Raw genomic sequence first — 114,925 nt, 5'->3', positions numbered from 1 at the left:
GGATCATGTTGTAAGTTTATCGGGGGAATGTGCGGATGAAATATTTGGCGGATATCCTTGGTTTCATCGTACAGACGATTTAAGTCGTACTGGTTATCCTTGGATGAGATCGATTGATGAAAGACAAAGATTATTAAAAGCAGATTGGCGCAGCAAGCTTAACCTTCAAGAGTACAGTATGGAGAAATTCAAGATGGCTGTGGATGAAACACCTAGGCTTGACGGTGAGAGCGAATTAGAAACTAAGCGCAGGGAACTATTTTATATCAATATGATTTCCTTTATGACTACATTATTAGATAGAAAAGATCGCATGAGCATGGGGGCGAGTTTAGAGGTTCGTGTCCCATTTGCTGATCATCGGCTTGTGGAATATGTCTGGAATATTCCATGGGAGATGAAAATGCACGGCAATCGAGAAAAAGGAATCTTACGTAAAGCGCTTGAAGGTGTGCTACCAGAGGATGTACTCTATCGTAAGAAGAGTCCATACCCTAAAACACATAATCCGGTCTATATAAAAGTCGTACAGCAAATGCTGAATGATATTCTAAGTGATAAATCATCTGCATTATTCGAGTTCTTCGATGAGAAAAATTTGAGGGAAATCGTTGAAACAAAGGGCGATGCTTTCCAAGTTCCTTGGTTCGGTCAATTGATGACGGGACCGCAGCTCCTTGCGCATTTAGCCCAAATTCATGTTTGGTTTAAAGATTATAATATTAATATTGTCGAGTAAAAGAAGCACGTGGCCCAATGGTTATTTCAGGCGCTGTGGAAGATAATACAGTTTTAGATATAATGAAGGCGGTTCTGGTATCTCCTATTTAGATATTTAGATGACAAGACTGTCCTGACTAAGCCATTAAGTGGCGACACAGAGACATTTACTGATGAAGAGTTGGAGATCGGTTCCATTGTTAAAGTATAGTAGCTTATGTCTTTGCAGGTATTACAACAAAAAAGGAAATCGAGGTTAAAGAAGTGAACAAGGATAAATCCCTACTGTTTACTTAACTGAGCTAGCGGCCTTGGAGGTTTACAATACAAATGATGTCAAAGTAAAAGGAACAATTAAAGAAGTATCTGGCCTATTGCAGGTCAAGAGGTTGAACTAACCTACAATAAAGAAAAAGAAGAATATGCCTTTGACACTACACTTCATCTTTAAGACGGAGTTCCAACATTTGAAGTGGTAGCAGTGGATAATGCAAACAATACAGCTAAATTCAAACGAACAATCATGATCGATACAACAGCACCAGATGTGGAAGTCTCAGGTTTGCCTGCAAGCAAGTATGTAGAGCATAATCAAGACAACCCAATCGTCGATGTGAAGGTTGCCGATAACTTTGATGAAATTCGCTTATATTTAGATGGGGATGAAATCTACTATCAAGAATTCGAAGAGCCATTTGAAATGAGAGGCTTTGAACAAGTCATTGAAGATATCGAATTAGAATTAAAAGACGGCCCGAACCAATTCGTCTTCGAAGCAGTTGATTTAGCCGGAAACAAAACAGCTAAAACGATCGAGCTTCACAAGCTTAAAGAAGGTGAAACAGCGCCTGATAAAAAAGACGCACCAGACAAAGGGAAACCGGTCCCTGACAAACCAAGTCAAATTGTTAAACCAGAAAACCCAGGTAAAGGCAAAGTAGAAGTACCAACACCTTCACCAACTAACCCGGCGATACCTGGCAAACCAGTCATTGGCGGTAAACTGACATTCTAATCAAACAAAAATCGGGATCACATTGCGAGGTCCTGGTTTTTTATGATTATAGTGTTAATTATTTTACCCCAACTCAGTACCTAATCAAGTGCGAAGGTAGAAAAAAAGAGATAATTAATCCCAACTCAGTGTCAAATCAAGAGAGAAGGTTGAAAAAAAGAGATAATAACGCCCAACCCAGTGCAGAATCAAGAGAGAAGGTAGAAAAAAAGAGATAATTAATCCCAACTCAGTGTCAAATCAAGAGAGAAGGTAGAAAAAAAGAGATAATTGAACCCAACTTAGCGCCAAATCAAGTGAGAAGGTAGAAAAAAAGAGATAATAACGCCCAACTCAGTGTCAAATCAAGTGAGAAGGTAGAAAAAAAGAGATAATTGAACCCAACTCAGTGTCAAATCAAGTGAGAAGGTAGAAAAAAAGAGATAATTGAACCCAACTCAGTGTCAAATCAAGTGAGAAGGTAGAAAAAAAGAGATAATTAATCCCAACTCAGTGCCAAATCAAGTGAGAAGGTAGAAAAAAAGAGATAATAACGCCCAACTCAGTGTCAAATCAAGTGAAGGTAGAAAAAAAGAGATAATAACGCCCAACTCAGCGCCAAATCAAGTGAGAAGGTAGAAAATAAACGATAATTAACCCCAACCAACCCAGGATTGAGTGCGTAAAATTGTGTGAAAAAGAATGAGCCATACTATTCACTCTTGTCAACACTGTTTTCAACGACGAATAACAATAAAAGAAGAATAATGATGACTCAGTTACCGGGAAAAGAGTGATGTTATAAAAAATCCAGCGCTCGCTGCACCGGAAAGAATAATGAGGAAAAAGTAAAGGGATGCGATTGTTTTTTTCTAATAAGGGTACAAAGAAAGATTATACGAGGATTGAACTAGGGCGCACTATAAATAGTATTTTGCTAGAAGTAGTCTTAAATATTGAAATATGTATGTCTTTTTTAAACAACCGTTTGACGAGAGCATGACAAAAGGCTAATCTAAAAGGGTTGGACCTATAGAAGCAGGTTATAAATATACGAAATACTAAAGACGAGGAGAAGTGGCGATGAAAAAAACAATAATCTCTCTCATTATGATTCCGTTGCTTCTTTTTGCTGCACTGCCAGCTAGTGCAGTTGAAAAAGAAGAGAAAAAGTGGCAGGATGAATCAATATATTATCTTATAGTCGATCGCTTTAGCAATCGTGATAATAGTAATGATTATGAAGTGGATGTAAAGGACCCGGAAGCTTATCATGGCGGTGATTTTAAAGGGGTAATCGATCGTCTCGACCATATCAGCGACCTTGGCTTTACAACAATTGCTTTAAGCCCGATTTTTAAAAACGAAAACAAGGGCTATCATGGCTACTGGGTTGAAGATTTTTATGAAACGGAAGAGCATTTAGGTTCAATCGAAGAATTTCAAGAACTTGTAAAAGAAGCGCATGAACGCGGAATTAAAGTCATGCTTGATTTCCCAATCAATTATGTCGGAAGGGAGCATCCGTGGGTAAGTGATTCTGAAAAAGCAGAGTGGTTTGAAGAACAAGATGAACTTGAGAAGATGGAAAAAGTTGATAAGGACTGGGCAGAAGGGTTGCCTAAATTAAATCATGACAATCCTGAAGTAAACCAATATTTGATTGATGCAGCCAAGTGGTGGATAGAAGAAACTGATATTGATGCTTATCGTCTTGATGGAGTTCAGTTAGCTTCTGAGAGCTTTTTAACTGACTTTGTTTCAGAGGTGAAAAAGACGAAAAATGACTTTTATTTCTTAGGTGAGGTATTGTCGAATGATCCGCAATCAATTACATCTTATGAAAGTACTGGAATAGATGGTTTTGCCGATTATCCATCAGCTGAAACGAGGAGAGCAGCATTTGTCGAGCCAGATCTTCCGATGACAGCGCTTTTAGATCAATTAGAAACAAATATGAATACATATGAAAATCCCTACCAGCTAGGAACATTTTTGGACAACCAGGATATGGTGAGATTTACCAGAGATCCAGTTTCAATTAATCAGCATCCTGGACCAAGATGGAGGACGGCGCTTGCTTATTTATTCACAGCTCCGGGAATTCCAATTGTTTATTATGGAAGTGAAATTGCTTTAGATGGTGGAGAAACACCAGATAACAGGAAGCAAATGGACTTTCGTACAGATAAGGAATTAATCGAGTATATTGGTAAATTATCAGAAGTAAGAAATAGGCTTCCATCAATTACTAGAGGATCAATGGAAGTTCTTGTTGAAGAGAATGGGTTTACTATTTATAAGCGCGAATATAAAGATGAAACATCCGTTGTTGTAATTAATAATACAACAGGCACAAAAGACGCAATTCTTACAGCTGAACAACTAGATTCTAATAAGGAGTTAAGAGGTCTATTGGCTGGAGATCTCGTCCGAAGCAATGAGGACGATGAGTACCACATTGTTTTGAATCGTGAAGAATCAGAGGTTTATGTCTTAACGGATAAAGCAGGATTTAATTTGACTTACGGTTTTACACTTCTAGGAGTCCTTTTTGCTTTCTTCTTATTTCTTTTCTTTGCTAAAAAGAGAGGCGGAAAGAATCAACCAGAATAAAAAAAAGAGAAACTGCCACTGATGAAGCATCAGCGGAGTTTCTCTTTTTTTTATCCATTCAAAACTTTGCCTCCATTCACATGGAGAACCTGTCCACTTACGTAACTGGAGTCAGTACTTGCAAGATAAACATAGGTGGGTGCTAGTTCAAAGGGTTGGCCAGCCCGATTTAATGGAACGTCCTTTCCAAACTGAGCGACTTGGTCGGCGGAAAATGTTGAAGGTATTAATGGAGTCCAAATCGGTCCTGGCGCAACGGCGTTCACACGGATGCCTTTATCTGCTAGAGAGAGGGCTAGTGATCTCGTAAAGGATACGATGGCACCTTTTGTTGAAGAATAGTCAATCAGCTCTTTATGGCCACCGTAGGCAGTCACAGATGCCGTATTAATAATGCTATCGCCCTTTTTTAGATGAGGCAGAACGGCCTTAGTGAGATGAAACATAGAAAAGATATTTGTTTTAAATGTTTTTTCCATCTGCTGTGAAGAGATATCTAGAAGGTCCTTTTGCGGATGCTGCTCTCCAGCATTATTAACAAGAATATCAATGCTGCAGAACTTTTCTATCGTCTGAGAGACAACGCCTTGGCAAAATGATTCTTCCCCAATATCACCAGCGATTAGTAAACACTTACTGCCTTCTTCTTCTACAAGCTTTCTCGCATCCTCAGCATCTTTATGTTCATTTAAATAGACGATGACAATATTTGCACCTTCTTTGGCATAATAAATGGCGGTTGATTTTCCAATCCCGCTGTCACCGCCAGTAATAATTGCAACTTTACCTTCAAGCTTTCCAGCTGATTTGTAATTTTGATCTATATAGATAGGTTCGGGCTGCATTTTCTCCTCAAGCCCAGGTTGCACATTTTGATGCTGTGCAGGAAAATTTTGTGGAACATTAGAATCGTTTGTCATTTTTTCATCCTCCAATAACAAAATCATTCCCTATTTATGATGAAAAAAACATCTTAGGAAATAAAGAAGATTGAAGAGACTGCCAAGTGAAAGGCGGAAAGTGGAAAAGTACTAAGCGGAATACATGTTCTAACCGACTATTAAAACCATTTTTCGGTGAAAAAGCGGAAATTCATGTTCTAATCCATCTATTAGAACCATTTTTTGGTGAAAAAGCGGAATATCATGTTTTAATCCATCTATTAGAACCATTTTTCGGTGAAAAAGGGGAAATTCATGCTCTAATCCAGCTATTAGAACCATTTTTCGGTGAAAAAGGGGAACTTCATGTTCTAATCCAGCTATTAGAACCATTTTTCGGTGAAAAAGCGGAATATCATGTTCTAATCCGGCTATTAAAACCATTCTTCGATGAAAAAGGGGAACTTGATGTTTTAACCATCTATTAGAACCATTTTTAAATAAAAATCGTAAATGAGTATATGGAAGCTTTCATTATAAAAAAACAGCCCATAAAAAGGGCTGTTTAACGATAGTTCATAAATTGTACATCGACAGACAAATCAGCTTCCTTAACTGCAGCGATAATTTGTTGCAGGTCGTCACGATTTTTACCAGTGATGCGAATTTGATCATCTTGAATTTGGCTTTTAATTTTCAAGCCGCTATTTTTTACAATCGTATTTATCTTTTTAGCATTATCTTTATCGATGCCTTGGATCAGTTTTGCTTTTTGACGAACAGTACCACCTGATGCCCCTTCAATTTTGCTGTAATCGAGGTTTCTAATGGGAATGCCTCGTTTAATCATTTTACTAATCAATACATCTTTCAATTGATCTAACTTATATTCATCATCAGAGATAAGAACAAGTTCTTCTTTATCAAGAGAAATTTGACTCTTGCTGCCTTTAAAATCATATCTTGTTTGAATTTCCTTCATCGCAATGTTAATGGCATTTGTTACTTCTGAAAAATCAACTTTTGAAACAATATCGAATGAACTTTCTTTAGCCATAAGCCTTTACAGCCTCCTTTTACACTTTTCTTATGTATAAATAAAACACTCTATTTGAAAAGAGGTTTCACTTTATGTTCTCATTATAGTAAAATATAGCAATGTGAACAACTTAGGAGGATTTTTAATGGCTTTATTTGAGTATATAGGACAGACAACAACATTAATGGTATCAAGACAAGCTGCTTTTGGCTATTTTTTAACAGATGGACAAGAGGACGTGCTTCTTCATAACAATGAGGTGGAAGAGCCATTAGAAGACGGGCAAGAGGTGCAGGCTTTCCTTTATATTGATTCTCAAGGCAGAATCTCAGCAACAACGAACATCCCTGAAATTCAGGTTGGTCAATACGGATGGGCAAAAGTAAGTGATGTCAAGCCTGGGATCGGCGTGTTTATTAATATAGGCGTACAAAAGGACATGCTGCTTGGCGAAGAGGATTTACCAGCTCATCGTTCAGTATGGCCAGAAGTGGATGACACGCTTTACATTACTTTAAGAGTGAATAGAAATAATCGGATTTATGTCAAGTTGGCTACCGATCCAATTATTGAGGAAATTTCTGAAAAAGCAGATCGTGACAGCTATAATAATAATATTCACGGCTTTATTTATCGTACAGCTAAAGTCGGTAGCTGGGTTTATACTGCTGAAGGCTATAAAGGCTTTATCCATGAATCTCAGAGAAAAGTGGAGCCAAGACTTGGTGAAAAGGTAGAAGGTAGAATCATTGATGTGAAGGAAGATGGCACAATTAATGTTTCTTTAATACCGAGAAAACAGGAAACGTTGGACGATGACACAGATGTCATTCTTTCTTATCTTGCATTGCGCAATGGCGCCATGCCTTATAGCGATAAAAGCACACCAGAAGATATTAAAGACCGCTTTCAGTTGAGTAAAGCTTCTTTCAAGCGTGCGCTTGGCCGCTTGATGAAGGATGGACGGGTTTATCAAAAAGATGGATGGACCTATGAGAAGGAACAAAAAGAAGAACAGGAATAAATAAAAAAACGAGCCGTTCATGCGCTCGTTTTTTTTCTATTTAAGATATATGATTATAAATGATCTGTTTTCTTAGAGAATTGCTTTTTGCCTGCTTTGCGATTTTTGTCTTCCTGCATATTCTTTTCATGACGGAAAGCGTTATTATCTTTCGCTTTTTTATCATTATCTGTAGTATGAGACATAAATAAAACTCCCTTCCATTCAAGTGAAATAAGATCGTACACTTATTGTTCGTAGAATGGAAAGAAGTATGTATGAGTGCGTTAATCGCTAAGTTTATTTAGGAAGAAGATTGCAATCGTTCCTGCGCCGGCATGTGAGCCTACTGCTGAGCCGATTTGAGTAATATAAAATTGCTTAACATTTAATTCTTTTTCAATTAAGGCTTTCATTTCAAGAGCGGTTTCTTCATCATCACCATGACTAATGCCAATGAGCTGCTGATCTAACGACTCACCGCGTTCCTTCATGATTTCAATAATTCTGCGAAGGAGCTTCTTCTTGCCTCGGTGTTTTTCAATGGGAACGAGCTTTCCGTCTTCAACATTCAGAAGAGGTTTAATGTTTAATAATCCGCCAAGAAATGCAGAAGCTCGAGAAACGCGTCCGCCTTTTGCAAGATATTCTAAGTCATTAACAGTAAATAAATGCTCCATATGTTCACATCTGAATTGAATATCCTTAATAATTTCTTCTTTCGCAACATTGTTTTTAGCAAACTTGGCTGCTTCCTTGACAACGAGGCCATGCCCCAGAGAAGCGCATTTGCTATCAATGATTTGCAATTTGAAATCTGGATATGCTTCTTTTACTTGATCTAGCATCATGACAGCTGTCTGATATGTACCTGATAACTCGGAAGAAAATGCTATATAAATGCCGTCTTCATTATTTTTTGCCATTGCAGTGAAGATTTCTTCGAATAGTAAGGGGGATGCTTGAGATGTTTTTGGAACCTGTCCACCACGGATGGCATCATAAATCTTTTTTGAATCAATTGTAATAATGTCATCATATTCTTCATCGCCCAAATGGACTTTTAAAGGAATAAGTGTCACATCATTTTCTTCAAAAAAGCTTAACGGTAAATCACACGCGCTGTCAGCTAAGATTTTTACTGACATACCTATTCACCTGCTTTCATATGTGTAGATGATTTAAGTGTATAGAATTTCCTAGAAAAAAACAATCAAATGTATTGAAAAATATAAACTTGGGTAAAGAAAACATAAGTAGTATGAGGAGGTTATTATGGCTTGGTTAGAAACTAAAAAAATAATTGTCGTATTTATAGGTGCTGTTCTGAATGCTTTTGCAATGAACTTCTTCCTAATCCCTGCAAATGTTTATGCCAGCGGATTTACTGGTGTCGCGCAGTTATTGTCAAGTATTTTAGGCGGGGTTGTCTCAACAGGGATATTATTATTTGTATTGAATATTCCTGTAACGATTCTTGCGTGGAAAAAAGTTGGACGTTCGTTTACAATCCATAGTTTTATTAGTGTATTTCTCATGTCACTATTTATGGAAATCATCCCAGTCGTTCAAGTTTCACATGATATTTTATTAAATGCTGTTTTTGGAGGTGTCATAGCTGCAGTGGGTGTCGGCATAACTCTAAAGTGGGGGGCATCTACTGGTGGTATGGATATTATTGCCATGATACTGTCTAGGGTGAAAGACAGACCAATTGGTACATATTTTTTCACTTTAAATGCCATTATTATTATTACAGCAGGATTTTTATATGGAGGAGAGAAAGCTTTATATACACTCGTAACTCTATATGCTTCAACACGAGTTATTGATGCTATTCATACCAGACATGAAAAATTAACTGCGATGATCATTACTAAAAAACAAGATGAAATGAAAAGGGCTATTCATAATCGTCTTGTGCGTGGAATTACAATCATACCTGCCAGAGGGGCATTCTCTAATGAACAACGTGAAATGCTTATGATAGTAATCTCCAGGTATGAATTATTTGATTTGGAAAGGACGATTCAAGAGGTGGATCCTGAAGCATTTACAAACATTGTAAATACTTCTGATGTGTATGGCGTATTTAGGAAAGACTAAATTGTTGTATAGATCTGTTGGTTTTTTCTCTACTGTAATTTGAGTTTGGGGCTGAGCGAGCCACCTCCACATTTCGGATTGTCTAGTTCCGGTGGCTAGCCCCTCGAGGTCATAAGTCACGCAGGAATTGAAGGGAAGTGCACCTTCATTTCCTACGCGCCTTAAGCTTGTCGGGGCTGAGCGAGCCACCCCCACATTTCGGATTGTCTAGTTCCGGTGGCTAGCCCCTCGAGGTCATAAGTCACGCAGGAATTGAAGGAAAGAACACCTTCAATTCCTGCGCGCCTTAAGCTTGTCGGGGCTGAGCGAGCCACCTCCACATTTCGGATTGTCTAGTTCCGGTGGCTAGCCCCTCGAGGTCATAAGTCACGCAGGAATTGAAGGAAAGAACACCTTCATTTCCTGCGCGCCTTAAGCTTGTCGGGGCTGAGCGAGCCACCTCCACTTTTCTTATAAGGAGGTAATTATGCTGCATTTACTGCTGGCTTTTGGCATCATGATGAGTTCTTTTCTTCCAGGGCAGTATTTGATGGAAGCTAATCAAACGAATATGCCGATAACTTTTGAGATTTATACAAATCCAGGTATGGATGCACTTGAGATGGATCTTGTTGTTGAAAATTCATCAGATCAAACGGTTACTTTGGAGTTCCCTACATCACAAAGGTATGAGCTTGTCATTCGTGATGAGAATGGGGAGATTGTTTATGATTATTCAAAAGGCAAGTCTTTTTTGCAAGTCATACAGAATCTTGAATTGCAGCCTAAAGAAACAAAAAAATGGCAAGAGAAATGGGATTATATGAAAGATGGTAAAAGGGTGAGTGAAGGGGACTATCGAATAGAGGCTAATTTAACAGGGCAGGTTATACAGCCAAGTGGCTTGCAGGCAGATTTAAAAGCAAAAACAAGCTTCCAGCTGCCGCCTTTAAATCAATCCTTCAGTGATATGAGGGTATCGGGTCATGATGGAGAATATACTGTAGTGGGCAGGCACCATTCTAAGCAGCCATTTTATTATACGGTTGAGGATGGTCATCATCAATTAATAAGTGAAAAACTACACTCGTCAGACAAGGAAGACTTTGCAATTAATATTCTGCTTAAGCAAGAAAAACTTCCTGAGAATGGATCAATCATTGCTTACTTTTATGAAAAATCAAATGGGAAAATGGTCAATACTTTTCCAGTATTATTAGAGTCCTTTTAAAGCAAGGCTCTTTTCTTGATAAGACAAACCATTGAAAAAAAGTTGATTGGAGCGAAAAGGGTGCAAGACTACTGCGGAAACAGCGGGACAGGTGAGACCCCGAAGTGAAGCGGACGAGAAGGCTCACCCCCCCCCCGCGGAAAGCGAGCACCCTGGAGAGGAAATCAACCACTACCTACGAAAAGCAACGAAGTATATGAAAACGCCTAAAGCAAAAAAGCTGACATTCTAAAATGTCAGCTTTTGCTTTACTGAATTTAAATTCCCCCAAGGGAAGATTCATTCACATTTTTTAGCTTTTCTGCTTCAGCCTCTGCATATGTGGAATGATATGGTATACGTTCATCATGCTTAGAAACCGTGTCAGCACCCTGTTGAACAAATCGTTTCGATTTATTACGTTTACCCATTCGAATCTCCCCTTTGAATAAGAGTTTGGAAACAGCCTTGCTGCTTCGTTAATTAGTATATACTAAATTCCTCTTTTCAAAAGGGCAGATATTGGATGCTGCTTATATCGCTTTTAATTGAAGCAGATCGTTTAAGTAAACAGCTATACCGTCTTCTTCGTTTGAAAGGGTCACTTCATTAGCAATCGTTTTTACTTGATCGATGCCATTCCCCATTGCAACTCCGTATCCTGCAAATTCAAGCATTTCTAAATCATTATCTTCATCCCCAAAGGCAATGACTCTTTCTTTAGGAATTTGCAAATAGTCGCATGCGTGCTGCAATCCTACGGCTTTACTCAAGCCAGCTTTAACGATTTCGATGATATGAAAAGGCTCTGCCCAATTGCGGTGATGAATGACTTCTGCATGAACATCTGATAAGTGTTTATTGACTTGCTTTACGTGGGCTTCATCTGTATGAATCAGCATGCTCGTTGGCGACGCGTTGAGAAACTCGCGCAAATCGCCTGTGGTTACTTGAGGATTCCCGAGATTAAAGATATCCAGAAGCTTTTCATCATGGTAATGGAGATATACATCATCCAGTACCTCTGCGATCACATTATAAGAGTTAAAATCTTGGCTGGCTTCTACAATTTCTTTTGCAATCTTGATATCGAGCGGAGAATGTCGGATTCCCCACTGTTTATTGCGCGGATGATGAACAAAAGCGCCATTAAAGTTTACAATTGGCGTTGTTAATTTAAGCTCTCTATAATACATTTCGCTTGAGCGGTATGGTCTGCCAGTGGCTATCATGACTTCATGACCTTGCTCACGAGCTTTTTCAATCACTGTTTTGGTTTTCTGAGATATGGTTTTATTATCTTTAAGTAAAGTTCCATCAAGATCTAGCGCGATTAAATGTTTTTTTACCATAACGTCTCCTTCTTAACAAATATTGATTATTTAAGCATAAAAGTTTTGGGAATCCCTTTTTCCATGGTAAACTTGGTTGGCAGTAAAATTTTTCAAACTGTATGAAAAATAATTTTAAAAGACCAATTTACACTATGTTACCAATTTATAGTGTCGGATGTAAAAGAAATCACTCTTTTTTCATTAAAAATTACATTATATTTATATAATCTTTACATAGGGGGACAAAAAGATGATTAATATCGAGCATACAAACATAAAAAACATACCTGTACTTCATGTTGCAGAACAGTCGAATTGGAATGAAAAGCTGCCATTGATTCTTTTTGTTCATGGTTTTACAAGTGCAAAGGAACATAATCTCCATTACGCCTATCTAATGGCAGAAAAGGGATTCCGAGTAGTTTTGCCAGAGGCGATTTACCATGGAGAACGAAATGCAGGTCTGAATGATGCTAACTTACAGATTCATTTTTGGGATATTGTCATGAACACCATTTCTGAACTAGAAGTTGTGAAGGATGCTTTATTAGAAGACGGCCTTGTTGATGAAGCGAGAATCGGCGTTGCGGGCACCTCTATGGGTGGCATCGTTACGTTAGGGGCAATGACGCAATATAAATGGATAAAGGCAGCAGTCAGCTTAATGGGGATGCCTTATTATGAGAAGTTTGCACTTTGGCAAATAGATGCGTTGAAGAAAAATGGTGTAGATATTCCACTTAACGAGGATGAAATTCAGCAATTACTGGGTAAAATAAGAGAACTGGATATAAGCATGCAGCCTGAAAAATTAAATAAGCGCCCATTATTATTTTGGCATGGGAAGAAGGATACCACCGTGCCATATGTACATGCCTATGATTTCTTTGAAACAGTAAAGCCATTGTACGATGATACGCCAGAAAAAATTAAATTCATCAGCGATGAGCAAGCAGGACATAAAGTAAGCAGAGAAGGCTTAATTAGAACGGTTCAATGGTTTGAGGATTATATTTAAACCTTCTTCCTTTATTTTTTAAATTAATTTGTTATTATAGGTATAATCAGAGTTTTTGAATGAGGGAGTGTAGAAAAATGGATAATGATTTAAAAGAAAGCATCATGGGTGCACTTGAGCTTGTAGTGGATCCTGAATTAGGAATAGATATTGTTAATCTTGGGTTGGTTTATGATGTAAGAATGGACGAGGAAGGCAGCGCAGAAGTTGATATGACGTTGACGTCAATGGGATGCCCGCTTGCAGGCACCATCGTAGATCAAGTAAAGAGTGCATTAACAGATATTCCTGAAGTAAAGAAAACAGAAGTCAATATTGTGTGGAATCCACCTTGGTCAAAAGACAAAATGTCTAGATATGCAAAAATCGCCTTAGGTGTGAGAGATTAAGACTAAATGAGTGTAAGGAATATTCGTCTAGAAAAGAGTAATCCTGCTTTTAATAAGGAATGATGAATTCAGCAGAGTAAAACCTGCTGTTTTTCTTTTTTCTTTATGGAGGTTAAGATACTTTTATTATTCATAATTTTTCGATAATGTGATTGTGTACATCTCATTCAGTTGTCATTAGAAATATGATGATGTATTCTAATACAATATAGTTTTAATTTTGGTTCTGTGAAAAATTGATTGATATGAAAGAGGAAACCCTATACAGGACATAAGCTTTTGGTGAAATATTCACCTTTAATAAACGGAGTTGATTGGATGAGTAAATCGAATATTACAGATGAGTTGAATAGGCCCTTAAGGGATTTAAGAATATCAGTCATTGATCGCTGTAACTTTAGATGTCAATATTGCATGCCTGCAGAAATTTTTGGGCCGGATTTCGCCTTTTTGCCTAAAAATGAGCTATTATCATATGAAGAAATTGAACGACTAGCAAAAATCTTTGTCTCACTTGGTGTTGAGAAAATAAGATTGACTGGCGGGGAACCTTTATTGCGAAAAGAATTGCCGACACTAGTGGCAAAGCTTGCAAAAATTGAGGGATTAAGCGATATCGGTCTAACGACAAACGGTGTATTGCTCCCTAAGTATGCGAAAGATCTAAAGGAAGCCGGACTGCAAAGGGTCAATATTAGTCTCGATAGCTTGAAGGATGAGCTATTTGGAGAAATTAATGGCCGTAATGTAGGGGTAAAGCCCGTGATTAAAGGAATCAAAGCAGCTCAAGAAGCCGGTTTAGGCGTAAAAATCAATATGGTTGTGAAAAAAGGGTTAAATGATGAAGAAATTATTCCGATGGCGAAGTTTTGTAAAGACAACGAATTGCAGCTCCGCTTTATTGAATATATGGACGTTGGCAGTACGAACGGCTGGCGGATGGATGATGTGGTTACGAAGAAAGAGATTTATGACATGCTGAAAGAGCATTATCTTTTAGAACCAGTCGACCCAGATTATTTTGGTGAGGTAGCAAAAAGATATCGATATGAAGGAACAAATGTGGATGTAGGCTTTATTACATCTGTTTCGGAATCATTTTGCTCCAGCTGTACGCGTTCAAGATTGTCGGCGAATGGCCAGCTGTATACATGTCTGTTTAATGGAGAAGGACATGATATTAAAACATTTATAAGGTCCGGCGTAACAGATGAAGACATCTCAGGTTTTGTCAGTGGCATTTGGCATAAGCGAAATGACAGATACTCAGATGAACGAACAGATGAGACAAGAGCGAAACGCAAGAAGCTGGAAATGTCTTATATTGGCGGTTAACGCAAGAGCATCTACTTGAAAATGTGATGTTGAATAGCACATCATACTCTGAGCTGAGAAGCTCAGAGTTTTTACATAACTTAGATTGAGTGGAAAAGGAGCAGATTTAAATGGTTGTTGAAAGAAGGACACCGATACAAGTCGGCGAAGCGGTACAAAAATTAATGAAGTTTAAACAGCAAGGAGAAGTGGAGTTTGTACATATTACCCAAAGTAACAATCGTTATTTGGCCGAGGATTTAAAAGCGACTAGTGATGTTCCCCACTTTGACCGCTCACCTTACGATGGCTTCGCTGTCCGCTCTACTGATACCCAAACAGCATCGTTATCCAATGAAGTGGAGTTTGAAGTGGTCGATCATATTGGTGCAGGCTATGTGTCTAGTAAGGAAATAGGCCCATTCCAGGCTGTTCGGATAATGACTGGTGCTCAAATGCCTGAAAATTGTGATGCGGTGGTCATGCTTGAGCTGGCAAAGACATATGAGAAAGATGGTAAACCACATATGACAATCAAACGCAGCTATCGGCACGGGGACAATGTATCATTTAAAGGTGAAGATGCGCTTAAGGGGGATTCCCTTGTAGAAAAGGGAACAAGGATTAACCCGGGCATTCAAGCGATCCTTGCGACATTTGGCTATGCAGAAGTACCAGTTGTAAAGAAGCCTGTGATTGGTTTATTTGCCACAGGTACGGAATTATTAGAAGTTGATGATGACCTGCAGCCAGGGAAGATAAGAAACAGCAATTCTATTATGCTTGCAGCACAAATTGAAAGAGCGGGTGCAGAGGTCAAGTATTACGGTAAGCTTGCTGACGAGTTTGATACTTGCTATAACGCAGTAAAAACAGCAGTTGATGAAGTGGATATGCTGATCACAACAGGCGGCGTGTCTGTCGGTGATTTTGATTATTTACCTGCTATTTATAAAAAAATGGAAGCAGAGGTTCTATTTAATAAGGTAGCTATGCGCCCGGGCAGTGTCACAACGGTTGCACAATTAAATGGCAAGCTGCTGTTCGGATTGTCTGGCAATCCATCCGCATGTTATGTAGGCTTTGAATTATTCACAAGGCCAATTATCCGATATATGCTTTTGTCACAGAAACCGCATTTAAGGAAAGAAACAGCGATTTTAAAAGCAGATTTTCCAAAAGCTAATCCATTTACTCGTTTTGTCAGAGCAACAGTATCTGTTGAGAACGGTCAATTGATTACTTCCCCAAGCGGAGTCGATAAATCCAATATTGTAATGAGTCTTGCAGGTGCAAATGCATTAATGGCACTTCCTGGAGGGACTAGAGGGTATGGGGAAAATAATGAAGTGGATGTGTTTATGCTTGAGGATTTTACTGGCAGCGAATGGCCATGGTAAATCCTCCATTAGTCTTCCAAATCGTCGGCTATCAAAATAGCGGAAAGACAACATTAGTGACAAAATTGATAAAACAGCTTGCAGATAGGGAGCTTTCCGTTGTGACGTTAAAACATCATGGTCATGGGGGAAGGCCTGATATTGCAGAAAATAAAGATACTGCACAGCATATGCGCTCAGGTGCCCTCGCTTCAATAGTGGAAGGAGACGGCAGCTTAGTATTGCAAGCTGAAAAAGCAGAATGGGCACTATCTGAGCAAATTGCACTGGCTTCAAGGTTAGGCCCGAAAATTGTTCTTATTGAAGGCCATAAAAAAGCCTCCTTCCCAAAAGCAGTTCTATTAAGAAGTATGGATGATGCAGAATTACTGGAAACCTTAAATCATATCGTTATGGTTTTTTATTGGGAAGAAGCAGTTAGAGGGTTGCAAGCAAAATATAAAAAAATTCCCTTCTTTCAAGTGAATGATGAAGAGGGATTTGCATATTTGATAAACTATTTTAACAATATTGAAATGGGTTAACCAATAAACTTGGTTAGCCCATTTTTTATAAATGGAGAGCTACTGAGGAACCTAATGACTTTAAGAATCTCCTTTATTTTAGGAATGAGATTCATTCGAGAAAATCTGATTATAAAAATATTAGAATCTGGAAGTCATGTAGTTATAAAGGATGAAAAGAATAATGAGAAAGCACATTTTCATAAAAAATGGTTGCTTTTCTATTCTGAACTATCTATAATATTAGATACACAATTCATAAATATAAATATAAATTTATAAATATACAATAAGAAGGGTGAAATCATGAAAGCTTCAATTATTGGAACAACTGGGTATGGAGGAGCAGAGCTGCTTCGAATCTTGAATCACCACCCTGAATTTGAAATTCAATCTATTCATTCTACGAAAGAAGATTTACCGATATGGCATGAATACCCTCATTTATATAAAATTGTTAATCAAAAGTTACAAGGTATTCATCCAGATGAAATTGCAGCGAATGCAGATATTGTATTTCTTGCAACACCATCTGGGATTTCTGGACAATTAGCAGGAAAGTTCGTTGATAAAGATATTAAAGTGATTGATTTATCAGGCGACTTAAGAATTGAAGCTGGACAGTATGAGAAATGGTATAAAAAGGACCCTGTTTCACAGGAATTAATAGATGAAGCAATATATGGATTGTCAGAGTGGAATGCAGAAGCAATAAAAGGAGCAAGCCTCATAGCAAATCCTGGTTGCTATCCAACGGCAACATTACTCAGTTTGGCTCCAGTTATCAAAGAAAATATGATTGACCCAGACAGTATAATCGTAGATGCCAAGTCAGGTATTTCTGGAGCAGGACGATCCCCATCCAGAAAATCAAGTTTTTCAGAGGCTAATGAGAATTTTTCGGCCTACAAAGTCAACGAGCATCAACATACACCAGAAATTGAAAAGCAATTGCTGCAATGGAACGAAAGGATCAAGCCTATCACTTTTACAACCCAGCTCTTGCCTATTACAAGAGGAATTATGACAACTAGTTATGTAAAACTAAACAATGACTGTAGAACCTCTAAATTATTGGAATTTTATGAAAATGTGTATAATGAATGTCCATTTGTTAGAATCAGGACGGAAAAGAACTATCCCTCAGTAAAAGAAGTGGCAGGATCGAATTATTGTGATATTGGCCTCAATGTTGATGAGAGAACAGGCAGACTGACAATTATTTCGGTAATTGATAATTTAATGAAGGGAGCAGCAGGGCAAGCTGTACAAAATGCGAATATCATGTTTGGCATAAACGAAACAACGGGTCTTGATTTCATCCCGCTTTATCCATAAGGAGGAAGGAAACAAATGCAAGGTTTGTCACAATCAACAAAGATTACAAAAGTAGCCGATGGAAATATTAATACGCCTAAGGGGTTCAAGTCAGCAGGTGTTCATGCAGGATTGCGCTATTCAAAAAAGGACTTGGGTGTGATTATCAGCGAAACACCTGCACAATGTGCTGCAGTATATACAACAAGCAGCTTCCAAGCTGCACCACTCCTAATTACACAGGAGAGCATAGCTGAAGAGGGATTAATCCAAGCAATCGTTGTCAATAGTGCTTGTGCAAATGCTTGTACTGGTCAACAAGGGCTGGATGATGCCTATCAAATGAGGGAGTTAACAGCTAAGAGGTTTAGCTTGAAAAGCAATTATGTAGCGGTAGCTTCGACTGGTGTAATCGGAGAATATATGAGAATGGATAAGATTGAATCTGGTATTCAATTATTAGAACCTAACAATGGTCACCATAGTGCAGAGGCATTTCAAACAGCGATTTTAACGACAGATCTAGTAATGAAAAAAACTTGTTTTTCAGCAGAAATTGATGGAAAAACAGTGTATATGGGAGGTTCAGCAAAAGGGTCTGGTATGATTCATCCGAATATGGCTACGATGCTAGCTTTTATAACAACAGATGCCCTAGTTGAAAGTGAACATCTCAAAATGGCATTAAAGACAGTCACAGATCAAACATTTAATCAAATTACTGTTGATGGAGATACATCGACAAATGATATGGTTTTGGTCATGGCGAATGGAAAGAGCGGTCATTCACCATTAACGCCAGACCATCCAGAATGGTCATCATTCCTTCAGCTGCTTGCAAAAACTTGTGAGGACCTTGCAAAGGAGATAGCCAAGGATGGCGAAGGTGCAACGAAATTAATTGAAGTGGAAGTATCAGGAGCAGAAACAAATGATGCAGCTAGGATCGCAGCAAAGCAAATTGTTGGATCAAACCTTGTGAAAACAGCCGTTCATGGGGCAGATGCGAACTGGGGAAGGATTATCGCTGCATTAGGGAAAAGTGGTGTGAAAGCAAGTCCTGCAATTGATATTGCAATTGGACCGATTATCATGCTGAAAAATAGTGAACCACAAGTTTTTTCAGAAGAGGAAGCAACGCTCTACTTGCAAAATGATAAGGTAGATATTCTTGTGAACCTTCATTTAGGTGAAGGAAGTGGAAAGGCATGGGGCTGTGATTTGTCCTATGATTATGTGAAAATCAATGCCAGCTATCGAACATAAGGAGGGTTCCCTTTGAAAAGTATCGTCATCAAATGTGGGGGAAGCGTGATGAATGAGTTATCTCCATCTTTCTTTGAAAGCATGAAGAATCTGGAGGAGGCAGGCTATCGCTTAATTTTTGTTCATGGCGGAGGCCCAGATATAAATAAAATGTTAGAGATTCATCAAGTGAAGTCGGAATTTGTAAATGGATTAAGAAAGACAACTGCTGAAGTAATGGAAATCGTTGAGATGGTATTATCTGGGCAAGCAAATAGGAAGCTAACGACGATGCTGCATTTAAACGGATTTAAAGCGGTTGGTATCAATGGAAGCGATTATGGATTTTTACAAGCCGATTATATGAATGAACAAGAGCTAGGTTTTGTAGGAGAAATTAATCAGGTGAAAACGGAGTTTTTGGATATTATTCTAAATCACCATTATCTTCCTGTCATAACACCGATTGCGATGACTGAAAACGGTGTAAAACTCAATGTAAATGCAGATTTTGCGGCAGCTTCAGTTGCAAAGGCAATCGATGCAGAGAGTTGTATTTTTGTCACTGATGTAGAAGGTGTACTCATTGATGGAGTTCTAGCGCTCGAGCTTGATACAGCGGGAGTAAATGAACATATTAAATCCGGTCAAATCTCAGGTGGAATGATTCCGAAGGTTTCGTCAGCCGTATCTGCGTTAGAGCATGGATTACAGAGTGTCATGATTGTTTCTGGAAAAAATGAATTTTTTGATGGAACGATGTGGAACGGAACAAAAATCACGAAAAAATCGGGGGTGCTGCAATGAGTCATTTATTTCCTACCTATGCGAGATGGGAAGTGGAACCAGACTTTGCTGAAGGTTCAATTATGACCGGTAAAGATGGTAAAAAGTATTTGGATTTTACATCGGGAATCGGAGTATGTAATCTTGGCCATCGTCCTGAAGTTGTGCAAACAGCCATTACAAACCAACTTAATCAATTCTGGCATGTATCGAATTTATTTACACAAGAGCAGCAAGAGACAGCTGCTAAAAAGTTGGCAGCAGCAGCGGAATTGGATTTTGTTTTCTTTTCAAATAGTGGTGCAGAAGCAAATGAAGCAGCGATTAAGCTGGCAAGGAAAGCGACTGGCAGAGAGACGATTATTACGTTTAATCAATCTTTTCATGGGCGTACATTTGCTACGATGGCAGCCACGGGTCAGGATAAAGTTAAACAAGGTTTCGGTCCGATGCTGCAAACATTTATGTATGCGAACTTTAATGAAATTGAAACATTAGAACAGGTGATGGATGAAGACATAGCAGCAGTCATGCTTGAAATTGTTCAGGGTGAAGGCGGCATCCATCCTGCAACTCAAACCTTCTTGAACAAGGTACAAAAGCTTTGTCATCAAAATGGTTCCCTGCTAATTGTAGATGAAATTCAAACAGGGATTGGCAGAACAGGAAAAGCCTTCGCTTTTCAACATTATCAACTGCAGCCAGATATCATTACCTGTGCAAAAGGCCTCGGAAGCGGGATGCCGATAGGAGCCGTTGTTGCCAAAAAGGAATTAAAGGATGTATTTGGCCCAGGAAGTCATGGCTCGACATTCGGAGGAAACCCAATTGCAATAGCGGCTGCCATTGCTACAATGGATACTATTTTCAAAGAAAGTTTCTTAAATGAAGTTCAGCAAAAAAGCGAGTATATCGTCAATAAGCTACAAGAATTGTTAGGGGATGTACCTGAAGTAAAGGGAATTAGACATTTAGGATTAATGATCGGCATTGAAGTGAAGGGAAACCTGCCTTTTTTATTAAAGGAATTACGAGATCAGAGACTCCTTACTCTACCGGCAGGTGAAAACGTATTGAGATTGCTTCCGCCTTTAACTGTTTCTATTACAGAAATCGATCAAGCGGTAGCAACTATAGCAGCTGCGATAAAAGCACTTTCGAAAACAGCCGTATAGGCTGATTATTTAAACAATAAAATGTATAAAAATAAATAATTATAAATGAATATACAGTCATACATGAGGTGTAGAAGATGGAAGGTTACTTGCATTTACAAAGTGGTCACAGCTATGAAGGCGAATGGCTATCAGAGCCGCCAAAGAAGAATATTGAAGGAGAGATTGTCTTTTTTACAGGTATGACAGGATATCAGGAAGTCCTAACAGACCCTTCTTATAAAGATCAGATCATTGTGTTTACGTATCCGTTAATCGGAAATTATGGTATCAATGAAAGTGATTTTGAAAGCAAGAAGCCCCATGTGGCAGGAGTGATTGTGTATGAGGGAAGTGAAAAGCCATCTCATTATCAATCAGCTTATTCACTAAAAGAATATTTGAATAAGTGGGATGTCCCACTTATGGGCCATATGGATACAAGAGCGATTGTTAAAAAAATCCGATCAGAGGGATCGATGCCAGCTGTGATGTCCTCTGACCCTTCATTCAATGCAAAGGAAATAGTATTACAGAAGGATGAAAAGGTTTATAAAGTATCCTCAACCAAACATGAGACATACGGAAGTGGAGATACTCATATTGTCCTATATGATTTTGGATCGAAGAAATCTATCATCGATTCTTTAGTGAAAAGGAATTGCTGCGTTACATCGGTACCATATCATACAAGTTTCGATGAGATAAATTCGCTAAATCCGGACGGTATTGTCCTTTCAAACGGTCCTGGCGATCCAAAAGAGCTCGTCAATTATTTATTCAATATTAAAAGAGTGCTAGAAACATATCCTACACTAGGGATTTGTTTGGGTCATCAGCTATCCGTATTAGCAATGGGCGGAAATACGAAAAAGCTTTCTTTTGGACATCGTGGGGCAAATCATCCAATTGCAGACTTAGAAAAAGGAACGGTTATGATGTCTTCACAAAATCATAGCTATGTCGTTGATGAAGCCAGCTTATTTGGAACAGGGTTTATAAAAAGATACGTGAATCTTCATGATCAGTCGATTGAAGGTTTAATGCATGAGACTTTCAAGATCCAGACTGTACAATTTCATCCGGAAGCACATCCGGGTCCAGGCGATACTAATTATGTATTTGATGAATTTATAATGATGATCACCGAGGAGAAGAGGAGAGTTAGAGCTTATGCCTAAAGACACCAGTATCCAGTCTATTCTAGTCATTGGATCAGGGCCCATCGTAATCGGGCAAGCAGCAGAGTTTGACTATGCTGGCACACAAGCTTGTGCAGCCCTGAAAGAAGAAGGTTATAAAGTCATTTTAGTTAATAATAACCCTGCGACAATCATGTCAGATCAAACGTTTGCCGATAAAATTTACTTCGAACCGCTTACTGTTGCGAGCTTGGAAAAGATCATTGAAAAAGAAAAGCCAGATGGGCTTTTAGGGACATTAGGCGGTCAAACTGGCCTAAACCTGACTTTTCAATTAAGTGAGGCTGGGATTCTTGAAAAGAATAAAGTTAATCTACTTGGCAGCAGCATTGAAGCCATTAAAAAAGGCGAGGATAGGGAAGCATTCAGGCAGCTGATGAAGGATTTGAATGAACCTGTCCCTGAAAGTGTAATCGTCCATGAAATCGAGGAAGCCATTGCATTTGCAGATGCAATTGGTTTTCCAATCATCGTACGTCCTGCCTATACTCTAGGCGGAACAGGCGGGGGTATCGCGAATAATATGGATGAATTAAAGTCCCTAGTTAAAGGCGGACTAAAAGAAAGTGCAATCACGCAGGTTCTTGTTGAACGAAGTATCGCTGGCTTTAAAGAAGTTGAATATGAGGTCATGCGCGATGCTAACAATACTTGCATCACAATTTGCAATATGGAAAATATCGACCCGGTTGGTATTCACACTGGGGATTCAATTGTTGTTGCACCAAGCCAGACATTAACGGATGATGAGTATCAAATGCTCCGATCTGCTTCTATTAAAATAATCTCTGAATTAGGCATTATCGGCGGCTGTAATATCCAGTTTGCACTTGATCCCAACAGCAAAAGTTATTACTTAATAGAAGTGAACCCAAGGGTAAGCCGTTCTTCTGCATTAGCCTCTAAAGCGACAGGGTATCCAATCGCAAGAATGGCAGCGAAATTAGCGGTAGGGTACCATCTCTCTGAAATAATTAACCCTGTAACAGGAGATACATTTGCCAGCTTCGAACCAGCACTTGATTATGTTATCGTCAAGTTTCCTAAATGGGCATTTGATAAGTTTCCACACGCAGAGCGTAAGCTAGGAACGCAAATGAAAGCAACTGGAGAAGTAATGGGCATTGACCGCAATTTGGAAAGAGCGCTTTTAAAGGCTGTTCATTCATTAGAAGGAAAAGGTCTGGATTTACAATCCCCTTCCTTAAGTAAGCTTTCAGTTGATCAATTAGGAATCATGCTATTGGAGCAGACGGATGAGCGTTTCTTTATCATTCTCGAACTTATTCGCAGAGGGGTGGCGGTTGATGAGCTTAAAGCCAAAACAAAGATTGATAATTTTTTCCTGAACTCTTTTAAGCATCTTGTTGATATGGAAGAGAACATCGCCTCTTTATCATATGAGGGAGTCAATAAGAGCGAAATGCAAAGGTTAAAGGAAAAGGGCTTTGGCGATGAATATTTAGCGTCAGTGTGGAAAGTATCCGAGCTTGCGATACGTGAGAAAAGAAAGCAGCTGGGTGTACTCCCTGTATATAAAATGGTTGATACATGCGCAGCTGAATTTGCTGCTGAGTCCAATTACTTTTATTCCAGTTATTTTGGTGAAAACGAACAAACAATGAGTAATAAACGAAAAGTGCTCATTATCGGTAGCGGCCCAATTAGAATCGGCCAAGGAATTGAATTTGATTATTGTTCTGTTCAAGGTGTTTTTGCTTTAAAAGAAGCTGGTGTAGAAACAGTGATGATCAATAATAACCCTGAAACCGTGAGCACTGACTTTACGACTGCGGATCGCTTATACTTTGAACCGCTCATTCTTGAAGATGTGTTAAATGTCATTGAAACAGAAGGCATCACTGAAGTCATCGTACAATTAGGCGGGCAAACAGCATTAAACCTTGCAGCAAAGTTAGAAAGCTATGGGATCACTTTATTAGGAACCAATTCAAGAACAATTGATGCTTTAGAAGACCGTGAGCTTTTTTACGAACTATTGGATGAATTAAATATCCCTCATATTGAAGGATATGTAGTTTCAGCCGAAAAAGAGCTTCATGAAGCTGTCAAAAAAATCGGTTTTCCAGTCCTTATCCGCCCTTCCTATGTAATCGGAGGCAGAGGGATGGAAGTGATTGCGAATGAAGCTGAATATGCCCAGTATCAACAAAAGCATGATATTCCTTATCCAGTTTTGGTCGATAAGTTCTTACAAGCCTATGAAGCTGAGCTTGACTTGGCGGCGGATGGCTACCATATAGCAGTTCCTGCAGTAATGGAACATATTGAAAAAACAGGCGTACATTCGGGTGATAGTATGTCCGTTCTCCCACCAAGAAGCCTGACACAATCAGTACAGGATAAAATGATTGCCTATGGTCAAGCGATCGTACAAAAACTGGGCTATAAGGGGTTAATGAATATTCAATATATTGTCGATGGAGAGGATGTCTTCCTGCTTGAAGTCAATCCCAGGGCAAGTCGTACAGTGCCAATAGTAAGTAAAGTAACTGGCATACCACTCGTGAAAATTGCGACAAAGATACTGTTAGGTAACTACGCTCTTGCGAAGGATGAACTGCCTAACTTAGAGAACACACCATTTGTTTGTGTTAAATATCCAGTATTCTCGAATTATGCCATGAAGGGGTTAGATTCAAAAGTAGGGCCAGAAATGAAGTCTACTGGAGAAGGAATCTCACTTGCTCCGACATTTAGTCAAGCAATGAGAAAAGTATTTAATGTAGGGAAGGTTGATGAGAAAATCATCGTGTGGAAGGATGCACCTATTCCTGAGGATTTGCGTTTGCTTGCTGAACAATCGGAGACGAAAATTATCCTTGCTTCAACAGTAGAAAACTGGGTTGAAATTAAACCGGTAGCGTTGTTTAACCCGCAACAATCTTCAGAAGATCAAGCAATGCGTGAGCTTGCTGTCAAAAATAGAATTATTACCTTTACAGAGATTGAGACAATGGAAGCCTTTTTGCAAGCTCAGAAGGAAGATAATTGGCAAGTTTGTTCTATTCAGGATTGGCATAATGAAAAAAATAAGGAAGTGAGTATACTGTGATTACTGCAGCTATTTGCGAAAAGAAACTTAATATAAGAGGGCAAGACTTGCTAACGTTGGCCGATTATTCTCCTGAGGTCATTAAAGGGCTTGTAGAAAAGGCCTATCAAATGAAAAATAACAATCATCAGGACGAAGAGCCTCTAAAAGGTAAAATCCTTGGAATGATTTTTGAAAAATCATCAACAAGAACAAGGGTATCATTTGAAGCAGGGATGCTTCAACTTGGAGGTCATGCATTATATTTGAATAGCCAAGATATGCAGCTGGGACGCGGTGAAACAATTGCTGATACAGCAAAGGTACTTTCTAATTATGTAGATGCGATTATGATACGCACATTTTCTCATGACATTATAGAGGAGCTGGCTGAGCATGCTACGATTCCTGTTATCAATGGACTGACAGACCTTTATCATCCATGCCAAGCGTTAGCTGACCTTTTAACGATTAAAGAAATAAAAGGTAAACTAGAAGGAGTAAAATGTGTTTATGTAGGCGATGGCAATAATGTTGCTCACTCACTTATGATTGGAGCGGCTAAAGTCGGCATGAATATGACTGTAGCATGCCCAAAGGGATACGAACCTGAAGAGTCTGTTGTTAAGCTTGCGAAAGGATTTGCAGCAGTTAGCGGAGCGGAAATCAAAGTTGAAAATGATGTAAACTTGGCTGTACAAAATGCGGATGTCATCTATACAGATGTCTGGACGAGTATGGGTCAAGAAACAGAGAATGAACTTAGACTCAGTGTTTTTAAAGATTATCAAGTGAATGAAACACTAGTACAACATGCAAACGAAGATTATTTATTCCTTCACTGCCTGCCTGCACACCGGGGTGAAGAAGTTTCGGCTGAAGTGATCGATGGTATCCATTCAGCAGTGTTTCAACAAGCTGGTAATCGCATGCATGCACAAAAAGCATTGCTCTCAGAGTTACTTTAAAAAGGGGAAAATGGCCAAGGAGATAAATTCTTCTTGGCTGTTTTCTATTCGAAAGTGGTAAACGAAAGATCGATTAATATTAATCATCTTTTGCGTATTTCATTATTTGTTTTTAGGAAAGTAAAATGACAAGAGGTCCGGCAATAAAGCAATATATAGCAAAGTATCTTAAGTTTCCCCGCGCCATAATGCCCATAAACCATTTGAGGGCAAAGTAGGAGGCGACCAATGAAGCCATAAAAGCGACCGTATATGGCAAGGCGAGCGTGTCCAAATTAGGGTCTGCAAAAATATCCTTGAACCCTAAAATCATGCTTCCAAGGCTGACAGGAATATATAGGAGAAATGAAAACCTTAAAGCCGTTTCCTGTTTCATCCCGAGTCCAATGGCTGCTACAATAGTGGCTCCTGAACGACTGATTCCAGGAATAAGAGCGACAGCTTGGGCAAGTCCTACAATGATGGCATCCTTAAATGATAGATCTTTCTCATTTTTCCGACCCTTTAAATTACGGATCAGCCACAGAGCAATACCAGTGATGATTAGAGTAAAGCCCACTGTTTGAATATTGCCTGTAAGATAGTCTCCAAATAGAACGCCCATGACTCCTGCAGGTATGGTGGCAATAATTAAGTAAATAATAAAACGAAAATCGGCTTCCGCCTGCTTATCTTTTGTCTTTAAATAAAGTAAGCCATTCTGCACAAGTCTAATGATATCGTGTCTGTAAATAAAAAGAACAGCTATGAGGGATGCGGTATTAACGAGAATAGCAAAACTCATGCCTTGGATATCCAGGTCAAAAAAATACGCCGCGATTTCCACATGACCACTTGAAGACACAGGAATAGGTTCTGTTAAACCTTGCAATAAGCCTAATAATAAATATTTGAGAAGCAAAACGAACTCTTCCATTCAATATCCTCCAGAATCTAATCATTTTCTTCATTTAACAATAGTTATTCTATCCATGTAAACCGTATTTACCAAACTTTTACACATTTTTAACGTATTCGTTCATTCCCTTGAATTACCTTTATGATGCCTCTTTTCATGGAAATAATAATAAAGAATCAAATAAAAAGGGAGGATTAATATGGGACAGAATCGACAATTCAAATCAGGTCAAAAAGCACCGAATAATGGAGTATATGTCGAAATTGGTGAGACTGGCAGCACTGTGAATGATCCGCAAAAAATTAAATTAAATGCAGGAGAGTTATTCCCGGATAATTCGAACCATAATCGGGTTTGGACTTATCAAAGGAAACCTTAATGGATAGTTGTACGTATATGTAATAAAGCTAAAGCCATCCCTTGCTAGCGGATGGCTTTACATTTGGAAATAATGGCTTATAATAAAAACAAAGGTCAAAGATGGTCAGGAGGAGGCCGCGTGGATATTAATCAAATGACACAAGCGATGCAAGACGGATTGATAGGCGCTAAAAGTCGGGCAACCCGAGAGCAGCATCAAGAAGTGGATGAAGTTCATTTATTTTTAGAATTGATTAATCAGCCGGATAGTCTGCTTGGAAATATTTTAAAAAGATCAGGACTATCCCTGGAGGAATTCGATAGGGATTTACATAAGCTTTTGAATAAAAAGCCGCAGGTGACAGGCTCAGGAGTGGAAGATGGGAAGTTCTATGTAACGACTCAATTACAAAATATACTGGCAGAAGCAGAAAAAATTCAGAATGATTGGCAGGACGATTTTTTATCAGTTGAACATTTACTTTTGGCTGCTCTATCATCAAGTCAGTCACAAGTTAAACAATTAATTAACATCAATCATCGGAAAATTGAAGAAATGATAAACGAAGTAAGGGGGAGTCAAAGAGTGACATCGCAAAATCCAGAGTCAACTTATGATGCTTTAAAAAAATATGGCAGAGATCTAATAGAAGAAATCAAGTCAGGTAAGGTCGATCCGGTTATCGGCAGAGATCAGGAAATTCGGAATGTAATTAGAATTCTATCTAGAAAGACTAAAAATAATCCTGTATTAATTGGTGAACCTGGTGTAGGTAAAACGGCGATTGTGGAAGGCTTAGCGCAACGGATTGTAAGAAAAGATGTGCCCGAAGGCTTGAAAGATAAAACGATATTTTCTTTAGATATGAGTTCGCTGATTGCTGGAGCGAAATTTAGAGGAGAATTTGAAGAACGATTAAAAGCAGTGCTGAATGAAATAAAGAAAAGTGAAGGCAACATACTTCTCTTTATTGACGAAATTCATACGATTGTTGGAGCAGGCAAGACGGAAGGTGCGATGGATGCAGGTAATATGCTAAAGCCGATGCTTGCACGAGGTGATCTCCATTGTATTGGCGCCACTACTTTGGATGAACATCGCAAGTATATCGAAAAGGATCCGGCATTAGAAAGGCGTTTTCAACAAGTTATTGTACAGGAACCCGATGTAGAAGATTCAATTTCGATATTGCGCGGACTAAAGGAAAGGTTCGAAATTCATCATGGTGTAAATATTCATGACCGTGCCCTAGTTGCTGCTGCTACTTTAGCCGATCGTTATATTACTGATCGATTCCTTCCTGATAAAGCCATCGATTTAGTTGATGAAGCTTGTGCAATGATCCGGACGGAAATTGATTCGATGCCAAGTGAACTGGATGAAGTAACAAGAAGAGTGATGCAATTAGAAATTGAAGAAGCTGCTTTAATTAAAGAAAGTGATGAAATAAGCAAGGAAAGGCTGAAGACATTACAAAAAGAGCTTCGTGTAATTAAAGAAAAAGCACATGAAATGAAAGCCAAATGGTTAATGGAAAAAGAAGGAATTCAAAGGGTGCAAGAAAAAAGAGAACGGCTCGAACATTTGCGCAGAGAGCTGGAGGAGGCTGAGAATAATTATGATTTGAATAAGGCGGCTGAGCTTAGACATGGTAAGATTCCTGCGTTGGAAAAAGAGTTAAAGGAGCTGGAAACGGAAGTAAATGAAAATCAAACAGATCGTCTTTTAAGAGAAGAAGTAACAGAAGAAGAAATCGCCGGGATTGTGGCGAGATGGACAGGCATTCCAGTTATGAAACTTGTAGAAGGAGAAAGGGAGAAGCTGCTAAGACTGGAAGCCATCCTTCAAGAAAGAGTAATTGGCCAGGAAGAAGCTGTTAAGCTTGTTTCAGATGCAGTTCTTCGGGCAAGAGCGGGCATAAAGGATCCAAACCGCCCGATTGGTTCCTTTATATTTCTCGGTCCGACAGGCGTAGGTAAAACAGAGCTAGCAAAAGCCTTGGCACAATCACTTTTTGATAGCGAGGACCACATCATCAGAATCGATATGTCAGAGTATATGGAGAAGCATGCTGTTTCAAGATTAGTAGGTGCACCTCCAGGGTATGTTGGCTACGAAGAAGGCGGACAACTCACTGAAGCCGTGAGAAGAAAGCCATACTCTGTTTTATTACTTGATGAAATAGAAAAGGCCCATCCTGAAGTATTTAATATATTGTTGCAGATGTTAGACGACGGCAGGATCACTGATTCCCAAGGTAGGACTGTAGACTTTAAGAATACAGTCATTATTATGACATCCAATATTGGCTCTCATTTTTTACTTGAACGCGCTGAAGTGAAAGAGGAAGACTATATAATAGAAGAAACTAGGAACAAAGTGATGAATCAATTACGTGCTCATTTTCGTCCTGAATTCTTAAATCGGGTGGACGAAACGATTCTCTTTAAACCTTTAACAATAACAGAAATCAAAGGAATTGTTGAAAAATTGATTAAAGAATTGCAAAAAAGATTAGCCGATCAACAGATAGCTCTTAACATAAATGATGAAGCAAAAGAATATATTGCAGAAAACGGCTTTGATCCAGTGTACGGTGCAAGACCTTTAAAACGCTTTATTCAAAAACATGTAGAAACAAAATTAGCGAGAGACATAATTGCAGGTAATATTCGTGAAAAAAGTGAAGTGCTGATTTCAGTTGGCGGAGGAAATATTGCATTAGAGATTCGTAATTAATAAAAAAAACCTGTCAGTTGGCGAGCTTTTAAAAGACGAAAAGGAGAAGAGGAACGATTTGTATCTTCTCTGGTTGTGGCTGTAGCAAAGCAATCCTTTTCAAAGTGTAAAAAAGTCATCCAGCTAGGATGACTTTTTGATACTGTTTAATGGATACTTTCTTTTTCAGCTGGTCCTTCTGGAAGGATCATTGGAATGATGAATAATAAGATTGTCATTCCAACTGAAAGGATAGTAGCTGTTTGGAATTCATACTTAACACCAATCATGGAGCTGACAACGTAAGTCATCATATGAACTAGAAGAAACGTCCAAAAAAATGTCCAAAAGTATTTCATCGATTTCACCTCATACGTATTTCAGTCTATTCCATATTATCATATCAGGTCTAAATAATAAACGCGTTTGAATAAAATAACCGTGCTTTTTTATTTCAATGGGCTAATCCCTATGCAAATTATATGTACAATCATACATTAGTAGGAACAAGAGTAAAGGGGTTTTTTAGATGGAAAGCCGAAACTTTCAGATGGATACAGAATGGAATATGATCCATTATCCCGATAAACCTAGTGGTTTCGGTATTCTTATTATTGGGGATGATCGCCATTTTGTTGATGAGAAAAGCAGTTTTTGGACACAAAATGAAGGGAAAGCAGCACTGTTAGCACAATTGAAGCAATCTGGATATACTGTGTTTTATTCCAATTTGTATGGAAAGAATTGGGGAAGCAGGCAGGCGGTGGAGATGGCAAGAAGCTTATATACTCATGTGGTTCGTAATGAAATTATTAATGAGAAAATTCATATAGTAGCCGAAGGGATGGGGGCACTTGTTGCGCAGAAGCTTATGGACGATATGGGTCATTTAATTAGGTCCTCTACATTGATCAATCCAATTCTTTCGTTACAAAGTCATCTCGATCAGGAAAAGGAACATAAATTTTTCTATAAGAAGCTAATGAAGGAACTGGAAAGCTCTTATCAAGCTAATCGGAGCCATGTGTTGAATGAAGCTATCTTTCAGCAGGAAGAAGTCATGACAGAGGTTAATATGCCAGTGAAAATTATCCATATTCTTTCAAGTGGCCGTGCGTATAAACAATCGAAAATGTTAAAAGAGATGTCTGTTAAATGGCAAGATGAAGAGATGCCGATTTCCATCAGCTACATGCTGCCCGAGAAAAAACGGAATCTGGCAAAGCAAATAATTCATTTTATAAAAAATAATGAACAAGAATTGTAAACATCTAAATGGACAGCTGCGGCTGTTCTTTTTTTAGCTTCTCAGGAAACTCAGCCTACTAGAGATAAAAACCTTCTTTTTTGTGCTTTCCCCTCTATTTGCAGGAATGAAATAATATACTTCTCTCTTGCATAGTATACAATAACCATGCTTTTTTAGGAGGCATATTATGGACAGGGCAGTCATTATTGGATCATTTAGTTTCGTTGGCTTTCATTTTTGCAAATACTTACTTGATCAAGGTTATCAAATTATTGGTATAACCACGCTGGAAGATCCATTCCATGAGGATAAACGATTAGAAATTGGCAGAAATGCGAACTTTTATGAAAAGGAAGCTATTATTCAATTGGAAAAAGAGACGTTAATCATTGCTGATTTATATGGGTTATTTCTGCAAAATGCAGAGGCAATTGAAAAGGGAATAGAACGATTTCAGCAATTAGAGGATAATCAGGAAGAATTGAAGTCTATTTTCATTTTGCCTGCACAATGGTTAGAGGAAGACCATAAGTATAAGCAGATGATTAAGCCGATAGAAAAAGAAATGGAGAAAGGTTATTCCTACTACTTACCAACTGTTTACGGACCTTATCAGCCGGATTCACTCTTATTTCAACAAGTTTTTTTAAATCAATTACAAAAAAACGAACGGTTGACGATAAAAGAACAAGAATGGTGTGCAGATGCAATGTATGTTGAGGATGTTGTTAAAGCGATGCATAGCTCCGTTCAAACAGATCAAGCAGGTGAATGGCTCTTGAAAAGTACAGTAGAAAATCATTGGGAACTATGTGCAGAATACCTTGAGCTAAATAAGGATATTTTTAAAAATAACTTAGAAAAAACCGGTCAAGAGGAGCGGGAAATAGCAGAAAGGGATGTACAAGATCAATTTGGTGTAGAAGTGGGATTAGAAAATCAAAAGAAACATTTATCGTTTTTATTGAACAGATAAGTGCTTTAAAACGAAAAAGCTTTTCAATGACTATCAGTAAAGGTTAGAATGATGATATGGTACGAGATATGAGAGCAAATGCTGCTATCACTAAAGGGGCGGAGAAGGAGATGCAAACAAGCATAATAAAATTTGGATATCTTCTTTTATGCCTTCTTTTATTAGCCTCTTGTGGACAACCTATGTCTACGGGTGAACTCAAGAAAGCAGGATTATTGGTTCCTGATACAGTGAATGATCAGGTTTGGGGTACAAAAGGCTATAAAGGAATGTTAAAGATTCAATCCAATTATGATATTGAAGTATATTACAAAGAGGGAATGGATTCTGAGCTAGTTGTTGAAAGAGCAATAAAGGAGTTTGCGCAAAAGGGGGTTAATTTAATCTTCGGTCATGGGAATGAATATGCGGACTACTTTAATGTGCTGTCTCCTCAATATCCAGATATACATTTTATTAGTTTTAATGGAGATGCAAAAAATAGTAATACAACAAGCTTGAATTTTGAAGGATATGCAATGGGGTTCTTTGGGGGAATGGTTGCTGGACATATGACAGAAACCAACACAGTTGGACTGATTGCAGCATTTGAATGGCAACCGGAAATAGAAGGGTTTTATGAAGGGGTTAACTTTCAAAATAAAGATGCCGATGTTAAAATACAATATGTCGGACATTGGGATGATGCAGTCAGAGCAACAGAATTAATGGATTCTTTACTTGATATGAATGCAGATGTTGTCTATCCGGCAGGTGACGGCTACAACGTGCCTGTTATTGAAAAGGTTAAGGAAGAAGGCATTTATGCCATTGGCTATGTTTCCGACCAATCAGACTTAAGCAAATCAGCTGTCCTAACAAGTACGATTCAGCATGTTGATGTACTGTATGAGCTTGTTGCGGATAAATTTAATGATGGTGATTTAGATTCAGGCAATTTATCATTCGATTTTCAAGATGATGTAATATCACTCGGATCATTCAGTCCGGAGATGGATGAGAAATTTACTGAAAGCTTAAATGCAGCCGTCGAAGATTATAAGGCAACAGGCAAGCTTCCCAATCAATGATATTTTTTGATCTAGTAGGAGGATAAGATAGAATGCAAAATGATAAGACAATGGAGTTTATGCAAATAGCGATGAAGTACATGCCTGAAGCGAAGGAAGAGCTGGAAAAAGCAGGTGTTGAATTATCACTTGAAATGATCCAACCATTCATGACTTTGTTCACGAAAGTGATGACTGAAGCATATGAAATGGGTAAAGCAGACGCTTTAAAAGAGAAAGAGTAAAGTAAATGCCAGCCCTGAATTCTTGAGGCTGGTTATTTTCTTGTCTAAAAAAGATGAAGCTAACGGTTTCCGTTAGCTTTTCCTTTCATTATTTTTTAAAGAAGCTTTGAATAAAAGGTCCTGCCTGTTTAAATAATGGTTTTAACTGTTCTGCAGAAGCCATCAAATTTGTCACATTGTCCATTAGTTCATCCATATCCAGGGTATCTAGGTTATTTACAAACTGTTCTATTTTATTTCCTTTAACTTCCTCTTTTTTTGCATTTCCACCCACTATCCAATCCTCAGATTTATGTGTTCCTTCTTGTTGCCCAAACATAAATTGACTAAAAGAATCACTCCGATTTTTTTCTTTCACTAGTTCCAGCCCTCCCCTTTAAGAAAACCTCATAATAATATATGGGTAAATCGCGTATGTGAATGGACGAATGCATAAATTTAACATGAAAAATGTTGGCATTAAATCATTTTATTTGCTAAAATTAGTACCAAGTCATAATAATTGATATTAAAATATATAAATAAGTCATCTGGATCGAAAAGTGGAGAAGAAACTGGGCAAAGAAGATCGTTCAGTTACGGTGGCTTGTTCTTCAAGTTCTTTAGTCAAACGGAATGAAGTAAAGTACTAACCTCATACCGGAACCAAGCAAGCCACCTCCGCATTTCAAAAAAAGGGAGTGGAGAAATGAATACAGGGATTATTGGAATAGGAAGAAGCCTGCCTGATAGAATTGTTACAAATGCGGATCTTGAAAAAATGATGGATACATCTGATGAATGGATCAGAACAAGAACGGGAATTGAGGAAAGAAGAATTGCAGATGACGAAACAGATACTTCTCATATGGCCTATGAGGCAGCAGTTAAGGCGATGGAAAATGCTGATATAAAGGCAGAAGATATTGACTTAATATTAGTTGCTACGGTAACACCAGATCAACCGTTTCCAAGTGTGGCGTGCGTGTTGCAAGAGAGACTTGGAGCAAAGAAGGCTGCAGCGATGGATGTAAGTGCTGCTTGTGCCGGCTTTATGTATGGTATGATAACAGCGAAACAGTTTATCGATACTAACACTTATAAATATGTATTAGTAGTAGGTGTAGAAAAACTGTCTAAAGTTACGGATTGGAATGATCGAAATACGGCTGTGTTATTTGGTGATGGGGCAGGAGCCGTCGTGATGGGGCCTGTTTCAGAAGGAAGAGGGATTCTCTCCTTTGAACTTGGTGCTGATGGAACTGGGGCAAAACATCTTTACCAAGATCAATATATCATAATGAATGGTCGTGAAGTATATAAATTTGCTGTACGCCAAATGGGAGAAAGTTGTATCAATGTTCTGAATAAAGCAGGGTTGTCCAAGGAAGATGTTGATTATCTCATTCCCCATCAAGCTAATATTCGTATTATGGAAGCATCCAGACAAAGACTGGAACTTCCTGATGAAAAAATGTCTAAAACGATCCGGAAATATGGAAATACCTCCGCATCTTCCATTCCAATCGCAATGGTTGAGGAATTGGAAGCGGGAAAGATCAAGGACGATGATCTTATCGTGATGGTCGGCTTTGGCGGAGGTCTTACATGGGGTGCTGTTGCCCTTCGTTGGGGAAGATAATGTATACAACAATAAAACTGAACGAATCATAAAGGAGTGTCAAATATGATGCAAAAGAAGAGAGTTGTCGTTACGGGAATTGGAGCAGTTACACCGCTCGGAAAAGATGTGGCTATGTCCTGGGCTAAAATCAAAGCGGGTGTATCAGGAGTTGGGCCGCTAACGAGAGTCAATGCGGATGATTACCCAGCAAAGGTAGCTGCTGAAGTAACTGATTTTAACGTTGAAGAATACTTAGAGAAAAAAGATGCAAGAAAGATGGATCGATTTACACAGTTTGCAGTTGCTGCAGCATTAATGGCCGTTGAAGATGCTAAGCTCGACATTAATGATGAGAATGCGCACCGTATTGGAGTATGGGTTGGATCGGGAATCGGCGGAATGGAAACATTTGAGAATCAATTCGAAACGTTCTTAAATCGTGGATACAGAAGGGTGAGCCCTTTCTTCGTTCCAATGATGATTCCTGATATGGCAGCAGGTCAGGTATCCATTACCTTAGGAGCGAAAGGGTTTAATTCATGTACAGTAACTGCATGTGCAACCGGCACGAACTCAATAGGTGATGCATTTAAAGTCATTCAGCGGGGAGATGCTGATGCGATGATCACAGGGGGAGCAGAAGCCCCAATTACAAGAATGTCTGTGGCTGGTTTCTGCGCTAATACTGCGTTATCTACTAATCCTGATCCACAAACTGCAAGCAGACCTTTTGATAAGAATCGAGATGGCTTTGTTATCGGTGAGGGTGCTGGACTTGTCGTTCTTGAAGAACTTGAACATGCGTTAGCACGTGAAGCTACTATTTATGCTGAAATCGTTGGCTATGGCTCAACAGGAGATGCCTATCATATTACTGCTCCGGCTCCAGGCGGTGAAGGCGGTGCACGTGCTATGAAGATGGCGCTTGACGATGGTGGATTAAGCCCGGAGAATATTGATTATATTAATGCGCATGGAACAAGTACTGATTATAATGATAAATTTGAAACGTTAGCGGTAAAAGAGGTATTTGGCGAGCATGCATACAATCTGGCCATGAGCTCAACGAAATCGATGACCGGTCATTTACTGGGTGCAGCTGGTGGAATTGAAGCGATCTTTTCAATTCTTGCGATGAAGGAAAGTATTTTACCACCAACCATTAACTATGAAACACCAGATCCGGAATGTGACTTGGATTATGTGCCAAATAAGGCGAGAGAAAAAGAAATCAATGCCGTCATGAGTAACTCGCTTGGGTTTGGCGGACATAACGCAACGCTTGTTTTTAAGAAATATCAATAATAAATGGTTAGACTGGTGCCGATAAGGTGCCAGTTTTTTTTGTATTGCTCTTTTCAAATTTTTTAATAAGTTTTGATATGACAAACAATTGATAAAAAAGTTGATTGGAGAGGAAAGTGCGAGACTTTTGCGGGAGCAGCAGGACAGGTGAGACCCCGCATGAGCATAGCGATGAGGAGGCTACCCTCCGCCCCGCGGAAAGCGAGCACCTGGGGAGGAAATCATCGAATACCTGCGAAAAGCAACAAATTATACGAAAACTGCCTTTTGTAAAGATATGAAAGGATAAATTTTATAGTTAGGAAAATGTCTAGCGCAAGCGTCCTTCCCGCCCTCGATGGTTTAAGCCAATCCTCCCAGAAAGGTAAAGAACACTTTTAAGTGAGGCTCGACTTATACTATGCCGGAGGGTGAGCAAGGCGCCCCCGAGCTGTTTAATTGCCTTTTTAGGGGGTATTCATCCTCTTTTCTTCGAACCATTCAGTTCTAAACCCATAAAATATATTACTATTTTTTTATTTTGGAGGTTTAGAGATGGGTGTTATTCGTACAGATCAGTGGCTTAAAGAATCGTTTGACAAGCCTGAAGAGTTGATAAAGCCTTTGTTGACAGATTTCAATGAAGATGATTCGCACAAACTTTATGCATTTTTAGAAACGTTTGGCATGTACAGTCCGAATAGAAGGAGCAAAAAAATTTTTGACCAATTAGTTGAAAAAGATAGTTGGGAGACAGTCGAACGTCTTCATAAGAAATACAAGAAAAAATGGCAAGGACCAGATGTTCCCATCTATATCTTTCCTATCGCTGCTGGTGGGATTTTTTCTGATTGGCACGGCGGGATGAAGTCTGGTCTTTCATTCAGTGATAAGATCTTTCTATTTCTTCCAGTATTACAAGATGAAAAGGAGCTCGAGGCTTTATTTGTCCATGAATATCATCATGTGTGCAGAATAAATAAACAACAAAAGACCATAAATCAATTTAACTTGCTCGATAGCATCGTGTTAGAAGGGCTGGCTGAATATGCAGTTGAAATGAACTGTGGGAAACAATATCGATCGAAGTGGTGTACCAAATTCACCCGTGATGAAATTGAGGAATATTGGAATCGTTATGTGAAAGACCATTTAGATGTGAAAAAGAATAAAAGAGTTCATGACCAAGTTTTATTCGGAGGTAAAAGGTATCCTCGAATGCTTGGCTATTCTGTAGGTTACGAAATTATATCAATATTTAGGGAAAGGGAAGTTCTAACAATAAAAAATAGTTTTATATTAGAGGCAGAAAAGTTTCTTCCAAAATTTAAAAAATAATTTATAAAAAATTCAAATAAGGCTAAAATATTGATATTTTTGCCTTATTTTTTACATATATATCATAATAATTACTAACGTCTACCATGTTTCCTATTGATAAAATACTATTTTAAATAGTATCAAAAAGAAGAATTTTTAAAAAACTTCTTGTATTCGTAATCAGTTTGTAATAATATACAGTTAATTAATTATGAAAATTCAGCTAAAGCGGTTAATTGATAATATTTTGAATAATATGTTAATATATTAATTCTTTTAATCTTTTAATCAGATGGGCGGAGGGTGTCATGACTGCATTATTAGAATTAAGAAACTTAAAGACTCATTTTAAGCGAGATAAAATTGATATACCTGCGGTTGATGGGGTTGATTTGACTATCAATAAAGGCGAAACAGTGGCATTGGTAGGTGAGTCAGGGTCAGGAAAAAGCATTACTTCTCTTTCTATCATGCGATTAATCCCAAGTCCCCCGGGGAAAATTGTAGACGGGGCAATACTTTTCAATGGCAATGACCTAGTAAATTTGACAGAAGATGATATGTGTAAAATACGGGGTAATGATATCTCGATGATTTTTCAGGAACCAATGACTTCCTTAAACCCGGTATTAACAGTTGGTGAACAAATTATTGAAGTTTTAATGTATCATCAAAAATTGAGTCGAGCTGCTTCGATTAATAAAGCAGTTGAAATGCTTGAAATGGTAGGTTTTTCTCGTGCGAAAGCATTAATTAATGAATATCCCCATCGATTATCGGGTGGAATGCGGCAAAGGGTAATGATTGCGATTGCAATGAGCTGCAATCCTAAGTTACTAATTGCTGATGAACCAACAACTGCGCTAGATGTAACAATCCAAGCACAAATTTTAGATTTAATGAAAGAATTAAGTGTCAAATATGATACATCCATTTTGATTATCACTCATGATCTCGGTGTTGTATCAGAGGTAGCTGATAAAGTGGTTGTTATGTATTGTGGACAAGTGGTAGAAGAAGCATTGGTGGATGATTTATTTGATGAACCCCTTCATCCGTATACGATAGGATTAATGGGGTCTATCCCTTCTTTGGAAGGTGAAACAGACAGGCTGCAATCCATAGAGGGAACCGTTCCACCACCAGAGCATTTTCCAATAGGCTGCCGTTTTGCTCCCCGCTGCCCTCATGCATTTGATCGATGCAGAGCAGAAGCTCCTAAATTAGTAGAGGTAGCTGGAAGAAGAAAGGTCCGCTGCTTTTTACATAGTGACAAGGAGGCAACAGTATGAGTGCAACAACTATAGCTAAAAAGGGAAATCACCCATCAAATACAGATTCTGAATATTTATTAGAGGTGGTTGATTTAAAGAAACATTTCCCGATTAAAGCAGGGATTTTACAACGTAATGTCGGATCAGTTAAAGCTGTAGATGGTGTTAGCTTTAAAGTGAAGAGAGGCGAAACCATCGGGATTGTTGGAGAATCAGGATGCGGAAAGTCAACTGCAGGCAGGACCTTAATTAGGCTCTATGAACCTACTGCTGGTAATATTCTTTTCAAAGGCCGAAATATCTCGAATATGGGAGAATCTGAGCTAAGAAGATCCATAAGAAAAGATATTCAAATGATTTTTCAAGACCCTTTTGCATCGTTAAACCCAAGGAAAACTTTAAAATACATATTGTCAGAGCCAATGATTACCCATCAAATGTATAAAGGGAAAGAACGGGGAGAGAAAATCGACGAGCTGCTTGAAAAGGTCGGCTTTAATCCAATGTTTGTCAATCGTTACCCACATGAATTTTCCGGGGGTCAAAGGCAGCGGATTGGGATTGCTAGAGCCCTGGCAGTGAATCCAGATTTAATCATCGCGGATGAGCCAGTTTCAGCATTGGATGTATCAATCCAAGCACAAATTATCAATCTGATGGAAGACCTGCAGGATGACTTAGGATTAACTTATGTTTTCATCTCACATGACTTAAGTGTCGTTCGTCATATTAGCGATAGAGTGGGAGTGATGTATTTAGGGAAAATGATGGAGTTCGCCATTAAGAAAGATTTGTATGACGAGCCGCTTCATCCATATACGCAGGCACTCCTTTCAGCTGTTCCCGTACCAAAGAGAAAAGGTGTGGAGAGAAGAGAACGGATTATCTTAAAGGGTGATCTTCCGAGTCCTTCAAACCCGCCGCAAGGCTGTGTTTTCCATACTCGCTGCCCGGCTGCAACGGCTATTTGTTCAGAAAAAGTTCCTGAATATAAGGAAGTGAAGAAAGAGCACTTTGTCGCCTGTCACCTCTATTAAGATATGAGTCATTTTAATATTTTTTGAAAATTAAAATAAAGAAAGTTTATATACTTGAAGGGGGGCGGTGCAAGACCTACTTACTCCACTCTACTCGCTAAAGAAGGATAAAACGAATAATACTAAGGGGGAAATATGATGAAGAAGCAAGCTTGGCTGCTAAGTGTAATGTTAATCTTAGCGATGTTTTTAGCGGCATGTTCTGGAGGTGGCACAACATCTACAGAGAAGAAAGATCCGGAGAAGGAAGAAGCCGCAGGGTCAGATGAACCAGCTCAAGGTGGAGATATGGTAATCGGTACAACAGGCAACCCGACATCATTTAACGGTTTATATTCAAGTGATGCAACAAGTAGTGATGTAGAAGGTTTCATGTTTGAAACATTAGTAGGTTCAGACTTAGAATTTAACCCTTCAGTTGACAACGGGTTAGCTGAAGAAGTGGTTGCAGCTGAAGATGGTCTTACTTATACAGTTAAAATCACAGATAAAGCTAAATTCCATGATGGTGAGCCATTAACGGCTGATGATGTTGTTTTCACATACAATATTCCTTTAAGCGATGAATATGATGGTCCTCGTAAATCATATTTTGAGGCTGTTAAATCTGTTGAAAAAGTAGATGATTATACAGTTAAATTTAATATGAGTAAAGTGGATGCACAGTTTCCTGTTGTTGGTTTAGGATTTAGTATTCTTCCTGAACATATTTTAGGAGAAGTGCCAATTGCCGATTTAGGTGAGCATGAATTTAATACAAAGAATCCAATCGGTTCAGGTCCATTTAAATTTGAAGAATGGAAAGATGGAGAATATGTAAAATTAGTTGCTAATACGGATTATTGGGATGAAGGACCATACTTAGATACAGTTACTTTCAAAATTGTTCCTGATGCCAATGCAATGCTTGCGCAATTACAAGCAGGAGATATTGATTTCTATTCTGGCATTGCACAACCTGATGTACCAGCAGTAGAAGGATTTGCGGATTCAGTTGGACTACGGTTAGAGTCTGGATTAGCCCTTTCCTACACATTCTTAGGATTTAACCAACGTATGGATATGTTTAAAGATGTAAATGTACGTCAAGCCATTACACATGCGATCGATCGTGAATCAATTGTTACGAATGTTATGGCAGGTCTAGGCGAAGTTGCTCACGTTCCTGAAAGTCCATTAAGCTGGGCTTACAATAAAGATGTTCCTACATTTGATTACGATGTAGAAAAAGCGAAAGAAATGCTTACAGCTGCTGGATGGACTCCAGGTTCTGATGGAATTCTTGAAAAAGATGGAGAAAGATTCTCCTTTGAATTAAAAACAAACCAAGGTAATAAAGTTCGTGAAGATATTACAGTTATCCTTCAGCAGCAGTTAAAAGAAGTAGGTATTGAAGTCAAGCCGCAAATTGTTGAGTTCAGCTCATTGATCGCAGATATTGATCCAGGGGTTTGGAACTTTGAAGGAATCGTTTTAGGATGGAGCTTAGGTACTGATCCAGACCCAAGCGGTATTTTCCATACGAAAGAAATAGAAGAAGGTCTAAACTTCACAGGTTATTCTAATCCAGAATTAGATAAATTGATGGATGAATCTTTACAAGAGCTAGATAAAGAAAAGCGTAAAGAAATGATTGGAAAAGTTCAAGTAGGTTTAGCTGAAGATCAAGCATATTCTTTCTTATACTATCCTGAAGAGTTCCGAGCAGTACCAGCGGGCTTACAAGGATATGAATTCCATGCTAAAAACTCTTATTACAATCCAAACAAATGGTGGATTAAGCAAGACTAATTTTAGAAAAAAGAAAGGGAACTCACCCTTCCCTTTCTTTTTTTTCTATCAAATTTACTACATTGAATGAATTAAGAAATGTTTTTCTAAAAAATGAAAATTCTACTGGTTAATCATTATAGCCTGTATTTAGAATAAAATGAAAATGACCGAAAGGGAGACAAGGCAATGATTTCATACATTATCCGTCGAACCTTAATGGCGATTCCGTTGTTATTTGGAATCACCATTTTATCCTTTGCTATTGTTCAAGCTGCACCTGGCGGACCAACTTCAATGATGATGGATCCGACGATGAAGCCTTCAGATCGAGAAAAATTTGAGGAAAAGTACGGATTAAATGATCCAGTCCATATCCAATATATAAAATGGCTTGGGAATATGGTCAAAGGAGATTTTGGGGATTCCTTAATTAAACGAGGTACACCGGTCAGTGAATTAATCATGAATAGACTGCCGAATACCCTGATTTTAATGATTGCATCTACAATTTTGGCTGCCGTCATAGCTATACCGTTTGGAATATATTCGGCGATGCGACCCTATACGAAAGCAGATAATGCCATAACGATTACCTCATTCCTAGGGGTCGCAACACCAAACTTCTGGTTTGGATTACTTTTAATTATGTTTTTATCGGTAAAACTTGGATGGTTCCCTACCGGAGGTGTTGCCACATTGAATGCAGACTTTAGTATATGGGACAGGCTTCACCATCTCATTTTACCAGCAATTGTATTAGCAACAGCTGACATGGCGGCGCTAACGAGATATACAAGGTCTTCAATGCTAGAGGTGCTTCATCAGGATTATATCCGTACTGCTAAATCAAAAGGTTTTAAAGAAAAGCGGGTTGTGTTAAAGCATGGCTTAAGAAATGGTCTAATTCCGATTATCACAATTTTTGGATTAATGCTTCCTTCGTTTATTGGAGGAGCTGCTATTACTGAGAAGGTATTTGCATGGCCGGGGATTGGTCAACTATTTATCGATTCAGCATTTCAGCGTGATTATCCTGTTATTATGGCATTAACCGTAGTATCTGCTGTATTTGTAGTTATTGGAAATCTGTTAGCTGATATCTTGTACGCGATCTTTGATCCGCGTATTGAGTACTAAAGGAGGGGTTACAGTGTCACAAACGAATCCAGAAATCTCTCAAAGTGAATTAGAGCTGAACCCCAATTTAAAGGCAAAGCCTGAAACACTGTCAAAAATATTTTTAAGAAAATTCATGAAGAATAAACTAGCTGTAGTCGGAGCAGTTTTCTTAATTCTTGTTATTGTTGCTTCTACCTTAGCGTCATTTATTTCACCTTACTCGTTTGATCAAGTAAATCTCATGCATAAATTACATCCGCCAAGTGCTGACTATTGGCTAGGTACAGATCGATATGGCAGAGATATATTTACCCGTCTTTTATATGGTGGTCAGATTTCCCTTATGGTAGCATTTGGTTCTGTCATCGGAGCTTTAATCATTGGGGTATCAATCGGGGCTCTAGCTGGTTATTTTGGCGGGATTATCGATGCAATTTTAATGCGTCTAGTAGACATCGTCATCTCCATACCAAGTATTTTCTTATTGATTACTATCGTTACGATCTTTAAACCAAGTATCAGTAATTTGATTATCGTGTTTGCACTTACAAGCTGGACAAGCACAGCGCGTCTCGTACGCGGAGAGTTCTTATCCCTTCGATCACGTGAGTTTGTTCTCGCTTCCAAAACCATTGGTACAAAATCACATAGGATTATATTTGGTCATATCCTGCCGAATGCAATGGGTCCAATTATTGTTGCTGCGACTCTTTTAGTAGGATCGGTCATTTTAGCAGAGGCGGGGCTGAGCTATCTTGGCCTAGGTATCCAACCGCCATTTGCAAGCTGGGGCAATATGCTGCAGGATGCACAAAACTATACGGTCATGCTAACAGCACCATGGTATCCGATTTTTCCAGGATTGCTCATCTTACTGACAGTGTTAAGCTTCAACTTTGTTGGTGATGGTCTTAGGGATGCACTTGATCCAAAATCAATCGAATAATGAACAAATAAATGAGCGCTTGTTTATGAAAACGAGCGCTTTTTATCTTTGGAAAAAATTATAGAGTAAGAATAGTAAATGAATAAAAAATGAATAGCTTTCCATTATTTTACCAATTTTCAGTCAGTATATTTACGAGGTATGAATCATATGTTTATAAATAATGGGACAAGTGTAGAAACTGGAAGGAAGAAAAGATCGATGTTTAGAATCTTTTTTTTATTGTTAGGCTTTGGTTTATCTGTTTCAGGTGGAATCAGTGCAATGATTCATTTGAATTTATTTGCTGCTGGGTTAAAAGTTCATGAGTATTTCATCTATATGTTGGGAAGAGTTGAATTTTATTTTTTACCTATTGGAATCATCATTATATGGTTAAGTATATACTTTCCTATAAAAGAATTTGAGGCTTAAAATCTGGATTTGGTATGTAATGAAGGAATAAATATACTGATAACTGCCTATACTGATTGACAAATAGTATTGTGAAGCGGGGGTAAAAAAATGTTATATCTTCATGATGTGTGGGTCAATTGGTTTGAGGGAGAAGAGAATGGGTACAATGTGTGCCACTTCCATGAATGGCGTAAGGATGATGGAGTCGAACTTCTTGACCAAGTGCCATTATTGAAAATTGAGCCAGTGTTATTTAACTACATTGAAAATGATCTTTCAGAGCTGCCACAACAACTACTTGATGATGTGTTTCAAAAAGCGTACTTAAGAAAAAATCATGAACGGGTCCAAATGGAGTATTGTTTTGTTGTAACAGATGGATCAGGTATTTTAGCGATTGATACAATTGGCTATAATATTCCAATTAGGAAGAGTCGGCTCATTCCAAGACAGGAGCAGTTAGCTTATGAAATGATAGACAATCAGGATGCAATACAGTATTCTTTCAATGACCATTCGTCTTTAAAAGGCTTCCATATTTTATCACCATCGCCAGATTTAATGAATGGGCTGACAAGAAAAGAAAGACAGCTTAAGCAATTGATGTTTATGGCGCTCGATCAATTACATTCATCCAAAAATGACGCAGAAATACGCTATTGGTTTACAGAGTGGAATCCAGCACAATATGCTGAAATCCAGCAATTGAACTTTGAAGATGCATGGGCGCAATTGTTTGATGAAAGTAAACTAGGATGGACAAGCAAGCATGAAAGGTTCTGTGAGAACTTAATTAAAGGACAACCATTCTTTGAGAAATTATGGGAAATGGAGCATGGACCAAAGGTGAATTAACTTATACATATGAAACAACTAGGTTCAACTGCTTCTTGGATGAATAGGGGTTAAGTTAAATAGAGATTACACCTATTCCTTCATGAATGACATTAAGAAAGCTGACAACAGAATTTGTTGTCAGCTTTCTGGTGTTTAGAGGCTAAAGTCTAAATAAATATTCCACTTTGGTAAGGATTATTTTCTCTTTCTGCCCAGCCCCATTGCATTTTCCATTTTCTTAACCATTTTTCCAGCAACGAAATTAGCCTTTTCTGCGCCTTGATCTAAAATATCATCCAGCTCAGTTGATTCCAAAAGTTCATGATACTTATCTTGTATTGGTTTTAATGCCCCAATAACCACATTTGCTAGGTCACCTTTGAAATCACCGTATCCTTTTCCTTCATACTTTTGTTCGATTTCAGAAATAGGAATACCAGAGAAAATAGAATAGATTGTTAACAGGTTTGATACGCCAGGCTTGTTTTCTTTATCAAACTTGACGATGCCATCAGAATCAGTAACCGCACTTTTTATTTTCTTTTCAATTTGTTTTGGTTCATCAAGAACAGAAATAAAAGCCTTTTGATTCGGGTCGGATTTACTCATTTTTTTAGTTGGTTCCTGAAGGGACATAATTCGTGCACCGACTTCTGGAATTCTCACTTCGGGAACCGTAAAGATATCATTGTATTTTTTATTAAACCTCTCAGCTAGGTCACGAGTTAATTCTAAGTGCTGCTTTTGATCCTCTCCCACTGGAACTAAATCAGTATTGTATAATAGTATATCTCCAGCCATTAAAGGAGGGTAGGTTAATAATCCTGCCGTTACGGCGTCTTTACCAGCTGATTTATCTTTAAACTGTGTCATTCTTTCTAGTTCGCCGATATATGCAACACATTGAAGCATCCATGCAGCTTGGGCGTGTGCCGGAACTTCTGATTGAACAAATAATGTCGCTTTGTTTGGATCAATACCAACTGCAATATATAAAGCTGCAAGGCTGCGGATATTCTTGCGAAGCAGTAATCTATCCTGAGGGACAGTAATTGCATGTTGATCCACTATACAAAAATAGCATCGATATTCATTTTGTAATTCGACAAATTGCTTTAGTGCACCGATATAGTTTCCGATTGTTATCGTACCGCTCGGTTGAATTCCAGAAAAAATTGTCTTCTTCATGTTTTTGACCTCCTACAAATTGCGTGAAAAAATAGCGGCTGAAAGAATTAAAAGGTAACTTGAACACAAAAAAGACCATTCGTCTCCTATAACCTAGGGACGAATGGTCCGCGTTGCCACCCTAATTACTCAATAAATGAGTCACTCTCCATCTTGCATGATCTACAAGATTAACTGATAACGCAGCTATGCGTAAAAATAAGTTGCTTATTTTTGAAAGCTCAAAAGTCCATTCCATCTATTAGGATGCTTGTTTACACCAACCACAAGCTCTCTTCAAACCATTATAAATGTACTCTTCTTTTTTCACAGCAAATTTTGTATTATATTTTTAATAATAATATAATATTCACTTTGTAAAATCAAGTGAATGCTATAACAGAATGAAAATAACCAGCTGTTATATACCAAAATTATTCGACATAATTTGCATATGAAATGCTTTTCTACCAATGGTAATAGACCATTAATCTGTGAATTACAAAAATATAGATAATTTGGATTATTTAAAACGGACTTGCAATAAATTTTTAAACTAATTATAATAAAACCTACCAAACGACTCTTTACAATATCGTTACAATCTCTCAAGATATCAAAATCTTTTGCAGCGACCGTAATATAGTCAGCCGGTAAGTTTATAAGACTACATGAGATTGCTTATCCATTATATTACAACTAGAATTATCAGAATATAGGGAGATATCAATCTTTGTGTGTAATATAAACTTGCTTTTTTGGTAGTGCCCTAAAATAATCGACTTCCTTTTTTTGTATGGAGTTTACAGATTATTTGAGTAATCTACTCTATATGTACACTTGTAGTTTTGTAAAAGATGCGTTTGGAAAAATAATAGGGGGTTTCACCGTGAAAAAAAGATTTTCTATCTTTTTCAGTATGTTGCTTGTTCTTAGTTTGTTTTTAGCAGCTTGCGGCGGCGGCGGCGATAATGCAGACGGCGGCGACAAAGGCGATGGCAAAGATGTACCTCAAGATTTAAAAGTAAATATCAATACTGAACCACCTTCCTTACACCCAGGATTGGCTCAAGATTCAACTTCTGGAACTGTTCTTCGAAACACTATGGAAGGATTGACTCGTATTGGTCCTGACAATCAGCCTGAAAAAGCAATGGCAGAGGATTGGGATATTTCTGAAGACCAAAAAACATACACATTCAAAATTCGTGATGCAAAATGGTCAAATGAAGATCCTGTAACTGCTCAAGATTTTGAAAAAGCATGGAAATGGGCACTTGACCCAGAAAACCAATCTACTTATGCTTACCAGCTTTATTACATTGAAGGTGCTGAAGCAGCAAATTTAGAAGGCGGCAGCCCTGATGATATCGGTGTAAAAGCAATTGACGATAAAACTTTAGAGGTTAAATTAGTTAACCCTACTCCATATTTCTTAGAATTAACAGCATTCTACACATACCTTCCATTCAACAGCAAAATTGCTGAAGAAAATGCAAAATGGGCAACAGATGCTGGTGATGACTACACAACTAATGGACCTTTCCATATGACTGAATGGTCTCACAGTGACAAGATTGTCCTTGAGAAAAGCTCAACTTATTGGGATAAAGAGGCTGTAAAATTAGACACAATCGAAATGGTTATGATCAATGATCCAAACACAGAACTATCTATGTTTGACAACGGCGAACTTGATTGGGCTGGAGCGCCAACAGGTGCACTTCCAACAGATGCAATGCAAGCGCTTAAAGACAATGGTACGCTTGTGACACAAGCTATTGCTGGTATTTATAACTACAAATTCAACACAACTGTTGAACCGTTAAACAATGTTAATATCCGTAAAGCATTAGCTCATGCTATTAACCGTGAAGAGTTAATTGCAAATGTATTACAAGGTGAGCAATTACCAGCAATGGGTATCGTGCCGCCAACAATGTTCCCTGAAAACGAAAAAGGACATTTCCCTGATAACGATATTGATGCAGCGAAAGAATTCTTGAACAAAGGCTTAGAAGAACTTAATTTAAAAGATCCTTCTGATCTTCCGGCGATCGTTCTTTCTTATAACACATCAGAAGCACATCAAAAAATTGCGCAAGCAATTCAAGATATGTGGAGCCAAAACCTTGGCATTGAAGTAACACTTGATAATGCTGAGTGGAACGTATACCTTGATAAAGTTGATAACATGGATTACCAAGTAGCTCGTTTAGGCTGGTTAGGTGATTTCAATGATGCTATGAACTTCTTGGAAATGTACCGTGACGCTGATGGTGGAAACAACAGCACTGGATGGGAAGATCCAAAATTCCAAGAGTTGCTTTCACAATCACAAACTGAAACAAATCCTGATGCACGTCAACAGTTATTAAAAGATGCAGAAAAAATCTTCATGGATGCAATGCCAGTTGCACCAATTTACTTCTACACTAATAACTGGGTTCAAGATGAAAAATTGAAAGATGTTTTCGTATCTGGTCTTGGTGATGTTCAATACAAATGGGCATTCTTTGAATAATTATAGGAATTTGACGAAAGGTATATGGGGTAAATTGTCCCTATATACCTTCGTTTCTGTTAAAGAATTAAATTTCCTGCTAGTTACATTAAAAGAAGAAATTACTATTTATAGTAGGCATTTTCAGCTTTGACATTTGCCCTTCTTTATCTGAACAGTATTAAATTGGAGGTGTTGGACAATGGCGAAATATATCGGAAAGCGTCTGCTGTATATGCTTATTTCTTTATGGTTAATCGTAACAGCAACATTTTTCCTCATGAAAATTGCACCCGGGAACCCTTTTGCTTCTGAAAAAAAGCTCCCGCCTGAAATTCAAGCTAACTTGAATGCGCACTTTGGTTTGGACAAGCCGTGGTATCAACAATATACGGATTATTTAATGAATGTTGTTACATGGGATTTCGGTCCTTCGTTTAAATATAAGAGTCAAACAGTTAATGACCTAATTTCAGATGGCTTCCCTGTTTCATTTATTCTGGGATTAGAAGCGATTTTCCTCGCCGTTGCATTCGGAATTCTTTTCGGAGTAATTGCAGCATTAAAACAAAACAAATGGCAAGATTACACAACAATGGCCATTGCAGTACTAGGAATCTCCGTACCATCCTTTATTATGGCAACGTTTTTACAGTATTTCTTAGCAATAAAACTTGGTGTGTTCCCTGTAGCCAGATGGGAATCATTCATGCATACAATACTCCCGGCGATCGCCTTAGCAGCAGGTCCGATGGCGTATATAGCAAGGCTAACTCGTTCTAGTATGTTAGAAGTGCTGGCGAATGATTACATTAAGACTGCAAAAGCAAAAGGCTTAAGCAGTGGTGTTATTACTGTAAAACATGCAATGAGAAATGCTCTCCTACCAGTTGTTACCTACTTAGGGCCATTAACAGCGGGTGTCTTAACAGGAAGTTTTGTTATTGAAAAGATCTTTGGAATTCCAGGCTTGGGCTTCCATTTTGTTACAAGTATTACAAACCGCGACTATACAGTAATTATGGGTGTTACAGTGTTCTATAGCATTATCTTGCTTGTCGCTATTCTCCTTGTTGACATTGCATATGGAATCATCGACCCACGGATTAAACTCGCTGGCGGGAAGAAAGGAGAGTAAATGATGCAGATACCTAATGATAAATTCAAAGTAGTCGGTACACATTTAAGTGATACTGAAAAAATATCTAAGCCAAGTCTTTCGTTTTGGAAAGATGTATTTATTCGTTTTCGAAAGAACAAGCTCGCTGTATTTGGATTAATTTTATTAGCGATTTTAATCTTCATGGCGATCTTTGGACCATATATGACAGAGTATGATTACAAGATGACTGATTTAACAAATAAAAATCAGGCTCCTTCTGCTGAGCATTGGTTTGGTACAGATGATCTTGGACGCGATGTATTTACTCGTACTTGGGAAGGTGCAAGAATCTCCATTTTCATTGGTGTTGCAGCTGCTTTAATCGATTTATTCATCGGTGTAGCATGGGGCGGCATTGCCGGCTATAAAGGCGGGCGAACCGACGAACTAATGATGCGTGGTGCAGATATTTTATCTGGGATTCCATATCTATTATTAGTTATATTATTAATGGTTGTTCTTGGTCAAAGTCTTGGAACAATGATTATAGCAATGACCATAACCGGTTGGATTAATATGTCTCGGATCGTAAGGGGACAAGTGCTCATGCTTAAGAGTCAGGAATATGTTTTGGCTTCGAAAACACTTGGAGCAAGCACATCTAGAATTATGTCAAAACACTTAATTCCAAATTCAATGGGACCAATTCTTGTAACCATGACACTAACTGTTCCTTCTGCCATTTTTACAGAAGCGTACTTAGGTTTCCTTGGCCTAGGATTAACGCCTCCGCTTGCAAGTTGGGGAACAATGGCAAATGATGGTTTACCAGCATTGCGTTACTATCCTTGGCGTTTATTCTTCCCAGCTACATTTATTTGTTTAACCATTTTTGCATTCAATGTAGTCGGAGACGGATTACGTGACGCTCTAGACCCAAGAATGCGCAAATAAGGGAGTGAGAAGATGGAAAAAATACTTGAAGTAAAAGATTTAAAAGTCTCATTCCAAACTTATGGCGGACAAGTACAAGCTGTACGCGGTGTAAGCTTTGACCTTCATAAAGGTGAGACATTAGCAATTGTTGGTGAGTCAGGATCTGGGAAAAGTGTTACGGCACAAACTCTGATGAAGCTGATCCCAATGCCTCCTGGAAAAATAACTGGCGGACAAATTATGTTTAACGGTGAAGATATCGTTAAGAAAACCGATAAAGCAATGGAAAAAATCCGCGGTAAAGAAATGAGCATGATCTTTCAGGATCCAATGACTTCACTTAATCCGACCATGAAGATTGGGACGCAAATCATGGAAGGTTTAATTAAGCATCAAAAGATGGCAAAAGCTGATGCAAAAAAGAGAGCCATTGAATTATTAAAGCTTGTAGGTATTCCAATGCCAGAGCGTCGTGTGAATCAATATCCGCATGAGTTTTCAGGCGGTATGAGACAGCGTGCAATGATTGCTATTGCTCTAGCGGCTGACCCTAAGCTTCTTATTGCAGATGAGCCTACAACGGCACTGGACGTAACAATTCAAGCACAGATTCTAGAGCTGATGAAAGCTCTGCAAGGCAAGCTCGATACCTCAATCATTTTTATTACTCATGATTTAGGTGTTGTTGCAAATGTTGCTGACCGCGTGGCTGTTATGTACGCAGGTCAAATCGTTGAAATTGGTACAGTTGATGAAATCTTTTACGATCCAAGACACCCTTATACTTGGGGATTGCTTGCTTCTATGCCAAGTTTGGAAAACAATGATCATGATGAATTGGCTGCTATCCCTGGTACGCCGCCTGATTTAACCAATCCTCCTGTGGGAGATGCATTCGCAGCGAGAAACAAATATGCACTTGCAATTGATTATGAGGAAGAGCCACCAATGTTCCAAATCTCAGAAACGCATTTTGCAAAAACATGGCTGCTCCATCCGGACGCTCCAAATGTTGAACCGCCGGAAGCTGTGCAAAAGCGAATTCGCAGTCTTTCCTCCAATTTTGAAAAGCCAGTGCTTGTGAAGGAGGGTAAATAAATGGCTGAGAAATTACTAGAAATAAAAAATTTAAAGCAGCATTTTAATGTTGGTAAACCCAATATGGTTAAAGCTGTTGATGGTATTTCTTTTGACATTTACAAAGGCGAAACCTTAGGTCTTGTTGGTGAATCGGGTTGTGGTAAGTCTACAACCGGACGCTCAATCATTCGCTTATATGATGCAACAGACGGCCAAGTTAACTATGATGGTGTCAATGTACATGGAAAAAAATCTGCGAAAGATTTAAAAGCATTTAATCGCAAAATGCAAATGATTTTCCAAGATCCATATGCTTCTCTTAATCCGCGTATGACAGTAGCAGATATCATTGCAGAAGGCATTGATATTCACGGTCTAGTGAAGACAAAGAAAGAGCGTATGGAAAGAGTGTATGAGCTGTTAGAAACAGTTGGACTAAATAAAGAACACGCAAACCGCTATCCGCATGAATTCTCAGGCGGCCAAAGGCAACGTATTGGTATTGCCAGAGCGCTTGCTGTTGATCCGGAATTTATCATAGCAGATGAACCGATTTCAGCACTGGATGTTTCTATTCAGGCACAGGTTGTTAACTTAATGAAAAAGCTTCAACGTGAAAAAGGGTTAACTTATCTGTTTATCGCTCATGATTTGTCAATGGTGAAATACATTAGCGATAGAATTGGGGTAATGTATTTTGGGAAGCTTGTAGAATTGGCTCCAGCCAATGAACTATACAATAACCCTATACACCCTTATACCCAATCTTTGCTTTCAGCAATCCCGCTTCCAGATCCAGAATCAGAGCGCACTCGTCAGCGTAAAGCATACGACCCGGCTGTTCATCAATATAGCGATGACGAGCAGCTTGAGATGAGAGAAGTATCACCAGGTCATTTCGTTTACTGTTCTGAAAAAGAATTTAAGCAATATAGCGTTAAATAATTCACAAAAAAACGATCTCAATTTGAGATCGTTTTTTTGTGAATTAATCTGTTCAAAACAGAAAAACTAAAAACAAAAGAGACCTCAATAAAATTTCGAATATTTAAATTTAGTTTAGCGCTTTCACTCATTAATGCGGTTTGATGTATATAGTATACATTAGTCTGTATGAAATTACTATTGTGAATTTTATAATTAATTGATTTTTTTAAGTTTTTATTAATTTTAAGACTTTATGCTTTTCTCAAAGTGGTGTTTTTCTTGTAGAATAAAGGGAAATAAGAGAAAAAAAGCTCGTTTTTTGAGGAGGGACAATAATTATGAGTAACCTGAAAGGATCGTTGGTTTCTTTACTTTTACTTGTAGTATTCTTTTTATCTTACATAAATGTGAGTGCGGAGGATGGTGAGTGGAAGATGGACAAGCATTCACCAAAAGAATTTTTTGGTTTTGTTCGAGAGCTTCCTGAGCAAATGAGCCGTTTTCAATATGATTCCGGCTTCGTATTTGATTATCCAGATGCGATCAGAGGTGTTTATGTTACAGGGCCATCTGCGGGAGGTAAACGATTTAATGAACTCGTGGATACCATGAGAGAGACCGACTTAAATGCAATGGTCATTGATATGAAGGATGATTGGGGAAAGCTTACATATGTGCCGGAAGATAAGAAGAAATATGAAGGAATCATTGAGCCTTATATAAAAGATCCAAAGAAGATGCTATCGGTGATGGAAGAGGAAGATATTTATCCGATTGGTCGCATTGTTGTATTTAAAGATACGGAGTTAGCCATGCTAAAGCCTGAGTGGGCGTTTAAAGAAGGGAAGAACGTCTGGAAGAATGGACGTGGCGAATCCTTTGTAAATCCATTCTTGAAGGAAGTATGGGACTATAACATCGATATTGCAATCGATGCGGCTAAGCTAGGCTTTCAGGAAATTCAATTCGACTATGTTCGATTCCCGGAAGGCTTTGAAAATAAGGATAAAACCTTAAAATACAGTAAAGGACACTATGCAGATCAAATAGACGGAGATGATGTGCAACTGAGAGTCCAAGCTGTTACTGATTTTGTAGAGTATGCCAAGGAAAGACTGGAGCCATACGGAGTAAAAGTGTCAGTAGATATTTTTGGGTACACAGCTACCTTGCCTGAAGCTCCGGGAATCGGGCAAAACTTTTCAAAGATTTCAGAGCATGTTGACGTGATATCTTCAATGATTTACCCAAGTCACTGGACCTCATACTTTGGAGTTGAGAAACCTGACCTTGAGCCATATGAAATCATTAAGGAGTATGCAAAGCTTGAAAACAAAAAGATGGAAGAGCTGGAGAATCCGCCTATTTCAAGACCTTGGATCCAAGATTTTACCGCATCATACTTAGGGAAAGGAAATTATATGACATATGGAAAAAAAGAAGTTGAAGCGCAAATCAAGGCTTTGAATGAACAAGGGATTGACGAGTATTTACTTTGGAATGCTGGTAATAGGTATACAGAAAATGTTGATTATACACCTATGAAAGAATAAAAAAAGAAGCAGTTATGCGCCTGATATTCAAGGGCATAACTGTTTTTTATTTGACACCGTTGATATATCCGTTATCATAGAATAGTGGAAAGGAACATTTATTTCCTTTTCCCGCCTACATTATTCCATCCGGTTTGCACTTTAGCAGATTGGTCTACGAATTCGGATTTTTTCTTGCCACCAAAAAATCTTTCACCTAGCCCGTTTGTGAGTACTCCCAAAAAGGCTGTCAATCCAATTACGAGCAAAGAAACTAAAATCAAGTCTGAAAAGTAACCAATCATGATAAACCTCCATCTTTCTTTTCACAAAATAGCTGTGAGTAATATGAAGTATGCTTAGCTATATTTTAATCTATCTTTTATTGTATGAAAAGAGCAGTTTTCACAAATACTTCCTAATAAAGCATAGTACTGCTACAGATTTGTCTTTTTTAAGAATTTATATTCTTGAAAATATTTTTTATGAACCTGAAGATCGTCTGGAAACGAAAGCTGGGAGCTTATCATGCTGGAAATATCATTTAACAAAGGAGCAAATCCATGCATTGGTATGAAAAACTAAATCAATATTTTCCGATTGAAGAAATGAAATCAAAAGAGCATATGGAAACTTTATTAAAGGAGAGACCTGATATTTATCATAAAGCTGAAGGTCCATTACATGTGTTGATGTATGTTGAGCTTGAAACATTTGTTTTTATTGATTATTTATTTGTCTCTAAAGATGCTCGCGGTCAGGGATTAGGCCGAAAGTTAATCGCTCAGCTAAAGGAAAAAGGGAAGCCGATTATTTTAGAGGTTGAGCCAGTTGATTATGAGGATACGGATACGGAGAAAAGATTGCGTTTTTATAAGCGAGAAGGTTTTGAGCATGCTCAATCTATTGGTTATCGAAGACGCTCACTTGCAACGAAGGAAGTGAACGCAATGGAAATTTTGTATTGGGCTCCGAACAACGAAAGTGAAGAAATGATTTTTGACGCAATGAAAAAAACATACGAACTCATTCACACTTATAAAGATGCTCATTTCTACGGTGAGTCTTATCAACCAGTTGAAGAAGTACTCACCTTTTCAGAAAAAGAACCAGAGCGTGATGTTTTAAAGGATATCTAATATAAAATAAGCACAAAAGCTGGCATATATGATCACTCCTTGCCAGCTTTTGTGCTTATTTTTATTATTTTATTTTCATTGTCTGAATTTTAATTGAGAATGAAATAGAGGTTTACGGAACGTAAAAATGGGTATATAAAAATATATAATGATTTTTGAATAAATGTATATTTTGTGAACTCTTATAATAAATTCATGCAAAAATCGAAAAAAGTGAAACTTTTTTTGTATTAAATCGTCTTATATTATAGATTCACCTAGGCGAGTTGATTGTTTAATTAGCGTATGAGACTTTTATAATGAATATAAAAACATATACCAAATGATCTTTTATTGGTGTATAATAAAAATATAAATTGCTTATTTATAGTGATTTTAATTTACCCGTGAGATTTAACACAGTAAAAGCCTAGTGAATCATTAAAGAGCTGTGGCATCTCAAGATGAAAACGGAATCAGTTAGCTCGCCAATTTTATCTGCGGGAACCAAACTAATTAAACAATATAATTTTTTGAATTGGTTTATATATGTCTAAATTTAAGGAGTGTGAATTTGTAAAATGGTCACATTATACACTTCACCAAGTTGCACATCTTGCCGGAAAGCTAAATCGTGGTTAGAAGAACATGAAATTAGTTATAAAGAAAGAAATATTTTCTCTGAGCCTTTAACAATTGAAGAAATTAAAGAAATTCTTCGTATGACTGAGGATGGGACGGATGAAATTATCTCAACTCGTTCAAAGACATTCCAAAAGCTTGATGTTAATTTAGAAACAATGCCACTACAAAATTTATTCGAATTAATCAAAGATAATCCCGGGTTGCTGCGTCGCCCAATTATCCTTGACGAAAAGCGTTTACAAGTGGGTTATAATGAAGATGAAATTCGTCGTTTCCTTCCTAGGAAAGTTCGCACGTACCATCTTCGTGAAGCACAGCGTTTAGTAAATTAACAAATGAGACCTTCTTTTTTATAGGAAGGTCTCTTTTTTATGTGTTAAAATGAAGTTTCTTTATGTGAATAAAATCCTCCACAATTATTCTAGAAATATGATTACTAACCTGTTAAAGCTTGATTTCTTGTGAGAGGTCTTCTTTTCTGATAAAATACAAGCACTAACTTAAAATAAATATCATCCTATGGATGGTTTAAAAGTTAAAAAGGATATGATTATATAGGCATTCATTTGTTTTTTAAGGAGAAATGACATTTGCATTCCCTTTAACGAGTATTTGTCATAAAATGAAAGCAACAAGCAGATAATATTCTGTATCTTTTATTAAAATGAAATGGGAATATTTTATAACGTTACTTGCTTGTTTATGTTAGGAATATAAAAGCAAAATCAGGGTAATAAGTTTATAGATAGGATGCTTTTGGGGGTATTTAGTCCCTTCACCAACCGCTAGAAGGGAGAGTTGCTGATATGGAAATTGAACGGATTAATGATCACACAGTAAAGTTTTATATTTCATATGTTGATATAGAAGAAAGAGGATTTGACAAAGACGAGATCTGGTATAATCGTGAACGTAGTGAGGAACTCTTTTGGGAAATGATGGATGAAGTTCATCGAGAAGAGGACTTTATGTTGGAAGGACCATTATGGATACAAGTGCAGGCCCTAGATAAAGGTTTAGAGATTTTAGTAACTAAGGCACAGCTATCTAAAGACGGACAAAAGTTCGAACTGCCAGTGCCGGATGAAAAACTGAAAGATTTAGCTGTTGATGAAAGGGTAGAAGCCATGCTAGATCAACATTTTAACGTCACGGAAGAAGATGACGATATTGATGAAGGAGATTTAGAATTTGTGCTTACATTCAAGGACTTTGAAGATCTCATTTCTTTGTCAAAGCGCACAGAGCTTGATCATATTTCAACAAAAGTATATTCGTATAAAGGCATCTATTATCTGCTTGCTGAGTTTCCAGAGGATGTGTTTGAAGAAGAAGAAGAAATTGATAATCTTTTAAGTATCCTTCTTGAATTTGGTAATGAAACAGACACAACCATACATCTTTTAGAGGAGTATGGTAAAGTTATTTTTGAAAATGATGTGTTTGTGCAATTACGAAAATACTTTAAATAATTGTCGCCGATTTCATTTGAAATCGGTTTTTTTATAGTTCTCAGATGCTAAAAGTCTGGTATCAAAAGGGTAATGTCCATAATATCAAGAAAGTTGCCGATTAAGTTGGATGCCATGTCTTGTCTATTTAAATCCCAAAGATGGCTGATGTTTATTGAAAGACGTCCATTTAAACAAAGTCTCTTCACAATTGGTTGTGATTTACACAGGAAATTCTGGTGATTAGTTAACTGAATTGGCCACCACCAATTATCATCCACCAAAACCCTAGGACTTTACATGAAATCCGCCCAATGATTTGTTCGCTATATTGGGTAATCGTCTGCTCTGCATAGATCTTATGTAGCCTGGAATGCTGTATTTACTGTAAGAAAGCCGATATCGATGAAATCCATTAATCGTTCTTGGTTTATTTTTTTCCCTTTTATGCTTTTTAGGAACCTCTCTTATATTTCTAATGTTGTAGCAGGATTGTCCAATAAGTGTGTAATAGATCATCTGCATGTAGATGAATCTCCCAATATCGCTTCAATTAATATTTATTTTAGTAGCAGATGGAATAATTAGTGTGAAACTACCAATATTTTGATAAAATTATAAAAATACGTTTATTAGAGGGCAATAAAAATGAATAAATCAGGACAAGTGACTCTTGTGTTAATTTCAATTCTATTTACAACATACCAAAAAGTTATGTCTAATGAGCCTTTTTTTACAATCGACTTTTTTATATTCACCTTCATTGCTTGGTTTGTGGGCTGGCAATTTGATAAGGCGCAATATTTCGAAAAAAAGTCACGTGCAGGTGAAGACAGCTATAAGCGATTGATTGATTCATTACCTGAATCCGTTTTTATTCTCCAAGAGTATAAGATGGTTTATGTAAATGAAGCTGCTGCTTGCATGATGGGTGCTGCCAGTAAGGAAGCGTTAATCGGTAAATCCATATTTGAGTTTATGGATCCTGAGTATGAGGGACGTTTACTCGAACGAATGAAGCACGCTAAGAAAGAGCAACAACCTTTAAACACAATCGAATACAGATTTAATCGATTGGATGGATCCATGTTTTTCTATGAATCGTCAAGCTTGTCTATCACTTTTGGTGAAAAGGAAGCTGTGCTTTCAATTGGAAAGGATATTACTGAAAGAAAAGAACAAACTGAACGGTTGCTACAAAAGTCTGAAAAACTGGCAATATTGGGCCAAATGGCAGCGGGAATTGCCCATGAAATCCGTAATCCCCTCACTTCAATTAAAGGGTTTATTCAATTATTTAAAACCAGTAATCAACAGGAAGAATACTATGATATTGTATTATCTGAGATTGATCGGATTAATGAAATTGTAGGAGAATTCCTTGTTCTAGCCAAACCTTCCGCTGCTATTTTTGCAGAACAAGATGTTAAAGTACTAATAAAGGACGTAGTAACCTTAATAAATAACCAATCTATATTGAATAATGTTCAGATATATGTGGAATTTGACAGTGACTTGCCAATGGTCAGTTGTGAAAAAAGTCAGTTAAAGCAAGTTTTTCTAAACCTTCTTAAAAATTCAATTGAAGCCATGCCGAATGGTGGAAATATTGATGTTAAAGTAAAGGAAAAAGTTGAAGGGGAAATATCTATCTTGATTATTGATGAGGGCATGGGAATTCCAAAAGAACGAATCTCTACACTTGGCGAACCATTTTATACAACGAAGGAAAAGGGAACTGGCCTAGGTCTAATGACTTGCTATAAAATAATTGAAAGTCATAACGGTCAGTTAACGATTCAAAGTGAAGTAAATCAAGGAACAACTATAGAAATTATAATGCCTACTATTTCCCAACCGTTATTAGTTAGGGGATAAAGTAATTATTGAAGGGCTGCTATTATTCATTTGAAATAGTGGCCGATATGCCTGACCAAAAAATATCATTTAGAACTGATAATAATAAAATCGTAAAAGTGAAAGGGTTTCATTCATTTTTTATAGAATATACATTATAAAAAATAAAAGGGTGATGAGCTATTGTTATTAGCAAGAAGTAAGGAAGGGAAAATGATTGATTTGAGAAATACCCCTACTTATGTGCTGACTGGTATAAGAAGCCAAGATCAGTTTTTTTGTCCAGAATGTAAGATGGAAGTTATTCTTAAAGCAGGGAGGAAGCGAATTACTCATTTTGCTCATAAAAAGAGCGGTGATTGTCTTGAAAGCTACGAAAGGGAATCACAAAATCATATGAACGGTAAATTATTGATTTATGACTGGCTTAAAACTCAAGGTTTTCGCCCCCAGCTGGAAAATTTATATCCAGAAATAAGACAGCGGGCAGATATTGGCTTTAGCTTGAACGGGCTAAAATATGCGCTAGAGTACCAATGCTCAATCATTCCAGAGAAACTTTTTATTCAACGAACGGAGAATTACCTCCAATCCGGCATTCGGCCTTTATGGATTTTGTCTGTCGATCATCTTAACAGGAGGGGAAATAACCAATTTATTTTATCTGACTTTCATTATTTATTTCTTCAGCAAAATGCCACTGGTAACTGGGTGCTCCCATTCTTCTGCACTTCTTCAAAATCCTTCATCACACTTGATTTTCTTCTGCCGATTACAGCAAAAAATTCATTAGGGCAATTGTCTATAAAAAAACTATCCTTTCACACTCTCTCAGAAGCAATGAAATCTCCACAATTACAGATTCATCATAAAGAATGGGAGCAGGCAGTTAGGCGATTGAAAAACCAAGGAAATATCGGACACGGTTTATTTCCACAGCACTTTTTAAAAGAACTTTATTTAGCTGCTATGTATCCAGCTCATCTCCCCCCTGAAATAGGTCTCCCTGTTAAGCATGGGCTTTATATTTCAACCTCCTCAGTACAATGGCAATCCTATTTGTATTTAGATATTCTAAGACATCAGCAGCCGTTCACATTGGATGAAGCCTTTTATTCATTTAAAAAAAGGATCAATCGTAAGCATATCAAACTGCGAACAATCAATCCAAGTGCAGATGGACATGCTTTTATAGCAGTTAAGGAGTATATGGTGATTTTACAAAAGCTCTCTATCCTCTCAAGTGATGACGGCTATCATTACCTTGTGAATAAACCGATTTTACTTAACGAAAAACTTGACTGCATAGAAAAAAGCACAAAATCTTTTTACCTGCAGTTTGGTAAAAGGATTCTGCATCATACTCTTTTAGGAAAAAAGTAAATGAAAGCATTCTTTTTAACATAACATAAGACATTACGATGGATTCCTTAATATTGATTTGCGTAATTTGAAGAAACAAATTAGTGAACAATTTAAGGTAATTATTGTATCATTAAGATAATCATTCCGATTATCGGAATTTTCAATGGAGGAGATAGAATGATAAATGAAGCGCCAGTGAAAAAGCTACCTGCAAGAAGTGAGATAGCTGTAGAGGAAACATGGAGGCTAGAGGATATTTTTGCTTCTGATGAAGACTGGGATAAGGAATATCATGCAGTCAAAGAATTAATGCCTGGGGTAGAGAAATTCAAGGGGAAGCTTCATGAAAGTGCAGATACACTATTTGAGGCTTTACAATATCAAGATCATATTTTATCTCGACTAGTTAAGTTATATACATACGCACATATGAGATATGATCAAGATACAACCAACTCATTTTATCAAGGAATGGACGATAAGGTAAAGGGGTTATATTCTGTTGCAGGAAGCCAATTGGCTTATATTGTACCGGAATTGCTTGCTGTTGAGGAAGAGAAGATTAGCCAATTCTTAACTGAAAAAGAAGAACTCCGTTTGTACGAGCATGCGCTTAAGGAAATCAATCTGCAACGGCCTCATGTTTTGTCAGCTGACCAGGAAGCATTGCTTGCTCAAGCTTCGGAAGTTATGGATGCTTCAAGTAATACCTTTGGCATGTTAAATAACGCAGATTTGGAATTCCCTACAATTACAGATGAAAATGGGGAGGAAGTGGAAATCACCCACGGCCGTTATATAAACTTCTTAGAAAGCGATGATCAAAGAGTTCGCCACGATGCTTTTAAAGCAGTATATGAAACGTATGGCAAATTCCGCAACACTTTTTCAAGTACTTTAAGCGGAAATGTAAAGCGGAATAATTTTAACGCAAACATAAGAAATTATGATTCTGCCCGTCATGCTGCCTTGTCTGCAAATAATATTCCTGAGACGGTTTATGAAAACCTTGTGAATACTATCAACGATCATTTGCATTTACTGCATCGTTACGTGAAGCTGCGTAAAAAAGTACTTGGGGTAGAAGAGCTTCATATGTATGACCTTTACACACCATTAGTTAAGGAAGTAAAAATGGACATTAAGTATGACGAAGCCAAACAAATGATTTTAGAAGGTCTTGTGCCACTAGGGGAAGATTATTTAAATGTATTAAAAGAAGGCTTTGACAACCGTTGGGTGGATGTGCAAGAAAATAAAGGGAAACGCAGTGGGGCATATTCTTCAGGTACATATGGGACGAACCCATATATCTTAATGAACTGGCAAAATAATGTGAATAACTTATTTACATTGGCACATGAGTTCGGCCACTCTGTCCATAGTTACTATACACGTAAAACTCAGCCATACGCTTACGGCGATTATTCCATTTTTGTCGCTGAAGTTGCCTCTACTTGCAATGAAGCTTTATTAAATGATCATTTACTAAAAACAATTGACGATGATAAGAAAAGGCTATATCTGTTGAATCATTATTTAGAGGGATTCAGAGGAACTGTTTTCCGTCAGACGATGTTTGCTGAGTTTGAGCATGTCATTCATCAAAAGGTGCAAAATAACGAAGCTTTGACAGCCGAAGCATTAACTGAAGCCTACTTGGAATTAAACAAAAAATATTTCGGTGAAGATGAGCTTATCATCGACGAAGAAATCGGACTTGAATGGTCGAGAATTCCTCATTTCTACTACAATTATTATGTATATCAATATGCAACAGGCTATAGCGCAGCAACTGCATTAAGCAAGCAGATTTTAGAAGAAGGCCAGCCAGCTGTTGAGCGCTATATAGACTTCTTGAAATCAGGTAGCTCTGATTACCCAATTGAAGTTTTAAAGAAGGCTGGAGTAGATATGACCAGCACGAAACCGATAGAAGACGCATGCAAAGTGTTTGAAGAAAAGCTAAATGAAATGGAAGAACTCTTATCAAAATAATCGATTAGGGGATGAGCTGATGCTTGTCTCCTTTTTTATATAAATGACAGGAGAAGGTAGAAAAAAAGCAATAATAATCCCAAACTCAGCCCCGAGCAGTGGGAGAAGGTAGAAAAAAAGCAATAATAATCCCAAACTCAGCCCCGAGCAGTGGGAGAAGGTAGAAAAAAGGCAATAATAATCCCAAACTCAGGTCCGAGCAGTGGGAGAAGGTAGAAAAAAAGCAAAAATAATCCCAAACTCAGCCCCGAGCAGTGGGAGAAGGTAGAAAAAAAGCAAAAATAATCCCAAACTCAGGTCCGAGCAGTGAGAGAAGGTAGAAAAAAAGCAAAAATAATCCCAAACTCAGGTCCGAGCCGGAGGAGTAGGTAGAAAAAAAGGTCTATAACTCCCAACTTATGTCCGAACAACAATAACTTAAAAACCCTTAAACCTCTTCCTATCGTTCAGATAATAAATCAATATAAAGACGGACAAGAAAAGAAGGGGAATGGTGATTAACGGGGGTATTAACTTCATCAGGCCCAAAAGGTTCAGAATAAATGCGATGAAAATTAAAAGTAGCATTAGTAAAATCGGCATTTTTTTCATAGCCCGTTTTTCTCCTTTTTATATTTATCCTATGAAGTTAGAATGGTGTACATGCCATTGAATAGAGAAAGCTGAAGAGAATTTGACAATTATGTGAAAAGATACACAAACTATTGTCAGGTTCTTCTCCACATGATATATTTATGTTGTGAAGTTAATCACAAACAAACATATTACCCCTTTGTTTGATCGTGAAAACATCTCCCATCCCCTTTGTTTGTATAATATTAAATAAAAAGCCATACACCTCAGAGAGAGTGTATGGCTTTTGTCTTTGAAATAGAAACATCAATCAACGAATCTCCAGAAGTTTCCATGCTTGGCTGGCACTTGTTCAGCTTTTTGTTTTAATTGAAGCTTTTTCATTTCACGATTGACATCCTGCTCGCTCATATTGTAAACTACTGAAATTTCTTTTGTAGCTACAAGTTTAAAATGCTTTAAAAAGCTTTCCAGTTCTGGTAATGGAGCGCGTTCAGGCTTGATAGGCAGCATTTCTTCTAAAATTTGCTCATAAACCTCGTATTGGTAAAAACCTGTAATCTTAATACCTTCTTCTTCAATATTTTCATTAAAGAAGACGAGTGTTGGAATTTCATCGACATCCATTTCTGCAGTTATTTTCACATCACATTGAAATGCCTTTGCAGCACTTTCTGAATGGATATCTGTCACAAACTCCACAACATCTAATCCAATGTCAGTTGCACATTCCTTTAATACATCAAAATCAGATATGTTTTGTTTTTCAAGAAAGAGCACTTCCTGTAGCTTCCGTAGAAATCTAATTCCGGACTTTCGGCCTTGCAATTCTGCTGCCTTTATCGCAATTGAAGCAAGATGAGGTGAAGAGATGGGATTCTCATACCATACCGAACCATCACATGACATGCCAGAGCGGCTTCCTGTTTTCTCCCATTGGTCAACGATATTATCATAGCCTTGGCGCTTACCCCTATTTAAAGATGTTAGTTTGCCGCTTATCACATGCTTGATAGAAAAGTATCGACCGTATTCCACTAAAAGCTTTTTTATTATTGGCTCTAACCCCCAGCATTCAGGACAAAGAGGGTCGACGAAGATATATAATTCCAGCGGCTTTTTTTCGCTGCCATGGCAATGAGGTGATGTCGACTTTCTTTCGAATGATTCCTGATTGTTCACGTGTTATCACCTTTCATTTCATCATTTTCAGGTGTATTAACCATATGCTGTGCAGTTAGACTGAGCCTTGCAAATAACTCATCTCTAATAGGTCCATTTAGTCCAACTTCATCCATGGCTTCCTTCATACAGTTGAGCCAGGCTTTCGCTCTAGTCATTGTGATGGGAAAAGGCAGGTGACGGGCTCTTAACATGGGATGACCATGTTCTTCGGTATATAAAGCTGGTCCGCCTAAATACTGTGTAAGAAATTGTTTTTGCTTCCTTGCCGTTTCGGTCAAGTCATCTGGAAAAATCGCGACGAGATCAGGATGTTGTCCGACTCGACTATAAAAAGCATCGATAAGTTGATGCAATCTCTCTTCTCCGATCGCGTCGAACGGTGTATGCATTTTCTCGACCATTATTAAAAAACTCCTTTTATGAGTTGTTTTATCCCTTATTTTTAATTACCTTATTTATTTAACTATTTTTATTTTATCAAGGCATGGTTTATATCTCAAACAAATAGCTTTGAGAGTCGAAATAAGGAGCATTCTTTTTAATAATTTACCCTGTTTTTGGGTTTTTTTTCAGTTTTTTCTATTTATCTGGGTGAATGAGACAAAAAAATCCAACAATCAGAAAGACTGTTGGATTCTTGAACGATTACACATTCATAATATTAGATTTAACCTTCTGAACATAATTTCTAGTTTCTGTAAAAGGTGGAATGCCACCATACCTATCAACATTCCCTGGTCCCGCATTATATGCGGCAAGAGCTAAATCAATGTTTTCATTATACTTGTAGAGCATTTGCCGTAAATATTTTGTCCCGCCAATGATGTTTTGCTCAGGATCAAACACATTGGCTACACCGAGGCCCTTAGCGGTAGCTGGCATCAACTGCATAAGTCCTGATGCTCCAGCGGGGCTAACGGCATTAGGATTGTAGTTGGACTCCTGCTTTATGACTGCTTGAATCATACTGACTGGTACGTTGAATAGGGCGGAAGCTCTGCCAATCATGTCATTAAAATCAGTTGATCCTCCTGAAGTTGGCTGTTTCGTAAGTTGAATAGGCATAATCGTCTGACTGAATGGAGAGATCTCGGTATTTGCATATAATGATCCGATCGTTCCTAGTCCACCAGTAGGTTGAGACAAGTCCTCAGTGCTTTGAGTGGATAAATATTGATTTAAGATATCCCCAAAACTTGAACTTTGATTTGCATTAGGCTGGTTAAAGTTTTGCAATGCTTGAATTTCAAGCATCATCTTCAATTGATCGACATTCATAGAAAAAACCCCTTATAAAGAGTTAGTTATTCATCTGTTTATATTTTTCCTTATAAAACCGCAGAATTTTGTTATCTGTTTTTCTTATCGGTATTTCAAGTAAATTTAATAGTGCCTGAAAAGAATTTGAGCCTTTTTTCCTATTGTTAACTTCATACTCTAATTCGAAATCTTCGGTATTTAAATACATGCTATGATCTAACACAATTAGACCCTCTTTATACGGGATTTCTGCGCGTCTTGTTTTTAAAGAGCCAAAGTATTGAATGTCGGCAGTGTTAATTCCCTGTTCTTCTATTATTCGTGTGATCATTTCGTTTTTCAAAGGGTGACCTTGAAATAGGTCATTAACCTCTTTTTTGCTTATAGGCTCATTCGTTTCAAGCAGTCCCTCTGCGTGTGGCTGTTTTAAGGTGAGCTCATAACTTCCTTCTTTTTCTCTTACTCGCAGTGCACAGCCAAGATTTTTTAGAGAGAATGTAGGGGTGTCGAAATAAAAATTCTCTTGTGAAAAGAAATCTTCTTCTGAAAAAGAAAAGTAATTCATTAGGTTTATGAAATCTTCCTTATGTAAAATATTTTTAAATTCTATTTCAAGGTTTTGTGCCAAAATAATCTTTCCTTTCTGCTGCCTTGTCTGTATATTATCTCGTTCTTTTTCTCTTGCTGCAATCATCTTTGAGATTTTTACTAATCCTATGGTAAAATAATGGGGAGTATGGAGGTTGATAAAATGAATTCGAAAATTAAAGTGACGAATGCAAAGTGGAATGAAACAAAAAAGCAATTATTTTTAATAATCGGTGACGATGTACCATTATCTGAACTGGTTCCAAAAGAGCAAATGCTTGTTGACTCAGACAATTTATCGTTTATATACATAACAGAAAAAGACAATGATTATACATATATCATGCTGTCAGATTTTATATGGAGAGAGCTGAACGTAGCCCTGCAAAACGAGGGAGAAATATATTTATCACAGCAAGATAAATTGCTGCCATTGCCGCAATTTCATGAAGAATTAAGTTATCTTATAGAAAACATTAAAGGAAATAGCAACTATGGCGATGAAATGGTAAACAGGGTCGAGAGTATTTTTTAAAGAAGGACATGTGCCTTACTTAGAGTAAGAGTAGAGGCTAATAAGAGGTAGAGGGATTACTTTCCAATCCCCTATGGGACGCTCCAATCTTTATGTAAGGCTCTGTTTTTATTGGATTGTCTAGCTACAGTGGCTTCCCTGAATAAAGGCCTGAACAGAACCTTTGATGGAGAAGGCACTTGGGCTTTTCTTATAAGGTGGTGCGTGTATGAAACATTGGGATCAATTTTTAGGCCCTTACAAGCAAGCAGTTGAAGAATTAAAAGTGAAACTGAAAGGGATGAGAAGTCAATTTGAATCTGACCCTGACCACTCTCCAATTGAATTTGTAACTGGGCGTGTCAAGCCAATCGCAAGTATCTTAGATAAGGCGAATCAAAAAGGTGTCCCGCTCGATCGACTAGAGGCTGAGATGCAGGACATTGCTGGTATAAGAATGATGTGTCAGTTTGTGGATGATATTATGAAGGTCGTTGAGCTGCTGCGCATGCGAAATGATTTTGAAATAGTAGAGGAAAGAGATTATATTTCTCATAAAAAGGCAAGTGGCTATCGATCATATCATGTGGTGATTGCTTATCCAGTACAAACGATTCACGGAGAGAAAAAAATTCTTGCAGAGATCCAAATTAGAACATTGGCAATGAACTTTTGGGCGACAGTCGAGCATTCATTAAATTATAAATATAAAGGAATGTTTCCCGATGACATACAAATGCGCTTGCAAAGAGCGGCAGAAGCTGCCTTCCGACTGGATGAAGAGATGTCTCTGATTCGCGGTGAAATACAAGAAGCGCAAGCGTTCTTTTCAAGAAACAAGGAAATGCAGCAGAAGAATAAATCATAATAAGAAATGTAGAGGCGACTGAACAGCCCCGACAAGCTTAAGAGGAATCGGGCAGGAGGTGGTTTTGCCTCTGGACCAAGTTCACTTAAGACCTCGAGGGGCTAGGAGCCGCAACTGGACATTGAAAATGCGAAAGCCGCCTTGCTCAAGCCCCGCGTGAGCTAAAATCACCACATCCTGTGGGCCTAAAGCTTAAGACGCATTAGGAATGATGGTATACTTGGCCTTCAATTCTTATGCGGCTTAAGGCTTCGAAGGGCCGGGCGGTGGAACAAGACAAACTATTTTCTATTAATTGCTATTATTCATTTTTTTATTTTTTAAAAGAGGAGCTACGAAACGATGAGATTTGCTATCACTTCAAAAGGAGATTCAAAATCGAATACGCTCATGCATAAAATGAAGTCTTATCTGCTAGATTTCAACCTCATTTATGATGAGGAACAGCCGGATATCGTGATTTCAGTCGGCGGGGATGGCACTTTGTTATATGCATTTCATCGCTATAGTAGTCGTCTGGACAAAACAGCGTTTGTCGGTGTTCATACAGGTCATTTAGGATTCTATGCTGACTGGGTGCCTGAGGAAATCGAGAAACTGGTGATCGCAATAGCTAAAACGCCGTTTCAGGTTGTTGAGTACCCGCTGCTCGAGGTCATAGTGAGATATCAAAATGGGGGGAGAGAAACCCGCTACTTAGCTTTAAATGAATCGACAGTCAAGGCTGTGAATGGCACATTTGTAATGGATGTAGAAATTCGCGGCCAGCATTTTGAAAGATTTAGAGGAGATGGACTATGCTTATCCACTCCTTCTGGAAGTACAGCATATAATAAAGCTTTAGGAGGGGCTATCCTTCATCCTTCCCTGCCAGCTATCCAGCTTGCTGAAATGGCGTCTATCAATAATAAAGTTTTTAGAACAGTGGGTTCACCACTCGTTCTGCCAGGGCATCATGCATGCTTGCTTAAGCCAGTAAACGAACCGGATTTTAAAATTACGATTGATCATTTATCCCTATTGCATAAGGATGTTAAATCGATTCAATTCAGAGTGGCAGACGAAAAAATTCGATTCGCACGGTTTAGACCTTTCCCATTTTGGAAAAGAGTACATGATTCGTTTGTCGCTGATTAACAGATAAAACCATCAGTTCGCGCTGGTGGTTTTATCTATACAGAAAAAATCAAGAATGCCGGGAACAGATGAGACAGGAGCAAGAATAACATGGAATTGTTTAAACTAGTATGGGTGATTTCAGAAAATATGAAGGGAATGACGATCAAACAATTCCTTAAAGAAAATGATATTTCAAAGACTGCCTTAACAGATATAAAATTCTCTGGTGGATTTATCAAGGTTAACCAAGTGAAAGAGAATGTCAGGTATGCATTGAAACATGGGGACGTGCTTGAGATTGGTTTTCCAGAAGAAAAACCCAGTAACGCGATTATGGGAGAGGATATTCCATTACATATCATATATGAAGATGATTATGTACTAGTGGTCAATAAGCCTGCTGCTATGAATACGATCCCATCGAGAGAGCATCCGACTGGAAGCTTAGCAAATGCAATGATACATTATTATGAAAAGATTAATCTATCCGCCACTGTTCATATCGTTACAAGGCTGGATAGATATACTTCCGGCCTTGTGTTAATTGCAAAGCATCGCCACATCCATCATTTACTAAGTAAATTGCAGCAGCAGAATGGTGTTCACCGTATTTATGAAGCTTTTGCTGAAGGGACAATCAGTAGAAATGAAGGTATAGTAGAGCAGCCTATTGCGCGGAAGCCCACTAGTATTATAGAGAGAGAAGTAAATGAAGCTGGGAAATATGCTTGTACACATTATCAAGTAATAGAACGCACGAACGCTTTCTCTGTTGTAAGGCTTAAACTTGAAACGGGAAGAACCCATCAAATCCGCGTTCACCTCGCCCACATGGGACACCCTTTAATGGGCGATGATTTATATGGAGGTCAGGTTAACAGGATTAAAAGGCAAGCGCTTCATTGTATCAAGCTTTCGTTTTACCACCCGGTGCTGCACCAGACGATTGAACTAGAGCAGCCTTTACCCGAAGATATGAATTTGTTGCTTCAGAGATAAGGGGGAAGCTCAAGGCCTTAAGCCGAACTGGTCCAGAGGCAAGAACAGCCTCTAGCCCAATTCCCCTTAAGCTTGTCGGGGCAGATCAGTCGCCTCCACATTTCAGTATCGGCGGAATTTTTCTTTTGTGTAGGGCATGCTGGATTTTACTGATACTGTTTCCAGTTCGGGGTATTTAAGAGCGGTTAGCTGGTTGCCGAAAACTGCGCCGGTATCGATATTATACGTGCGATTGATTACACGTACTTGATGAACTGGTGTATGTCCATACACGATAATGGAATCCCCATTATAGCTGCTTGCCCAGTCTTTTCTAATAGGCGTCCCATCGTCATAGCTTTCTCCAGTTATATCCCCATACAATACAAATGTTTTTACCTTTTTATTATACTTTCCTATGTCTTCTTTTTGAATGCCTGCATGAGTAAGTATAAGCTTTCCGTCATCAAGAATCTGATAAAGTGGGGATGTCTCATATAGTTCGATAAAATGCTGCTGAATGGAGGTTTTCTGTTCCGGACCGAGGGAGTTGAATTCAGCCACAGTTGTTTCTAATCCATGAGTGATCTGAACGTTATTCCCAAGAAAAAAGCGATATAATTTATTACAATGATTCCCGGGTACGTAATAAGCAAGGTTTTTCTTTACAAGTGTATAAACAAGCTCAGCAGTCTGTATTGATTTTGGTCCTCTATCCGTTAAATCTCCAATAAAAGCTAGCTTTCTCCCTTGCGGATGCTGTGGATAATCTTTTATCCATTCATAGCCAAGCTGGGTTGTTAGCTCTTTTAATTCTAAAAAACACCCATGCAGATCCCCTATAATATCTAATTTCACTGGATTCACACTCCTTGTGCAAACTGTCATATTTTTGCTGCTTCATTTATATTTCCTATAATTAGGATTTAAACATCATTTTATTAGGAAAAAGAAAATAACTTTCTGCAAGTTTATTTTTAAACCCGAGACTGATTAGCATTTTTAACTCCATTATTATTACATCGATTAAAGATAAATTTTATTCCTGTTGTCGTGGTAGAATTTTTAGCTTATATCAAACAACACTATATCATAAGGAACAAGTTAAGGATGAAAATCAAATGGCAGATTCAGTATTGAAATTGATTTTAGTGCATTTTCTTCAAAAAATCGAAGGCTTGATTTTACTGAGGTGGGGACACAGAATTAATGAATAAGCGTTTAATTGTGACTGGCCCTAGAAGGTAAGTTGAGGAATTGAAATAGGAGCTGGAGTTATTCGATTAAACTCCATTTTGGATTGGCAATGCTTGCTTGTTTGGAGGATATCAAGTTTTTTCTTTAAATACAGCTTCCTTTTTGCAAGCAAGTGTTGTAAAATTAGCACTAGGTACTAATAACTTGTGATAATTTTGATAGGGGGATATAGTAATGACGATTTCACTTAAAGACAAGACCTTTGTTGTGATGGGGGTTGCGAATAAACGTAGCATAGCATGGGGGATAGCCCGTTCATTGCATGAGTCAGGTGCTCGATTGATTTTTACTTATGCTGGCGAACGATTAGAAAAGAATGTTCGTGATTTAGTTGAGACGCTTGAAGATGCAGACGCACTAGTCCTTCCGTGCGATGTAACGAATGATGAAGATATAGCTAGCTGTTTTGCCCAAATTAAAGAAGCTTCAGGAACCATTCATGGAGTTGCTCACTGTATTGCCTTTGCGAATAAGGAAGAGCTTCAGGGAGATTACATGAATACCACTCGTGATGGCTTCTTGCTTGCTCATAATATTAGCTCATATTCATTAACGGCAGTTGCGAAAGAGGCTAAGGAATTAATGACTGATGGAGGTAGCATTGTCACCCTTACATATTTGGGCGGTGAGCGTGCGATTAAGAATTATAATGTGATGGGTGTAGCTAAGGCATCTTTAGATGCTAGTGTTAAATATCTTGCTGCTGACCTTGGAAAAGAAGGGATAAGAGTGAACTCTATATCTGCAGGGCCCATTCGTACCTTATCTGCAAAAGGAATCGGAGAATTTAATTCTATTTTAAAAGAGATCGAGGAACGAGCACCATTGCAAAGAACGACAACACCTGAAGAGGTTGGGGACACCGCAGTATTTTTATTCAGTCACTTATCACGAGGCATTACAGGTGAAAATATTCATGTAGATTCCGGTTATCATATCCTATAAAAAATGACCGACTTCCGAATAATGGAGGTCGGCTTTTTTTTATTAGAAATGAACGCCCAGATTTTCCTTACATATAATACGATGTAACAATAAGTATAGGAAGGTGTGAACATAAGATGAGTGTTAAAAATAAAATGAAGCCGCTTCTATATATCCATCAACCTGAGTTGTCGCTCCCGCAAACATCTATGCAAAATTCATTTTCAAGTAAACAGTCGGAGGTAGCAGAAAATGAAAGCAAAGAAAAAGCAGCATTTTTCAATCAAGATGATTTAGAAGCAATTGGTTTAAAATCAGCAGTGGCAGAAGAAGAAAGTATAGTAAAAAAGCCCTTCAATCAAGGTGATCACGAGACATTTGGATCAAATGCTGAAATAGCAGAAGAAAGCATAGTAAATAAATCCTCCAATCAAGGTGATCACGAGACATTTGAATCAAATGCTGAAATAGCAGAAGAAAGCATAGTAAATAAATCCTCCAATCAAGGTGATCACAAGGCATTTGGGTCAAATCCTGAAGTAGCAGAAGGAAAAAGCAAAGAAATAGCATCATACAATCAAGATAATCTAGAAGCATTTGGCTCGAAAGAAGAAGTGCAGGAAGTCATTTCTGAATATATAAATGCCCCTGAATCGAGCAGCCAATCCTCTACAGAAAAATTGAGCTTTCAAAGGTTAAAAAGCTTTAAAGAGATGAATATACCTGAAAGAGTCAATTACTTAAGCCACTTTCCTAAACAATTACCTCCTGTACCATGCTTATTTGAAACAGAAGAAATTCAAGTTAGAGGTTTCTTAGTTACTTCATCAGACACTGAGATTGAAGTGAGAACATTAGATGGGGATGTACAAAAGCTCAATATTCAGAATGTGAAATCGATTAGAATGATTGGTTTCAGATGAAAAAACCGTTAATTAAAGATCGTTGAAATGCAAAGCAATTATACTTTAAGTCATATTTACAGTTACGTTAATCATCCTTCTAAATGCTTAAAGTATAAAAAAGCCAGTCGTTATCCGACTGGCCTTTATTATAGCGAAATTAATCATCGTAACTATATGAGTCAACATCATTTAAATGAATATCTTCAATACATTGCACTGCACAGAAGCAATTTAAGTCAACTGTGATACAGTTGTCTGTACTGCGGAATCCGTCAACTTTACAAACCTTTGACAAATCGATGCAGCATCCATCAACGATATTAGTTGTTTCCCATCCGTGTTTGCCGTGTCCTTCACATTCACTGATAGGCTCTAGTACTCTGAGTGTAGCGCAGCAATTATCAAATACTTCTTCGACTCTGAAGAAAATGGATACACATGCACAATTATCTACGTTTGTTAAAAATGCATGAAATGGTGATCCATCTGCAGTTTTTAGAACAAATACCCGAGTATTAGGACGTCTTTTCCTTTTCTGTTTTTCGCGATGAGGTGAAATAGCTCCGATTGGTTCTAGGAAACAGCTTGAACCGCATTCGCAATCAAATTCATCTTTTATTTGGTCTTGGATATCTTTTATAGCATGGACTACTTCACATACACAACTTTCGTGTTTGTAATCGTCTTTTTTTCCACAACCCATATTGTTTTTCCTCCTTATTTATTTCTTTGTGATCTACATTAATAACATATTGTAGAAACACCCTATGGGTTACGGACAAACGCCTTGTTTTTAAAAAAAATGGGCATTTTTTTTAAATAGATATATTAGGGGTGATTATGCATGTATTTATCATTTTTTGAATTTATTTTATTGGGCTTCGCGACTTTTCGATTAACCAGGTTAATTGTATTTGATCAAATAACAGAATGGATGAGAAGTCCATTTATGCGGGAAATAGAAGAGCAAAATGAAGAAGGGGAAAATGAAATATATATTGTACCAAAGATTGGCGGGATTTCTGGTTTTTTTGGGAAGCTCCTTAGCTGCTATTGGTGTGCAGGTGTATGGTGCTCTGTTATTCTGTGTGTGCTTTATTTTGTTATCCCATTTTATGGTATGTATATAATTCTTGTGCTTGCTGTAGCAGGCATTGCATCAATAATAGAAACCCTTGTACAGATGTGGCTCCCTGAATAAAAATAGGCATTTCAATTATACAAGCTTTTCATTTTTGCATAAGTTGTAGTTAAAGATGTTTTTTTATAAATAGGGGAGTGAAAGCTATGATTAAAAAATCCATCAATCAAAACACTACTTCTCAAAAAAAGACCTTTGCCCAAAGTAAGCCTTTAAAAAAACCTTCCGGATGCGGCTGTGGTAAGAAAAGAAAGAAAAGTTAGATAATAATGAAGCTGGCTCACATCCCGAGTCCGGCTTTTTATTTTGGAAAAAAATTTTAAGCAATAAAGAATGATTTTGGATAAGACCAGCGATTTTAGAAACAATAATTGTTAAATGATACTTACATAGGAAGGGAAGACAATGAAAAAATTAATTATTGTTACCGTATTGTTTATATCTTTGTCTGGCTGCAGTAAGCATGAGTCTAATGAGGCTCCGATGTCATTGGTTAAGGTTACTCATCCAACGCCTTCACTTATCAATAGTGACCATCGGGCGGATGATTCATCTTTGTTAAACGACATTGAAAAGGATGTTGAAGGCTATGAGGAATTGTATGATGCAGCGATTGTCAAAAATGATAATCAAATATTAGTGGCTTATAAAGTAAAACATCTTCAACGTTTCCACATGAAAAAAATTGAAAAGAAATTAACGGATTCATTAGAGAAGAAATATCAGGATGAAGAATTTATTGTTTCAAGTGATTATAAGATATTTTTAGAAGTGGTTGAATTGCATGAGAAAATGAAAAATCCAGATTACAATTCAGATGAAGCTGAAAAGAAATTCAAAAAGATAGTTGAAATGCAAAAAGAATTGACATAAGAAGGAGTGAATGTAATGGGGGGACAAAATAAAAAAACACCTGATCAAGAAAAGTACCAGCAGCTTGAACAAAAGCATGAGACAAAAAGACCGGTGCTAAAAAATTGTATTCGTGCTTTTTGGGTTGGCGGTCTTTTTTGCTTAGTTGGCCAAGCTATTACTTATTTCTATATCTACTTTTTTAATTTTACAGAACAAACAGCGAGTAATCCTACAGTTGCAACGATGATATTCATAGCTATGCTGCTTACGGGATTTGGCGTATACGATCGGTTAGGACAATTTGCTGGTGCAGGAAGTGCCGTGCCGGTGACCGGGTTTGGTAATGCTGTCATTTCAGCAGCGATTGAGCATCGTACTGAAGGCTTTGTGCTCGGGGTGGGGTCCAATATGTTTAAACTAGCGGGTTCAGTATTATTATTTGGCGTATTCTCTGCATTCATTATTGCATTATTAAAAACGATATTAATTAATATGGGGGTCATATAATGCTGAAGGGTAAGCAATCATGGATATTTAATAATCGCCCTGCAATTACTTCCACAGGTGTTTCAGGCGGTCCCTTTGAAGCAAATGGAATGCTAGCCGACGATTTTGACCTTCTTCATGAGGATTTATGGATGGGGGAAGACTCTTATGAAAAAGCACATCGTGTGTTAATGGAAGACGCAAGTCGTATTGCGTTACGCAAAGGGAACACCGAAAAAAAAGATGTGCAATTCTTTCTTGCGGGGGACTTAATTAATCAAATTACTCCTACGAGTTTAAGTGCCAGATCATTAGAGATTCCTTATTTTGGATTGTTTGGAGCTTGCTCCACCTCAATGGAAGGATTGGCTCTTGGCTCTTTCATCATTAATTATCAAGGAGCCAATACGATTTTAACAGGGGCATCCAGTCATAATTCGGCTGTTGAAAAACAATTTAGGTATCCAACAGAGTATGGGGGACAAAAGCCACCAACCGCTCAATGGACAGTGACTGGAGCTGGTGTGGCTCTTCTTGAACAAAATACTGGCCAAGCTAACGTACCTGTCACTACATCAGCTACGATTGGAAAAGTGATGGATTTAGGGCTGACTGATCCATTTAATATGGGTGGCGCGATGGCACCTGCTGCTGCTGATACAATTTCAGCTCATATGAAAGATCTAGACATTGACCCTTCGTATTATGATTTAATCGTTACAGGAGATTTAGGGAAAATAGGTCAGGAAACAGCTTTAGAACTGTTGAAGGACAAAGGATTGAAAATTGATAGAGATCAATTTCAGGATTGCGGGCTGCTTATATATAAGAAAGACCAGCCAGTTCAATCGGGTGCAAGTGGAGCAGGTTGTTCGGCTTCTGTCTTATACGGCCATTTAATCAATCAAATGAAACAAGGGGTATACAAGCGAATACTTGTAGTCGCAACAGGTGCGTTATTATCTCCTATTACTGTTCAGCAAAATGAGACTATTCCTTGTATTGCTCACGCTGTATCTATAGAAATGCAAGTTTAATTCAAATATTGAGTGCAGAAAGGAGGAGAAATCATGCTTCCGATGTTTTTTTGGGCATTTGTTGTAGGTGGACTGATATGTGTAATCGGTCAGATTTGCTTTGATGTTTTTAAACTTACCCCAGCACATACATTAAGTGGTTTCGTTGTTCTTGGTGCGGTATTGGATGGTTTAGGCTTATATGAACCGCTTATTGATTTTGCAGGTGCAGGCGCATCCGTTCCCATTACAAGCTTTGGCAACTCGTTAGTACATGGCGCGTTACAAGAAGCTGAAAAGCATGGAATTGTAGGCGTGTTGACTGGTATGTTCGAAGTAACAAGCTCGGGGATATCAGCTGCTATTTTGTTCGCTTTTATAGGTGCCTTAATCTTTAAGCCAAAAGGGTAATGCTGCCCAATTCAACATTTTAGACAAGAATGTTTCACTGGTATGGTAGCCTGCCTACACATCTTGTATGTGCTTTACATAAGTTGTAAAGAATCAAATAAATGTGAGGTGATATTATGGGCTACGGATTTGGCGGCGGCTGCGGAGGTGGCTGCGGCGGCGGAAGCTATGGCGGATACGGATACGGTGGCGGCGGTTACGGCGGCAGTACCTTCGTATTAATCGTTGTATTATTTATTTTGTTAATCATTGTTGGTGCAAGCTTCTTTTAATCGGTAAGAAAAAAGGTAACAGTGGATACATTCCGCGGTTACCTTTTATTTTTATAATCACCTTTTTCCTTTATTCTCATAGTATAAAGAAGAGTTTAAGAAGGAGCGTGAGGTTTTTTAAATGGATAATCATTTTTTCAAAAATATTGAGAAAAAAACAGGCGTTAATATGAAGGATGTACTTGACCTGGCTGGTTCTTTACAAAATGCTAATTTTAAAGATGAGAAAACGGTTAGAAGCGTCATAAGAAGAGTATCTCAAATCGCCAATAAGCAAGTTTCAAAAGATATGGAAGACAAGATTGTAGAATCCATAGTAAAGGATGGTAAACAGTTAGATTTTAATACGATTAATAAAATGATCAATAAGAAATAATGCATTTTGGCAAGAGAACCTGGTTAATGACCAGGTTCTCTTTTTATATGATTCACACCGTCTTGTCCTAAAGAGATTTAAAATTAGCCACGGGCGCAAGTTATGGTCATTATGACTTTATCAGAGTTGATAGGAATCGGGAAGCATAAGCTTTTTTACCCCGCCTTTTTTGCGGTGTTGACATAAATAGATAAGATTTTGCTCTTGTCATCGCGACATACATGAGCCTGCGTTCTTCTTCTAAGGCATCAAAATTGCCACTTCTATAATCTTCAAGCGCATGATCATGAGGGATGCTTCCATCCACTGCTCCAATAATATACACAGCCTTGTACTCAAGCCCTTTAGAGCGGTGAATGGTACTCAAGGTGATAGCATTTTGCTGCTTTTTACTTTGCTGTTTTATTTCTTTAGTCATCGCACGCATATGATCTACATGGCTTACGAAGTCGTGAATAGTTAAGAAATTTCTGGCAGCCACTTTTAAGTCCCTGATATCATCAGAACCTTTTTCCATTTTATTGCCTTCATTACCCCGCTTTTTAATAAAATCATTTAATCCTAAATCTTTTTCGACTTTTTCCATTGCGGCAAGAGGAGAGAGGCCCCTCAAAGATCGGATAAGGGGAACAGCTTTTTTTAATTTACTTTCTTGAAAGGCAAATCCTGTTTTTAAATGACTGAGGCACTCCAGCAGAGTCCGATCGTTCAAAATACTATCTGCCTTCATATCTTGTAAGACCGTATGCTTCATGAAAAAAGCAGGTAAGAGCTGCTTAAGTGCAGCTGGATCTTCCTCATTGATGGCAATTCTCAAAAAAGCAATCATCGTTTTAATGATGTAGCGATCATAAAATGACTCTGCATCTTGATCAAGCTTAAAAGGAAGGCTTGATTCTGCTAATCGTTCAAAAATTGCCCTGCTTCCTGTATGCGTTCTGAACAAAATAGCGAAATCATTAGGATTAAAGCCTTCTTTCAGCTTTTCTTGAAGATCAGTGACAATCATTGTAGCCTCTTCTTCTTCATCATAAGGATAAAAAATGATTGGGGCAGCGTCCGCTTTATACTGAGCAATCATCTTTTTATCCCGCCGTTTTTTATTATGGATGATCACTTTATTTGCAGCGGCCGTAATTTCATGTGCTGATCGATAATTTTGTTCCAGCTTAATTACAGTTGTTTGTGGGAACTCTGTTTCAAAATAGACTAAATAGGATGGATTGCTCCCACGAAAAGCATAAATAGACTGGTCATCATCACCGACTGCACAAATATTTTTTGTTTGGGCGGATAACAGCTTCATCAGTTCAAATTGAACTTTATTAATATCTTGAAATTCATCAATTAAGAAATGAGTAAACCGTTTTTGGTAGTTTTCTAGAATTTCAGGGTACTTTAGAAAGGCTTCGTAACATCCAAGCAACATATCATCAAAATCAAACATTCCTAATTTATCTTTTTCTTTTTCATATTCTTTAAAAAGAATTTGCACTTTCTCTTCCCATGGATTCTCGGCTTTAACTTCATGAGGAGTGAGCAATGCGTTTTTCCAAAAGCTAATTTGCTGTAAAGCGAGGTCATAGGCGAATTCCTTTTCATCAAGGTTCATTTCTTTACCTGCTGCTTTTACAATTTGCTCTCTTTGCCAGCCTTTACTAAGCAAGCGAGACTGTGCCCATTTTTCCGGAAAATGAAAATGAAGTATACGAAAAAAGATACTATGGAATGTGCCAGATACAATTCGTTGAATCGTTGTTTGTGACAGGCCTGGATATTGTAAAAGACGTTCCTTCATTTCTGCAGCTGCCTTGGCGGTAAACGTTACAAGCATGATTGCAGCTGGATTGATTTTTTCTTCAATAATCATAAAAGCAGTCCTAGCTGTTAAAACACGTGTTTTACCACTGCCTGCGCCTGCAAGTACAAGAAGAGGACCGCTTGTATTTATCACTGCTGTTGCCTGCATCTGATCAAGTTGAACTCCATTATCAGAGAGTTCTTGTAAATAAGGTGATTCATGGTCGTGCTGATGGTGTGGATGTGGAATATAGGTAGGGAGACTGGTCAGTTGCTTCGCCTTTTTAAAAGACGTTTTAGGACGCTCCTGTACCGCAGAAATACTTTTTGACTGTGGTAAACTAAACCCATTTTTTTCAATTGCAGCTGCTTCTTCCCGGACAATTGGTACATCTATCTCAGCTACCTTACACACCTTGTTAGATAGTTTTTCGTGATAGAAAAAGGGCTCATTGCTTATCCCTAAATAAAGCCTTACATTCTCACCACACTCAGGACAATGCAACTTTCCTTGTTTACCATGTTCATAAATAGCTTGAAATTCTTCTCGTATTAATGTGTCTAATTTAATGATTCTTTCATTTTTTCTCGCAGTTTTCATTCATAAGCCTCTTTTGAATCAATTTATGTATATAACAAATATGATAACAAACATTGCAGTCATTCTAAAGAAAAAAACATGTTTTAATCTTCTGTGAAAAGGAAACATATAATATATATAGAATTAATAATGAGAGGAGGAGAGCGATGTTTTATAATGGACCTGTTACGCATATTCAGTATCAACATTACGCTGAAAGAAGTATTGGCAACAAATATGATCCATTCTCATTGTCACCAATAAACAGAATTACAGTAAATCCCCAGAAGCTTGATCAGCAGCATGGCACCAGCCAAAAGTATCATAAAACTCCAATCCATGTTCAACAAGAAGAAAAGTTACATAAAACTGACGAGGCCATTTATAAGGAGATTGTCGGTAAGGGATATTTTTTTGAAGCATATGTTTAAAGGGGAAAGGAGAAGGACTAGTACGTTTGTACATGTAGTCCTTCTCCTTTTTTCCAGTCTGCATATAATACATCTTCTTTGTTTGATATCCCTTTTTTCTCAAGCTCTGAGAATAAATAAGGCTCATCCCATCCAATTGATCTTAGATTATCAATTAATATCTCACCATCTAAAATCAAATTAACAGGAAGAATAATCTTCGGATATTTAAGCTGCAAATCCTCAATAGTCGGAATGGCATGCGGTGCTTTTTTTAATGCACTAATGGTTCCATTTGTCTCTAAAAGGGCATATTCACATTCGCGAATAGAGAAGATACCTTTTACTCTAAGTAATTCCTGTAGCTGATTAAGATCCATATGGTTCTTCTTTAGTTCATTATAATTAATTTTGCCTTTCTTAATTACGTAGGAAGGCTCACCTTCAAGAAACCTTCTTGTTTTCCTGAACTTTTGCGTGATTGTCTCTGTGGTATAGATGAGTATGGTCCATAGCGCTACAGAAAACAGCATTTGTCCCATTCCGGTATTTTCATCATAAAGGGCATTTCCCACTAGTTCGCCCAAAACGATAGCAGAAATAAAATCAAATGGAGTGATCTGGGATATTTGCGATTTCCCAAGCAATTTGGTCATAAGAAAAAGGGCAGCGAAACCGACAATTAGAACGAGTGCGATATGGAAGTATTCATTCATTTTAATTCACTCACTTCTCAGCATAGTTGATGTAATTCTTAATTATTATGTGCAATGTAGCGAGAAAATATTGATAAAAGCTTGGATAAGTTTTGGAATAGAAGGGAGTTCAAATAATTGAAGGCAAGGGATAGAAAACATAAAAAAACGGTTCATAATGAACCGCCCTTTTTGTTTAAATATTTTTTTTCATGGTGCGATGGGGTATGCCTGCATCAAGAAATTCTTCAGAAATGACGTCATAACCAATCTTTTCGTAAAAAGGAATGGCATGTGTTTGTGCATGAAGCTTTAATGTGTCCAATCCCTGTTCTTTAGCATAGCTTTCAATAGATTGCATAATAGCTTTTCCGGATCCGCCTTTTCGAGCATCTTTTGAAACGCAGATTCGCTCTACCTTGCCATACCCGTCTACTATGCGGAATCTTCCTGCTCCACCAGGCTTATCGTCTTGATATAAGACAAAATGGGCCGCTTCATTTTCATATTCATCAATTTCTTCTTCTTCAGGCACATTTTGTTCTGAAACAAAAACTTCTTTTCGTACCGTAAGTGCATCATTGAATTCTTTTTCTGTTTCAACTCGTTTGACAAACATGATTACTTAATCCTTTCCAAGGCGGAATGTCTCGTATACACTCCAAGATCCGTTTTCTAGTTGATAAAGTAGATGGAACCGGTCAACTGTTTCTTCATGCCCTACATCTGACATTCTTAAGGATCCGTATACATCAGAATGTTCATCATTAGAAAGTTTTTGTCCGATGGTAATATGCGGAACAAATGCATATTCAGGTTTTTCACCAATGATTTTTTCATTTATTTCCTGATGAAGTTGATTCAACCCATCAGTTGGCTCGATTTTCAAGTAAATAACATTGTTTACAGGCTGAAAAGAACTTACCTTTTTAATGCTCATATCAAAATCCTTGTGGTTTTTAGCAATACTTGATAATGTATCAGAAGCTTCCCTAATTTGTCCTGCAGATGCTTCAAATGTTTTCAAAGTAACATGTGGAGGAATTAAGGCATAATGAGGGTCATATCTTTTTCGATATGAGTTGGCTAAGTCTTGTACTTTTTTAGACGGAAAAATAACGATTCCGTATTTCATAGTCATAAAATAAACCTCCATTAAAAGATGTGGTAAAAATCTTATTTCACTATTATAACAAATTTTCTAAAATCATCATATATAAAAGGTTTGCAATAATAGATAAGACATTTTTTGAATTCTAAACAAGCACCTCTAAATAAGAGGCGCTTATTCATGAATCATTATTATAGCATTTGTTTTAAGGCTCTTTTCAGATCAGGCTGCCAATGTGTCCAAGTGTGGTCACCATCAAATTCATCATAGAAATAAGTGAAACCGCGTTTCTTCATTAACTCAGAGAGCTCTCTATTAGGTGTAAGGAAATCTTTTTCTTTGCCATCAGTTGTTTTCACTGCCGTTTCTTCTTTTCCAATAACATGATATATATTCAATAAGTGAGTAGTATTAAATGCTTCTACTTCTGACATTACCTTCTCATTTACAAGTGGTGATTGCAATATAACAGTTCCAAATGTATGCGGGTATTGCAACGCTGTTAAAAGGGATACAGTTGCTCCTAATGAATCTCCGATTAAAGCGCGGCCCATTCCCATTTGATAGGAAGGATATTTTTCATCTAAGTATGGAGCTAGCTCATGTGCGAGGAAGCGTATGTATGCTTCGTGCTGCTCGCCATCAGGATGGTATTTTCTGCGGCGATCTTCTACATTTTTGTATGGTATGCCGATAATAATCGTGTTTTCAATATCTCTTGATTGCAGCAATTCATCAGATGTACGGCCGATTCTGCCAAGCTGGAAGTAATCTTTGCCATCCTGAGCAATCAAAATATTGTATTTATATAATGGGGAATAGTTCCCGGGTAAGTATACGAGAATTTCTAGGTCCTCGCCTAGCGCTTTACTTGAAAAAGTAAAGTCTGTAATTGTCCCTTTTGGTATATCCATGGATGAAGACTCCTTTACGAATAAAATATTGCTTTACGGTTGTATATATTATCATAGAACATGTAAAACTTCACTAATGTTGTTTCAACTTCTACAAAGATTTTAAGCTCCCTTATTAAAATTTTGATAATGAATATGAAAACAAAACCGCCTTCTTCTATTTTGTCAATATTTACTGATTTTATGATGATAATGCTAATAATAATTAGGGAAGTAGATGGTAGCCTTAGGGTTTATTTTACAGGTTAAGAACTAAAATAAAAAAGGTAGAATAATAAGGGAAGTTAGGTTCAGAATTAAAAGGGAGTTTATATCGATTTTGCCGTATTTGTCACTATTCTTTTGAGGTTTACTGTTTTGACTGTTCACTTATTGTTTAAATTCCGGCTCAGAATGGAATTTTTAGCACGGGGTGGTACTGGTTGCCTTCAAGGCAGCGGGTTTGTCTGTAGAGATCCAATACAAAGAACATTAGATATAATTATTTCTACATTACAAAGCAGTAGATGGACATTGGACAGTATATAATCTTGTATAGGAATAGGAAGATGGCTTGTTCTAAAAGATTTTAGAATTGTTAGTAAGTTGATACATTTTATCCTAAAAAAATTCAGATACTGGCAGTTTAAATTATATTGAAAAAGAACAAGATCAAACAAAACATTGTTTAACAATGAAGCGGTCCTTCTTCTAAGTATGTTGCTTTTTGTGAAAGGCAGTATTATTAGACTGAAATGAACATAATAATTAACTAATTCGTTTACGATGGTTTTCATTGGGTGAAAATGACAGGATTTGATTGATATGAAAAATTCTCATCTGTTTCCGTGTTAAACAATACGCAAGCATACTGCTTCCTTTTATTTCTATTACTAATATTTTTCTTTGACTAAATACATTGCGTTTTGAAAGATAAATAATTTCTAGAGGTTTCCTTTCATTCATTGCCTTATACAAAATCGATTTCATTCTCACTCACTTCCTTATTATTGATTAATTACATTATATGCGAACTTATGTTCTGTTTTCAAGTTTTTTGGAATATTTATTATTTCAAAGAGGTGGATTTAATAAATAAAATTGACAATATAATAAAATGATAGTATATTTTATATTGTCCTCATGTGAGAGACAGCATACATATCGATTCCGTAGCTCAGCTGGGAGAGCGCTACCTTGACAGGGTAGAGGTCGCTGGTTCGAACCCAGTCGGAATCATACTGAAGCCCTTGATATATCAAGGGTTTTTCTTATGTCTAAATTTCTAAGTGTAAGAGAAAAATCAATTTGTCGTCATTTTGTCGTCAAATTAGGGGTATTAGGATTTTCTTATGAAAAGTGTATCTAATTTGTTAGCTGCTTCATGATCAGCTTTTCTTAATGCATGACCATATGTATTCATTGTAACTTTAATATCAGAGTGACCTAATCGCTCTGATATTATTTTTGCGTGTACACCTTGATTAATTAATAGAGTAGCAGAGGTGTGTCGTAAATCATGAAGACGAATAAATCTCACATCAACTCTTTTCGTAAATCTACTCCACCAGGTAGTTGGAGTAGTAGGATAGAAGTGTGAACCATCTTCTTTGCAAAATAACCACTCGTGTTCGCTTGCACTCCACATGTCACTAGATTTCAATTTTTCTTTTTTCCAATGTAATTTATAATTCTTCAATTCCTCTACTACAGAGCTGGGTACTGAAACAAGACGTTTTGACTTTCTTGATTTGGGAGTCTTAATTACTGAACCACTTTTTCCGCGAACAATTACTTGGGCTATATCTAAAGTTCCTTTATCTAAATCTACATGTTTCCATTCAAGTCCTAAACATTCACTTCTTCTTAAACACGCAGCAAGACTAAGCATTAGGTCTATTCTCCAATGAAACGGCTCATTTATTGCTGTTTCAAATAATGCTGCAACCTCTTCTTCATCATATACACTCGATTCTTCCACATCAACAATTTTTGGTTTAGGAACACCAGTGACAGGTGTTGTTTTTAATACTTTCCACTCTACAGCACGATTAAAGACAGATTTCAATACCTTGTATATATCCTCTTTTGTTGAAGATTTAAGAGGGAGGCTATCAACTCTTTTGGCATTATCTAATAAATCTATAAGATGTATGGTTTTTATTTTTTTTTAGGTGCCTGACTTATAATCATTTCCACATCTGGAGCATAAATGATGAATTGTTCAATAACGCTAGGGTCCTGAATCTCATAAACTAGCCTTTTCTTCAATGCTTTAAGATTAATACCTAATCTGTTAGGAAAGTCCTTATTAAGTACTCAATCAGATAGGAGTATATGAAAGTTGATTAAAGATTCATCTACTTCGTCATATTCAATTGATTTAATCGGAGGCATTAATTCAAAATAGAAAACACTCTTGTCCCAATTAATTTCACCCTTATATAATTTCAGTACATAATAAAAAGGTGTTAACTCCCCATCTACATATTGATAATCCAAATATTGCTTAGGCACGTTGCTTCATCCTTTCTTTCTTGGCTTTCATTTCTAATGCCCTTTTAAGAATCTCATTGGTTTCATCCGATTAGGGGGCAGCCTTGGGGTACCGAGCTCCATATATCTTCTATGTTCTTCGTCTGATTTGGCTTGTAATAGCTTGTCCCTAAATAGAATCAGTCGTTTCTTTGCGAAATTTTCTGTCATATTAAAAGTTTCTGCTACAAACTTCGCCCCGTTCACAATGTCTAGACAGTTAGAAACGTTGTACTCAATCAACATAAATGTCGGAACACAGAAATGATACATAAAGTTGTTGGCCTGAAACTCTTGAAGGTTTCTAAAATATTCCCTCAGTTTGAGTTGCTTCCCAACATGACGAATTACATGTCCGAGCTCATGAGCTGATGGTCAAGTGGAGGAGGTCTTTATGAAATTAGTTAGCTGTAGCAAATGTTTTAATATCTTTCTACCAAAGCAAACAGTAGTCGTTGAGAAAAAGCGTGTTTGTGGGGAGTGTTGCAGTAAGGAGAAAGAGCAAGAATTTAAGGTCAGTTAATCAACTGGATTTGTATTTAGTTCACTAAAATTACTTAAGGTTCTTAAGTAAATCTATGATCCTATGAAGCATGGCAATTATTATAGAAAAAAATATAATGACGATCAATGGAATAGTAATCATTCCTTCGTCCTCTAAGTTCATAGTAAGAAAAAAGAAAAAAGTTATTGACCCAAACATGTAAAGTAATGCAAGAGATATATATTTAGACATAATTCTGCCTCCTTTATTTACAGTATATACCATGAGGAGGAGTTAGAGAACATAAGAATTATTCAGTTTCAAAACATAAAAAATACCAGAAAACTTAGTTTCCTGGTAATCCGGGTGGAACATAATTAGGAGGGGTTTTTAACCACCCTCTTTGTTTCATTAAGTTTTTAAATGGTACTGCATATTGCATAAGGCTAACTTGAACTTTAAAAATCAATAATCCAACATCGGTTCGAATTGTTTGTGATAAAGCAACCCCACAATAAGATATAGAAGAGGCAATCTTTACGGATATTAAATTTGCAATTTCGTCATCATTTAATTTAACACCTTCAGGTACAGCAGCTGGCTCAGAAAAAGGTTTTTTAGTACTAACCTTCGGTAATGGGACTCCTTCTTTTAGTAGGAAATCCTCAATGTTCTTTGTATCATCTTTACTTCCTTGAAGTGCTTTTTGTAACATATCTATTAACTCTGAATCAGTTGTAGTATTTAATGCTACTTGATAAAGAGAATAAGCTTCATGAAAAGCAGTGCATAAAGTCCATAAACTCATAACTTCTCCGACATGTAAATGAGTATTAGGGTCGTCATCAATGAAATTTTTCAACATTGTAGTTACAGTTGCGATTGTATTTTTCACTTTTGCACCTCCAGATTTTTTATTAGCTTGACCAATCCTTTATTAATTATTCAATAGTCCGTTATTGGGGTTGGGTATAGAAATTTGAAGAAACACAATGAATTATTATGTTTCATAAAAAAAACCCGAAATATTATTGATTTCGGAGTCTTTCAAAAACTAAATCGATATGTAAAGTGTGTCCTTTTTGAGCAATGCTCGGCTCATAGATTTGTACTAATCTCCAGCCAGCATCTGAATATTGGTGAATTACTTTTTGATAATCAGATTTATCACTATTTATTGATAGATCTATACCTATGAATTCATATTCGTACATTTTATTCCTCCTTTAAATGTGTTAACTAATTTACGGAATAAATGTACAAAAGATTCAATAAAAAACAAGAATTAGAAAGTAAGTTTCCTAGATTGGAAGTGAGCCAATGAAAAGCATCGAGTTATTTGCAGGTATTGGAGGAATTGCACTTGCTGCGGAATGGGCTGGGATTGAAACAGTTGCTTTCTGTGAGCGAGAGCCGTTTTGTCAGAGAGTATTAAATAAACATTGGCCTTCAGTACCAATTTTTGATGATGTATGCACCTTAAATAAGCAAACTTTAGAAGAAAGGGGAATTGATGTTGGAGCAATTGACATTATTTCAGGAGGATACCCTTGCCAACCTTTCAGTTCTCCCGGGAACCGAAAAGGCGAAGAAGATGACCGCCACCTCTGGCCGGAAGTTAAGCGACTACTGCAAGAAATCAGGCCCAATTGGTTTGTTGGTGAAAATGTTGCCGGGCACATCACATTGGGACTCGACACAGTACTTTATGACCTGGAGAGCATCGGTTACACCTGGCAATCGTTGTTATACCGGCTGCATCTGTCGGAGCCAATCACGAAAGATACAGGGTATTTATTGTTGCCCACGCCAACAGCAAGTCAGAATTACAAACCAATAAGAAAGTTAGCTCCATCGGAGAGAAACGGATCGCACGGAAAAACACTACCTGGAGGGATTGGAGAGAAGTACCCGGAGCACATTGGTTATCACATCAACCCTCAGTACGTAGAGTGGATGATGGGCTTTCCTTCGGATTGGACAAAAGTAGAATAATTGCTCTAGGTAACGCGGTCGTACCTCAGCAAATTTATCCGATTCTTCAATACATCAAAGAAATCAATGAAATGGAAACACAAAAGTAAAGGAATTTCCTAAATAAAAAGAGCCCATGTCGAGGCTCTTTCTAAAGGAGGATAGATTTGAATAGGATTTATATACTTTATGATATATATCCATAAGTGCTTGGACAAATTTACAAAAAGAAGAGCCCATGCCAAGGCTCTCTTAGAGGATTTATACATTAGCTGAATGCAATCTATATTTCTTACGAAATTCCTTATTAAATTGCTTGGACAGATTACCTATTTTTAAAAATAGAAAAGAGCCCTTTCAGGCTCCAATCACTTTTAGGGTGTTGATTCAAGAAGTGAAATCAAGTGAGTGAAAGAATAAACTCCTTGCCCAAAAGTTGTATTATATACAAAAAAAGTTAAACGAAATAAGCAGTATGTTGAATAAAAAAATGAAGAAGGTGAAAGTATGTATCCATTTTATGTGAAAGAGAAAAGAAAATTTTCTTTCTCATATAAGCCGAGTAAAGGCGTTGTTAAAGATGATGATACAGGCAAGTGGTATGAAATTACTAAAGTACCAGAAGGACGAAATAGAAAGGTGTATGGAAAGGAAACAGTCAATTTAGATAATGCTGATTGGCGACCAATGTAATGCAGTTAATTAACAAAATGATAGTCGAGTTGATTATTTATTTTTCGATTTAGTTAAATAGCCTAGAAGATTACCTAGTAATACACCTATAAGAATTGCACCAAAAGAATACCAGTCAACATTATTACCAGAAAAAACGCAATAGATTAATAATCCGGTTATTGCACCTAGAATAGAGAAAGAAAAATGTTTTATAGACTGCATATGTAACACCACCATGAAAAATTTAACAATAATAATATTAATATATAATGGATTTTTTGTAAACAAAAGGTAGGAGGAGTTAATTTGGAATGGAGTAAAGAGACCGAGCTTTTTATTATATTCATTTATTATGTAATACCTGTTGTGATACTTGGACTGGTTTTTATTGGAGTTATTTTACTGTTGAGGAATTTAATAAGGATTAGAAATAAGAAAAAAAATCAACGAAATAGAAAGTAAGAGGATTGATTTGAAGGATAGATTAAGTGGATATTTGGATCAAATAGAAAAGAGTACCTTTAATTATTTGGTAAATGATGATGAAACAGAAGTGAAAATAGTGACTGACTGTAAGAAAGCTATTCTCAATGTCTTTGATTACATGCAGCAGGAAAATGAGAGTTATAAAGAAGCTTTGAAGTTTTATGCCGATAAAGAGGACTATTGGGGACATGGAGAGGCTTCAATTTTACATGATGAAGGAGAAATTGCAAGGAATGCTTTAGTAAACAAAAGATAGAGAAAGTTAAGGATTTATCAAGTAAATGGAATGTTCTTCTTAAATAAGGCTGTCAAATATAGTAAAATAGTCTTATGTTATTGGGAAGTATGGTGAGCTCGGTGAGGTTGACTAAATTTATCAAATATGCAAAAGAAGTAACAGATGTTCCATATGTTCATTTCGAAACGAAATTGAAAAAACATAAATTTCTTGCTAAAATTAAAGGCAGGACAGGGGAGGTAGTAATAAGCTGCTTCCTCTATTTTTGTGCGGTGCTGACCGGTTTTTTAAAAGGAAACAGGTTAGACTTTTACCTTGTTTTTCAGTATTGATAACGGATACTAAAAACATCATTGGATAAGATTGTAAACTTATTAAAATCTTCCGATATAAAACTCGGGAGTGATGTAAGTTGTTTGGGATTGGTTTAAAAAAGAGGATAAAGTTGTTGGAAAATCGTTTAAATATTATTTTGTCAGATAACGAAGACAATACATGTTTTGAGAAAAGAATAGAAAAAATAATATTAATTGGTGATGACGAAGAAATACTAGAATTAATTGATCAATTTAGCGAATTAAATCATTTTTCTCTTACTTCTTATTATAATTTACATAAACATCTAGATAAGCTGGATGAGTATGTTCTTGTAGGAGGTATTGCTAGGTTAAGAGGATTAGAGGAGGAGCTGGATAGTTCTATTCATCTTACTCCAGCGGCCACAGTATTAGTAATTTTTATAACTGCATATGTTGCTTTATCACAAAGCACTAATTCTATAGGAATGGCTTTTCTTGCATTATTCGCATCTTGCTGCTTTATAGCTATAGTATTTAAGTGGTCAAACAAGAATAGAAAAGGAAGGAAAAGGATAGTCTATTTTCGACACTTACTTGAATATCAACTGAGTAACAAAATAACAAAAAAATAATTATTAAGTACTCTTTGAACTATGCCCCATTCTTCGGACAATATAAAAAAGTGCCTAAACAGCTAATAGGTGGTCCCGGTATTGTACCGGGGCCATTTTCTTTAGTCCCCATTGGTAACGACACACATTGTATTCTTCTATAACTCGATCAACTTCTTCCCTCACATCCGTTAAATTAGTACATGTTTTATATTCTGCTAAATCCTTAAAGTGGCAAAAAAAACTTTCCATCGGCGCATTATCCCAACAGTTTCCCTTCCGGGACATGGATTGGGTTAGCCCAAGTTCCATCACTTTGTTTTGAAAAAGCGGATGGGTGTAATGGAATCCTTGATCAGAATGCAGGATTGCACTCGGATGGAACTCGTAATTCACAGCCTGCCTTAGCTTGTTTAAAGTTTCATAAACGATATTCATATCTAATGACGTTGATAAATGATACGTAACTATTTCTTTTGTAGCCGCATCTTTTACGCATGACAAATACGTTTTTTGACCCTTTCCATAATAAAGATAGGTAATGTCAGTAAGCAGAATTTTCCCTGGCTCCTTCTGTTTGAATTCACGATTAAGAAGGTTTGGACAAGTAAGGTGCTCCTTAGTTGCCTTAGCCACCTTTCGATACGGATTGGCCCTTCTGATTTTTGCGAAGAGACTATATTTTGCCATCAACCGTCTGATTTTCTTATGATTCATGACGGCCGAATAATCATTTTCCATAATCATTTTGATTTGGAGGGCGCCTACTTTTTCCTTTTTACTGAGGAAAATCGTTTTAATTAATTCTATATCCAAATCATCCTGTTCCTCGCGTAGCTCACGGATTGGAGATGCCTTTAACCAATCGTAGTAGCCACTTCGACTTACACCAGCCAATTTGCATAGATAGGAAACAGCCTTCTTTAACTGGTATGTCCTGATCGTTTTTTCAATCAGATAGAACTTCTCAGCTGCCGATAGAATTATTTCTTTTTCACCGCCCGCCTTTCTAACTCTTCCAGCTTTTTTAGGAAGTCATTTTCTGCTTCAAGGAATTGGATTCTCGCTTCAGCTTTCCTAAGTTGATCCTCTACAGTTTGTGGCTTGGAAGAAAGGCGTCCTGTACTTCCTTTTCCACGGCGTTCCGTAAGGAAACCATCTTCACCAAACTTTTCGAATGTATCACGCCAGCGCTGTAGACAACGCTTAGGTTGTTCCTTACCAATTATTTCGAGATTAAATCCATGTTCTATGAAAATTTGAGAGGGGGATTTCCCCTTTTTATATGCCTTAATAGCTTTAGTTTTAAATTCAGGATTATAGGAAATAGAACGCTCTGAAGCATTTATAATATTGGGATTCTTTTCAAGTTCTTTAATCTGAAATTCAGTATATATATTCTTACTCATAAAAACCCTCCATCCATTCTCATTACATCTATTGAAACATAAAAAACCCCGGATAAGGGACACTTTTTTATGTGTGTCCGTTATCCGGGGTATAGTTCAGATTTGAGAGGGGCTTTTTTAAAGGATAAATCTTATTTTTATTATTGCAACAGTAATCTTACTCTATTTATCCGAGTTGTTTTCTAACTGTTTTAGAAAATCTGGGTCAACCCATACTTTTTTTACTTTATATCCTACTTCTTCTGATTCCTTAATGTTATCACTCTCAATAGAATCTAAAAATTCTTTAAATGTTTCTCCAATAAAATACAAATCATTAATAGATATTTTTCTTTCTTCGTATTTAAGTTCTTCTTCATGATCCCAAAAGTAAACAATTCCATATTTACCTTCGGATAGGTTTAAACATACCAAATTCCCACCTACATCTCTTCCAATTGGAATACAAGTATTGGGTATTCTATTTTTATATGTTTCAAATTGGTTTATTAAGTCATCATCAGACCCTAATCCAAACATAGATGTCAAAATAAACTTTTGCTTTCCATTTTTATAATAAGTACTAATGCTATTTTTTACATAGCCACCATTATGGTGTCGCAAAAATTCAATGAAATCATTTGGTAACCTATAACCAATTTTTTTAGAAAAAGCAATTAATTCATTTTCATTGAATCCTTTATTTGAAACTATATTAATCATAAAACACCTCCGTTATTTTTCTACGGGCTAAGACCTTTTTTAATCATGTAGAAGATGGAAAGACAATGATGCTGGTTCCAATGATGAAATCTATATTAAAAACTATTGAAGTGCCAACAGGAGTGATTAATAGTTAAGTTTAAATAGACAGGGGATTTGTCTAATACCAGTATAACCCATTCGTTTTTACCTGAGTATACGATTAATAATTAGCCCCAATTAAAAAAACCCTTCATTCGAGGGGCTTTTTAACGCATACAATTCTTGCAATAAGTCCAAGGATTTTTAAGGTGTTCTTTTAAAGATTCTAAATTCGTGGAACAGATTTTTCATATGGATAAGTTCTTTTACCTTCATCTTTAGCCACTTTTAAAGAGTAGCAATTTGCACGGTGAATCTTATTCATTTGTTTAGCTGAATCAGTATTCCTGAAATGATTAAATACAAATCCGTTACTGTTTTGCTCACACCATTCTTTATAACCATGCTCATTTTTATTAAAAGTCGTACACAAAGCAATCATCTCTGTATTTTGATGAATTTTCCCCTTAAAGAATTCTCTGATATCAGTAATTGATATCCCGATTTTTTTAGCCTCAATCACCAACTCAACCCACTCATTATCAAGCTTTATGACCCATCACGCTCCTTTTAATTAAAATTCTGCGTATGGGTCAAAAGTCCTTCTTGTTTAAATAAAAATTTAACAATTCCTCGCATTTATTTCTAAGCCGTGGATTGAAATAATTATGCTGTTCCTCGAAGCCTTTATAGAAGAAAGAGTACATTGTAAACGTCTCATCTCTCGAAACTTGATTTAACTTCATATTACTCTTTCTCATTTTCTCCTTCACTTCTTTTAAATCCTTGCTTTAATTGTTTCTTCCATAAGATTGAGGTAAGGCTGGGAGAGCTTAAACGGCGCCTTTTCTATAATCAGTCTGTCTTTCTCAAGTATGATAATTACCATAGGTAAGTACATGGCCTGTTCTAATATGTCTCGATCAGTTTCAGGTATCCTAGTCATAATTAAACCCTTTCGACAGATGTAATATCTTTGATAAAAATATAATTTTTCTCTTCGTTAACCACAAATCTAATCTGCATTTTAACCATATCGACAGTGTCAACTACCCTTGTTGAGTGTTTAAAAAATCCATTTTTCCAAGTAGTTATTTTTATAGGAAGGGTGTAATGGAGAGACTCCATGACAATTATTTGGATTTCCTCCAGCTCTTGTTCGTCCAGATGAGGCTTTGCTTGTTTATTTGAATTAGTTTGAATATCACTAAGTAGTTTGACATGCTCTGGCATAAAAAACGCACCCTGCCATTTCATTTTTCCTCTGTCACGGATCATAATTCCATCTCCTTTATCAAATGAAATCGAACAAAAGTTCTTGTGAAATTATAGAAAAGAACCGGAGAGGGGAAAGCAACATGGGAGTGAAAACGTCAAAGAAGACTAAACCTCAGCGTCCAGCGAGAGATGAATTTGAAATGGAGGAGTTAGGTAATGCTGTAGTTGAAGCTCATCGAGAGAAAAGTGAAGTGAATATAAAGTGAAGTGAATATAACACTATGGCAACGAGAACCGATACAAGGGAAGATTGTTAAATTGGATGGACAAACTCAACTGATACATATTGAAAGTGGATACGAAAGAATAAAAGTGAAATTTATAGATATATTGGCTATTCAAAGTGCTACTTAGTAAAAAGGGTGCTTTTTAATTCAATCGTTTCACTAAAGGGGAAACTCTAACCGCTTTTTTAATATTCTTATTCTTGATAAATATCCCTTCATCTATATATTGTGTTAATATTTAAATAAAAAGGGAGTATTTTACTATGTCTTCATTTACAATTTATAAACTTAGTACAGCTGAGCAATTAGATTTATTTTATACTACTGACGGGAAGTTAAATTTGGAAGAAGTAAGTAGAGCAATGAATGAAAATGTTGCTACTATTGGAAAAGACGGAAAAATCAGCGGAGAAGGCTTTATAAACCCCACAATAACCAATAGGTCTGGAATATCAGTATTAGAAGCGTTTGGAACAGATCTTGTGAATCTTGGTAATTACTTTGATACAACTTTTCATGAAGACAATGTTACAATCACTGAATCTCAATATACCTTTTATTCTAAAAGCCGTATTTTAATTACTGAAAATAGTGATTTAATATTAAAGTTTGATAATAGTACCGAGGAGAAGGTTAAAGGTAAAGTAAAAGCTTTAGTAGAAGGTCTTGGATTTGAAACTATACTTTTTAAACTTGATGATTCTTTATTAAGAAGAATACAAAATAATAATGATTTCACTTGGTCTGCAGCAAAATTAGATAGAGTAGACAAGGATGGGGACAAAACAACCAAAGTATCATACGAAATTGACTTAGCAGATGATGTTCATCCTTCAGAAGTAGATGAGGCATATAGACAGTATGGAAAGATGTCCCATCTTAAGTTTGAAGCCCCATATGAATCAGCAGGATCCACTACCAATATCACTGTAAGTTTATATAATAATGGCCATAGAGTTTTTTTTGAGGAACAAGAATTAGGAATTTCAAATGTACATGATTTTATTGTATACTTAATGAACAAACTAAACGAAGTCTAATAAAGGAGGGCTGACCATGAACTTCATATTATTTGAAATTGATAATCCTAAAAAGCTTAAATCGTTGTCAAAAAGTAAAATTAGCTTTTTTAAGAAAGATGAAGATATCTCACTTTTTCATTTTAATAAAATGGATGATGGGTTATTTCATGTGGTTTTTAATATTAGTGATGAATACATGGTCAGCACTAAAAAATTAGGAAGTCAACATCATTTTTCTTACTCTTCCTTGACTAACTTTTTCTTTGATGCTAATAGTCAAACAGCGCTTATTGAATACATTAATAAAGAATATTTAGATGAGGTAACAAAAGAGATTGAAAAAAGAACTAAATCATTAATCCGAAAAAAAAATATAACTAATGAACAATTCTTAATAATACAGCACGAATTTTCTGGGAAAATAAAAAAAATAGAATTTACTAATAGTGAAGAAGAATATTTTGAATTAGAAAATGTAAGCAATAATTTCATTAAAGATAATTTAAATGATATTACTATCGATAAAATTGTTATCTTACATGAAAACCAGTATTTAAGTGTAAGTAATGATGGGAAAGTATCGGTTGATAATAGTGATCAAGAATATGTAATCGATTTCGTAAAGAGGTTCATAAATGAGATTACTTAATATTATATTTGGAATTTCATTATTAGTTATTGGTACTTTACTGGGAGATGGTTATAAGAACAGCCTATATTTATTTTGGCTTATTAGTCTGGCGTTTTTAGTATTACTTGGAGAATTTTTACTTCATAAACTTCAAGACTCTAACGCTGAAAATGAAGCGTTGAAGGGTAAAGTTACAACTTTATCTATATTAAAAGGAAATGGGAATAATCCTATTCAAATATCAGTTTTTCCCAAAAATAAGATATTAAAGGGACAGGAAACTCAGATAGATGTATATGCTACTTGTTCAATACCCTTATCCATTACACCAGATATTAAGCTTTTTACAGATTCCGAATGGGATGTACTCGTATCAAATCAAAAAGTATCTGGAGAAAAGTATGCTGGGAAGTTTGAATACGTTTTATCTAACTCCATTACCAATAATACTAATAATTGCTATTTTAAATATTCTTTTTTTATTAAAATTAACAATACAGGTGACCAAAAATATACAATTGAATTGAAAGATGAAACGTATAAAGGTTCAATTGTAAATAATTTTAAAGTGAACAGAAATTAGATTCTGTTTTTTTTTTATTAAAATTATTATATAAGTCATATAAATGCACGGTTCAACTTCATGTTAAACAGAAAGGCTTGGGGAATGATTCAAAATGCAGGATTGGGTTTGTATTAATTTAAGTTTCACCATTGATTTTGAATGTACTTAAGCAGGTTGGGAATGCGATTTAAAACCTGATAAATGCAAAAAAATAACTTTTGGCAACAATTCGGCCACAGGCATATTTTTAACAAGCATTTTGGATAAGACAAAAACAAAAGAAGCCCTGATAAATCAAGGCTTCTTGGTATGGAGAATAGGGGGCTCGAACCCCTGACCTCATCGCTGCCAGACTATAGGTCGTTGGTATAATACGATAATGGTTAATGTAAATTAAAAAGGGACTATATATCTTCTGAACAAGATTGAATAAATTATTCCGACCCCAAATGGCTTCCCAGAAAGGAAAAAAGATCAATTTATAGGATGAAATCAATAATTGTCGTCATTTTGTCGTCAAAAGTCGTCATTCTGTTTCAAATACAAACCCAAAATATCCTACAAGTGGTTTATAATAGCTTGGTATATCAATCTAATTATTACTTTAACAATCTATATCTTAATAAGGATGTTACATTGACAGGGTAGAGGTCAATGTAACATCCTGTTCGGAGTCATCAAATCAAACACTTGATACATAAGGGTTTGTATGAAAAAAGACCATTTCCTAAGAGATGGTCTTTTCTTATTAGTAACGAAAAAGTAACGGTTGAAAAAAAGTAACGAAAGGTAACACTGAAAATTATCCAAAAAGCTTATCCAATTTTTTTCTGCTTCTTCTTGCATTGTAGGTAAAAGGTGAGAATATGTTGAAAGGGTAATTTTTATGTCGTTATGTCCTAATCGTTCACTAATGATTTTTATATGCACATCGTTAGACAATAGTAAGGTGGCATGTGTGTGTCTAAGATCGTGAAATCTAATCTTAGGTACTTTTGCTTTTTCAATAAATCTTAGCAAAGTTCTTCTAACATTGGATGGGTTTAATGGAGTGCCAATTGAGGTGCAATTAACTAAATCATTATCAATATAGTGTCGCCCTTGTATTTCTTTTTCGTGCTCAATTTTCTTTTTTTACTCATTCAGTTCAGTTAGTAACGTTCTTGTTTATCAGCTTTCGGTAAAGTATCACCTTTAGCAACATTTCTTACAATAAGATTGTGAGAGACAGCGTAATCCAATGAACTACCTATTATATTATACGCACGCTTAATTGTAGCAGGGGAGTAGCTTTGCTCATGCATTTTATTGATAAAATTTTCTACATGTCTTAATTTCATGTTTTCTAAAAGGATTCCATCATCAAAGTATTTTAGGATGAACTTATCGAGATATATCTGATAATTTTCTGCTGCACGTTTCAAACTTTTCTTTTTATGTTTTTAAACCAATCCTCAATAAAGGGTTTAAAAGTTGTTTTTTTAGAGTCGTTAAATATTCCGTTCTTAAGCCTCAACTGTGCTTCAATTAGATAATTGTTTGCTTCTTTTTTCGTTTTAAATCCCATTTTTTTCTTCTGTCTTCTTTTTCCACTTTCCCCAACTTCTATCATGACCATATTTTTTTTTTCACCATTTGGTGTTTCATATTTGTGTATAGACCCTGACATAGCAATTACCTACCTTTATTTAATCTTCATTTCTTTCTTTATTTTTAATACCGCTATCATCGATTCCAAACTCAGTAAAGTAGCTTTCGAATTCATTTTGGATATTTTTATTAATAAGTTCTTTCAATTCATTATTATTTTGAATATAATCTTTGATTGTTGTTAAAATAATTCCATTTTCAAAAATGTAAAAATTATCAATCATTAGCATTCTTTCGTTATCTGCAATACTGATTAATTCATTTTTAACTTTAGTTTTTATATGAAAATCAACCTCAGTATATCGACCGAATTCAACTGTAAACTCTTCCCCACTTTGACAACGTATCGTTTTTGAACTTCTTCATGATCGGATGAGCTTATTCCTTCTTCACCAAGATAATTAGAAAGGTCTTCATTTAGAGGAATATCCAAAGCTTGTACTATTTTTTGGACTGATTGTTTAGAGGTTACTCTTTTTCCGAATTTTCCAATCAAGATTACGAAGATACATTGCTAAGAAGGTTGATAAGCCAGTAAGTAAGCCTAGTAACAGTTCCAATAAGTCCACGAGCATTTAGATTATCTTAAATCAATTGGTGTAGATTCATCTTTGAAAAATAGAGAAAAACTAGCTAAACAGTTTGGAATATCAAATTATTCCGGTAAAGCAGATCAAAATGTGAAGCTGTTGGAATTGATTAAGAAAAATGGAGTTAACAAGCCTGTACAATCAAAACCAAAAGCTAAGAAAGAATATGTTACGCTTCCAGCTTCAGCAAAAACATGGCGTACTTATAAGTTGAATGTGTTTCCTATTGCTAAAAACTCTGATTGGTCTTTGACTCCTTCAGAGTTTGGAGGACTAACTTATGAAATTTTAGGTCGTCCACAAGCTGATGTAGTTACTATTGAAACATCTAAAGGAAAAAGAAATATTTATGTTGCTAAGAGCACTGGAGCAACTATAACTAAGAAATAATAATAAAAGCCCAACTCGTAATGAGTGGGCTTCTTTTTTTATTCTAAATTGTCTACTGCGTATTGCGCTTCTTCTTCTGTAAATTGTTCTCCATGCTCAGATATCAATTGTTCATATATAGCAGAGTTTGACATATTCATAGTTTCAGCGTAAGATTCAGCTTTTTTCAATGCGTTAGCATTCCAATCAAATTCGATATTATCAATTGCATATTGTGCCGCATCTTCTGGAAATCCTTCTCCGTGTTCAGAAGTTAATTGATTATAAATTCCCTTTTTAGACATATGCATTGTTTCTGCGTAAGAATAAGCTTTTTTTAACGCTGATTTGAATTCTCTAGAAACACCATCATCTTCTTCTTTAGGTTCTTCTTTTTTTGCTTCTTCTTTAGGTTCTTCTTTAGTTGTATTAGCAGTCTTCTCACTAGAGTTGGTAGGTGTATCCTCCCCGCCACTAAACATAGCAATAACGATGATTAGTACGATTAAACCAATAAATCCTAAACAGCCTAACTTAAAAAATTTTTTCAATCCAATTTCCCCCTATTATGTAATACGAAATACATACGAATTATATCACAAAAAGATTCAAAATTATGGATTATTTTCCAAAAGAAATAGTTTAATTGTAGGGAAATGGGGTCAGAGTGTTTAGTTTTGACTGTTGATGATGTGAGGTAGGGTGCTTCAAATTTTAAGCAGGGTTAGGTCTACGAGTGACCTGAGCTATGTATTACATAGTCCAGAATACCGACTGTAATATAGTCGGCTCACTCGTTACTGATATTGTAACGACTAAGGGTGTCTGTTAAACCTACTACCTTAAAACACGATGGTTCACCTTGCACCAGTGGTATCGAATTTGGTACTCCACAATAAAACAACCACCAGCGGATTATTGTTGGTGGTTTTGTTCTTTTATATGAACGATTACGTCTTCAATTTTACAATTAAGCTTTTCACATATATAATCAATAACTTTTAATGAAACTGGTTCATCTTTGCTCAATTTTGCAATGGTAGCTGATGAGACTCCAATTGATTCTTGTAAGTCTGATTTGGTCATTTTTAATTTATGTAAAGTTGACATTAACGGAGCATAAGAAATCATCTAATCACCTCTCTATCTTAATTATAAAGGATTTCTTTAAAAAGTTAAAGATAACAATAGTTGGTGGGACTCTGAGAAGGATATACACCATAATAAAGCCATGGAAAAATTTAAACAAAATTCAATGCCAAAGCTTATTGAAGATGAGATTTTAAAACGGAATCCTAATAAAGATCCAAAAGATATAAAAATTGAAGGGGCGCAAAAGGAAATCAATTAATGGAAAATGAAAAGTCTCCGTGAATCTGTGAGAATTGATGCACTTAAATTCGATTCTGATAATAAAATTCCTACGGATATTATCGATTATTTTGTTACTTTACAAGAAGACGATGATGAAGAAGGAACAAAAAGTAAAGAATCAACAATGACCCTTAGAAAAAGAGAAACAATGGCAAGAGATATACAATGAGGATTCTAAAGTTTATCGTGACAATCTTTGTAAACAAATTGAGTTAACTAAGAAGCTTCAGGATGAGGTTAAGAAGCAACAAGAGTTATGTGAAAAATCAATTATAGAATGGCAAGCTTACTGTCCAACAACAAGAAGAATTAAAAGAACAACTAGAGGATTTAACTATTCAATGGGGCGAATTAGAAATTGCTATTCAACGTTACGTTATAATGATACATTCTTAAGTATGATTACTGACATGATGTCTAAGCAAAAAGAGAAACATCTAGAAGGATTACAAAAAGAAATTGAGTCAACCGAGAAGCATTATGATGATTTAATTGAACAGCAGCAAGAACGTTTAAAGCTATTGGATGAAGAAGTCGAGAAAGAGGATCGTCTCGCCAAGCTTCGTGAAATTGATGAAAATGCCCCTCAAATGATGGGCATTTTATATGTGGAGTAGTCTTATTTATAGCACATTAGTAAAAATTGAGCCTATTCCTGTTCATTTAATGTATTTCACTAAATTTCTTGGTGGTTTATTAATCATATTCTCACGTATATTTTATACCATTAATCCGATTACAAAAGTATTGTTTCCAGTGCATCACTCAACATGGAATCAAAATTATCAAATGATTGAATTAAAGTTCCTGAAGGTTTATCAATTTCTACATATATACTTTCTTTTAAGTCGTAACAATACCACGCTGTATCAGAATCTCCAAAAAATATATATTGCTTTTGCCAATCATTTTCATGCCAAATCTCATTAGTCTCTATTAGTCCTTGAACTTCTTCTTCATTATCAAGCAGGACTCCATCAACACCATAGATTACTAGCCCATTAAAGTCTAATCCATTAATTTTCTTTAGTAATTCGATATATGAATTAGGTAATTCAATACTTCCTAACTTCTCCTGTATATTTTGTTTCAATTTTATAATTTCTGTATCTGATGCTGGATTTCTAAGTGAACTTCCATATTTTTTTCAATTTTTTCTATTTCTATCAACAAGTCTTTCCATTGAGACATATTTAATCTTCCCTTCTATCAAACGGTTTTGGTGGATAAATTTCATCCTTAATCATTGGCCAATTTATCGTTTTACTTTTTCCAGAGGTAAGTCCCCTTGTTAGAGAGTTTTGCTCATTAGTAATGGCTTTATGATAAGGGTCATTTGTTATCAATACTAAGTTAGTGAAATCATTTGTTCCACCATCATCTAGAGGTAAATTGTGATGTACTTGCCATCCTTTTGGGTTAAGACCATCTTTCATTCTAGCAATATCATCTTCACTTAATCCAGCTTTTCTAAGATGTTCAACTCTAGTAAGGTCGATAGCAAATTCTTTAAGAAAGTGCTTCTTAACAGAACTATTAAATTCCCTTCTAAGTCTAGCGGTTTCTTCTGGAAGTCTCTTTATATAAATAATTTCTTCTACTTTCACACCTATTAAATGAATTTTTTCTCCTTTTAACGTCCCTATAAAGTGATCATTTTTTACCTTACTCCAAAGAACTAGAGGAAAACAATGAAATAGTTTTGACAGGGTAGAGGTCGCTGGTTCGAACCCAGTCGGAATCATACTGAAACCCTTGATATATCAAGGGTTTTTCTTATGGTTATAAATAGTAATTAACTTTGTAAAAGGAAATGTTGCCGTATTGATTTTTAACCTTTTTTAGAGAACAAATCATTTAGTTTATTTGCCGCTTCATGATCGGCTCTCCGTAAGGCATGTCCATAAGTATTCATTGTAACTTTTATATCTGAATGACCTAATCTTTCAGAGATTATTTTTGCATGGATACCTTGATTGATAAGGAGGGTAGCAGATGTACGTCTTAAATCATGAAGCCTAATAAATCGTACATCTGATTTTTTGTAATCTACGCTACCAGGTAGTAGGGGTAGTGGGGTAGAAGTGAGTACCATTTTCTTTCCATGCATCACCTGCATCTCATTCTTTCCTTCTTCCAGTGTAGTTGAAATGACTTTAGTTCTTGTACTACAGAATAGGAAGGGAGATAAGTCTTTTCGATTTTTTGATTTAGGAGTTTTAAACGATTCGGCATATCCGTGATTTGAACCGGCTTAATGCCGAAAGCTCCGTGTTAAGTAATAAAAAAAGCCCTTCCTTCATATGGGGGCTTTAGAACTGTTAATCAAGTAAAGCACCCTAGATGAAAAATGGTCACAAATAAACCCTATATTCTCAATCCTCTACAAACTTTGTAGTGTGCACATTGGTTGTAAGGTGAGCGTCAAACATATCAATAATTTCAAGGAATCTATCAGCTTCACGGAAAACATGGTCAGCCAATAGTGGATGAATGATGCTCTTTATTTTACATTCCTCAATTAAGTCACGTGCCGTTTTCTTGAAGTCCCTAAGAGATGAAACTGACACACGATTTTGATCTAAGAATTGATCTAAAAGAGGGACTGTTTGAGATTGTGGCTTCATAGATTCTAAGTCCTTTGCTTGATACATTAATTGGTCAAAATCATTACTGAAATTTCGGGCAATATCGATAAGTTTCCTTTCGGACGGATCAAGCAAATGACCAATAAATTTAGCATGGTCAGCCATGATCCTTAAAAAGAAAACATTTTCTTTAATAATCGCATCGGGGAGAGGTTTCAATTTACCTTCATTTAATTCAATTAATCTTTTTCTAAAATAATTTGCTTCTCTACTTGTATGATCAACTAAAAGGGGAAAATTATTTGCCCCTGGCAATTTGCATGCGAGAATTAATCCTAGCACCTTCCGTTTAAATGCGAAAATGTTAGTTGCGGCTTGTTGAACTTCTGAATTAAATCTTCTTATTTGTTCAGGGTCTGCTTGATTGTTAAAAGAATGTGAGGTTTGTTCAATGTGTTCAAATAAACGGTAGAATTGATTAGCCTCTTGGATGAGTTGAGTATCTTCTGCTCTAAAACCTAATCGAAGAAATAAGGAATGCTCTTTCATAATCCTGGACCAAAAATGAATTTCATTTAACGATCGTTCAACAAAAATTTCAGATGTAACACCTGTATCAGCATGTATTAAGTTTTCCTCTCCATTCATTCCAAAACCTCCCTGTAATACTGCTTTCGTTCTATTTTTATTAGCATTGTCATTTAAATATACCAACAACAGAAGTTTAGAGTTGCAACGATAATAATCTATAGGAAAACCTGAACAAGTTTTCTAAAGGGGCTTTTTTGGTTTTCTATAATACCTTTTTACTGCAATTTCCTTTGCTTTGTCTAAACCTGTATGGATTCCTTTTACGATAATATTTTTTTGAGGGTTGTCTTCGTTGCTTAATTCGAGGTATACCTCATACTTATTTGGGTAAATCAAAATAACATAATTTAATACAACTCTACTGGACTAACTATAAAACCTACTATATAATCTGTGAATCCTTTGTCAATATTTCTATTATCAATTAAGCAATCCAATTTTGATTCCAATTAATCATATCCCTCCTATGTATATTATTTTTTGTTATAGTTCAAAGTTACTCTGTGGAAATAAAAAAATTAGCTTTCATAAAGAAGTGGTGAAATTCGGATTATTTTTATATAAGGATTTGTAATCATCATCATTTTTCATGAAAAATTACTCCATTTTAATAATCCCTACCGATGGTAAACTCTCGTGTAATCATCATAAACCCCACCTTTTTCCTTTCCGTTTACACAACACAAATAAAAAACTCTCTATTCATTATAGAGAGCAGTTGACGTTAATATAGTGGCTGCGAGTTTTGGCATGCAGGGAATCTGTTTATATTCTGGATCAAGTTAAAATCGCATTGTTTTAAGGCGCATTGTGTTTGATATAAATATTCAATAACAAGAAGTTTGCCATTAGATACTCCGATTGGCTTACCAATTAAGTACCTTATCAGGGCATTGTCATCACTCCTTCAAGAGTTTATTATGACTTTCGACGGAAGGGTGCTTGTGAAAATGAGAAGTATTCTACAAAGTTCTAATTCTTAAGGCTTGATAACATTTAAATGAATCTTTGTATTATAAGCATTGGCCTTAGTAAAAAAGCTAGGGGATGGATAACTTAATCGATTTTTCGTAAGGTTTTAATTGTTTTCTATAATAATGTTTGTTTTCCACAAGTTAATGGAAAATGAAAGTGATTTTTCGTTTCATATAGAGAAGCTAAATAGTTGTTTCTAAAATAATATCAGATTAGCATTATTATATAATTTGTTTCTTCATTATAAATTTCTTTGTATCTAAAATGTTGGATATGCCCCGGAAGCAAGGGACATAGTAATCTGATGATCACATTCACATACTTTATTTTTCAGCTTGGGTGGAAAATCCAGCAACGAGGCAGAGGCGCTTGATTTCAAATGTTTTTGTAGAGGCATCAACATTGCCAACGAATATCAAGTAAGAAGCTACTTTTTATTTAAAAGAAGCAGAGGTCTACTCATGAAACTGAAGAGTTATTTGGTGAACGACATGATGTAATTAGAAGGGGTGAAGATCAACGGAAAATTGCTTCACGTACGATCTTTCCTGATCAAGCTGTAATCCAACAATAAATATGAGTATGTTTCTGTAAGAGAAAACCATTGGGGTTCATTGTGAACCTCGGTGGTTATTTTATGTTAAAGGGAGAAAGAGGCTAGCTTAGAGCCTCTTTCCTTTTGAGCGTTCTATTGCTTTTGCTGATTGCGGAGCTGCTGCTCGCCCATTGCAACAAGGCGTTTTGTCATTTCTCCGCCAACAGAACCATTTGCACGTGCGGTTGTTTCTGCTCCAAGCTGTACATCAAACTCTTGAGCAATTTCTTGCTTCATTTGATCCAATACATTTTCTGCACCGGGTACTAAAAGTTTGTTTCTTGCCATGGATACATCACTCCCGACTTACAATTTTGAGCAATAGGTCTATCGCTCGTCTTTAAGGTTTCCGAATGTAAGGGCTATCATTCATGTAGGAAAATAATAATGTTAAAAATAGTAACTAAATTTTCTAAAAAATACAAAAACAGCATTGACTTATATGGATTTTGCGATAAAATAAAAATATCTTAAGTGATGTTATATTATCTAACATCAGATGGTTAAAATGTATGACGTGAAAAGATCAAAGGGGGAGAATGGATGGAAGATGTAACTTTCTTGATGAATAGCTTATGGACTATGATTGCAGCAATTTTAGTTATTTTTATGATTGGAGGATTTATTCTTCTTGAAGCGGGTTCCACAAGAATGAAGAATGCCGGCCATATTGCAGGTAAAACAATATTCTCTGTGGGGTTAACATTTTTAGTTTTTTGGGCGGTAGGTTATGGATTCATCTTTGGAGGCAATGGGAATTTCTTGGTTGGAATGACTGATTTCTTCTTCTCAGGCCAGGAAAGTGGCGCATCTGATCTATCGGATTCCGTTTTCTTTGTTTTCCAAAGTGCTTTTGCTGCGATTGCCGTCTGTATCGCACTTGGCGGTTTCGCAGAACGTGCTAAGTTTCCGGTGTATGTAGGGTTCACGATTCTTTTCGCAACATTTGTATATCCAGTTGTAGCACATTGGATTTGGGGCGGCGGCTGGCTTGCGGAGCATGGCAAGCAGGACTTCGCAGGGTCCACGGTTGTTCATTTAACTGGTGCTATGGCGGCATTGGCAGCTACGATCTTACTCAAACCAAGAATTGGGAAATATAATAAAGATGGTTCAGCAAACAATCTTGCTGGTCATAACCAAGTATATACAACACTTGCGGTCCTGATTTTATGGGTAGGCTGGTTCGGATTTAATGCAGGTAGTACAGTATCTGTAGAAGATGCATTCTTTGGTTATGTTGCACTAAACACCAATTTAGCTGCAGCAGTTGGTGCAGTTGCGGCATTGGCTATTTCTTGGATGGTTCTAGGAAAATCTGATATCGTTACAACTTTAAACGGTGCATTGGCAGGATTAGTTGCTATTACGGCATCCTGTGCCTTTGTAGAACCTTGGGCAGCAGTTGTTATCGGACTTGTTGCAGGGCTCCTTGTGTTTTATAGCATGAGATTCTTTGATAAAATGAAAATTGACGATCCGATTTTTGCACTTTCTGTCCATGGAACAGCAGGAGTATGGGGTACATTATCCACTGGGTTTTTCGCTACACCAGAATTAGCTACAGTAGGTAATCCTGGTTTATTTTACGGCGGAGGATTTACTCAGCTTGGTGTGCAAGCATTAGGTGTTTTCACTTCCGGACTATTTGCATTCGTTGTTTCATTCATCATCCTATTTGCACTTAAGAAATTAATGAATGGTCTGCGGGTGACTGAAGAGGAAGAAATCATAGGTCTAGATATAAGTGAGCATGGAAACTATGGTTACCCTGAAGAGTTCTTAACAAAAGAAAATGCGAAAAAATTAACATCATGATTATGTAGCCTCCTTCTAATAGGGGGCTTTTATTTAAAAGGAAGTGAATGGTTGGCTAAAAACTTTGAATCATACGAGGAAATTAAAAAATGGCGGGATGAAGAGATTCGTTTGCGTAGTTCGGATACAACTTCATTAAATCAATTTCACGATGAAGTCATGAAGGCGGTCTACGCGTTAGCTTCCAAAACAATAAGGAGCGAGGCACCTTGTAAATTTGCCTGGTTTGTTACTGGAAGTGGCGGCAGAGGCGAACAAGGTCTAGTAAGTGATCAAGACCATGGAATCGTATATGAAAAAGGGGATAAACATATAGACACATATTTTGCTGATTTGGGTAAAGAGCTGTCAGATGGTTTAAATACAGCCGGCTATCCTTATTGTGAAGGGAAAGTGATGAGCAGTAACCCTATATGGTGTAAGCCGATTGACGAGTGGAGAAAGCAGTTAATTTATTGGATGGACGAGGGGAGCTGGGCGACGATTCGAAGCCTGCAAATTTTCTATGATGCAAGAGTCTTAATCGGTGAGGCGGATTTCATTAATATAATGAAGGAAGACGTCCATCAATATGAAAATGAGCACCCCAATCTGTTAAAAAGATTGCTTGATAATGTGAGACATATTAAAAATTCTATTGGTCCACTAGGGCAAATTCTTACTGAGGATAAGGGCAAGTATAGTGGCAGCATCGATTTAAAATATGCAGCTTTCATTCCATATGTCAATGGAATTCGTCTGTTGTCCTTAAAAGAGGGGATGAAAGAAACATCCACAATCAGGCGGATGGATGCATTGTTGCAGCTAAAACCATATAATCAAGGTTTAAAAAAATATAAAGAAAGCTTCACTGATTTACTAACCTATCGGCTTTCGTTAATGAATGATGTTGAATCCTATGATGATGCACATCATTTATTTATTAAAGATCTAGATAAGAGAAGTAAAAAGGATATGAAGCAAATTCTTAAAAATGGCAAAAAGCTTCATCAGTATGTGGCAGAACTTATTGAACAGGGTGTTAAATAATGGCATTTGAACCTTTTTTTCAATTTGTCCGAGGAATTCAAGGGAAGCTAAATAACAATCGCTTTGGAGGTCTGCAAACGCATAATTCTCAGCATATGGCTTTTATAAGGCAGCTGCAGCGGGAGTTAATTGAAGATGATGTCATGTCGAAGCCAATAGAAAGAATAAATGCAGTTGTATTTGATATTGAAACAACGGGCTTTTATCCTGATAAAGGCGACCAAATCATTTCCATTGGAGCTGTTAAAATCATTGATGGAGAAATGGCGGAAGATGAAACATTTTATTCGTTGGTCCAGTATGAAGGGGAGCTGTCTGAAGAGATAGAAGCCTTAACAGGAATAAATGGGAGCGATCTGGTTGATGCTCCAAGTCTCTCAGATGTTCTAGTTGAATTTTTTCAATTTGTTAAGGAATCGCCATTGATTGCCCATCATTCAAGCCATGAAAAAAGATTTATGCAGCATGCTTCTTGGTCAATCTTTCGTACTTCCTTCAAACATCGCCTATTTGATACTTCCTTTTTATATCGTTTAATAGAACCACAAGGAATATCAATTAAACTTGAAGATTTCTGTGAGAAAAACGATATTCAAATCGTCGATCGTCATCATGCGTTAGGAGATGCGAAATTAACCGCTCAATTATGGCTATGTTATGTAAAAAAAGTTCACGCTCTCGGTTGTCAGCATATGAAGGATGTGTATGAGAGAATTGCGAAGCTACCTTAATAACAGTGTAAACAAAATACACAAAGGATTTGATAAATCCTTTGTGTATTTTTTATGAAAAAAAGATGAGGATTTGCTTTTTCTAGAGAACCAAGTAAAGATGTCTGGGTACAATGTTCCTTCTTTTCATTTGAAATGACTTTTGTCATGTTGAAGTCATGACAAAATCCACTAATCTCTCCGATACTTTCATAATAAACTGAAAGTAGAACTTTTGGAGGTGAACATCGGTGGAAGCGATAATTAAACTCACTGAAATAACGAAGAAATTTAAGGATAGAGTAGCGGTTGACCAGGTGTCGACTGTGATTGAGCAGGGTGAATTAGTGGCAATTTTAGGTCCTAATGGCGCGGGAAAATCAACAACTATAATGATGATGCTTGGACTGCTGGAGCCCTCCAGTGGAAAAGTGGAAGTGTTTCAATCTCATCCGAAAGAGAAAAGAGTACGTTCCTTAATAGGAGCTATGCTCCAAGAAGTAAGTATCATTGATGCACTTACAGTAAAGGAGGTTATTCAGCTTTTTAGAAGCTACTATCCAGCACCCATGTCGTTCGACGAGCTCGTTAATTTAACTGGATTGGAGGAAAAGGATCTTAGTAAAAGAGCGGAAAAGCTTTCAGGCGGACAAAAGCGCAGACTTAGTTTTGCGCTAGCATTAGCCGGTGATCCCTATTTATTATTCTTTGATGAACCTACAGTAGGGATGGATACGATTTCAAGAAAGAGATTTTGGCTGACGATACAAGAGCTAAACCGAAGAGGAAAAACGATTATTTTTACTACCCACTATTTGCAGGAGGCAGATGATATCGCGAAGAGAATCTTACTTTTTAATGAAGGGAAAATCATTGAAGATGGAACACCAGCTGACATCAAAAGAAAATTAACCGTATCATCCGTGTCATTTGTCGTAAACGATCTCGCCTCATTAGCCTGGTTAAAGAGCCTTCCTTATGTAACAAAAGTTGTTGAAAAGGATGGAAGAATCTATGTGGAGACTGAACAAACAGATGAAGTCCTCACCGCTTTGTTTGCAGGAGAACATAAAGTCAGAGGAATAGAAATCCATCGTGGGCGATTGGACGAAGCCTATGAACAATTGACAAGAAAGGATGATCTGCAAGATGAATCCAGTATTGATGCAATGTAAGATAGAGGTGTTGAGAATTATTAGGAATCCATATTTTGTCTTTTGGTCTTTGTTCATGCCCATTTTATTTTACTTTATTTTCACTAAGATTTTTAATGTAGGGGGTGCCGATCAGCAGGAATGGCAGGCCCATTATTTAATGTCAATGGCGACCTTTAGTGTAATGGGCTCAGCAATCATGACGCTTGGTATTCGCCTTGTTGAAGAACGATCGAAGGGCTGGTCGATGTTTATGAGGCTGACTCCGCTTTCAGATATTTCGTATTTCTTTGCGAAAATGGTCGGTCAAACGGTTATTCATGTTCTGTCTATCACGGTCATTTTTACCGTTGGGGCACTAATTAATGGTGTATCTTTGACGATAGGGCAATGGTTATTGAGTGGTATATGGATCTTGTTAGGTTCCTTCCCGTTTTTAGCATTAGGTGTATTGGTAGGTGCGATGAAAAAAGTAGATACTGCTTCCGGTGTAAGTAATGTCATCTATATGGGGCTCGCGATAGTCGGTGGTATGTGGATGCCGATAGATGTGATGCCATCCTTTATCCAAGCCATTTCAAAGTGGATTCCTTCCTTTCATTTTGGCAGTGGGGCATGGGAGATTGTTAGAGGTAACTATCCCTCTTTACTAAATATTGCGATTCTAATAGGGTATCTCTTCATATTTGTTGTATTATCATTGTATATTAGAAGAAAACAAGAAGTGGCGGTGTAAAGTTAAATGGGTAAGAAAACAAGTTTTAGACTTTTTCCTGTAAAATATGGTTTTTTTCCGTATGTATTTCTTTTATACCTTTTAATGCCAGCGTATTATATTGCGGATGAAACCGATTGGAAAATGGTTGCAGGCTTTGGGATGCTCTTTTTATTCCTTCTTTCTTACCGACAGCTTTATTTTACCTTGGCTACCAATGAGAGGTTTACAGGCTGGCTGGTCCTTCAAATTGTAATTATTCTTGTTCTATCAATCTTCTATCATTTTAATAACTTATTAATGGGCTTCTTTACTGCCAATTTTATTGGCTGGTATCGAGAGAAAAGGACTTTTTATATCGCCCTAACATTATTTGGAATTGCGCTTGTTACTCCCATCATCATTCATTTCAATCAATTAATTAATGGTGCTTATTATTTACTCATCATGATTGTGGTTATGATGATCTCTCCGTTTGGCATCCGGTCGATGAATAGTAAAATGGAACTGGAGCAGAAGCTCGATGAAGCAAATGAGCAAATCGAAGCGCTGGTTAAAAGGGAAGAAAGAATGCGCATTGCCAGGGACTTGCATGATACATTAGGACATACATTATCATTGATTACTTTAAAGTCACAGCTGGTTGTGAAGATGATGGATAAAGATATTGGTGGTGCGAAGAGGGAAGCGAAGGAAATTGAAAGAACATCCCGAATTGCTCTACAGCAAGTAAGAGAACTTGTGTCAGACATGCGAACAATTACTATTTCAGAGGTTTTGCTAGAATCGGAAGATATATTGGAAACAGCAAATATATCTTCTGAAATAAATATCGCAGCGAATCTGGATGATATCCCGAGCATTACTCAAAATATCCTCGCGATGTGTGTGCGTGAAGGGGTTACCAATGTAGTTAAACATAGCAATGCAAAAAAATGTTCAATTACATGTAAGGAATATGAAGGGAAAATTAAAATCATCATTAAAGATGATGGTAATGGGATGAAATGTGATAAAGAAAAAGGGAATGGTATTAAGGGAATGTCTGAAAGACTTGAGCTAATAGACGGAGATTTTAGCCTATCTTCCATTTCCGGGTCAGGGATGGTGCTAAGGGTGACTGTGCCTGTTATTAAACAAGAAAGGAAGGAGGGTGCATCGTGACAATTAGGGTTATTATTGGTGAAGATCAGCGGATGCTAAGAGGAGCGCTTGGCTCCCTTTTGAATTTTGAAGAGGATATAGAGGTAATTGGTCAAGCGGAAAATGGCAAGGAAGTTGAGCGTTTAATCAATCAGCTTAAACCGGATGTTTGCTTATTGGATATTGAGATGCCATTAAAAAGTGGATTGGAGGTAGCGGAGGAGTTGAATCATCAAAACTGTCCATGTAAAATCATCATTCTCACAACTTTTGCTAGATCTGGCTATTTTGAACGAGCGTTGAAATCGAATGTGCATGGGTATTTATTAAAGGATGGATCCAGTGATGAACTTGCTGAATCGATTCGAAACGTGATGAAGGGCAAGAGAGAGTTTGCACCTGAACTTATATTTGGCAGCGTAAAAGAGGAAAATCCCTTGACTGACAGAGAGCGAGAAGTATTAAAGATGGTGGCTGCTGGAATGACCGCGAAAGAAGTTTCCGCGCACCTGTATTTGTCTGTCGGGACGGTGCGCAATTATATGTCGGAAATTATCAATAAATTACAGGTTAAGAACCGAATTGAAGCCATATCTAAAGCGGAAAAGAAGGGGTGGATGTAATCAGGCTATCTACATAAATGGAGGTATGCCTTTACTAAATTCTGAAACAAGAGTTGAAATGGACTGTATTTGCTGGTCATCCAAATCAAAGGCTGTCTTTACTTTATGCTCGAGATCTGATGTAACTCTTCTTTTGCCAACCTCTACTAAAGCAATGAGAGAAAAGCTGCAGCTTACGATTCTAGCAAAGTCGCGCTGTGTCATATTATAGCTATTTCTTAAAAATTTTATAACGTCCTTATTCATATTCTTACTCAGTTTTTTCACCTGCTCCGTTGCATAATCTTACTATGCTTTACTATAAAATTAGCATTCTTATTAGTTGTTTGTCAAAATTATAAAGATAGTAACAGGAAATGACCAGTTGTTAAACAGCTGGTCACCATGCATGTTTTGCTATTTAATTATTTTTTTCTTCTTGCTGGTTTCAAAGTCAACTTTATATTTTTCTTGAGTAGAGGAATTATTTTTTTGCTGTTTTCCATTTGCTTCCTCTTTGTTTTCTTGCTTTAAGTCTTCCATGGGAAGCGGGTCAACATTTTTTTCTTCTTGAGACGAATCGAATAAACTTTTCTTATTTGTTTTATATTGTTCGGGATGATCCATTTGGCTTTCTTTATTTATTTTCTTATTCATTTCCAATCACTTCCTTAGGTCTGCCTTTACTTATCATTACCCTGTTAAAAATGATGGAAACATAAAAGGGAATGTTCCAATGAATGAACAGCCCCTTTTATGTTTCTATTTTATGCAGCTTTTATTGTTGGCGTATTTTTTAGTTTATGAGCCTGAATGATTTTGCGAATATACCAAATAATAACAATGATTGTAATGATTGTACCAATTACGAGAGAAATCCCGTATGACAGTTGGAACCCTTCTGGTGCATAGAAGATATATGTACCAGCAACACCCGTCATGAAAATGGCCGGCAAGCCGCAAATCCAATGGAATTTACGATGATTCAAGAGGAATACCGTTGCAGTCCAAAGCATAATCGTAGCAGATAGCTGGTTTGTCCATCCTACGTACCTCCAAAGGAATGAATAATCAATGGTTGCAAGTAGGAAAGTAGGGACACTTACAATGCCAGTCACTAAAAAAATCTTCGCTTTACCTTCAAACTTTAAGAATCTCGAAAGCATATCAGATAAAAGCATCCTTGAGGATCTCAATGCTGTGTCACCTGTGGTAACTGGTAACAGGATGACACAGATAATAGCTAAAACTCCACCCATTGTACCTAAAAGGGAAGTAGAGATATCATTGACAACGCCTGCAGGGCCTCCGAGGGCTAAAGCATCCTGAAGACCAGCAGTACCGCCAAAGAAGGTCATACCAGCTGCAGCCCATATTAGTGCTATGGCACCTTCGCCTATCATTGCTCCGTAGAATACTTTTCTGCCATCTGATTCCTTTTGCAAGGTTTTAGCGACAATAGGACTTTGTGTAGCATGGAAACCTGAGATGGCCCCACAAGTTATTGTTACCATTAATAAAGGCCAAATTGGCAATTCGCCTGGATGAAGGTTTTCTAAAGTAATATTAGGTATTGCTTTGCCATCAAACATAAGAGCAACGGCAATAGCTGCAGCCATAAAAATCAAAATAACTCCTAATAAAGGATAAATCTTTGCAATAATTTTATTAATTGGAAGCACGGCAACCAAAATAAAATAGCAAAACACTAGAAGTAGTGCCATTGTAAAACTAATTGGAGAAATACTTGATATTAATTGTGCTGGACTTGCAGTAAAGGCAGCTGCTACTAAAATCATTAACACGATAGATAAAACATTTACAAATGCCTTTACTCCATTTCCAAGATAACGTCCGACGATGCTGGGGAATTGTTCGCCTTTATGTTTCACAGAAAGCATGCCTGAAAAGTAATCGTGCACTGCTCCTGCAAAGATGGATCCAACAACAATCCAAATAAAGGCTACTGGACCATATAGTGCACCCATTAATGCTCCGAAGATTGGACCTGTCCCAGCAATGTTAATCAGCTGAATTAAACTTCCTTTCCATGAACTTAGTGGAACGTAGTCCATACCGTCTTGTTCTGTGTAAGCTGGTGTCTTCTTGCTGTCATCAATTCCAAAGACCTTTTCAACTACTTTGGAATATACAAAATAGCCAATGATGAGCAAAATAAATGCTCCTAACAAAGTAATCATGTCTGTTCCTCCTGATGAAATATAATTCTGAAACTTAAGAATATAGAAAGTATTTTATAGACAAAAGTAAACTAAATCAATAGTTTTTTCAGAAAAATATTATTTTTAAATAATTTTTCTGGTTTGTAACGCTCTATAAGCTTTCATCATAAAGTGCTATAAGGTCTTCGATTAAAGAGGATTTTAGTATTTTTAAATGAATAAGTGATATCCTGAGCTTTTTCCAAATATATAGATAAGAAGTTATTAGTTAAGTTAGTTTCAGGTAGGAACATTCCGCATTCTAATCAGTTCAGCTGCAGGGCCTAGCCCCTCGAGGTCATAAGCCACATAGGAATTGGAGGCGAAACCCAACCTCCATTTCCTATGCGTCTTATGCTTGTCGGGG

The 114,925-nt window shown here is 36.9% G+C and carries 124 protein-coding genes, 1 tRNA gene, 6 pseudogenes and 1 other annotated feature (1 of these 132 cut by a window edge); of the genes and pseudogenes, 81 read left to right on the top strand and 50 right to left on the bottom strand.

The features are described 5' to 3' along the window. From asnB to J2S17_RS03105, 3 genes are all read left to right on the top strand, one after another. Positions 1 to 739, top strand: partial view of an asparagine synthase (glutamine-hydrolyzing) gene (gene asnB / locus J2S17_RS03115; protein ID WP_307471824.1) — the 3' portion only. The gene continues 1,109 nt to the left of window position 1, outside the view; 739 of the gene's 1,848 nt are visible here — the last part of the coding sequence; its start codon lies off the left edge, out of view; it ends in the stop codon at positions 737 to 739. A gap of 453 nt (positions 740 to 1,192) precedes the next feature. Continuing rightward, positions 1,193 to 1,735, top strand: a complete 543-nt coding sequence (locus J2S17_RS03110; protein ID WP_307471822.1) for a hypothetical protein — start codon at positions 1,193 to 1,195, stop codon at positions 1,733 to 1,735. Between the two features lie 1,062 nt (positions 1,736 to 2,797). Continuing rightward, positions 2,798 to 4,330: an alpha-amylase family glycosyl hydrolase gene (locus J2S17_RS03105; protein WP_307471820.1), complete on the top strand. Its 1,533-nt coding sequence runs from the start codon at positions 2,798 to 2,800 to the stop codon at positions 4,328 to 4,330. Between the two features lie 50 nt (positions 4,331 to 4,380). Here J2S17_RS03105 and J2S17_RS03100 read toward each other — a convergent pair whose 3' ends face one another. Next, entirely contained in the window at positions 4,381 to 5,250 is an 870-nt protein-coding gene (locus J2S17_RS03100) for an SDR family oxidoreductase (protein WP_307471818.1), read from the bottom strand. A gap of 86 nt (positions 5,251 to 5,336) precedes the next feature. On the opposite strand from J2S17_RS03100, the gene J2S17_RS03095 reads away from it, so the two are divergent. Further along, positions 5,337 to 5,699 (top strand): hypothetical protein, encoded by a 363-nt coding sequence (locus J2S17_RS03095; RefSeq protein WP_307471816.1) that lies wholly within the window; start codon positions 5,337 to 5,339, stop codon positions 5,697 to 5,699. 77 nt (positions 5,700 to 5,776) lie between these two features. Here the strand turns inward: J2S17_RS03095 and J2S17_RS03090 are convergent, their stop codons facing one another. Continuing rightward, positions 5,777 to 6,268, bottom strand: coding sequence for a YajQ family cyclic di-GMP-binding protein (locus J2S17_RS03090; RefSeq protein ID WP_307471814.1), 492 nt, complete (start codon positions 6,266 to 6,268; stop codon positions 5,777 to 5,779). A gap of 127 nt (positions 6,269 to 6,395) precedes the next feature. Here J2S17_RS03090 and J2S17_RS03085 point away from each other — a divergent pair, with 127 nt between their 5' ends. Next, entirely contained in the window at positions 6,396 to 7,274 is an 879-nt protein-coding gene (locus J2S17_RS03085) for a CvfB family protein (protein ID WP_307471813.1), read from the top strand. 53 nt (positions 7,275 to 7,327) lie between these two features. Here J2S17_RS03085 and J2S17_RS03080 read toward each other — a convergent pair whose 3' ends face one another. Together J2S17_RS03080 and J2S17_RS03075 are read right to left on the bottom strand one after the other, a co-directional pair. Then, positions 7,328 to 7,459 (bottom strand): DUF3941 domain-containing protein, encoded by a 132-nt coding sequence (locus J2S17_RS03080; protein WP_307471810.1) that lies wholly within the window; start codon positions 7,457 to 7,459, stop codon positions 7,328 to 7,330. Between the two features lie 81 nt (positions 7,460 to 7,540). Continuing rightward, a complete protein-coding gene (locus J2S17_RS03075; protein WP_307471809.1) occupies positions 7,541 to 8,401 on the bottom strand; it encodes a DegV family protein in 861 nt (286 codons plus the stop codon). 127 nt (positions 8,402 to 8,528) lie between these two features. Here J2S17_RS03075 and J2S17_RS03070 point away from each other — a divergent pair, with 127 nt between their 5' ends. Together J2S17_RS03070 and J2S17_RS03065 are read left to right on the top strand one after the other, a co-directional pair. Continuing rightward, complete coding sequence (locus tag J2S17_RS03070) at positions 8,529 to 9,359, top strand: YitT family protein (RefSeq protein ID WP_307471807.1); 831 nt, start codon at positions 8,529 to 8,531, stop codon at positions 9,357 to 9,359. 466 nt (positions 9,360 to 9,825) lie between these two features. Further along, complete coding sequence (locus J2S17_RS03065) at positions 9,826 to 10,569, top strand: BsuPI-related putative proteinase inhibitor (protein WP_307471805.1); 744 nt, start codon at positions 9,826 to 9,828, stop codon at positions 10,567 to 10,569. A gap of 257 nt (positions 10,570 to 10,826) precedes the next feature. Here the strand turns inward: J2S17_RS03065 and J2S17_RS03060 are convergent, their stop codons facing one another. Beyond that, positions 10,827 to 10,979, bottom strand: a complete 153-nt coding sequence (locus J2S17_RS03060) for a hypothetical protein (RefSeq protein ID WP_307471803.1) — start codon at positions 10,977 to 10,979, stop codon at positions 10,827 to 10,829. Positions 10,980 to 11,081: 102 nt separating this feature from the next. Further along, positions 11,082 to 11,900, bottom strand: coding sequence for a Cof-type HAD-IIB family hydrolase (locus tag J2S17_RS03055; protein WP_307471801.1), 819 nt, complete (start codon positions 11,898 to 11,900; stop codon positions 11,082 to 11,084). A 232-nt stretch (positions 11,901 to 12,132) separates the two neighbouring features. Here J2S17_RS03055 and J2S17_RS03050 point away from each other — a divergent pair, with 232 nt between their 5' ends. From J2S17_RS03050 to argF, 12 genes are all read left to right on the top strand, one after another. Next, positions 12,133 to 12,900 (top strand): prolyl oligopeptidase family serine peptidase, encoded by a 768-nt coding sequence (locus J2S17_RS03050; RefSeq protein WP_307471799.1) that lies wholly within the window; start codon positions 12,133 to 12,135, stop codon positions 12,898 to 12,900. 77 nt (positions 12,901 to 12,977) lie between these two features. After that, positions 12,978 to 13,289: a metal-sulfur cluster assembly factor gene (locus J2S17_RS03045; protein WP_307471797.1), complete on the top strand. Its 312-nt coding sequence runs from the start codon at positions 12,978 to 12,980 to the stop codon at positions 13,287 to 13,289. A 318-nt stretch (positions 13,290 to 13,607) separates the two neighbouring features. Further along, a complete protein-coding gene (gene moaA, locus J2S17_RS03040) occupies positions 13,608 to 14,624 on the top strand; it encodes a GTP 3',8-cyclase MoaA (protein WP_307471796.1) in 1,017 nt (338 codons plus the stop codon). 110 nt (positions 14,625 to 14,734) lie between these two features. Beyond that, positions 14,735 to 16,003, top strand: coding sequence for a molybdopterin molybdotransferase MoeA (locus tag J2S17_RS03035; RefSeq protein WP_307471794.1), 1,269 nt, complete (start codon positions 14,735 to 14,737; stop codon positions 16,001 to 16,003). Continuing rightward, the gene (gene mobB / locus J2S17_RS03030; RefSeq protein WP_307471792.1) at positions 15,991 to 16,527 is read left to right on the top strand and encodes a molybdopterin-guanine dinucleotide biosynthesis protein B; all 537 of its coding nucleotides are present in this window, start codon (positions 15,991 to 15,993) and stop codon (positions 16,525 to 16,527) included. The genes J2S17_RS03035 and mobB overlap by 13 nt, the downstream gene beginning before the upstream one ends. Positions 16,528 to 16,812: 285 nt before the next feature. Next, entirely contained in the window at positions 16,813 to 17,844 is a 1,032-nt protein-coding gene (argC, locus tag J2S17_RS03025; RefSeq protein WP_307471790.1) for an N-acetyl-gamma-glutamyl-phosphate reductase, read from the top strand. A 15-nt stretch (positions 17,845 to 17,859) separates the two neighbouring features. Then, positions 17,860 to 19,089 carry a bifunctional ornithine acetyltransferase/N-acetylglutamate synthase gene (gene argJ, locus J2S17_RS03020; RefSeq protein ID WP_307471788.1) on the top strand — a complete coding sequence of 410 codons (1,230 nt, stop codon included), beginning with the start codon at positions 17,860 to 17,862 and terminating at the stop codon, positions 19,087 to 19,089. A 12-nt stretch (positions 19,090 to 19,101) separates the two neighbouring features. Then, a complete protein-coding gene (gene argB, locus J2S17_RS03015) occupies positions 19,102 to 19,875 on the top strand; it encodes an acetylglutamate kinase (protein WP_307471787.1) in 774 nt (257 codons plus the stop codon). Further along, positions 19,872 to 21,029, top strand: coding sequence for an acetylornithine transaminase (gene argD, locus J2S17_RS03010; RefSeq protein WP_307471785.1), 1,158 nt, complete (start codon positions 19,872 to 19,874; stop codon positions 21,027 to 21,029). The genes argB and argD overlap by 4 nt, the downstream gene beginning before the upstream one ends. A gap of 77 nt (positions 21,030 to 21,106) precedes the next feature. Next, positions 21,107 to 22,189 carry a carbamoyl phosphate synthase small subunit gene (locus J2S17_RS03005; RefSeq protein ID WP_307471783.1) on the top strand — a complete coding sequence of 361 codons (1,083 nt, stop codon included), beginning with the start codon at positions 21,107 to 21,109 and terminating at the stop codon, positions 22,187 to 22,189. Continuing rightward, positions 22,182 to 25,286 carry a carbamoyl-phosphate synthase (glutamine-hydrolyzing) large subunit gene (gene carB / locus J2S17_RS03000; protein WP_307471781.1) on the top strand — a complete coding sequence of 1,035 codons (3,105 nt, stop codon included), beginning with the start codon at positions 22,182 to 22,184 and terminating at the stop codon, positions 25,284 to 25,286. Before J2S17_RS03005 ends, carB begins: the two co-directional genes overlap by 8 nt. Next, on the top strand, positions 25,283 to 26,233 hold the full coding sequence (argF, locus tag J2S17_RS02995) for an ornithine carbamoyltransferase (RefSeq protein WP_307471780.1): 951 nt from the start codon (positions 25,283 to 25,285) through the stop codon (positions 26,231 to 26,233). The genes carB and argF overlap by 4 nt, the downstream gene beginning before the upstream one ends. A gap of 112 nt (positions 26,234 to 26,345) precedes the next feature. Here the strand turns inward: argF and J2S17_RS02990 are convergent, their stop codons facing one another. Continuing rightward, positions 26,346 to 27,149, bottom strand: a complete 804-nt coding sequence (locus J2S17_RS02990; protein WP_307471778.1) for an undecaprenyl-diphosphate phosphatase — start codon at positions 27,147 to 27,149, stop codon at positions 26,346 to 26,348. 181 nt (positions 27,150 to 27,330) lie between these two features. Here J2S17_RS02990 and J2S17_RS02985 point away from each other — a divergent pair, with 181 nt between their 5' ends. Both J2S17_RS02985 and clpB read left to right on the top strand, forming a co-directional pair. Next, positions 27,331 to 27,510: a YjzC family protein gene (locus J2S17_RS02985; RefSeq protein ID WP_307471776.1), complete on the top strand. Its 180-nt coding sequence runs from the start codon at positions 27,331 to 27,333 to the stop codon at positions 27,508 to 27,510. 120 nt (positions 27,511 to 27,630) lie between these two features. Then, positions 27,631 to 30,231: an ATP-dependent chaperone ClpB gene (gene clpB, locus J2S17_RS02980; RefSeq protein ID WP_307471774.1), complete on the top strand. Its 2,601-nt coding sequence runs from the start codon at positions 27,631 to 27,633 to the stop codon at positions 30,229 to 30,231. Positions 30,232 to 30,377: 146 nt separating this feature from the next. Here clpB and J2S17_RS02975 read toward each other — a convergent pair whose 3' ends face one another. Beyond that, a complete protein-coding gene (locus J2S17_RS02975; RefSeq protein ID WP_307471772.1) occupies positions 30,378 to 30,569 on the bottom strand; it encodes a YjzD family protein in 192 nt (63 codons plus the stop codon). Between the two features lie 170 nt (positions 30,570 to 30,739). On the opposite strand from J2S17_RS02975, the gene J2S17_RS02970 reads away from it, so the two are divergent. The 4 genes from J2S17_RS02970 (at position 30,740) to J2S17_RS02955 (ending at position 33,729) form a co-directional block, all read left to right on the top strand. Then, the gene (locus J2S17_RS02970; RefSeq protein ID WP_307471770.1) at positions 30,740 to 31,477 is read left to right on the top strand and encodes a hydrolase; all 738 of its coding nucleotides are present in this window, start codon (positions 30,740 to 30,742) and stop codon (positions 31,475 to 31,477) included. A 169-nt stretch (positions 31,478 to 31,646) separates the two neighbouring features. Further along, complete coding sequence (locus J2S17_RS02965; RefSeq protein WP_307471769.1) at positions 31,647 to 32,435, top strand: NAD-dependent epimerase/dehydratase family protein; 789 nt, start codon at positions 31,647 to 31,649, stop codon at positions 32,433 to 32,435. 182 nt (positions 32,436 to 32,617) lie between these two features. Next, positions 32,618 to 33,505, top strand: a complete 888-nt coding sequence (locus tag J2S17_RS02960; protein WP_370874937.1) for a BMP family ABC transporter substrate-binding protein — start codon at positions 32,618 to 32,620, stop codon at positions 33,503 to 33,505. A 32-nt stretch (positions 33,506 to 33,537) separates the two neighbouring features. Continuing rightward, positions 33,538 to 33,729: a ComZ family protein gene (locus J2S17_RS02955; protein ID WP_307471767.1), complete on the top strand. Its 192-nt coding sequence runs from the start codon at positions 33,538 to 33,540 to the stop codon at positions 33,727 to 33,729. 88 nt (positions 33,730 to 33,817) lie between these two features. Here the strand turns inward: J2S17_RS02955 and J2S17_RS02950 are convergent, their stop codons facing one another. Continuing rightward, a complete protein-coding gene (locus J2S17_RS02950; RefSeq protein ID WP_307471766.1) occupies positions 33,818 to 34,087 on the bottom strand; it encodes a hypothetical protein in 270 nt (89 codons plus the stop codon). Positions 34,088 to 34,417: 330 nt separating this feature from the next. Between J2S17_RS02950 and J2S17_RS02945 the strand changes: the two genes are divergently transcribed. The 10 genes from J2S17_RS02945 to J2S17_RS02900 all read left to right on the top strand — a co-directional run bounded on the left by J2S17_RS02945 (position 34,418) and on the right by J2S17_RS02900 (position 45,336). Beyond that, on the top strand, positions 34,418 to 35,350 hold the full coding sequence (locus tag J2S17_RS02945) for a beta-ketoacyl-ACP synthase III (RefSeq protein ID WP_307471764.1): 933 nt from the start codon (positions 34,418 to 34,420) through the stop codon (positions 35,348 to 35,350). A gap of 48 nt (positions 35,351 to 35,398) precedes the next feature. Beyond that, on the top strand, positions 35,399 to 36,637 hold the full coding sequence (gene fabF, locus J2S17_RS02940; RefSeq protein ID WP_307471761.1) for a beta-ketoacyl-ACP synthase II: 1,239 nt from the start codon (positions 35,399 to 35,401) through the stop codon (positions 36,635 to 36,637). A 534-nt stretch (positions 36,638 to 37,171) separates the two neighbouring features. Beyond that, on the top strand, positions 37,172 to 37,954 hold the full coding sequence (locus J2S17_RS02935; RefSeq protein WP_307471759.1) for a DUF2268 domain-containing putative Zn-dependent protease: 783 nt from the start codon (positions 37,172 to 37,174) through the stop codon (positions 37,952 to 37,954). A gap of 290 nt (positions 37,955 to 38,244) precedes the next feature. After that, the gene (locus J2S17_RS02930) at positions 38,245 to 39,228 is read left to right on the top strand and encodes an ABC transporter ATP-binding protein (RefSeq protein ID WP_307471757.1); all 984 of its coding nucleotides are present in this window, start codon (positions 38,245 to 38,247) and stop codon (positions 39,226 to 39,228) included. Beyond that, positions 39,225 to 40,247, top strand: coding sequence for an ABC transporter ATP-binding protein (locus tag J2S17_RS02925; RefSeq protein ID WP_307471756.1), 1,023 nt, complete (start codon positions 39,225 to 39,227; stop codon positions 40,245 to 40,247). The genes J2S17_RS02930 and J2S17_RS02925 overlap by 4 nt, the downstream gene beginning before the upstream one ends. 138 nt (positions 40,248 to 40,385) lie before the next feature. Then, a complete protein-coding gene (locus tag J2S17_RS02920; RefSeq protein WP_307471754.1) occupies positions 40,386 to 42,038 on the top strand; it encodes a peptide-binding protein in 1,653 nt (550 codons plus the stop codon). Positions 42,039 to 42,206: 168 nt separating this feature from the next. Beyond that, positions 42,207 to 43,157 (top strand): ABC transporter permease, encoded by a 951-nt coding sequence (locus tag J2S17_RS02915; RefSeq protein WP_307471752.1) that lies wholly within the window; start codon positions 42,207 to 42,209, stop codon positions 43,155 to 43,157. A 13-nt stretch (positions 43,158 to 43,170) separates the two neighbouring features. Continuing rightward, positions 43,171 to 44,085 (top strand): oligopeptide ABC transporter permease, encoded by a 915-nt coding sequence (gene opp4C, locus J2S17_RS02910; RefSeq protein ID WP_307471750.1) that lies wholly within the window; start codon positions 43,171 to 43,173, stop codon positions 44,083 to 44,085. Between the two features lie 201 nt (positions 44,086 to 44,286). Continuing rightward, the gene (locus J2S17_RS02905; RefSeq protein WP_307471748.1) at positions 44,287 to 44,499 is read left to right on the top strand and encodes a YuzI family membrane protein; all 213 of its coding nucleotides are present in this window, start codon (positions 44,287 to 44,289) and stop codon (positions 44,497 to 44,499) included. A 90-nt stretch (positions 44,500 to 44,589) separates the two neighbouring features. Continuing rightward, positions 44,590 to 45,336 carry a YjbA family protein gene (locus tag J2S17_RS02900; RefSeq protein WP_307471745.1) on the top strand — a complete coding sequence of 249 codons (747 nt, stop codon included), beginning with the start codon at positions 44,590 to 44,592 and terminating at the stop codon, positions 45,334 to 45,336. Positions 45,337 to 45,513: 177 nt separating this feature from the next. On the opposite strand, the gene trpS is transcribed toward J2S17_RS02900, so the two are convergent. Then, complete coding sequence (gene trpS, locus J2S17_RS02895; RefSeq protein WP_307471744.1) at positions 45,514 to 46,506, bottom strand: tryptophan--tRNA ligase; 993 nt, start codon at positions 46,504 to 46,506, stop codon at positions 45,514 to 45,516. A 92-nt stretch (positions 46,507 to 46,598) separates the two neighbouring features. Next, positions 46,599 to 46,825: a binding site (T-box leader), on the bottom strand. Between the two features lie 549 nt (positions 46,826 to 47,374). Here trpS and J2S17_RS02890 point away from each other — a divergent pair. From J2S17_RS02890 to J2S17_RS02865, 6 genes are all read left to right on the top strand, one after another. Beyond that, entirely contained in the window at positions 47,375 to 49,009 is a 1,635-nt protein-coding gene (locus tag J2S17_RS02890) for a peptide ABC transporter substrate-binding protein (protein ID WP_307471742.1), read from the top strand. A gap of 181 nt (positions 49,010 to 49,190) precedes the next feature. Beyond that, entirely contained in the window at positions 49,191 to 50,126 is a 936-nt protein-coding gene (locus tag J2S17_RS02885) for an ABC transporter permease (RefSeq protein ID WP_307471740.1), read from the top strand. Further along, complete coding sequence (locus J2S17_RS02880) at positions 50,127 to 51,044, top strand: ABC transporter permease (RefSeq protein ID WP_307471738.1); 918 nt, start codon at positions 50,127 to 50,129, stop codon at positions 51,042 to 51,044. Between the two features lie 12 nt (positions 51,045 to 51,056). After that, on the top strand, positions 51,057 to 52,124 hold the full coding sequence (locus J2S17_RS02875) for an ABC transporter ATP-binding protein (protein ID WP_307471737.1): 1,068 nt from the start codon (positions 51,057 to 51,059) through the stop codon (positions 52,122 to 52,124). After that, positions 52,125 to 53,051 (top strand): ABC transporter ATP-binding protein, encoded by a 927-nt coding sequence (locus J2S17_RS02870; protein WP_307471735.1) that lies wholly within the window; start codon positions 52,125 to 52,127, stop codon positions 53,049 to 53,051. A gap of 320 nt (positions 53,052 to 53,371) precedes the next feature. Further along, entirely contained in the window at positions 53,372 to 54,586 is a 1,215-nt protein-coding gene (locus J2S17_RS02865; RefSeq protein WP_307471733.1) for a putative glycoside hydrolase, read from the top strand. A 98-nt stretch (positions 54,587 to 54,684) separates the two neighbouring features. Here the strand turns inward: J2S17_RS02865 and J2S17_RS02860 are convergent, their stop codons facing one another. After that, a complete protein-coding gene (locus J2S17_RS02860; RefSeq protein WP_307471731.1) occupies positions 54,685 to 54,870 on the bottom strand; it encodes a hypothetical protein in 186 nt (61 codons plus the stop codon). A 258-nt stretch (positions 54,871 to 55,128) separates the two neighbouring features. Between J2S17_RS02860 and J2S17_RS02855 the strand changes: the two genes are divergently transcribed. From J2S17_RS02855 to mecA, 3 genes are all read left to right on the top strand, one after another. Further along, complete coding sequence (locus J2S17_RS02855; RefSeq protein ID WP_307471729.1) at positions 55,129 to 55,704, top strand: GNAT family N-acetyltransferase; 576 nt, start codon at positions 55,129 to 55,131, stop codon at positions 55,702 to 55,704. Between the two features lie 560 nt (positions 55,705 to 56,264). Beyond that, positions 56,265 to 56,660 (top strand): transcriptional regulator SpxA, encoded by a 396-nt coding sequence (spxA, locus tag J2S17_RS02850; protein WP_307471728.1) that lies wholly within the window; start codon positions 56,265 to 56,267, stop codon positions 56,658 to 56,660. 474 nt (positions 56,661 to 57,134) lie between these two features. Then, on the top strand, positions 57,135 to 57,800 hold the full coding sequence (gene mecA, locus J2S17_RS02845) for an adaptor protein MecA (RefSeq protein WP_307471725.1): 666 nt from the start codon (positions 57,135 to 57,137) through the stop codon (positions 57,798 to 57,800). A 267-nt stretch (positions 57,801 to 58,067) separates the two neighbouring features. On the opposite strand, the gene J2S17_RS02840 is transcribed toward mecA, so the two are convergent. Continuing rightward, a complete protein-coding gene (locus tag J2S17_RS02840; protein ID WP_307471723.1) occupies positions 58,068 to 58,304 on the bottom strand; it encodes a hypothetical protein in 237 nt (78 codons plus the stop codon). 123 nt (positions 58,305 to 58,427) lie between these two features. Between J2S17_RS02840 and J2S17_RS02835 the strand changes: the two genes are divergently transcribed. The 3 genes from J2S17_RS02835 (at position 58,428) to pepF (ending at position 62,999) form a co-directional block, all read left to right on the top strand. Next, on the top strand, positions 58,428 to 59,657 hold the full coding sequence (locus J2S17_RS02835) for an ATP-binding protein (RefSeq protein WP_307471721.1): 1,230 nt from the start codon (positions 58,428 to 58,430) through the stop codon (positions 59,655 to 59,657). A gap of 162 nt (positions 59,658 to 59,819) precedes the next feature. After that, on the top strand, positions 59,820 to 61,019 hold the full coding sequence (locus tag J2S17_RS02830; RefSeq protein WP_307471718.1) for a competence protein CoiA: 1,200 nt from the start codon (positions 59,820 to 59,822) through the stop codon (positions 61,017 to 61,019). Positions 61,020 to 61,178: 159 nt separating this feature from the next. Further along, entirely contained in the window at positions 61,179 to 62,999 is a 1,821-nt protein-coding gene (gene pepF, locus J2S17_RS02825; protein ID WP_307471716.1) for an oligoendopeptidase F, read from the top strand. Positions 63,000 to 63,416: 417 nt separating this feature from the next. Here pepF and J2S17_RS29060 read toward each other — a convergent pair whose 3' ends face one another. The 5 genes from J2S17_RS29060 to J2S17_RS02805 all read right to left on the bottom strand — a co-directional run bounded on the left by J2S17_RS29060 (position 63,417) and on the right by J2S17_RS02805 (position 66,711). Then, positions 63,417 to 63,566 carry a hypothetical protein gene (locus tag J2S17_RS29060; RefSeq protein WP_503128663.1) on the bottom strand — a complete coding sequence of 50 codons (150 nt, stop codon included), beginning with the start codon at positions 63,564 to 63,566 and terminating at the stop codon, positions 63,417 to 63,419. A 312-nt stretch (positions 63,567 to 63,878) separates the two neighbouring features. Beyond that, complete coding sequence (locus J2S17_RS02820) at positions 63,879 to 64,754, bottom strand: ClpXP adapter SpxH family protein (protein WP_307471715.1); 876 nt, start codon at positions 64,752 to 64,754, stop codon at positions 63,879 to 63,881. Continuing rightward, positions 64,751 to 65,158 carry a globin domain-containing protein gene (locus tag J2S17_RS02815; RefSeq protein ID WP_307471713.1) on the bottom strand — a complete coding sequence of 136 codons (408 nt, stop codon included), beginning with the start codon at positions 65,156 to 65,158 and terminating at the stop codon, positions 64,751 to 64,753. The genes J2S17_RS02820 and J2S17_RS02815 overlap by 4 nt, the downstream gene beginning before the upstream one ends. A 244-nt stretch (positions 65,159 to 65,402) precedes the next feature. Then, positions 65,403 to 66,035 (bottom strand): lytic transglycosylase domain-containing protein, encoded by a 633-nt coding sequence (locus J2S17_RS02810; protein ID WP_307471711.1) that lies wholly within the window; start codon positions 66,033 to 66,035, stop codon positions 65,403 to 65,405. 22 nt (positions 66,036 to 66,057) lie between these two features. Further along, the gene (locus tag J2S17_RS02805) at positions 66,058 to 66,711 is read right to left on the bottom strand and encodes a CYTH domain-containing protein (RefSeq protein WP_307471709.1); all 654 of its coding nucleotides are present in this window, start codon (positions 66,709 to 66,711) and stop codon (positions 66,058 to 66,060) included. A gap of 57 nt (positions 66,712 to 66,768) precedes the next feature. Between J2S17_RS02805 and J2S17_RS02800 the strand changes: the two genes are divergently transcribed. The 4 genes from J2S17_RS02800 (at position 66,769) to J2S17_RS02785 (ending at position 70,105) form a co-directional block, all read left to right on the top strand. Next, positions 66,769 to 67,140, top strand: a complete 372-nt coding sequence (locus tag J2S17_RS02800) for a UPF0738 family protein (RefSeq protein ID WP_307471707.1) — start codon at positions 66,769 to 66,771, stop codon at positions 67,138 to 67,140. A 208-nt stretch (positions 67,141 to 67,348) separates the two neighbouring features. Then, on the top strand, positions 67,349 to 67,987 hold the full coding sequence (yjbM, locus tag J2S17_RS02795) for a GTP diphosphokinase (RefSeq protein ID WP_307471704.1): 639 nt from the start codon (positions 67,349 to 67,351) through the stop codon (positions 67,985 to 67,987). Positions 67,988 to 68,329: 342 nt separating this feature from the next. Next, a complete protein-coding gene (locus tag J2S17_RS02790; protein ID WP_307471702.1) occupies positions 68,330 to 69,124 on the top strand; it encodes an NAD kinase in 795 nt (264 codons plus the stop codon). A gap of 90 nt (positions 69,125 to 69,214) precedes the next feature. Next, entirely contained in the window at positions 69,215 to 70,105 is an 891-nt protein-coding gene (locus J2S17_RS02785; protein ID WP_307471700.1) for an RluA family pseudouridine synthase, read from the top strand. Between the two features lie 102 nt (positions 70,106 to 70,207). Here the strand turns inward: J2S17_RS02785 and prpE are convergent, their stop codons facing one another. Then, complete coding sequence (gene prpE / locus J2S17_RS02780; RefSeq protein ID WP_307471698.1) at positions 70,208 to 70,942, bottom strand: bis(5'-nucleosyl)-tetraphosphatase PrpE; 735 nt, start codon at positions 70,940 to 70,942, stop codon at positions 70,208 to 70,210. A gap of 573 nt (positions 70,943 to 71,515) precedes the next feature. On the opposite strand from prpE, the gene fabI reads away from it, so the two are divergent. Together fabI and J2S17_RS02770 are read left to right on the top strand one after the other, a co-directional pair. Continuing rightward, positions 71,516 to 72,286, top strand: coding sequence for an enoyl-ACP reductase FabI (gene fabI, locus J2S17_RS02775; RefSeq protein WP_307471696.1), 771 nt, complete (start codon positions 71,516 to 71,518; stop codon positions 72,284 to 72,286). 116 nt (positions 72,287 to 72,402) lie between these two features. Further along, complete coding sequence (locus tag J2S17_RS02770) at positions 72,403 to 73,188, top strand: CotO family spore coat protein (RefSeq protein WP_307471693.1); 786 nt, start codon at positions 72,403 to 72,405, stop codon at positions 73,186 to 73,188. Positions 73,189 to 73,327: 139 nt separating this feature from the next. Here J2S17_RS02770 and J2S17_RS02765 read toward each other — a convergent pair whose 3' ends face one another. Next, positions 73,328 to 73,873 carry a CotY/CotZ family spore coat protein gene (locus J2S17_RS02765; protein WP_307471691.1) on the bottom strand — a complete coding sequence of 182 codons (546 nt, stop codon included), beginning with the start codon at positions 73,871 to 73,873 and terminating at the stop codon, positions 73,328 to 73,330. Between the two features lie 141 nt (positions 73,874 to 74,014). On the opposite strand from J2S17_RS02765, the gene J2S17_RS02760 reads away from it, so the two are divergent. From J2S17_RS02760 to spoVIF, 7 genes are all read left to right on the top strand, one after another. Beyond that, entirely contained in the window at positions 74,015 to 74,371 is a 357-nt protein-coding gene (locus J2S17_RS02760) for a DUF1360 domain-containing protein (RefSeq protein ID WP_307471688.1), read from the top strand. A 345-nt stretch (positions 74,372 to 74,716) separates the two neighbouring features. Continuing rightward, the gene (locus J2S17_RS02755; RefSeq protein WP_307471686.1) at positions 74,717 to 75,184 is read left to right on the top strand and encodes a YhcN/YlaJ family sporulation lipoprotein; all 468 of its coding nucleotides are present in this window, start codon (positions 74,717 to 74,719) and stop codon (positions 75,182 to 75,184) included. 15 nt (positions 75,185 to 75,199) lie between these two features. Then, entirely contained in the window at positions 75,200 to 75,673 is a 474-nt protein-coding gene (spoVAC, locus tag J2S17_RS02750; protein ID WP_307471684.1) for a stage V sporulation protein AC, read from the top strand. Continuing rightward, entirely contained in the window at positions 75,673 to 76,689 is a 1,017-nt protein-coding gene (spoVAD, locus tag J2S17_RS02745; RefSeq protein WP_307471682.1) for a stage V sporulation protein AD, read from the top strand. Before spoVAC ends, spoVAD begins: the two co-directional genes overlap by 1 nt. A gap of 33 nt (positions 76,690 to 76,722) precedes the next feature. Continuing rightward, complete coding sequence (spoVAE, locus tag J2S17_RS02740; RefSeq protein ID WP_307471681.1) at positions 76,723 to 77,079, top strand: stage V sporulation protein AE; 357 nt, start codon at positions 76,723 to 76,725, stop codon at positions 77,077 to 77,079. A 116-nt stretch (positions 77,080 to 77,195) separates the two neighbouring features. Continuing rightward, positions 77,196 to 77,351 carry a YjcZ family sporulation protein gene (locus tag J2S17_RS02735; RefSeq protein ID WP_307471679.1) on the top strand — a complete coding sequence of 52 codons (156 nt, stop codon included), beginning with the start codon at positions 77,196 to 77,198 and terminating at the stop codon, positions 77,349 to 77,351. 121 nt (positions 77,352 to 77,472) lie between these two features. Continuing rightward, positions 77,473 to 77,727, top strand: coding sequence for a sporulation-specific transcription regulator SpoVIF (gene spoVIF, locus J2S17_RS02730; RefSeq protein ID WP_307471677.1), 255 nt, complete (start codon positions 77,473 to 77,475; stop codon positions 77,725 to 77,727). A 109-nt stretch (positions 77,728 to 77,836) separates the two neighbouring features. Here the strand turns inward: spoVIF and J2S17_RS02725 are convergent, their stop codons facing one another. Then, positions 77,837 to 80,128 (bottom strand): UvrD-helicase domain-containing protein, encoded by a 2,292-nt coding sequence (locus tag J2S17_RS02725; RefSeq protein ID WP_307471675.1) that lies wholly within the window; start codon positions 80,126 to 80,128, stop codon positions 77,837 to 77,839. A 146-nt stretch (positions 80,129 to 80,274) separates the two neighbouring features. On the opposite strand from J2S17_RS02725, the gene J2S17_RS02720 reads away from it, so the two are divergent. Further along, positions 80,275 to 80,538: a hypothetical protein gene (locus tag J2S17_RS02720; protein ID WP_307471673.1), complete on the top strand. Its 264-nt coding sequence runs from the start codon at positions 80,275 to 80,277 to the stop codon at positions 80,536 to 80,538. 17 nt (positions 80,539 to 80,555) lie between these two features. On the opposite strand, the gene J2S17_RS02715 is transcribed toward J2S17_RS02720, so the two are convergent. The 5 genes from J2S17_RS02715 to J2S17_RS02695 all read right to left on the bottom strand — a co-directional run bounded on the left by J2S17_RS02715 (position 80,556) and on the right by J2S17_RS02695 (position 84,206). Beyond that, positions 80,556 to 81,233 carry a YetF domain-containing protein gene (locus J2S17_RS02715; RefSeq protein ID WP_307471671.1) on the bottom strand — a complete coding sequence of 226 codons (678 nt, stop codon included), beginning with the start codon at positions 81,231 to 81,233 and terminating at the stop codon, positions 80,556 to 80,558. Positions 81,234 to 81,408: 175 nt separating this feature from the next. Continuing rightward, the gene (locus J2S17_RS02710; RefSeq protein WP_307471669.1) at positions 81,409 to 81,831 is read right to left on the bottom strand and encodes a GNAT family N-acetyltransferase; all 423 of its coding nucleotides are present in this window, start codon (positions 81,829 to 81,831) and stop codon (positions 81,409 to 81,411) included. A gap of 6 nt (positions 81,832 to 81,837) precedes the next feature. After that, the gene (locus J2S17_RS02705; protein WP_307472208.1) at positions 81,838 to 82,347 is read right to left on the bottom strand and encodes a YjcG family protein; all 510 of its coding nucleotides are present in this window, start codon (positions 82,345 to 82,347) and stop codon (positions 81,838 to 81,840) included. A 167-nt stretch (positions 82,348 to 82,514) separates the two neighbouring features. Beyond that, positions 82,515 to 83,237 (bottom strand): alpha/beta hydrolase, encoded by a 723-nt coding sequence (locus tag J2S17_RS02700; protein WP_307471667.1) that lies wholly within the window; start codon positions 83,235 to 83,237, stop codon positions 82,515 to 82,517. Between the two features lie 747 nt (positions 83,238 to 83,984). After that, positions 83,985 to 84,206, bottom strand: coding sequence for a hypothetical protein (locus J2S17_RS02695; protein ID WP_307471665.1), 222 nt, complete (start codon positions 84,204 to 84,206; stop codon positions 83,985 to 83,987). 176 nt (positions 84,207 to 84,382) lie between these two features. Here J2S17_RS02695 and J2S17_RS02690 point away from each other — a divergent pair. Continuing rightward, positions 84,383 to 84,455, top strand: a tRNA-Val gene (locus J2S17_RS02690). 100 nt (positions 84,456 to 84,555) lie between these two features. Here the strand turns inward: J2S17_RS02690 and J2S17_RS02685 are convergent. The 5 genes and pseudogenes from J2S17_RS02685 to J2S17_RS02665 all read right to left on the bottom strand — a co-directional run bounded on the left by J2S17_RS02685 (position 84,556) and on the right by J2S17_RS02665 (position 87,449). Continuing rightward, a complete protein-coding gene (locus J2S17_RS02685; protein ID WP_307471663.1) occupies positions 84,556 to 85,284 on the bottom strand; it encodes a site-specific integrase in 729 nt (242 codons plus the stop codon). Between the two features lie 251 nt (positions 85,285 to 85,535). Next, positions 85,536 to 85,733: a hypothetical protein gene (locus J2S17_RS02680; protein ID WP_307471662.1), complete on the bottom strand. Its 198-nt coding sequence runs from the start codon at positions 85,731 to 85,733 to the stop codon at positions 85,536 to 85,538. A 33-nt stretch (positions 85,734 to 85,766) separates the two neighbouring features. Next, a pseudogene (locus J2S17_RS02675) lies at positions 85,767 to 86,108 on the bottom strand (ImmA/IrrE family metallo-endopeptidase); the annotation flags it as partial. Positions 86,109 to 86,581: 473 nt separating this feature from the next. Continuing rightward, entirely contained in the window at positions 86,582 to 87,130 is a 549-nt protein-coding gene (locus tag J2S17_RS02670; protein ID WP_307471660.1) for a DUF3231 family protein, read from the bottom strand. 133 nt (positions 87,131 to 87,263) lie between these two features. Continuing rightward, positions 87,264 to 87,449, bottom strand: coding sequence for a DUF4177 domain-containing protein (locus J2S17_RS02665; protein ID WP_307471658.1), 186 nt, complete (start codon positions 87,447 to 87,449; stop codon positions 87,264 to 87,266). 106 nt (positions 87,450 to 87,555) lie between these two features. On the opposite strand from J2S17_RS02665, the pseudogene J2S17_RS02660 reads away from it, so the two are divergent. After that, positions 87,556 to 88,319: pseudogene (locus J2S17_RS02660) on the top strand (DNA cytosine methyltransferase). Between the two features lie 397 nt (positions 88,320 to 88,716). Next, positions 88,717 to 88,902, top strand: coding sequence for a hypothetical protein (locus tag J2S17_RS02655; RefSeq protein ID WP_307471656.1), 186 nt, complete (start codon positions 88,717 to 88,719; stop codon positions 88,900 to 88,902). A gap of 33 nt (positions 88,903 to 88,935) precedes the next feature. On the opposite strand, the gene J2S17_RS02650 is transcribed toward J2S17_RS02655, so the two are convergent. Beyond that, on the bottom strand, positions 88,936 to 89,106 hold the full coding sequence (locus tag J2S17_RS02650) for a hypothetical protein (protein WP_307471654.1): 171 nt from the start codon (positions 89,104 to 89,106) through the stop codon (positions 88,936 to 88,938). Positions 89,107 to 89,356: 250 nt separating this feature from the next. Here J2S17_RS02650 and J2S17_RS02645 point away from each other — a divergent pair, with 250 nt between their 5' ends. Beyond that, on the top strand, positions 89,357 to 89,626 hold the full coding sequence (locus J2S17_RS02645; protein WP_307471652.1) for a hypothetical protein: 270 nt from the start codon (positions 89,357 to 89,359) through the stop codon (positions 89,624 to 89,626). A gap of 394 nt (positions 89,627 to 90,020) precedes the next feature. After that, positions 90,021 to 90,539 (top strand): YomK family phage-derived protein, encoded by a 519-nt coding sequence (locus tag J2S17_RS02640; RefSeq protein ID WP_307471650.1) that lies wholly within the window; start codon positions 90,021 to 90,023, stop codon positions 90,537 to 90,539. Between the two features lie 54 nt (positions 90,540 to 90,593). Here the strand turns inward: J2S17_RS02640 and J2S17_RS02635 are convergent. The 5 genes and pseudogenes from J2S17_RS02635 to J2S17_RS02615 form a co-directional block, all read right to left on the bottom strand. After that, a protein-coding gene (locus J2S17_RS02635; RefSeq protein WP_307471648.1) for an IS3 family transposase occupies positions 90,594 to 91,927 on the bottom strand; the annotation gives its coding sequence in 2 pieces (ribosomal slippage) (positions 90,594 to 91,555 and positions 91,555 to 91,927; 1,335 coding nt in all). A gap of 162 nt (positions 91,928 to 92,089) precedes the next feature. Further along, positions 92,090 to 92,629 carry an SMI1/KNR4 family protein gene (locus J2S17_RS02630; protein WP_307471646.1) on the bottom strand — a complete coding sequence of 180 codons (540 nt, stop codon included), beginning with the start codon at positions 92,627 to 92,629 and terminating at the stop codon, positions 92,090 to 92,092. Positions 92,630 to 92,936: 307 nt separating this feature from the next. Continuing rightward, positions 92,937 to 93,263 carry an anti-repressor SinI family protein gene (locus J2S17_RS02625; RefSeq protein ID WP_307472206.1) on the bottom strand — a complete coding sequence of 109 codons (327 nt, stop codon included), beginning with the start codon at positions 93,261 to 93,263 and terminating at the stop codon, positions 92,937 to 92,939. Positions 93,264 to 93,303: 40 nt separating this feature from the next. Then, positions 93,304 to 93,656 (bottom strand): annotated as a pseudogene (locus tag J2S17_RS02620) (YhjD family protein). Positions 93,657 to 93,658: 2 nt separating this feature from the next. Further along, positions 93,659 to 93,988 (bottom strand): YolD-like family protein, encoded by a 330-nt coding sequence (locus tag J2S17_RS02615; protein ID WP_307471644.1) that lies wholly within the window; start codon positions 93,986 to 93,988, stop codon positions 93,659 to 93,661. 80 nt (positions 93,989 to 94,068) lie between these two features. Between J2S17_RS02615 and J2S17_RS02610 the strand changes: the two genes are divergently transcribed. The 4 genes from J2S17_RS02610 (at position 94,069) to J2S17_RS02595 (ending at position 96,451) form a co-directional block, all read left to right on the top strand. Then, positions 94,069 to 94,194 (top strand): hypothetical protein, encoded by a 126-nt coding sequence (locus J2S17_RS02610; protein ID WP_307471642.1) that lies wholly within the window; start codon positions 94,069 to 94,071, stop codon positions 94,192 to 94,194. A 284-nt stretch (positions 94,195 to 94,478) separates the two neighbouring features. After that, entirely contained in the window at positions 94,479 to 95,255 is a 777-nt protein-coding gene (locus J2S17_RS02605; protein WP_307471640.1) for a hypothetical protein, read from the top strand. Positions 95,256 to 95,271: 16 nt separating this feature from the next. After that, on the top strand, positions 95,272 to 95,886 hold the full coding sequence (locus J2S17_RS02600) for a hypothetical protein (RefSeq protein WP_307471637.1): 615 nt from the start codon (positions 95,272 to 95,274) through the stop codon (positions 95,884 to 95,886). Further along, complete coding sequence (locus J2S17_RS02595) at positions 95,873 to 96,451, top strand: hypothetical protein (protein ID WP_307471636.1); 579 nt, start codon at positions 95,873 to 95,875, stop codon at positions 96,449 to 96,451. Before J2S17_RS02600 ends, J2S17_RS02595 begins: the two co-directional genes overlap by 14 nt. Positions 96,452 to 97,264: 813 nt before the next feature. On the opposite strand, the pseudogene J2S17_RS29025 reads toward J2S17_RS02595, so the two are convergent. From J2S17_RS29025 to J2S17_RS02575, 4 genes and pseudogenes are all read right to left on the bottom strand, one after another. Further along, positions 97,265 to 97,549, bottom strand: a pseudogene (locus J2S17_RS29025) (tyrosine-type recombinase/integrase); the annotation flags it as partial. Between the two features lie 35 nt (positions 97,550 to 97,584). Next, positions 97,585 to 97,857 (bottom strand): hypothetical protein, encoded by a 273-nt coding sequence (locus J2S17_RS02585; RefSeq protein WP_307471634.1) that lies wholly within the window; start codon positions 97,855 to 97,857, stop codon positions 97,585 to 97,587. Beyond that, the gene (locus J2S17_RS02580; RefSeq protein WP_307471633.1) at positions 97,854 to 98,102 is read right to left on the bottom strand and encodes an Arm DNA-binding domain-containing protein; all 249 of its coding nucleotides are present in this window, start codon (positions 98,100 to 98,102) and stop codon (positions 97,854 to 97,856) included. Before J2S17_RS02580 ends, J2S17_RS02585 begins: the two co-directional genes overlap by 4 nt. A gap of 19 nt (positions 98,103 to 98,121) precedes the next feature. Beyond that, positions 98,122 to 98,307, bottom strand: a complete 186-nt coding sequence (locus J2S17_RS02575; protein WP_307471631.1) for a hypothetical protein — start codon at positions 98,305 to 98,307, stop codon at positions 98,122 to 98,124. A gap of 387 nt (positions 98,308 to 98,694) precedes the next feature. On the opposite strand from J2S17_RS02575, the gene J2S17_RS02570 reads away from it, so the two are divergent. Further along, on the top strand, positions 98,695 to 99,063 hold the full coding sequence (locus J2S17_RS02570) for a hypothetical protein (RefSeq protein ID WP_307471629.1): 369 nt from the start codon (positions 98,695 to 98,697) through the stop codon (positions 99,061 to 99,063). 38 nt (positions 99,064 to 99,101) lie between these two features. On the opposite strand, the gene J2S17_RS02565 is transcribed toward J2S17_RS02570, so the two are convergent. Together J2S17_RS02565 and J2S17_RS02560 are read right to left on the bottom strand one after the other, a co-directional pair. Further along, a complete protein-coding gene (locus J2S17_RS02565; protein ID WP_307471627.1) occupies positions 99,102 to 99,593 on the bottom strand; it encodes an Ltp family lipoprotein in 492 nt (163 codons plus the stop codon). A gap of 364 nt (positions 99,594 to 99,957) precedes the next feature. Next, positions 99,958 to 100,173: a helix-turn-helix domain-containing protein gene (locus J2S17_RS02560; protein ID WP_307471625.1), complete on the bottom strand. Its 216-nt coding sequence runs from the start codon at positions 100,171 to 100,173 to the stop codon at positions 99,958 to 99,960. A gap of 70 nt (positions 100,174 to 100,243) precedes the next feature. On the opposite strand from J2S17_RS02560, the pseudogene J2S17_RS28795 reads away from it, so the two are divergent. From J2S17_RS28795 to J2S17_RS02550, 3 genes and pseudogenes are all read left to right on the top strand, one after another. Next, positions 100,244 to 100,393: pseudogene (locus J2S17_RS28795) on the top strand (hypothetical protein); the annotation flags it as partial. Positions 100,394 to 100,399: 6 nt separating this feature from the next. Beyond that, complete coding sequence (locus J2S17_RS02555; protein WP_307471623.1) at positions 100,400 to 100,585, top strand: hypothetical protein; 186 nt, start codon at positions 100,400 to 100,402, stop codon at positions 100,583 to 100,585. A gap of 172 nt (positions 100,586 to 100,757) precedes the next feature. Beyond that, the gene (locus J2S17_RS02550; RefSeq protein ID WP_307471622.1) at positions 100,758 to 101,033 is read left to right on the top strand and encodes a hypothetical protein; all 276 of its coding nucleotides are present in this window, start codon (positions 100,758 to 100,760) and stop codon (positions 101,031 to 101,033) included. Positions 101,034 to 101,152: 119 nt separating this feature from the next. On the opposite strand, the pseudogene J2S17_RS02545 reads toward J2S17_RS02550, so the two are convergent. From J2S17_RS02545 to J2S17_RS02525, 5 genes and pseudogenes are all read right to left on the bottom strand, one after another. Then, a pseudogene (locus tag J2S17_RS02545) lies at positions 101,153 to 101,607 on the bottom strand (YrhA family protein). 2 nt (positions 101,608 to 101,609) lie between these two features. Beyond that, entirely contained in the window at positions 101,610 to 102,161 is a 552-nt protein-coding gene (locus tag J2S17_RS02540) for an HNH endonuclease signature motif containing protein (protein ID WP_307471618.1), read from the bottom strand. A gap of 86 nt (positions 102,162 to 102,247) precedes the next feature. Further along, positions 102,248 to 102,526 (bottom strand): tyrosine-type recombinase/integrase, encoded by a 279-nt coding sequence (locus tag J2S17_RS02535; RefSeq protein ID WP_307471616.1) that lies wholly within the window; start codon positions 102,524 to 102,526, stop codon positions 102,248 to 102,250. Between the two features lie 265 nt (positions 102,527 to 102,791). Next, positions 102,792 to 103,652: a DUF2935 domain-containing protein gene (locus tag J2S17_RS02530; protein WP_307471615.1), complete on the bottom strand. Its 861-nt coding sequence runs from the start codon at positions 103,650 to 103,652 to the stop codon at positions 102,792 to 102,794. A 1,606-nt stretch (positions 103,653 to 105,258) separates the two neighbouring features. Next, the gene (locus J2S17_RS02525) at positions 105,259 to 105,453 is read right to left on the bottom strand and encodes an alpha/beta-type small acid-soluble spore protein (RefSeq protein WP_307471613.1); all 195 of its coding nucleotides are present in this window, start codon (positions 105,451 to 105,453) and stop codon (positions 105,259 to 105,261) included. Between the two features lie 255 nt (positions 105,454 to 105,708). On the opposite strand from J2S17_RS02525, the gene J2S17_RS02520 reads away from it, so the two are divergent. The 7 genes from J2S17_RS02520 (at position 105,709) to J2S17_RS02490 (ending at position 112,357) form a co-directional block, all read left to right on the top strand. Further along, entirely contained in the window at positions 105,709 to 106,983 is a 1,275-nt protein-coding gene (locus tag J2S17_RS02520; protein ID WP_307471611.1) for an ammonium transporter, read from the top strand. Between the two features lie 51 nt (positions 106,984 to 107,034). Then, positions 107,035 to 108,012: a DUF294 nucleotidyltransferase-like domain-containing protein gene (locus J2S17_RS02515; RefSeq protein WP_307471609.1), complete on the top strand. Its 978-nt coding sequence runs from the start codon at positions 107,035 to 107,037 to the stop codon at positions 108,010 to 108,012. Beyond that, entirely contained in the window at positions 108,012 to 108,743 is a 732-nt protein-coding gene (locus J2S17_RS02510) for an exonuclease domain-containing protein (protein WP_307471607.1), read from the top strand. The genes J2S17_RS02515 and J2S17_RS02510 overlap by 1 nt, the downstream gene beginning before the upstream one ends. A 230-nt stretch (positions 108,744 to 108,973) precedes the next feature. Then, the gene (locus J2S17_RS02505) at positions 108,974 to 109,897 is read left to right on the top strand and encodes an ABC transporter ATP-binding protein (RefSeq protein ID WP_307471605.1); all 924 of its coding nucleotides are present in this window, start codon (positions 108,974 to 108,976) and stop codon (positions 109,895 to 109,897) included. Further along, complete coding sequence (locus tag J2S17_RS02500) at positions 109,872 to 110,612, top strand: ABC transporter permease (protein ID WP_307471604.1); 741 nt, start codon at positions 109,872 to 109,874, stop codon at positions 110,610 to 110,612. The genes J2S17_RS02505 and J2S17_RS02500 overlap by 26 nt, the downstream gene beginning before the upstream one ends. Positions 110,613 to 110,618: 6 nt before the next feature. Next, positions 110,619 to 111,755, top strand: coding sequence for a sensor histidine kinase (locus J2S17_RS02495; RefSeq protein ID WP_442342037.1), 1,137 nt, complete (start codon positions 110,619 to 110,621; stop codon positions 111,753 to 111,755). Between the two features lie 2 nt (positions 111,756 to 111,757). Next, positions 111,758 to 112,357 (top strand): response regulator transcription factor, encoded by a 600-nt coding sequence (locus J2S17_RS02490; RefSeq protein ID WP_370874946.1) that lies wholly within the window; start codon positions 111,758 to 111,760, stop codon positions 112,355 to 112,357. Between the two features lie 9 nt (positions 112,358 to 112,366). Here the strand turns inward: J2S17_RS02490 and J2S17_RS02485 are convergent, their stop codons facing one another. The 3 genes from J2S17_RS02485 to J2S17_RS02475 all read right to left on the bottom strand — a co-directional run bounded on the left by J2S17_RS02485 (position 112,367) and on the right by J2S17_RS02475 (position 114,537). Continuing rightward, positions 112,367 to 112,624: a helix-turn-helix domain-containing protein gene (locus J2S17_RS02485; RefSeq protein WP_307471598.1), complete on the bottom strand. Its 258-nt coding sequence runs from the start codon at positions 112,622 to 112,624 to the stop codon at positions 112,367 to 112,369. 129 nt (positions 112,625 to 112,753) lie between these two features. Next, positions 112,754 to 112,993: a YczO family protein gene (locus J2S17_RS02480; RefSeq protein ID WP_307471596.1), complete on the bottom strand. Its 240-nt coding sequence runs from the start codon at positions 112,991 to 112,993 to the stop codon at positions 112,754 to 112,756. Between the two features lie 110 nt (positions 112,994 to 113,103). Further along, positions 113,104 to 114,537 (bottom strand): carbon starvation CstA family protein, encoded by a 1,434-nt coding sequence (locus tag J2S17_RS02475; protein WP_307471594.1) that lies wholly within the window; start codon positions 114,535 to 114,537, stop codon positions 113,104 to 113,106. Positions 114,538 to 114,925 lie beyond the last annotated feature (388 nt).

Source organism: Cytobacillus purgationiresistens (assembly GCF_030813235.1).
GTDB lineage: Bacteria > Bacillota > Bacilli > Bacillales > Cytobacillaceae > Cytobacillus > Cytobacillus purgationiresistens.
This window is presented reverse-complemented; position numbering and strand designations above follow the sequence as displayed.

Coding starts and splice junctions, on each gene's coding strand:
- J2S17_RS02705 (WP_307472208.1), bottom strand. CDS start 82,347: ATGAAATACGGAATCGTTATTTTTCCGTCTAAAAAAGTACAAGACTTA.
- J2S17_RS02920 (WP_307471754.1), top strand. CDS start 40,386: ATGAAGAAGCAAGCTTGGCTGCTAAGTGTAATGTTAATCTTAGCGATG.
- J2S17_RS02520 (WP_307471611.1), top strand. CDS start 105,709: ATGGAAGATGTAACTTTCTTGATGAATAGCTTATGGACTATGATTGCA.
- J2S17_RS02700 (WP_307471667.1), bottom strand. CDS start 83,237: ATGGATATACCAAAAGGGACAATTACAGACTTTACTTTTTCAAGTAAA.
- carB (WP_307471781.1), top strand. CDS start 22,182: ATGCCTAAAGACACCAGTATCCAGTCTATTCTAGTCATTGGATCAGGG.
- J2S17_RS02875 (WP_307471737.1), top strand. CDS start 51,057: ATGGAAAAAATACTTGAAGTAAAAGATTTAAAAGTCTCATTCCAAACT.
- J2S17_RS02600 (WP_307471637.1), top strand. CDS start 95,272: ATGAACTTCATATTATTTGAAATTGATAATCCTAAAAAGCTTAAATCG.
- J2S17_RS02805 (WP_307471709.1), bottom strand. CDS start 66,711: ATGATTGCAGCAAGAGAAAAAGAACGAGATAATATACAGACAAGGCAG.
- J2S17_RS02990 (WP_307471778.1), bottom strand. CDS start 27,149: ATGGAAGAGTTCGTTTTGCTTCTCAAATATTTATTATTAGGCTTATTG.
- J2S17_RS02905 (WP_307471748.1), top strand. CDS start 44,287: ATGTTTAGAATCTTTTTTTTATTGTTAGGCTTTGGTTTATCTGTTTCA.
- J2S17_RS02900 (WP_307471745.1), top strand. CDS start 44,590: ATGTTATATCTTCATGATGTGTGGGTCAATTGGTTTGAGGGAGAAGAG.
- moaA (WP_307471796.1), top strand. CDS start 13,608: ATGAGTAAATCGAATATTACAGATGAGTTGAATAGGCCCTTAAGGGAT.
- yjbM (WP_307471704.1), top strand. CDS start 67,349: ATGAAACATTGGGATCAATTTTTAGGCCCTTACAAGCAAGCAGTTGAA.
- mecA (WP_307471725.1), top strand. CDS start 57,135: ATGGAAATTGAACGGATTAATGATCACACAGTAAAGTTTTATATTTCA.
- argJ (WP_307471788.1), top strand. CDS start 17,860: ATGCAAGGTTTGTCACAATCAACAAAGATTACAAAAGTAGCCGATGGA.
- J2S17_RS02785 (WP_307471700.1), top strand. CDS start 69,215: ATGGAATTGTTTAAACTAGTATGGGTGATTTCAGAAAATATGAAGGGA.
- J2S17_RS02960 (WP_370874937.1), top strand. CDS start 32,618: ATGTCTACGGGTGAACTCAAGAAAGCAGGATTATTGGTTCCTGATACA.
- J2S17_RS02580 (WP_307471633.1), bottom strand. CDS start 98,102: ATGTCAGGGTCTATACACAAATATGAAACACCAAATGGTGAAAAAAAA.
- fabI (WP_307471696.1), top strand. CDS start 71,516: ATGACGATTTCACTTAAAGACAAGACCTTTGTTGTGATGGGGGTTGCG.
- J2S17_RS02650 (WP_307471654.1), bottom strand. CDS start 89,106: ATGCAGTCTATAAAACATTTTTCTTTCTCTATTCTAGGTGCAATAACC.
- J2S17_RS02925 (WP_307471756.1), top strand. CDS start 39,225: ATGAGTGCAACAACTATAGCTAAAAAGGGAAATCACCCATCAAATACA.
- J2S17_RS03080 (WP_307471810.1), bottom strand. CDS start 7,459: ATGTCTCATACTACAGATAATGATAAAAAAGCGAAAGATAATAACGCT.
- J2S17_RS02500 (WP_307471604.1), top strand. CDS start 109,872: ATGAATCCAGTATTGATGCAATGTAAGATAGAGGTGTTGAGAATTATT.
- J2S17_RS03090 (WP_307471814.1), bottom strand. CDS start 6,268: ATGGCTAAAGAAAGTTCATTCGATATTGTTTCAAAAGTTGATTTTTCA.
- J2S17_RS02610 (WP_307471642.1), top strand. CDS start 94,069: ATGGGAGTGAAAACGTCAAAGAAGACTAAACCTCAGCGTCCAGCGAGA.
- J2S17_RS02865 (WP_307471733.1), top strand. CDS start 53,372: ATGAGTAACCTGAAAGGATCGTTGGTTTCTTTACTTTTACTTGTAGTA.
- J2S17_RS02770 (WP_307471693.1), top strand. CDS start 72,403: ATGAGTGTTAAAAATAAAATGAAGCCGCTTCTATATATCCATCAACCT.
- J2S17_RS02835 (WP_307471721.1), top strand. CDS start 58,428: ATGAATAAATCAGGACAAGTGACTCTTGTGTTAATTTCAATTCTATTT.
- J2S17_RS02605 (WP_307471640.1), top strand. CDS start 94,479: ATGTCTTCATTTACAATTTATAAACTTAGTACAGCTGAGCAATTAGAT.
- J2S17_RS02720 (WP_307471673.1), top strand. CDS start 80,275: ATGTTTTATAATGGACCTGTTACGCATATTCAGTATCAACATTACGCT.
- J2S17_RS02790 (WP_307471702.1), top strand. CDS start 68,330: ATGAGATTTGCTATCACTTCAAAAGGAGATTCAAAATCGAATACGCTC.
- J2S17_RS03070 (WP_307471807.1), top strand. CDS start 8,529: ATGGCTTGGTTAGAAACTAAAAAAATAATTGTCGTATTTATAGGTGCT.
- J2S17_RS03105 (WP_307471820.1), top strand. CDS start 2,798: ATGAAAAAAACAATAATCTCTCTCATTATGATTCCGTTGCTTCTTTTT.
- spoVAE (WP_307471681.1), top strand. CDS start 76,723: ATGCTTCCGATGTTTTTTTGGGCATTTGTTGTAGGTGGACTGATATGT.
- J2S17_RS02840 (WP_307471723.1), bottom strand. CDS start 58,304: ATGCAGATGATCTATTACACACTTATTGGACAATCCTGCTACAACATT.
- spoVAC (WP_307471684.1), top strand. CDS start 75,200: ATGGGGGGACAAAATAAAAAAACACCTGATCAAGAAAAGTACCAGCAG.
- J2S17_RS02665 (WP_307471658.1), bottom strand. CDS start 87,449: ATGTACGAATATGAATTCATAGGTATAGATCTATCAATAAATAGTGAT.
- mobB (WP_307471792.1), top strand. CDS start 15,991: ATGGCCATGGTAAATCCTCCATTAGTCTTCCAAATCGTCGGCTATCAA.
- J2S17_RS02800 (WP_307471707.1), top strand. CDS start 66,769: ATGAATTCGAAAATTAAAGTGACGAATGCAAAGTGGAATGAAACAAAA.
- J2S17_RS03075 (WP_307471809.1), bottom strand. CDS start 8,401: ATGTCAGTAAAAATCTTAGCTGACAGCGCGTGTGATTTACCGTTAAGC.
- spxA (WP_307471728.1), top strand. CDS start 56,265: ATGGTCACATTATACACTTCACCAAGTTGCACATCTTGCCGGAAAGCT.
- J2S17_RS02885 (WP_307471740.1), top strand. CDS start 49,191: ATGGCGAAATATATCGGAAAGCGTCTGCTGTATATGCTTATTTCTTTA.
- J2S17_RS02815 (WP_307471713.1), bottom strand. CDS start 65,158: ATGGTCGAGAAAATGCATACACCGTTCGACGCGATCGGAGAAGAGAGA.
- J2S17_RS03055 (WP_307471801.1), bottom strand. CDS start 11,900: ATGGTAAAAAAACATTTAATCGCGCTAGATCTTGATGGAACTTTACTT.
- J2S17_RS02860 (WP_307471731.1), bottom strand. CDS start 54,870: ATGATTGGTTACTTTTCAGACTTGATTTTAGTTTCTTTGCTCGTAATT.
- J2S17_RS03085 (WP_307471813.1), top strand. CDS start 6,396: ATGGCTTTATTTGAGTATATAGGACAGACAACAACATTAATGGTATCA.
- J2S17_RS02575 (WP_307471631.1), bottom strand. CDS start 98,307: ATGATTGATAATTTTTACATTTTTGAAAATGGAATTATTTTAACAACA.
- J2S17_RS02595 (WP_307471636.1), top strand. CDS start 95,873: ATGAGATTACTTAATATTATATTTGGAATTTCATTATTAGTTATTGGT.
- J2S17_RS03050 (WP_307471799.1), top strand. CDS start 12,133: ATGATTAATATCGAGCATACAAACATAAAAAACATACCTGTACTTCAT.
- trpS (WP_307471744.1), bottom strand. CDS start 46,506: ATGAAGAAGACAATTTTTTCTGGAATTCAACCGAGCGGTACGATAACA.
- J2S17_RS02510 (WP_307471607.1), top strand. CDS start 108,012: ATGGCATTTGAACCTTTTTTTCAATTTGTCCGAGGAATTCAAGGGAAG.
- spoVIF (WP_307471677.1), top strand. CDS start 77,473: ATGGATAATCATTTTTTCAAAAATATTGAGAAAAAAACAGGCGTTAAT.
- J2S17_RS02475 (WP_307471594.1), bottom strand. CDS start 114,537: ATGATTACTTTGTTAGGAGCATTTATTTTGCTCATCATTGGCTATTTT.
- J2S17_RS02535 (WP_307471616.1), bottom strand. CDS start 102,526: ATGCATGGAAAGAAAATGGTACTCACTTCTACCCCACTACCCCTACTA.
- J2S17_RS03035 (WP_307471794.1), top strand. CDS start 14,735: ATGGTTGTTGAAAGAAGGACACCGATACAAGTCGGCGAAGCGGTACAA.
- J2S17_RS02615 (WP_307471644.1), bottom strand. CDS start 93,988: ATGATCCGTGACAGAGGAAAAATGAAATGGCAGGGTGCGTTTTTTATG.
- J2S17_RS02495 (WP_442342037.1), top strand. CDS start 110,619: ATGGGTAAGAAAACAAGTTTTAGACTTTTTCCTGTAAAATATGGTTTT.
- fabF (WP_307471761.1), top strand. CDS start 35,399: ATGCAAAAGAAGAGAGTTGTCGTTACGGGAATTGGAGCAGTTACACCG.
- J2S17_RS02880 (WP_307471738.1), top strand. CDS start 50,127: ATGATGCAGATACCTAATGATAAATTCAAAGTAGTCGGTACACATTTA.
- J2S17_RS02695 (WP_307471665.1), bottom strand. CDS start 84,206: ATGAAATCGATTTTGTATAAGGCAATGAATGAAAGGAAACCTCTAGAA.
- J2S17_RS02915 (WP_307471752.1), top strand. CDS start 42,207: ATGATTTCATACATTATCCGTCGAACCTTAATGGCGATTCCGTTGTTA.
- J2S17_RS02935 (WP_307471759.1), top strand. CDS start 37,172: ATGGGTGTTATTCGTACAGATCAGTGGCTTAAAGAATCGTTTGACAAG.
- J2S17_RS02655 (WP_307471656.1), top strand. CDS start 88,717: ATGTATCCATTTTATGTGAAAGAGAAAAGAAAATTTTCTTTCTCATAT.
- J2S17_RS02855 (WP_307471729.1), top strand. CDS start 55,129: ATGCATTGGTATGAAAAACTAAATCAATATTTTCCGATTGAAGAAATG.
- J2S17_RS02975 (WP_307471772.1), bottom strand. CDS start 30,569: ATGAAATACTTTTGGACATTTTTTTGGACGTTTCTTCTAGTTCATATG.
- J2S17_RS02970 (WP_307471770.1), top strand. CDS start 30,740: ATGGAAAGCCGAAACTTTCAGATGGATACAGAATGGAATATGATCCAT.
- J2S17_RS02735 (WP_307471679.1), top strand. CDS start 77,196: ATGGGCTACGGATTTGGCGGCGGCTGCGGAGGTGGCTGCGGCGGCGGA.
- J2S17_RS02710 (WP_307471669.1), bottom strand. CDS start 81,831: ATGTTTGTCAAACGAGTTGAAACAGAAAAAGAATTCAATGATGCACTT.
- J2S17_RS02765 (WP_307471691.1), bottom strand. CDS start 73,873: ATGGGTTGTGGAAAAAAAGACGATTACAAACACGAAAGTTGTGTATGT.
- J2S17_RS03045 (WP_307471797.1), top strand. CDS start 12,978: ATGGATAATGATTTAAAAGAAAGCATCATGGGTGCACTTGAGCTTGTA.
- J2S17_RS29060 (WP_503128663.1), bottom strand. CDS start 63,566: ATGCTACTTTTAATTTTCATCGCATTTATTCTGAACCTTTTGGGCCTG.
- argD (WP_307471785.1), top strand. CDS start 19,872: ATGAGTCATTTATTTCCTACCTATGCGAGATGGGAAGTGGAACCAGAC.
- J2S17_RS03100 (WP_307471818.1), bottom strand. CDS start 5,250: ATGACAAACGATTCTAATGTTCCACAAAATTTTCCTGCACAGCATCAA.
- J2S17_RS02760 (WP_307471688.1), top strand. CDS start 74,015: ATGTATTTATCATTTTTTGAATTTATTTTATTGGGCTTCGCGACTTTT.
- J2S17_RS02870 (WP_307471735.1), top strand. CDS start 52,125: ATGGCTGAGAAATTACTAGAAATAAAAAATTTAAAGCAGCATTTTAAT.
- J2S17_RS02530 (WP_307471615.1), bottom strand. CDS start 103,652: ATGAATGGAGAGGAAAACTTAATACATGCTGATACAGGTGTTACATCT.
- J2S17_RS03060 (WP_307471803.1), bottom strand. CDS start 10,979: ATGGGTAAACGTAATAAATCGAAACGATTTGTTCAACAGGGTGCTGAC.
- J2S17_RS03005 (WP_307471783.1), top strand. CDS start 21,107: ATGGAAGGTTACTTGCATTTACAAAGTGGTCACAGCTATGAAGGCGAA.
- J2S17_RS02715 (WP_307471671.1), bottom strand. CDS start 81,233: ATGAATGAATACTTCCATATCGCACTCGTTCTAATTGTCGGTTTCGCT.
- spoVAD (WP_307471682.1), top strand. CDS start 75,673: ATGCTGAAGGGTAAGCAATCATGGATATTTAATAATCGCCCTGCAATT.
- J2S17_RS02965 (WP_307471769.1), top strand. CDS start 31,647: ATGGACAGGGCAGTCATTATTGGATCATTTAGTTTCGTTGGCTTTCAT.
- J2S17_RS02540 (WP_307471618.1), bottom strand. CDS start 102,161: ATGATTCCGACTGGGTTCGAACCAGCGACCTCTACCCTGTCAAAACTA.
- J2S17_RS02525 (WP_307471613.1), bottom strand. CDS start 105,453: ATGGCAAGAAACAAACTTTTAGTACCCGGTGCAGAAAATGTATTGGAT.
- J2S17_RS02810 (WP_307471711.1), bottom strand. CDS start 66,035: ATGAATGTCGATCAATTGAAGATGATGCTTGAAATTCAAGCATTGCAA.
- J2S17_RS02480 (WP_307471596.1), bottom strand. CDS start 112,993: ATGAATAAGAAAATAAATAAAGAAAGCCAAATGGATCATCCCGAACAA.
- J2S17_RS02755 (WP_307471686.1), top strand. CDS start 74,717: ATGAAAAAATTAATTATTGTTACCGTATTGTTTATATCTTTGTCTGGC.
- J2S17_RS02945 (WP_307471764.1), top strand. CDS start 34,418: ATGAATACAGGGATTATTGGAATAGGAAGAAGCCTGCCTGATAGAATT.
- J2S17_RS02630 (WP_307471646.1), bottom strand. CDS start 92,629: ATGATTAATATAGTTTCAAATAAAGGATTCAATGAAAATGAATTAATT.
- pepF (WP_307471716.1), top strand. CDS start 61,179: ATGATAAATGAAGCGCCAGTGAAAAAGCTACCTGCAAGAAGTGAGATA.
- J2S17_RS02930 (WP_307471757.1), top strand. CDS start 38,245: ATGACTGCATTATTAGAATTAAGAAACTTAAAGACTCATTTTAAGCGA.
- J2S17_RS02985 (WP_307471776.1), top strand. CDS start 27,331: ATGGGACAGAATCGACAATTCAAATCAGGTCAAAAAGCACCGAATAAT.
- J2S17_RS02955 (WP_307471767.1), top strand. CDS start 33,538: ATGCAAAATGATAAGACAATGGAGTTTATGCAAATAGCGATGAAGTAC.
- J2S17_RS02560 (WP_307471625.1), bottom strand. CDS start 100,173: ATGATTTCTTATGCTCCGTTAATGTCAACTTTACATAAATTAAAAATG.
- J2S17_RS02555 (WP_307471623.1), top strand. CDS start 100,400: ATGAAAAGTCTCCGTGAATCTGTGAGAATTGATGCACTTAAATTCGAT.
- argC (WP_307471790.1), top strand. CDS start 16,813: ATGAAAGCTTCAATTATTGGAACAACTGGGTATGGAGGAGCAGAGCTG.
- J2S17_RS02550 (WP_307471622.1), top strand. CDS start 100,758: ATGGGGCGAATTAGAAATTGCTATTCAACGTTACGTTATAATGATACA.
- J2S17_RS02725 (WP_307471675.1), bottom strand. CDS start 80,128: ATGAAAACTGCGAGAAAAAATGAAAGAATCATTAAATTAGACACATTA.
- J2S17_RS03065 (WP_307471805.1), top strand. CDS start 9,826: ATGCTGCATTTACTGCTGGCTTTTGGCATCATGATGAGTTCTTTTCTT.